This window comes from Embleya sp. NPDC050154 (assembly GCF_044460165.1).
Taxonomy (GTDB): Bacteria; Actinomycetota; Actinomycetes; order Streptomycetales; family Streptomycetaceae; genus Embleya.
The window spans coordinates 1-115,343 of sequence record NZ_JBITJP010000027.1; the positions used below are offsets into that span (position 1 = coordinate 1).

Annotated in this window: 89 protein-coding genes and 1 riboswitch (1 of these 90 running past the window's edge); of the genes, 70 read left to right on the forward strand and 19 right to left on the reverse strand. The window is 72.4% G+C overall.

Annotation, left to right across the window (positions count from 1 at the left end):
* The first annotated feature begins 289 nt into the window (after positions 1–289).
* The gene (locus ACIBSV_RS40020) at positions 290–1,027 is read left to right on the forward strand and encodes an SseB family protein (RefSeq protein ID WP_395872094.1); all 738 of its coding nucleotides are present in this window, start codon (positions 290–292) and stop codon (positions 1,025–1,027) included.
* 593 nt (positions 1,028–1,620) lie between these two features.
* Here ACIBSV_RS40020 and ACIBSV_RS40025 read toward each other — a convergent pair.
* Positions 1,621–2,013, reverse strand: coding sequence for a DUF1844 domain-containing protein (locus ACIBSV_RS40025; protein ID WP_395872096.1), 393 nt, complete (start codon positions 2,011–2,013; stop codon positions 1,621–1,623).
* Between the two features lie 418 nt (positions 2,014–2,431).
* On the opposite strand from ACIBSV_RS40025, the gene infC reads away from it, so the two are divergent.
* From infC to pheT, 7 genes are all read left to right on the forward strand, one after another.
* Complete coding sequence (gene infC / locus ACIBSV_RS40030) at positions 2,432–3,097, forward strand: translation initiation factor IF-3 (protein ID WP_395872098.1); 666 nt, start codon at positions 2,432–2,434, stop codon at positions 3,095–3,097.
* A 96-nt stretch (positions 3,098–3,193) separates the two neighbouring features.
* The gene (gene rpmI, locus ACIBSV_RS40035; protein WP_078978620.1) at positions 3,194–3,388 is read left to right on the forward strand and encodes a 50S ribosomal protein L35; all 195 of its coding nucleotides are present in this window, start codon (positions 3,194–3,196) and stop codon (positions 3,386–3,388) included.
* A gap of 120 nt (positions 3,389–3,508) precedes the next feature.
* Complete coding sequence (rplT, locus tag ACIBSV_RS40040; protein WP_020552013.1) at positions 3,509–3,901, forward strand: 50S ribosomal protein L20; 393 nt, start codon at positions 3,509–3,511, stop codon at positions 3,899–3,901.
* A gap of 73 nt (positions 3,902–3,974) precedes the next feature.
* Complete coding sequence (locus ACIBSV_RS40045) at positions 3,975–4,823, forward strand: TrmH family RNA methyltransferase (RefSeq protein WP_395872100.1); 849 nt, start codon at positions 3,975–3,977, stop codon at positions 4,821–4,823.
* Positions 4,824–4,959: 136 nt separating this feature from the next.
* Entirely contained in the window at positions 4,960–6,009 is a 1,050-nt protein-coding gene (locus ACIBSV_RS40050) for an ATP-binding protein (RefSeq protein ID WP_395872102.1), read from the forward strand.
* Between the two features lie 147 nt (positions 6,010–6,156).
* Positions 6,157–7,278, forward strand: a complete 1,122-nt coding sequence (gene pheS, locus ACIBSV_RS40055) for a phenylalanine--tRNA ligase subunit alpha (protein ID WP_395872104.1) — start codon at positions 6,157–6,159, stop codon at positions 7,276–7,278.
* Positions 7,278–9,785 (forward strand): phenylalanine--tRNA ligase subunit beta, encoded by a 2,508-nt coding sequence (gene pheT, locus ACIBSV_RS40060; protein WP_395872106.1) that lies wholly within the window; start codon positions 7,278–7,280, stop codon positions 9,783–9,785. The genes pheS and pheT overlap by 1 nt, the downstream gene beginning before the upstream one ends.
* A gap of 76 nt (positions 9,786–9,861) precedes the next feature.
* Here the strand turns inward: pheT and ACIBSV_RS40065 are convergent, their stop codons facing one another.
* Positions 9,862–11,763: a hypothetical protein gene (locus ACIBSV_RS40065; RefSeq protein WP_395872108.1), complete on the reverse strand. Its 1,902-nt coding sequence runs from the start codon at positions 11,761–11,763 to the stop codon at positions 9,862–9,864.
* 167 nt (positions 11,764–11,930) lie between these two features.
* Here ACIBSV_RS40065 and ACIBSV_RS40070 point away from each other — a divergent pair, with 167 nt between their 5' ends.
* Positions 11,931–12,605 carry an SDR family oxidoreductase gene (locus tag ACIBSV_RS40070; RefSeq protein WP_395872110.1) on the forward strand — a complete coding sequence of 225 codons (675 nt, stop codon included), beginning with the start codon at positions 11,931–11,933 and terminating at the stop codon, positions 12,603–12,605.
* Positions 12,606–13,062: 457 nt separating this feature from the next.
* Here ACIBSV_RS40070 and ACIBSV_RS40075 read toward each other — a convergent pair whose 3' ends face one another.
* Both ACIBSV_RS40075 and ACIBSV_RS40080 read right to left on the reverse strand, forming a co-directional pair.
* Entirely contained in the window at positions 13,063–14,928 is a 1,866-nt protein-coding gene (locus tag ACIBSV_RS40075; protein ID WP_395872112.1) for a hypothetical protein, read from the reverse strand.
* A 79-nt stretch (positions 14,929–15,007) separates the two neighbouring features.
* On the reverse strand, positions 15,008–16,894 hold the full coding sequence (locus ACIBSV_RS40080; RefSeq protein WP_395872114.1) for a hypothetical protein: 1,887 nt from the start codon (positions 16,892–16,894) through the stop codon (positions 15,008–15,010).
* Positions 16,895–17,150: 256 nt separating this feature from the next.
* Between ACIBSV_RS40080 and argC the strand changes: the two genes are divergently transcribed.
* From argC to ACIBSV_RS40195, 23 genes are all read left to right on the forward strand, one after another.
* Entirely contained in the window at positions 17,151–18,179 is a 1,029-nt protein-coding gene (gene argC / locus ACIBSV_RS40085) for an N-acetyl-gamma-glutamyl-phosphate reductase (protein WP_395872116.1), read from the forward strand.
* Entirely contained in the window at positions 18,176–19,330 is a 1,155-nt protein-coding gene (gene argJ / locus ACIBSV_RS40090; protein WP_395872118.1) for a bifunctional glutamate N-acetyltransferase/amino-acid acetyltransferase ArgJ, read from the forward strand. The genes argC and argJ overlap by 4 nt, the downstream gene beginning before the upstream one ends.
* A 32-nt stretch (positions 19,331–19,362) precedes the next feature.
* On the forward strand, positions 19,363–20,322 hold the full coding sequence (gene argB / locus ACIBSV_RS40095) for an acetylglutamate kinase (protein ID WP_395872120.1): 960 nt from the start codon (positions 19,363–19,365) through the stop codon (positions 20,320–20,322).
* A gap of 5 nt (positions 20,323–20,327) precedes the next feature.
* Positions 20,328–21,527, forward strand: a complete 1,200-nt coding sequence (locus ACIBSV_RS40100) for an acetylornithine transaminase (RefSeq protein WP_395872304.1) — start codon at positions 20,328–20,330, stop codon at positions 21,525–21,527.
* Between the two features lie 45 nt (positions 21,528–21,572).
* The gene (locus ACIBSV_RS40105; protein ID WP_395872122.1) at positions 21,573–22,121 is read left to right on the forward strand and encodes an arginine repressor; all 549 of its coding nucleotides are present in this window, start codon (positions 21,573–21,575) and stop codon (positions 22,119–22,121) included.
* A gap of 140 nt (positions 22,122–22,261) precedes the next feature.
* Positions 22,262–23,461: an argininosuccinate synthase gene (locus ACIBSV_RS40110; RefSeq protein ID WP_395872124.1), complete on the forward strand. Its 1,200-nt coding sequence runs from the start codon at positions 22,262–22,264 to the stop codon at positions 23,459–23,461.
* Complete coding sequence (argH, locus tag ACIBSV_RS40115; RefSeq protein WP_395872126.1) at positions 23,458–24,879, forward strand: argininosuccinate lyase; 1,422 nt, start codon at positions 23,458–23,460, stop codon at positions 24,877–24,879. Before ACIBSV_RS40110 ends, argH begins: the two co-directional genes overlap by 4 nt.
* 240 nt (positions 24,880–25,119) lie before the next feature.
* Complete coding sequence (locus ACIBSV_RS40120; RefSeq protein ID WP_395872128.1) at positions 25,120–26,358, forward strand: alpha/beta hydrolase family protein; 1,239 nt, start codon at positions 25,120–25,122, stop codon at positions 26,356–26,358.
* The gene (locus ACIBSV_RS40125; protein ID WP_395872130.1) at positions 26,355–28,127 is read left to right on the forward strand and encodes a wax ester/triacylglycerol synthase family O-acyltransferase; all 1,773 of its coding nucleotides are present in this window, start codon (positions 26,355–26,357) and stop codon (positions 28,125–28,127) included. The genes ACIBSV_RS40120 and ACIBSV_RS40125 overlap by 4 nt, the downstream gene beginning before the upstream one ends.
* Positions 28,124–28,954, forward strand: a complete 831-nt coding sequence (locus ACIBSV_RS40130) for an SDR family NAD(P)-dependent oxidoreductase (RefSeq protein WP_395872132.1) — start codon at positions 28,124–28,126, stop codon at positions 28,952–28,954. Before ACIBSV_RS40125 ends, ACIBSV_RS40130 begins: the two co-directional genes overlap by 4 nt.
* A 242-nt stretch (positions 28,955–29,196) precedes the next feature.
* On the forward strand, positions 29,197–29,673 hold the full coding sequence (locus ACIBSV_RS40135; protein ID WP_395872134.1) for a GNAT family N-acetyltransferase: 477 nt from the start codon (positions 29,197–29,199) through the stop codon (positions 29,671–29,673).
* Positions 29,674–30,045: 372 nt separating this feature from the next.
* Positions 30,046–31,107 carry a methionine ABC transporter ATP-binding protein gene (locus ACIBSV_RS40140; protein ID WP_395872136.1) on the forward strand — a complete coding sequence of 354 codons (1,062 nt, stop codon included), beginning with the start codon at positions 30,046–30,048 and terminating at the stop codon, positions 31,105–31,107.
* Positions 31,108–31,109: 2 nt separating this feature from the next.
* Entirely contained in the window at positions 31,110–31,766 is a 657-nt protein-coding gene (locus ACIBSV_RS40145; RefSeq protein WP_360306263.1) for a methionine ABC transporter permease, read from the forward strand.
* An 80-nt stretch (positions 31,767–31,846) separates the two neighbouring features.
* A complete protein-coding gene (locus ACIBSV_RS40150) occupies positions 31,847–32,668 on the forward strand; it encodes a MetQ/NlpA family ABC transporter substrate-binding protein (RefSeq protein WP_395872138.1) in 822 nt (273 codons plus the stop codon).
* 405 nt (positions 32,669–33,073) lie between these two features.
* Positions 33,074–35,134: a putative cobaltochelatase gene (locus ACIBSV_RS40155; RefSeq protein WP_395872140.1), complete on the forward strand. Its 2,061-nt coding sequence runs from the start codon at positions 33,074–33,076 to the stop codon at positions 35,132–35,134.
* A gap of 110 nt (positions 35,135–35,244) precedes the next feature.
* Positions 35,245–35,859, forward strand: coding sequence for a cob(I)yrinic acid a,c-diamide adenosyltransferase (gene cobO, locus ACIBSV_RS40160; protein ID WP_395872142.1), 615 nt, complete (start codon positions 35,245–35,247; stop codon positions 35,857–35,859).
* Positions 35,856–37,316 (forward strand): cobyrinate a,c-diamide synthase, encoded by a 1,461-nt coding sequence (locus ACIBSV_RS40165; RefSeq protein ID WP_395872144.1) that lies wholly within the window; start codon positions 35,856–35,858, stop codon positions 37,314–37,316. The genes cobO and ACIBSV_RS40165 overlap by 4 nt, the downstream gene beginning before the upstream one ends.
* A gap of 119 nt (positions 37,317–37,435) precedes the next feature.
* Positions 37,436–38,650 carry a precorrin-6y C5,15-methyltransferase (decarboxylating) subunit CbiE gene (gene cbiE / locus ACIBSV_RS40170; RefSeq protein ID WP_395872146.1) on the forward strand — a complete coding sequence of 405 codons (1,215 nt, stop codon included), beginning with the start codon at positions 37,436–37,438 and terminating at the stop codon, positions 38,648–38,650.
* Positions 38,651–38,886: 236 nt separating this feature from the next.
* Positions 38,887–39,402, forward strand: a complete 516-nt coding sequence (locus ACIBSV_RS40175) for a cobalamin biosynthesis protein (protein WP_395872148.1) — start codon at positions 38,887–38,889, stop codon at positions 39,400–39,402.
* A gap of 186 nt (positions 39,403–39,588) precedes the next feature.
* The gene (cobC, locus tag ACIBSV_RS40180) at positions 39,589–40,692 is read left to right on the forward strand and encodes an Rv2231c family pyridoxal phosphate-dependent protein CobC (RefSeq protein WP_395872150.1); all 1,104 of its coding nucleotides are present in this window, start codon (positions 39,589–39,591) and stop codon (positions 40,690–40,692) included.
* A 2,063-nt stretch (positions 40,693–42,755) separates the two neighbouring features.
* Positions 42,756–46,082: a nicotinate-nucleotide--dimethylbenzimidazole phosphoribosyltransferase gene (gene cobT, locus ACIBSV_RS40185; RefSeq protein WP_395872306.1), complete on the forward strand. Its 3,327-nt coding sequence runs from the start codon at positions 42,756–42,758 to the stop codon at positions 46,080–46,082.
* 152 nt (positions 46,083–46,234) lie between these two features.
* Positions 46,235–47,458: a uroporphyrinogen-III C-methyltransferase gene (gene cobA / locus ACIBSV_RS40190; protein WP_395872152.1), complete on the forward strand. Its 1,224-nt coding sequence runs from the start codon at positions 46,235–46,237 to the stop codon at positions 47,456–47,458.
* Between the two features lie 920 nt (positions 47,459–48,378).
* Entirely contained in the window at positions 48,379–49,182 is an 804-nt protein-coding gene (locus tag ACIBSV_RS40195) for a TrmH family RNA methyltransferase (protein WP_395872154.1), read from the forward strand.
* A 34-nt stretch (positions 49,183–49,216) separates the two neighbouring features.
* On the opposite strand, the gene ACIBSV_RS40200 is transcribed toward ACIBSV_RS40195, so the two are convergent.
* Positions 49,217–50,110, reverse strand: a complete 894-nt coding sequence (locus tag ACIBSV_RS40200; RefSeq protein ID WP_395872156.1) for a hypothetical protein — start codon at positions 50,108–50,110, stop codon at positions 49,217–49,219.
* A 411-nt stretch (positions 50,111–50,521) separates the two neighbouring features.
* On the opposite strand from ACIBSV_RS40200, the gene ACIBSV_RS40205 reads away from it, so the two are divergent.
* The gene (locus tag ACIBSV_RS40205) at positions 50,522–51,640 is read left to right on the forward strand and encodes a DUF2637 domain-containing protein (RefSeq protein WP_395872158.1); all 1,119 of its coding nucleotides are present in this window, start codon (positions 50,522–50,524) and stop codon (positions 51,638–51,640) included.
* A 290-nt stretch (positions 51,641–51,930) separates the two neighbouring features.
* On the opposite strand, the gene ACIBSV_RS40210 is transcribed toward ACIBSV_RS40205, so the two are convergent.
* Positions 51,931–54,003, reverse strand: coding sequence for a protein kinase (locus ACIBSV_RS40210; protein WP_395872160.1), 2,073 nt, complete (start codon positions 54,001–54,003; stop codon positions 51,931–51,933).
* Positions 54,004–54,200: 197 nt separating this feature from the next.
* Between ACIBSV_RS40210 and ACIBSV_RS40215 the strand changes: the two genes are divergently transcribed.
* Together ACIBSV_RS40215 and ACIBSV_RS40220 are read left to right on the forward strand one after the other, a co-directional pair.
* Positions 54,201–54,428: a hypothetical protein gene (locus tag ACIBSV_RS40215; protein ID WP_395872162.1), complete on the forward strand. Its 228-nt coding sequence runs from the start codon at positions 54,201–54,203 to the stop codon at positions 54,426–54,428.
* A gap of 129 nt (positions 54,429–54,557) precedes the next feature.
* Positions 54,558–55,133, forward strand: a complete 576-nt coding sequence (locus tag ACIBSV_RS40220) for a phosphoribosyltransferase family protein (RefSeq protein ID WP_395872164.1) — start codon at positions 54,558–54,560, stop codon at positions 55,131–55,133.
* 45 nt (positions 55,134–55,178) lie between these two features.
* On the opposite strand, the gene ACIBSV_RS40225 is transcribed toward ACIBSV_RS40220, so the two are convergent.
* A complete protein-coding gene (locus tag ACIBSV_RS40225) occupies positions 55,179–55,547 on the reverse strand; it encodes a WhiB family transcriptional regulator (RefSeq protein WP_395872166.1) in 369 nt (122 codons plus the stop codon).
* Between the two features lie 262 nt (positions 55,548–55,809).
* On the opposite strand from ACIBSV_RS40225, the gene ACIBSV_RS40230 reads away from it, so the two are divergent.
* The 7 genes from ACIBSV_RS40230 to ACIBSV_RS40260 all read left to right on the forward strand — a co-directional run bounded on the left by ACIBSV_RS40230 (position 55,810) and on the right by ACIBSV_RS40260 (position 67,649).
* The gene (locus ACIBSV_RS40230; RefSeq protein WP_395872168.1) at positions 55,810–57,702 is read left to right on the forward strand and encodes a penicillin-binding transpeptidase domain-containing protein; all 1,893 of its coding nucleotides are present in this window, start codon (positions 55,810–55,812) and stop codon (positions 57,700–57,702) included.
* A gap of 240 nt (positions 57,703–57,942) precedes the next feature.
* On the forward strand, positions 57,943–58,173 hold the full coding sequence (locus tag ACIBSV_RS40235) for a hypothetical protein (protein ID WP_395872170.1): 231 nt from the start codon (positions 57,943–57,945) through the stop codon (positions 58,171–58,173).
* A gap of 120 nt (positions 58,174–58,293) precedes the next feature.
* On the forward strand, positions 58,294–58,695 hold the full coding sequence (locus ACIBSV_RS40240; RefSeq protein ID WP_395872172.1) for a hypothetical protein: 402 nt from the start codon (positions 58,294–58,296) through the stop codon (positions 58,693–58,695).
* A 281-nt stretch (positions 58,696–58,976) separates the two neighbouring features.
* On the forward strand, positions 58,977–60,389 hold the full coding sequence (locus ACIBSV_RS40245; protein ID WP_395872174.1) for a HEAT repeat domain-containing protein: 1,413 nt from the start codon (positions 58,977–58,979) through the stop codon (positions 60,387–60,389).
* Between the two features lie 91 nt (positions 60,390–60,480).
* A complete protein-coding gene (locus tag ACIBSV_RS40250; RefSeq protein WP_395872176.1) occupies positions 60,481–62,028 on the forward strand; it encodes a hypothetical protein in 1,548 nt (515 codons plus the stop codon).
* Positions 62,025–62,876: a hypothetical protein gene (locus tag ACIBSV_RS40255; protein WP_395872177.1), complete on the forward strand. Its 852-nt coding sequence runs from the start codon at positions 62,025–62,027 to the stop codon at positions 62,874–62,876. The genes ACIBSV_RS40250 and ACIBSV_RS40255 overlap by 4 nt, the downstream gene beginning before the upstream one ends.
* Positions 62,877–63,098: 222 nt before the next feature.
* A complete protein-coding gene (locus tag ACIBSV_RS40260; RefSeq protein WP_395872179.1) occupies positions 63,099–67,649 on the forward strand; it encodes a hypothetical protein in 4,551 nt (1,516 codons plus the stop codon).
* On the opposite strand, the gene ACIBSV_RS40265 is transcribed toward ACIBSV_RS40260, so the two are convergent.
* Positions 67,646–68,227, reverse strand: coding sequence for a nuclear transport factor 2 family protein (locus ACIBSV_RS40265; protein WP_395872181.1), 582 nt, complete (start codon positions 68,225–68,227; stop codon positions 67,646–67,648). The two genes, ACIBSV_RS40260 and ACIBSV_RS40265, sit on opposite strands and share 4 nt — an antisense overlap.
* Before the next feature lie 97 nt (positions 68,228–68,324).
* Here ACIBSV_RS40265 and ACIBSV_RS40270 point away from each other — a divergent pair, with 97 nt between their 5' ends.
* Positions 68,325–69,452: a serpin family protein gene (locus ACIBSV_RS40270; RefSeq protein WP_395872183.1), complete on the forward strand. Its 1,128-nt coding sequence runs from the start codon at positions 68,325–68,327 to the stop codon at positions 69,450–69,452.
* A 156-nt stretch (positions 69,453–69,608) separates the two neighbouring features.
* Here ACIBSV_RS40270 and ACIBSV_RS40275 read toward each other — a convergent pair whose 3' ends face one another.
* Positions 69,609–70,412, reverse strand: coding sequence for a sugar phosphate isomerase/epimerase family protein (locus ACIBSV_RS40275; RefSeq protein ID WP_395872185.1), 804 nt, complete (start codon positions 70,410–70,412; stop codon positions 69,609–69,611).
* Positions 70,413–70,488: 76 nt separating this feature from the next.
* Here ACIBSV_RS40275 and ACIBSV_RS40280 point away from each other — a divergent pair, with 76 nt between their 5' ends.
* Positions 70,489–71,463, forward strand: coding sequence for an LLM class F420-dependent oxidoreductase (locus tag ACIBSV_RS40280; RefSeq protein WP_395872186.1), 975 nt, complete (start codon positions 70,489–70,491; stop codon positions 71,461–71,463).
* Here ACIBSV_RS40280 and ACIBSV_RS40285 read toward each other — a convergent pair whose 3' ends face one another.
* The 4 genes from ACIBSV_RS40285 to ACIBSV_RS40300 all read right to left on the reverse strand — a co-directional run bounded on the left by ACIBSV_RS40285 (position 71,464) and on the right by ACIBSV_RS40300 (position 75,116).
* Complete coding sequence (locus tag ACIBSV_RS40285) at positions 71,464–72,330, reverse strand: amidohydrolase family protein (RefSeq protein ID WP_395872188.1); 867 nt, start codon at positions 72,328–72,330, stop codon at positions 71,464–71,466.
* A gap of 101 nt (positions 72,331–72,431) precedes the next feature.
* Positions 72,432–73,625 (reverse strand): lipid-transfer protein, encoded by a 1,194-nt coding sequence (locus tag ACIBSV_RS40290; protein WP_395872190.1) that lies wholly within the window; start codon positions 73,623–73,625, stop codon positions 72,432–72,434.
* Positions 73,622–74,068 (reverse strand): Zn-ribbon domain-containing OB-fold protein, encoded by a 447-nt coding sequence (locus ACIBSV_RS40295; protein ID WP_391582043.1) that lies wholly within the window; start codon positions 74,066–74,068, stop codon positions 73,622–73,624. The genes ACIBSV_RS40290 and ACIBSV_RS40295 overlap by 4 nt, the downstream gene beginning before the upstream one ends.
* A gap of 136 nt (positions 74,069–74,204) precedes the next feature.
* Complete coding sequence (locus ACIBSV_RS40300) at positions 74,205–75,116, reverse strand: diiron oxygenase (protein ID WP_395872192.1); 912 nt, start codon at positions 75,114–75,116, stop codon at positions 74,205–74,207.
* Positions 75,117–75,282: 166 nt separating this feature from the next.
* Here ACIBSV_RS40300 and ACIBSV_RS40305 point away from each other — a divergent pair, with 166 nt between their 5' ends.
* The 16 genes from ACIBSV_RS40305 to gcvP all read left to right on the forward strand — a co-directional run bounded on the left by ACIBSV_RS40305 (position 75,283) and on the right by gcvP (position 95,482).
* Entirely contained in the window at positions 75,283–77,304 is a 2,022-nt protein-coding gene (locus tag ACIBSV_RS40305) for an acetoacetate--CoA ligase (protein WP_395872194.1), read from the forward strand.
* Positions 77,305–77,974: 670 nt separating this feature from the next.
* The gene (locus ACIBSV_RS40310; RefSeq protein WP_395872196.1) at positions 77,975–79,411 is read left to right on the forward strand and encodes a glycosyltransferase 87 family protein; all 1,437 of its coding nucleotides are present in this window, start codon (positions 77,975–77,977) and stop codon (positions 79,409–79,411) included.
* Between the two features lie 62 nt (positions 79,412–79,473).
* Positions 79,474–80,130: a CDP-alcohol phosphatidyltransferase family protein gene (locus ACIBSV_RS40315; RefSeq protein ID WP_395872198.1), complete on the forward strand. Its 657-nt coding sequence runs from the start codon at positions 79,474–79,476 to the stop codon at positions 80,128–80,130.
* A 113-nt stretch (positions 80,131–80,243) separates the two neighbouring features.
* Positions 80,244–82,739 (forward strand): sugar phosphate nucleotidyltransferase, encoded by a 2,496-nt coding sequence (locus ACIBSV_RS40320; protein WP_395872200.1) that lies wholly within the window; start codon positions 80,244–80,246, stop codon positions 82,737–82,739.
* 201 nt (positions 82,740–82,940) lie between these two features.
* The gene (locus ACIBSV_RS40325) at positions 82,941–83,936 is read left to right on the forward strand and encodes a DUF881 domain-containing protein (protein WP_395872202.1); all 996 of its coding nucleotides are present in this window, start codon (positions 82,941–82,943) and stop codon (positions 83,934–83,936) included.
* On the forward strand, positions 83,933–84,265 hold the full coding sequence (locus ACIBSV_RS40330; RefSeq protein WP_020548716.1) for a small basic family protein: 333 nt from the start codon (positions 83,933–83,935) through the stop codon (positions 84,263–84,265). The genes ACIBSV_RS40325 and ACIBSV_RS40330 overlap by 4 nt, the downstream gene beginning before the upstream one ends.
* A 411-nt stretch (positions 84,266–84,676) precedes the next feature.
* Positions 84,677–85,594 carry a DUF881 domain-containing protein gene (locus ACIBSV_RS40335; protein WP_395872308.1) on the forward strand — a complete coding sequence of 306 codons (918 nt, stop codon included), beginning with the start codon at positions 84,677–84,679 and terminating at the stop codon, positions 85,592–85,594.
* A 73-nt stretch (positions 85,595–85,667) separates the two neighbouring features.
* Entirely contained in the window at positions 85,668–86,054 is a 387-nt protein-coding gene (gene gcvH, locus ACIBSV_RS40340; protein ID WP_026217856.1) for a glycine cleavage system protein GcvH, read from the forward strand.
* Positions 86,055–86,427: 373 nt separating this feature from the next.
* Positions 86,428–86,946, forward strand: a complete 519-nt coding sequence (locus ACIBSV_RS40345; RefSeq protein WP_395872204.1) for an FHA domain-containing protein — start codon at positions 86,428–86,430, stop codon at positions 86,944–86,946.
* Positions 86,947–86,972: 26 nt separating this feature from the next.
* The gene (locus tag ACIBSV_RS40350) at positions 86,973–87,698 is read left to right on the forward strand and encodes a MerR family transcriptional regulator (RefSeq protein ID WP_395872206.1); all 726 of its coding nucleotides are present in this window, start codon (positions 86,973–86,975) and stop codon (positions 87,696–87,698) included.
* Positions 87,699–87,843: 145 nt separating this feature from the next.
* Positions 87,844–88,317: a bifunctional nuclease family protein gene (locus ACIBSV_RS40355; protein ID WP_020548711.1), complete on the forward strand. Its 474-nt coding sequence runs from the start codon at positions 87,844–87,846 to the stop codon at positions 88,315–88,317.
* A 404-nt stretch (positions 88,318–88,721) separates the two neighbouring features.
* A complete protein-coding gene (locus ACIBSV_RS40360; RefSeq protein ID WP_395872208.1) occupies positions 88,722–89,336 on the forward strand; it encodes a MerR family transcriptional regulator in 615 nt (204 codons plus the stop codon).
* 47 nt (positions 89,337–89,383) lie between these two features.
* Positions 89,384–90,070, forward strand: coding sequence for a vancomycin high temperature exclusion protein (locus ACIBSV_RS40365; RefSeq protein WP_395872210.1), 687 nt, complete (start codon positions 89,384–89,386; stop codon positions 90,068–90,070).
* A gap of 40 nt (positions 90,071–90,110) precedes the next feature.
* Positions 90,111–91,469, forward strand: coding sequence for a DNA polymerase IV (locus ACIBSV_RS40370; RefSeq protein ID WP_395872212.1), 1,359 nt, complete (start codon positions 90,111–90,113; stop codon positions 91,467–91,469).
* Between the two features lie 55 nt (positions 91,470–91,524).
* A complete protein-coding gene (locus ACIBSV_RS40375; protein WP_395872214.1) occupies positions 91,525–92,217 on the forward strand; it encodes a DUF4230 domain-containing protein in 693 nt (230 codons plus the stop codon).
* A gap of 48 nt (positions 92,218–92,265) precedes the next feature.
* A riboswitch (glycine riboswitch) is annotated at positions 92,266–92,362 on the forward strand.
* Positions 92,363–92,563: 201 nt separating this feature from the next.
* Positions 92,564–95,482, forward strand: a complete 2,919-nt coding sequence (gene gcvP / locus ACIBSV_RS40380) for an aminomethyl-transferring glycine dehydrogenase (RefSeq protein WP_395872216.1) — start codon at positions 92,564–92,566, stop codon at positions 95,480–95,482.
* 40 nt (positions 95,483–95,522) lie between these two features.
* On the opposite strand, the gene ACIBSV_RS40385 is transcribed toward gcvP, so the two are convergent.
* From ACIBSV_RS40385 to ACIBSV_RS40410, 6 genes are all read right to left on the reverse strand, one after another.
* A complete protein-coding gene (locus ACIBSV_RS40385; RefSeq protein ID WP_395872218.1) occupies positions 95,523–96,113 on the reverse strand; it encodes a TetR/AcrR family transcriptional regulator in 591 nt (196 codons plus the stop codon).
* A 152-nt stretch (positions 96,114–96,265) separates the two neighbouring features.
* On the reverse strand, positions 96,266–96,466 hold the full coding sequence (locus tag ACIBSV_RS40390; protein WP_026217855.1) for a DUF5999 family protein: 201 nt from the start codon (positions 96,464–96,466) through the stop codon (positions 96,266–96,268).
* Positions 96,467–96,622: 156 nt separating this feature from the next.
* Positions 96,623–97,192, reverse strand: a complete 570-nt coding sequence (locus tag ACIBSV_RS40395; RefSeq protein WP_395872220.1) for a hypothetical protein — start codon at positions 97,190–97,192, stop codon at positions 96,623–96,625.
* A 275-nt stretch (positions 97,193–97,467) separates the two neighbouring features.
* Positions 97,468–98,454 carry a hemolysin family protein gene (locus tag ACIBSV_RS40400; protein ID WP_395872222.1) on the reverse strand — a complete coding sequence of 329 codons (987 nt, stop codon included), beginning with the start codon at positions 98,452–98,454 and terminating at the stop codon, positions 97,468–97,470.
* A complete protein-coding gene (locus ACIBSV_RS40405) occupies positions 98,454–99,686 on the reverse strand; it encodes a hemolysin family protein (protein WP_395872224.1) in 1,233 nt (410 codons plus the stop codon). Before ACIBSV_RS40405 ends, ACIBSV_RS40400 begins: the two co-directional genes overlap by 1 nt.
* A 263-nt stretch (positions 99,687–99,949) precedes the next feature.
* A complete protein-coding gene (locus tag ACIBSV_RS40410) occupies positions 99,950–100,768 on the reverse strand; it encodes a polysaccharide deacetylase family protein (protein ID WP_395872226.1) in 819 nt (272 codons plus the stop codon).
* A 321-nt stretch (positions 100,769–101,089) separates the two neighbouring features.
* On the opposite strand from ACIBSV_RS40410, the gene ACIBSV_RS40415 reads away from it, so the two are divergent.
* The 10 genes from ACIBSV_RS40415 to ACIBSV_RS40460 form a co-directional block, all read left to right on the forward strand.
* Positions 101,090–102,568, forward strand: coding sequence for a glutamate--cysteine ligase (locus ACIBSV_RS40415; protein WP_395872228.1), 1,479 nt, complete (start codon positions 101,090–101,092; stop codon positions 102,566–102,568).
* A gap of 28 nt (positions 102,569–102,596) precedes the next feature.
* On the forward strand, positions 102,597–103,394 hold the full coding sequence (locus ACIBSV_RS40420) for a CPBP family intramembrane glutamic endopeptidase (protein WP_395872230.1): 798 nt from the start codon (positions 102,597–102,599) through the stop codon (positions 103,392–103,394).
* A gap of 195 nt (positions 103,395–103,589) precedes the next feature.
* Positions 103,590–104,168 (forward strand): hypothetical protein, encoded by a 579-nt coding sequence (locus ACIBSV_RS40425; protein WP_395872232.1) that lies wholly within the window; start codon positions 103,590–103,592, stop codon positions 104,166–104,168.
* 100 nt (positions 104,169–104,268) lie between these two features.
* Positions 104,269–105,495, forward strand: a complete 1,227-nt coding sequence (locus ACIBSV_RS40430) for a hypothetical protein (RefSeq protein ID WP_395872234.1) — start codon at positions 104,269–104,271, stop codon at positions 105,493–105,495.
* Complete coding sequence (locus tag ACIBSV_RS40435) at positions 105,492–107,513, forward strand: caspase family protein (RefSeq protein ID WP_395872235.1); 2,022 nt, start codon at positions 105,492–105,494, stop codon at positions 107,511–107,513. Before ACIBSV_RS40430 ends, ACIBSV_RS40435 begins: the two co-directional genes overlap by 4 nt.
* A complete protein-coding gene (locus ACIBSV_RS40440) occupies positions 107,506–108,600 on the forward strand; it encodes an AAA family ATPase (RefSeq protein WP_395872237.1) in 1,095 nt (364 codons plus the stop codon). The genes ACIBSV_RS40435 and ACIBSV_RS40440 overlap by 8 nt, the downstream gene beginning before the upstream one ends.
* A 3-nt stretch (positions 108,601–108,603) precedes the next feature.
* A complete protein-coding gene (locus ACIBSV_RS40445) occupies positions 108,604–111,306 on the forward strand; it encodes an SAV_2336 N-terminal domain-related protein (protein WP_395872239.1) in 2,703 nt (900 codons plus the stop codon).
* A 276-nt stretch (positions 111,307–111,582) separates the two neighbouring features.
* A complete protein-coding gene (locus tag ACIBSV_RS40450) occupies positions 111,583–113,520 on the forward strand; it encodes a hypothetical protein (protein WP_395872241.1) in 1,938 nt (645 codons plus the stop codon).
* Positions 113,517–114,518 carry a hypothetical protein gene (locus ACIBSV_RS40455; protein WP_395872243.1) on the forward strand — a complete coding sequence of 334 codons (1,002 nt, stop codon included), beginning with the start codon at positions 113,517–113,519 and terminating at the stop codon, positions 114,516–114,518. The genes ACIBSV_RS40450 and ACIBSV_RS40455 overlap by 4 nt, the downstream gene beginning before the upstream one ends.
* Positions 114,519–114,521: 3 nt before the next feature.
* Positions 114,522–115,343: the beginning of a VWA domain-containing protein gene (locus tag ACIBSV_RS40460; protein WP_395872244.1), read on the forward strand. 1,041 nt of this gene lie beyond the right edge of the window; only the first 822 of its 1,863 coding nucleotides appear in the window; the start codon lies at positions 114,522–114,524; its stop codon lies off the right edge, out of view.

Genomic DNA, 115,343 nt, shown 5'->3' on the forward strand with positions numbered 1-115,343 from the left:
GCCTCGCTCGGGGCTTCGTGTCCCTCCGCTTCGCTCCGGGGCACGAAGCCCACGCTTGCGGCTCCGCCGCTCTCCGCGCTTCGCGCGTCGATCACGGGGGTGGGCTGGGTCGGGGGCGCTGACGCGCCGAGGGTGGGCGTGCGGGTGGGCGTGCGGGGTTGGGGTTCGGGGTTGGGGTTCGGGGTGGGTGTGTGGGGTCGGGGGTGGGGGTGAGGTTTGGGGTGGGGGTGGGGTTCGGGGTGGGGCTGCTTGGGGTGAGGGGTGGTGGGGGCGGGTCTACAGTCGACGGGTGGATTTCAGCGGCAAGAGCATTCCCGATACCGGTTTTCCCGATGACGACGGCAGTGCGGACCCGGCGCTGGCCGAGGCCCTGGCGGCTCGGGAGGTGGACGACGAGGCGGTCTCGCGGGCGCTGTGCCGGGCGCGGCTCCTGGTACCGGTCGTGGCGATCCTGACCGAGGAGGAGGACGTCGCGCCGGGGGAGCTGCGGCGGGAGAAGTCCAGCGACATGGCGGTGCCCACGATTCAGGGGCCGGACGGGCGCCGGGCGCTGCCCGCGTTCACCTCGGTGGCGGCGTTGGCGCGCTGGCGCTCGGACGCCCGGCCGATTCCGGTCGAGGCCGCGCGCGCCGCGCACGCCGCGTACGCGGAGGAGGCGGACACGCTGCTTCTGGATCTGGCCGGGCCGCACCCGTACGAGCTCACCGGGAGTCGGCTGCGGGCGGTGGCGGAAGGGCGCGCGCACGTGGCGCCGCACCGGGATCCGGACATCCTGGGCGCGGTGCGGGCGGCGGTGGCCGAGGAGGTCGCGGTCTCGGCGGTGTACCTGACCGAGGGCGGCGGCCACGAGTTGACGCTGAGCCTGGTCGCGGCCGCGGCGCCGACCGAGGTTACCGAGGCGGCGCGGCGCATCGTGGGGCGGTTGGCCGAGGACGACGTGGTGCGGGCGCGCCTGGATCGCGGCCTGGACCTGGCGATGTTGCCTCCCGGCAGCGCCCTCGACGTGGAACCACTCTTCGCACGATGAACCCGGGTGGGTGCCTCCGGCGGCCGGATTGTCCGGCCGGGTTGCTCCGCGTGGGTGCCGGGCTGGGTCGGTCGCGGCCGGGTGCGGTTGCTGCGCGTCCGTCCGGGGTGGGTCGGCCTGCGGCCTGCTTGTCCTCGAGCGCCGGGCGGGCTGAGGGGGATGGCCCGGTCCGGTTGGAAGGCTTGCTTCCGTGCGGGTCGGGTCGAGTGGGTCGGCCCGGCCGGGCGGGTTGCTTCGTCTCGGTCTGGTGCGGTGGGCCTGCGGCCTGCTTGTCCTCAAGCGCCGGACGAGTTGAGGGGGATGGCTCGGATCCGCTGGAGGGCCTTCCCCGCGTCGGCCGGGTTGGGTTGGTGGCGGCCGGGTGCGGTTGTTGGGCGTCCGTCGGGTGCGGTCGGCCTGCGGCCTGCTCGTGCTCAAAAAACGCCGGAGGGGCTGGATGGTGTGGCCCAGACCGGCTGGATGGGGGCCCGCGCCGGCTGGGTTGGAGGGTTGCCCCCGTGTCGGCCGGGCTGGGTGGGGTGTTCCTGTGCCGGTTGGGGTGGTGGGGTGTCCCCGCGCCGGGTGGGTTGGGCCGGCGCGGGGTGGGGGTCAGGTCAGGGGTGGACTGGGCCGGTGAGTTTTTCGCCGGGGCCCTTGCCTGCCTGGTCCGGGTGGGTGGAGGCCTCGCGGAAGGCGAGTTGCAGGGTCTTGAGGCCGTCGCGCAGCGGGCCCGCGTGGTAGGAGCCGACCTCGGGGGCCGCGGCGGTGACCAGGCCCGCGAGGGCGGTGATCAGCTTGCGCGCCTCGTCCAGGTCCTTGTGCGCCTCGCCATCCTCGGCCAGGCCCAGTTTGACCGCCGCCGCGCTCATCAGGTGCACGGACAAGGTGGTGATGACCTCGACGGCCGGCACGTCCGCGATGTCCCGGGTCATGGTCTCGACCCGGTCGGGGTTGCCGGCGAAGTCGTCGGTGTGGCCGGGTGAAGTAAGTGGGGCGCTCTCGCTCATGTGCCCAGTCTCGGGTATGCCCAGGAATCGGGGAACAACGGGGCCCTTCGCCATGTTCCAGCCAGTGGTAGAGTGATGTATCGACCGACCGGGCATCTGCATGCCCGGCCTGCAAGCGGAGGCTCCGTCTCCCACCCGATCGACCTCACGGACGACGGGTACCGGTCCGGTGCGACGCACTTCGTGTGCGTCCGTTCCACGTTCGCCGCCCTGTGGGCGGCTTCGTCAGCCGGTGGTGGAGCCTCGCATGCAACCGTGCGAGGCTTTTTCGCGTTGCCTGGATGGCTTCACGGAAAACCTGGCTCGGGGGGAAGTTACACCGAGACACATGTGGCCGCTTCGCCCGCGGTCGCTTCAGGTATGAGGAGGCCCCATCAGCGCCGAGCCCCGCATCAACGACCGGATTCGCGTCCCCGAGGTGCGACTCGTTGGTCCTGGCGGCGAGCAGGTCGGAATCGTCCCGCTGGCCAAGGCCATGGAACTTGCCCAGGAGTACGACCTCGACCTCGTCGAGGTCGCGGCCAACGCCCGGCCGCCGGTCTGCAAGCTCATGGACTACGGCAAGTTCAAGTACGAGTCGGCCATGAAGGCCCGTGAAGCGCGCAAGAACCAGGCGCACACGGTCATCAAGGAGATGAAGCTCCGGCCGAAGATCGACCCGCACGACTATGACACCAAGAAGGGTCACGTCGAGCGGTTCCTGAAGCAGGGCGACAAGGTCAAGATCACGATCATGTTCCGTGGTCGCGAGCAGTCCCGGCCCGAGTTGGGCTACCGACTGCTGCAGCGCCTCGCGACGGACGTCCAGGACCTCGGGTTCATCGAGTCGAACCCGAAGCAGGACGGCCGCAACATGATCATGGTTCTCGGCCCGCACAAGAAGAAGACCGAGGCCATGGCCGAGGCCCGTGAGGCCCAGGCGGCCCGCAAGGACGCGCGCCGTGTGGCCGTCGAGTCCGGGGACGATCACCCCGACGAGACGGAAACCGCGGACGCTCCCGAAGCCGCCCCGGCCGAGGCCGCTCCGGTCACCGAGACCCCCGTCGCGAGCGACGCGGAGTCGAAGGCCGACGAGCAGGTCTGACCCGGAACGGGTCGCCCCGCGCCCGATTTGCAAACACACCTGTGCCTGCCCGGTCACCGCCGGGCGGGTGCGGCACGACGAGGAGACTGCGGCGACATGCCGAAGAACAAGACCCACAGCGGTGCCAGCAAGCGCTTCCGTATCACCGGCTCCGGCAAGGTGCTGCGTCAGCGTGCGGGTCGCCGTCACCTTCTCGAACACAAGCCCTCGACCCTGACCCGGCGCCTCGCCGGTGTCGTCGAGGTGGCCCCGGCCGACGCCAAGAAGATCAAGAAGCTGCTCAAGAAGTAGTAGGCAGCAGCAGTCGTCGCACCGGCTGACGAGAACCCACCGGTCGGCGACCGGCGACGGTCCCAGACTTACCCGGGCCGCGGTCGACACACCGCGGTCTGACATCAAGGAGTTCATCAAGTGGCACGCGTCAAGCGGTCAGTCAACGCCCACAAGAAGCGCCGCGTCATCCTCGAGCGGGCGTCCGGCTACCGCGGCCAGCGGTCCCGTCTGTACAGGAAGGCCAAGGAGCAGGTCACCCACTCCATGGTCTACAACTACAACGACCGCAAGAAGCGGAAGGGGGACTTCCGTCAGCTCTGGATCCAGCGCATCAACGCCGCTGCCCGCCTGAACGGGATGACCTACAACCGCTTCGTGCAGGGCCTCAAGGCCGCCGGTGTGGAGATCGACCGCAAGATGCTCGCCGAGCTCGCGGTCAACGACGCCCCGGCGTTCGCCGCCCTCGTCGAGGTAGCGCAGAAGGCCCTCCCGGCCGATGTCAACGCGAAGAAGGAAGACGCCGCGGCCTGATCGTCGACTCACGTCGTCGATGTCGCAGTACTTCTTACGTCGTTACAGGCCGAGAGCAGAGAACGGTAACGCGATGGCGAGCCCCGAGCTGACGTCCACCCGATCACCCCGAGTGGCGGCGGCCCGGCGGCTCGCCAAACGTGCTTTCCGGGCCCGTGAGCGGTTGTTCCTGGCCGAGGGGCCGCAGGCGGTCCGCGAGGCCGTGGCCCTGTCCGGGACGCTGCGCGAGTTGTACATCACCCCCGAGGTGGCCGAGCGCTACCCCGATCTGGTCGCGGGGGCGTCCGCCGCCCGGGTCCCGGTGTTCACCGCCACCGACGAGGTGGTCGCGGCGATCAGTCAGACCGTGACGCCGCAGGGCGTGGTCGCGCTGTGCCGGTTCGTGGACGTACCGCTGGAGAGCGCGATGGCCGCGCGGCCGGACTTGGTCGCGGTCCTCGCCAACGTGCGCGACCCCGGCAACGCCGGCACCGTGCTGCGCGCGGCCGACGCGGCCGGCGCGGAGGCCGTGGTGCTCACCGACGCGTCGGTGGACCCGTACAACCCCAAGGCCGTGCGCGCCTCCGTGGGCAGCCTCTTCCACCTTCCCGTGGTCACCGGTGCCCGGATCGAGGACACCGTGGCCGCGCTGCGTGCCGCCGGGCTGCGGATCCTGGCCGCCGACGGCGCCGGAGAAGCGGACTTGGACGGCGAGTTGGACGCGGGCGGGCTGAGCGGGCCCACCGCGTGGGTCTTCGGCAACGAGGCGTGGGGATTGCCCGAGGAGACCCGGGCGCTGGCCGACGCCGTGGTGCGAGTCCCGATCCACGGGCGGGCCGAGAGTTTGAACCTGGCGACCGCCGCGGCCGTGTGTCTGTACGCGTCCGCCCGCGCGCAACGCGGGCGCGGGGGTTGCCGCTCCGGGGTGCGAAGCGAGCGATGACCCCGACGTACCCGGCTTGACCACCGGTCGTGGGGGAACGAGACCGTTGCGTCCGGCGCATCCGGACGGCACGTCGCGCGTTGGGATAGTGTGTCCGGCCCGGAACTCCCTCGGGCCCGAAACGGGAAGGGGGCCGATGGACGCCGACATGCTGCCCGACGGCCTGGTGATCGCGGACGAGAACGGCATGGTGGTCACGTTCAACACCGCCGCCGCCCGGATCACCGGGACGCGTCCCGAGGACGCGCTCGGCAAACACATCGCGGACGCGCTGCCGCTGGAGGACCTCGAGGGCAGGCGTTGGTGGGTGTGCACCGACCCGTACGGCGGTCTGGGCACCCGGACCCGGCAGCCGGAGCGCAATCTGCTCCTGGCCGGCCGGGAGATCCTGGTCACCGCGTCCTTCGTGCGCGCAGACGGGCCGCACAGCCCGCTGGCCAAGCTCGTGGTGTCGTTGCGCTGCACCGACGCGCGCAGGCGGATCGAGCGCGGCCACTCCGATCTGATCGCCACCGTCGCGCACGAACTGCGCTCGCCGCTGACCTCGGTCAAGGGCTTCACCGCGACCCTGCTGGCCAAGTGGGAGCGGTTCACCGACGAGCAGAAGCGGCTGATGCTGGAGACGGTCGACGCGGACGCGGACCGGGTCACCCGGCTGATCACCGAGCTGCTGGACATCTCCCGGATCGACGCGGGCCGGCTGCAACTCAACCGCCAGGTCGTGGACATGGAAGAGGCGGTGCACCGGCACCTGCGCGCGATGGAGTGCAACGGCCTGCCCGACGAGCGCTTCGTGCTGGTGGTCGACGGGCCGCTGCCGAGCATGTGGCTGGACGCCGACAAGCTCGACCAGATCCTGGGCAACCTGCTGGAAAACGCGGTGCGCCACGGCGCGGGAACCGTCACCATCGAGATGCGCGCGGTCTCCATCGGGTCCGCGCCCGGTGCGCACGGGACGGAGATCACGGTGAGCGACGAGGGCCCGGGTATCCCGGACGAACTCCTCGACCGTGTCTTCACCCGATTCTGGCGCGGAAACCGCCGCGGTGGCACCGGCCTGGGGCTGTACATCGTCAAGGGCCTGGTGCAGGCGCACGCGGGCACCATCGGCGTGGATCGCGCCGAGTGCGGCGGGGCCCGATTTCGATTTACCCTGCCGGCCGCGATGCCGGACGTCCTGATGTAGCAACGCGGGACGCTCCACCACACGTCGTCGCGGTTCGGCCGAGACACGCACGCCGATCAGGCGTCAGTAAACTCGGAGCGCGGACGTCGTAGGACGTCATTGCCGCCTCCACCACCGGCGGATCCCCCACAGGAGCACTGGACACAGATGTCGGCACCGAACAAGTCGTACGACCCGGTCGAGGTCGAGGCGTTGAAACCAGAGGAAGTCGAGCGGGCCCGCGACGCGGCGCTCGCGGCGGTCGCCGCCGCGGGCGACCTCGCCGAGCTGCAGGAGGCGAAGGTCGCGCACACCGGCGACCGCTCGCCGCTCGCGCTCGCCAACCGCGAGATCGGCGCACTCCCCCCGCAGGCCAAGGCCGAGGCGGGCAAGCGTGTCGGCCAGGCGCGGGGTGCGGTGAAGAAGGCCCTGGAGCAGCGTCAGGTCGAGCTGGAGGCCGAGCGCGACGCGCGCGTGCTGGTCGAGGAGGCGGTCGACGTCACGCTGCCGTGGGACCGCGCCCCGCGCGGCGCCCGGCACCCGTTGACCACGCTGTCCGAGCGGATCGAGGACCTCTTCGTCGCGATGGGCTACGAGGTCGCCGAGGGCCCGCAGGTCGAGGCGGAGTGGTACAACTTCGACGCCCTCAACATCCTGCCGGACCACCCCGCGCGGACCATGCAGGACACCTTCTTCGTGCGCGCCGAGGACGGCTCGGCGGACTCCGGCGTGGTGCTGCGCACGCACACCTCGCCCGTGCAGATCCGCACCATGCTGACCCGTACCCCGCCGATCTACGTGATCTGTCCGGGCCGGGTCTACCGCACCGACGAGCTGGACGCCACGCACACCCCGGTGTTCGGGCAGATCGAGGGTCTGGCCGTGGACAGGGGCCTGACCATGGGCGACCTCAAGGGCACCCTCGACCACTTCGTCGAGGCGATGTTCGGCGAGGGCATCGTCACCCGGCTGCGCCCGTCGTACTTCCCGTTCACCGAGCCCTCCGCCGAGCTCGACCTCAAGTGCTTCGTGTGTCGCGGCGCCTCGGTGGGCGACCCCGAGCACCCGTGCCGGACCTGCCGGTCCGAGGGCTGGATCGAGTGGGGCGGCTGCGGCATGGTCAACCCGCGCGTGCTGATCGCGTGCGGCATCGACCCCGAGGTGTACAGCGGGTTCGCGTTCGGCGTGGGCCTGGAGCGCGCGCTGATGTTCCGGCACAACGTCGAGGACATGCGAGACATGGTCGAGGGTGACGTCCGGTTCACCCTTCCGTTCGGGATGGAGATCTGATGCGGGTCCCGCTTTCGTGGCTGCGGGAGTACGTCGACCTCCCCGCCGGCGAGTCCGGGCGCGATGTCGCCGACAAGCTCGTGGCGCTGGGCCTGGAGGTCGAGACGGTCGAGCGGCTCGGCGCGGACCTCAAGGGTCCGCTCGTGGTCGGCCGGGTGCTGGAGATCGAGGAACTGGAGGGCTTCAAGAAGCCGATCCGGTTCTGCAAGGTCGACGTCGGCGACGCCAACGGCACCGGTGAGCCGCAGGAGATCGTCTGCGGCGCGCGCAACTTCGAGGTCGACGACAAGGTCGTGGTGATCCTGCCGGGCGGTGTGCTGCCCGGTCCGTTCGAGATCGCCGAGCGCAAGACCTACGGTCACGTCTCGCGCGGGATGATCTGCTCGGCCCGCGAACTGGGCATGGGCGACGACCACGACGGCATCATCGTGCTGCCGATCGAGGCGCAGGTCGGCGCGGACGCGATCGAACTGCTGGGTCTGGTCGACGAGGTGCTCGACATCGCGGTGACCCCGGACCGGGGCTACTGCCTGTCGATGCGCGGCGTCGCGCGCGAGGCGGCGATCGCCTACGGGCAGCCGCTGCGCGACCCGGCGCTGCTGGATGTGCCGGACGCGAACGGGTACGGCTACCCGGTCGTGGTCGAGGACCCGGCCGGCTGCGACCGGTTCGTCGCGCGCACCGTGGTCGGCATCGACCCCGAGGCGCCGTCCCCGCTGTGGTTGCAGCGGCGGGTGCAGATGAGCGGCATGCGGCCGATCTCGCTGGTCGTGGACGTCACCAACTACGTGATGCTCGAACTGGGTCAGCCGCTGCACGCCTACGACCGGGCCCGGTTGCAGGGCCCGATCGTGGTGCGTCGCGCGCTCGAGGGCGAGACGCTGACCACGCTCGACGACGCCGAGCGCCGGTTGGACCGCGAGGACCTGCTGATCTGTGACAACCGGGGGCCGATCGGTCTCGCGGGTGTGATGGGCGGCGAGAGCACCGAGATCGGCGAGGACACGGCCGACATCGTGATCGAGGCCGCGCACTTCGACCCGGTGGCCATCGCGCGCACCGCGCGTCGGCACAAGCTGGGCTCGGAGGCGTCGCGCCGGTTCGAGCGCGGGGTGGACCCCGAGGCGGCCCGGGCCGCGGCGCAGCGCGCGGTGGACCTGCTGGCCGCGCTGGGCGGCGAGCGGGCCCAGGCCGAGGCGGGCGTGACCGAGGTGGACGCGCCGCGCGAGGTGGTGCGGATCGTGCTCGCGGCGGACCACGCGGCGAAGGTCGCGGGTGTCGCGTACCCGCGCGAGACGGTCGCGCAGCGGTTGCAGGAGGTGGGCTGTTCGGTCGAGGGGATCGACGAGCTGACCGTGGTGCCGCCGACTTGGCGGCCCGACCTGACCGACCCGAACGACCTGGCCGAAGAGGTGATCCGGCTGGAGGGCTACGAGCAGGTGCCCTCCACGCTGCCGCAGGTGCCGGCCGGTCGCGGGTTGACCGTGGATCAGCGGCGCCGGCGTCGGCTCGGTCGCGCGCTCGCGGGCGCGGGCTACACCGAGGTGCTCAACTACCCGTTCCTGGGGCAGAGCGCGTTCGACGACCTCGGGTTGCCCGAGGACGACGCGCGGCGGCGCACCGTGGTGCTGGTCAATCCGATCTCCGAGGAGGAGCCGGCGCTGCGCACGACGCTGCTGCCGGGGCTGCTCGGGACGTTGCGTCGCAACCTCGGGCGCGGCAACGGCGATCCGGCGCTGTTCGAGTCCGGCGTGGTCTTCCGGCCGAACGCCTCGACGCCGGTCGCGCCCGTGCTCGCGGTGGACCGGCGGCCCACGGAGGAGGAACTGGCGCGGCTGGAGGCGGCGTTGCCGCACCAGCCGCAGCGGGTCGCGGTGGTGCTGGCCGGCGAGCGGGAGCGCTCCGGCTGGTGGGGCCCGGGTCGGCCGCAGATCTGGGCGGACGCGGTCGAGGCGGCACGGGTGGTCGCGGACGCCGTCGGGGTTGAGCTGACGGTGCGTCAGGATCAGCACGAGCCGTGGCATCCCGGGCGCTGCGCGGCGCTCGTGGTGACCGCGCCGGACGGGACCGAGCGGGTCGTGGGGCACGCGGGCGAGCTGCATCCGCGGGTGGTCAAGACGCTGCACCTGCCCGAGCGGGTCGGCGCGATGGAGTTGGACCTGGATCTGCTGACCGCCGACCTCGACGGCGAGTACGTGCCGCAGGCCGGGCACATCTCGTCGTACCCGGTGGCCACGCAGGACGTCGCGCTGGTCGTGGACGCCGCGGTGCCCGCCGCCGCGGTCGAGGCCGCGCTGGTCGAGGGCGCGGGGGAACTGCTCGAGTCGGTGCGGCTGTTCGATGTGTACACCGGCGCGCAGATCGCCGAGGGCGGCAAGTCGCTGGCTTACGCGCTGCGGTTCCGGGCGCCGGATCGCACGCTCACGGTCGAGGAGGCCACGGTCGCGCGCGACGCGGCGGTGGCGCTCGCGGCGGAGCGTACCGGGGCGGTGTTGCGCGGGGCGTGACGCCTTCGCGCTCGTCGTCGCTCGGCGTCGCTCGGAAGCGGCCCGCACACCTTCGGGTGTGCGGGCCGCACCCGGGTCAGGGCAGCGGTGCCGGGGCCGGTGTCGGGGCGGTGGGCAGGACGCCCGGAGCCAGCACGTCGACGCCGCAGATCTGCCGGGCGGCCACGATCGGGTCGTTGGGGAAGCGGAAGGCCGTGCGTGCCGGCGCGCCGGTGAGGTTGGCGGCGAAGCGTTGCCAGGACATCGGCGCGCGCACCGAGTCGCGCAGTTCCTTGAGCCGGCCCCGATCGGCGGTGCCGCAGGTGAGCGTGTAGCGCGCGGCGGCGATCCGGATCGGGTCGATGCCCGGGGGCGGGGGTGCGGCCGGGTCGGCGTACTCGGCGAGCACCCACGCCGGGTCGATCCGCTTCTCGTGGCCGGGGCGGCCGCGGGTGGTCAGGTGGATGTGCGCGGCGAGCGGGTAGGCCAGGCCCAGGTCGTCGAGCGCGATCCCGGTGATCGGGGTGGCCGCGCCGTTCATGCCCAGCGAGGGCCACATCGCCACGATCGACGCGTTCAGGTCCGGTCGCAGCGGGACCACGAAGGAGTGCGTCGGGGACCGGTCGACCAGGGTGTGGCGATACCCCGGGCGCGGGCCCCGGATCATGGTCGGGAAGCCGGGGAAGCGGTCGATGAAGACGTCGGCGGTGACCGGGTTGGCGACGCCCAGGACCGAGGTGTAGAAGCCGCGTTCGTCGGCGACGCCGCCGGGGCCGATGCCGGCGTAGGGCACCCGGAAGGCGATCGCGGTCAGCAGTGACCAGACCGCCAGGGCACTCACGGCGGGTACCGCGATTCGGTTCGCGGGGACCATCAGGATCGGCAGGAGCAGCACGAACAGTCCGGGCAGCAACATCCGGCCGTGCATGAAGTCGCCGCCGACACGGACCACGTAGAGCAGCATGGTCAGGCCGGACAGGACCGGTACCGCGTACAGGACGTGTAGTCGGGTGCGGGTGTCCGGGGCGGGCCGGGCGGGGGTCGGCGGGTGTGGGCGGCTCGCGGTGGCCGCTGTTCCGACCGCGACCGCGGCGGCGGCAGCGGCTGTGGCGAACGCGGCCAGGATCAGCGCGGGCAGCCACAGGTGGTAGGGGTCGGCCAGGTCGTGCAGGTAGGCCCAGCCCCGGGACCAGTCGGCGGCGGAGGCCTCCTTGGTGATCGCGGGCAGCGGGAGCAGGACGCCGTAGTAGCCCATCCGGAAGATCTCGTACGCCAGCGGGAGTGCGCCGGCGGTGCCGAGCAGGGCGAGCGCGCGTGCCGGTCGGGGGCGGTGTACGAGGGCGAGGGCGACCAGGAAGCCGAGGCCGGCGATCGCCAGGTCGGGGCGCACCATCGGGCCCAGGCCGGCGAGCAGGGCCAGGGCGTGGGCGGTGTGGGTGCGCGGGTCGCGGGCGAGGTGTACCAGCAGCCACCAGCAGCCGGCCGTCCACAGCGTGGTCAGGCCGGTCTCCAGGCCGGAGGTGGCGAAGTCCCATACCGGCGGCAGTGCGAGCAGGACGAGTGCGCCGCACGGGAGCAGGAACGCGGCGTCGGATCGGGGCAGGTGCAGTCGGCGGCCGGCGTCGGCGGCCAGGAACCAGCCGATCACGCTGCACAGCAGGCCCAGGCGCACGGCCAGCGGGGCGGGATCCTGGCCGGTGAGTTCGGTGCCGGCGACCAGGAGCCACTGCCACAGGGTGCTGGTGGCCGCCTCGGCGCGCTCGCCGGGGTTGAACACGGGGCCGTGGCCGGCCAGGATCTGGCGGACCGTGCGGGTGAAGATCAGGCCGTCGTCGCACAGCCAGCTGCGTTGGCCGCCCCATACGGCGAGGAACGCGGCGGGCAGCAGCACCATCGCCACGTTCCAGCGGGCGGCCAGGCGCCGGGTGCGGTCGGGGGCCGGGGCGGCGGGGTCGGTGGGCGGTGGGCCCTGTCCGGGCAGGGTGGTGGTCAGCGTCATCGTCAGTGGGGCTCCAGTCGGGGCGGGGAGGGGTGGGGTCGCGTGGGGCGGCGCGAGGCGGGTCGGGCCGAGTGAGGGACGGGAGAGGCCGGTGGGGCCGGATGGGGCAGGGGTGGGCCGCGTGTGGTCGTCGGTCCCGGGGCTCGCGCACCTCGTAGGGTGACGGGATGAGTACTTACGTGATTACCGGTGCAGGCAGCGGTATCGGCGCGGAGATCGCCCGCCGGTTGCGCGAGGACGGCCACGACCTGGTCGCGATCGTGCGGTCGCAGGCGCGGGCCGCAGAGGTGGCCGGGCCCGGGGTGCGGACCGTGGTCGCGGACCTGGAGAGCCCCGAGACGATCGCGGACGCGCTGGCGCCGATCGCCGAGGAGACGTTCGCGGGCCTGGTGCACAGCGCGGGCGTCGCGGATCTGGGCACGGTGGCGGAGACGGCCTCGGCCGTGTGGTCGCGCACATTGACCGTCAACGTGGTCGCGGTGGCGGAGGTTACGCGCGTGCTGCTGCCGGCGCTGCGGCGCGGGCACGGCGATGTGGTGCTGCTCAACAGCGGTGCGGGGTTGCGGACCAATCCGGGCTGGGCGGCGTACGCGGCGAGCAAGCACGCGTTGAAGGCGTTGGCCGACGGGCTGCGGGAGGAGGAGCCGCTGCTGCGGGTGACCAGCGTGTATCCGGGGCGGACCGCGACGCCGATGCAGCGTGGGGTGCGGGAGCAGGAGGGTGGGGCGTTCGAGAGCGAGCGGTACAGCGATCCCGGGACTGTCGCGGGGGTTGTCGTGTCGGCGCTGTTGCTGCCGCAGGATTCGCGGATCAACGACGTGACTGTGCGGTCACGGGGGTGAGCCGGCCTTTGGGCGGTGGCCGGCCCGAGGGCGTTTGTGCTTGAGCGTGTCCTCAAGCGCCGGACGGGCTGGGTTTGGTGGGGTTGGGTGGGGCGGTTGCGGTTTGTGGGTGCTTGCGGCGAGCGTCCTCAAGCGCCGGACGGGCTGGGTTTGGTGGGGTTGGGTGGGGCGGTTGCGGTTGGCAGGCGCCTGCGGCGAGCGTCCTCAAGCGCCGGACGGGCTGGGTTGGTGTGCCCGGGGTGGGGCGGTTGCGGTTGGCAGGCGCCTGCGGTGAGTGTCCTCAAGCGCCGGACGGGCTGGGTTGGTGTGCCCGGGGTGGGGCGGTTGCGGTTTGTGGGTGCCTGCGGTGAGTGTCCTCAAGCGCCGGGCGGGCTGAGTTTGGTGGGGTCGGGCCGGGCGGTTGGGATTTTCGGGTGCGGGCGGTGGGGGTGCTCAAGCGCCCGATGGGCTGGGTTGGTCAGCGGTCGGGTTTGTCTTTGGGGAGGACGTCCTTGGCGAGGACGTCTATGCCGCAGATTTCCTTGGCGGCGGTGATCGGGTTGTTGGGGAAGCGGAACGAGGTGCGGTCGAAGGCGCCGGTGAAGTTCTTTTTGAAGCGGCTCCAGGACATCGGTTCGTGGACCGAGTCCTGGAGCTCCTTGAGCTTGCCCCGGTTGGCGTCGCCGCAGGTCAGGGCGTAGCGGGCGGCCTTGACCCGGATCGGGTCGATACCCGGGGGCAGAACGGCGTCGGGTGAGGCGTATTGGGCGAAGACCCAGGCGATGTCGATTTGCTTCTCGTGTCCGGGGCGGCCCCGGGTGGTGAGTTCGACGTGGGCGGCGAGCGGATACGCCAGGCCCAGGATGTCCACCGAGACGCCGTCGAGCGGGGTGTTGGCGCCGTTCATGCCCAGGTTGGCCCACACCGTGGCGACCGGGGCGGGCAGGTTCGGGTTGAGCGCGGTGACGTAGAAGCCGTCGTACCAGGGGTAGACGATCACGTGTGTGTGGTCGGCGCGGGCGGCGTTCGCGGCGGAGGGGAAGCGTGGGTAGTTGGCCACGTAGGAGTACGCGGTGACCGGGTTGGCGACGTTGAGCGCGCCGACGTAGAAGGCGCGTTCGTCGGCGACGCCGCGCGGGCCGATGCCGTCGTAGGGCACCCGGAAGGTGATCGCGCAGATCAGGGCCCAGCCGACGAGCACCGTGGCGGCGGGTACCGCGAGTCGGTTCGCGGGGACCATCAGGATCGGCAGGAGCAGCATGAACAGTCCGGGCAGCAACATCCGGGCGTGCATGAAGTCGCCGCCGACGCGCACCACGTAGAGCAGCATCGCCAGGCCGCACAGGACCGGCACCGCGAAGACGGTGAACCGGTTCCAGGCGGCGCGGTCGATCGTGCGCAGGCGCCCGGGCAGGCCCGCGGGGTCGCTCAGGCGCGGCGCGAGTCGGCCGAGCACGACGGCCGCCAGCACGACGGCCGGGATCCACAGGTGGTACGGGTCGGCCAGGTCGTGGACGTAGTCCCAGCCCCGGGACCAGTCGGCCGCGGAGGCCTCCTTGGTGACGGCGGGCAGCGGCAGTACGACGCCGTAGTAGCCCATCCGGAAGATCTCGTACAGCAGCGGCAGGGTGAACGCGGTGCCGAGCAGGGCCAGGACCCGCAGCACCCGGGGGCGGCGGACGACGGCGAGCGCGATCAGGAAGCCGAGCCCGGCGATGGCCAGGTCGGGGCGCACCATCGGCCCGAGGCCGGCCAGGAAGGCCAGGGCGTAATCGACCCGGGCGCGCGGGTCGTGCGGCAGCCGGACCAGCAGCCACCAGCAGCCGGCCGTCCACAGCGTGGTCAGGCCGGTCTCCAGGCCGGAGGTGGCGAAGTCCCACACCGGCGGCAGCGCGAGCAGCGCGAGCACGCCGAACGGCACCAGCCAGGGGGTGTCGTCGGTGCGGGTGTACAGCCGGCGGGTGGCGTGCAGGGCGAGCGCGTAGCCGGCGGTGGTGCACAGCAGGCCCAGATAGACCGCGAGCCGGCCTACGTCCGTCTGGGTGGTCCACGAGGCCAGGACCAGGATCCACTGCCACAGCGTGCTCGTCGACGCCTCGGCGCGTTCGCCCACGTTGAACACGGGGCCGTGGCCGGCCAGGATCTGGCGGACCGTGCGGGTGAAGATCAGGCCGTCGTCGCTGATCCAGCGGCGGTGCCATCCCATGATCAGCACGATCAGTGCGGGAGCCAGCACCATCGCGGTGTTCCAGCGGGCGACGCCGCGGGGCCGCGGGCCGTCCACGGGCGGATCGGCCGGTCGCCCGGAGCGCGAGCGCCCGGACAGCACACTCACGAGGCTCATGGTTCGTTGACTCCAGTCGGGGCGGGCCGGCCGACCACACCATAACCACTGATGATCGCCTGCCGGGCCGATGGCGGGCTCAGGAGGGCGAGCAGAATTTCTTCTCCGCCAGGATCGGGTTGGCCGGGATCCGCAGGTTGGTCCGGTCGGCGGCGCCGGTCAGGTTCTTCCAGAAGCGCGACGCGGACATCGGTTCGGTGACCGATTCGACCAGTTCCTTGAGGTCGCCACAGCGCAGCGCGGCCCGGGCGGCCCGGATCTCCGCGGCGGGCGCCGCCGTCTCCGGGACCAGCGCGTCGCCCGAGGGGTCGACGTACAGTGCGACGTTCCAGGCGAACGGCAGCAGCTTCTTGTGGCCCGCGGCGACGTGCCGGGTCTCGGTGATGTGCGCGCCGACCGTGTTGGACAGGCCCCACACGTCGACCACGATGCCGCCGAGCGGGGTGATCGAGCCGCCCACGCCGAGCCGGCCGATGACCAGGCCCTTGTCGTAGGGCAGGTCGCGGCGCAGCGGCAGCGGCGGGATCTTCATATAGTTCGGGTCCACGAACAACAAACGTTCGCCACCGGCCTTTTCGTTACGGAAGGCCTCTTCGATGGTCGGCAGCGTGCGGATGTGCGCTGCCTCGGTGGTGGGGTTGTCGGTCCGGGTCCAGGCCGCGTAGGTGTCGCGTTCGTTCCAGACCTGGTTGCCGTCGCCGCTGGGGGCGGGTGTGGTGATCACGCCCGAGCGCAGGGTGGTGCCGCAGACCACGGCCCACACCGCGAGCAGCACGACGACCGGCGTCAGCAGGCGGTCCAGTGGGGCGAGCAGGAGCGGGAGCAGGACGAGCAGCAGCACCGGCAGCCACATCCGGCCGTGCATGAAGTCGCCGCCGACCTTGAGCACGTAGACGGTCTGGCCGAGCGCCGCGACCAGTGGGGTGGCGATCACGATCCAGGTGCGCCGGTCGGCGGGGCGGCGGCGGGTGAGCGCGACCGCGACCGCGACCAGGATCAGGATCATCGGGATCCACAGGTGGTACGGCCGCATGTAGTCGGTCAGGTAGTCCCAACCCCGGCCCCACAGGGATCCCGACGCCTCTTTGGTGAGCGCGGGCATCGGGAAGATCAGGCCGTAGTAGCCCAGGCGGAAGATCTCGTACGCGGCGGGCAGGAAGCCGGCGCAGGCCAGCATCGCCAACGCCTTGGGCCAGCGGGCCCGAACGAGCAGGAACTGGGCGGTGAGCAGGACGATCATGGTCAGGCCCAGGTCCGGGCGGACCAGGGGGCCCAGGCCGAACCAGAGGGAGAGCGCGAGCGTGCGGCGGGTGGTATGGGTGCCGACCGGGCGCAGCCAGGTGCCGATCAGCAGCCACCAGGACAGGCCGATCCAGAACAGGATCAGTCCGGTCTCCATGCCGGCGGTGGCGAAGTCCCACACGGAGGGGATGGCGATGAAGACCAGTACGCCGGCGGGCAGCAGCAGGCGGGTGACGGCCATGCCGCGGAAGAGCCGGCGGGTGCCGTCCAGGGACAGCCACAGTCCGGCGACGGCCAGGATCAGGCCGGTGTAGACGGCGGTGGGCGCGTAGTCGAAGGGGGTGATCCCGCCGAGGAGCGCGAGCAGCCATTGCCACAGCGTGCTGGTGGAGGTCTCGACCCGTTCGCCGGCGCTGTAGACGGGGCCGTTGCCGGCCAGGATCTCGCGGACCGCGCGGGTGAAGATCAGGCCGTCGTCGGTGATCCACCGCTGGTGCCAGCCCATGATCGCGAACACCAGTGTCGGCAGCCCCAGCGCGAGCAGGTCCGGCAGTGGGACGCGGCCGGTCCGACGATCGGCCGAGGTCCGGCCCGTGGGGCCGTCGGGCGTGTCCGCGGTGCCCGATTCGGGCTCCGGCGGCGGTTCACCGGTCGGGGACTGTAGGTCCGTGCCCGCGGCGCGCGAGGCGCCGGCGGGCCCGGAGGTGCCGGGGGGAGGGGTCACGTGGTCTCGTTCGTTTCCTGGGCGGGGGCGCCCGCCGTCTGCTGCGTGTCGCTGCCGTCCCGCCGGCGGTCGACTGCCCGCTGGGGGGCGCGTATCCGAAGTCGGCTGATCCTAACGCACCGGCCCTGCGCCCTATTGGGGTGGAGGGCGGGCGCGGCATGGTTGCCCGGAGCGGGCCCCGGACGGGCGGTCACCCAACGTACTTGCATAGAGATTCATTGATACGTATAGTCATGCTCCTCACAAGGAGGCGGTAATGGGGGCCAAGGCGGCACTGGCCGGAGCGAGCGGATACGCGGGCGGGGAAATCCTGCGCCTGCTGCTCGCACATCCGGAGATCGAGATCGGCACGCTCACGGCGGGGTCCAACGCGGGCCGACGCCTGGGCGAGCTGCAGCCTCACCTGTTGCCGCTGGCCGACCGCGTGCTCGCCGAGACCACCGCAGACAACCTCGCCGGTCACGATGTGGTTTTCCTGGCCCTGCCGCACGGACAGTCCGGCGCGCTGGCCGCGCAACTGGGTGCGGACGTGCTCGTGGTGGACTGCGGCGCGGACTACCGCCTGCGGGAGGCGACGGACTGGGAGCAATTCTACGGATCCTCCCATGCCGGGACATGGCCGTACGGACTGCCCGAGCTGCCGGGCGGCCGGGCGGCGCTGGCGAACACCCGGCGGATCGCGGTGCCCGGCTGCTACCCGACCGTGTCGCTGCTGTGCACGGTGCCCGCGCAGGCCGCCGGGCTGGTCGAACCCGACTGGGTCGTGGTGGCCGCCTCCGGCACCTCGGGCGCGGGCAAGGCGCCCAAGACGCACCTGCTGGGCAGCGAGGTGATGGGCTCCGCGAGCGCGTACGGCGTCGGCGGCGTGCACCGGCACACCCCGGAGATCGTCCAGGGCCTGCGCGCGGTCACCGACGCGGACGTCACGGTGTCCTTCACGCCGACCCTGGTGCCCATGTCGCGCGGCATCCTGGCCACCTGCACCGCCCGGCTGAAGCCCGGGGTGAGCGCCGAGGCGGTGCGCGCCGCGTACGCCGCGGCCTACGCCGACGAGCCCTTCGTACATCTGCTGGCCGAGGGGCAGTGGCCCGCGACCGCGATGGTCTACGGAGCGAACACCGCCGTGTTGCAGGTCGCCGTCGACGAGCGGGCCGGCCGGGTGGTCGTGGTCGGCGCGATCGACAATCTCGCCAAGGGCACCGCCGGCGGCGCCATCCAGAGCACCAACATCGCCCTCGGCCTGGCCGAGGACCTGGGACTGAGCAAGACGGGAGTAGCGCCGTGAGCGTCACCGCAGCAAAGGGCTTCCGGGCCTCGGGCGTGGCCGCGGGCCTCAAGACCACGGGCCTGCCCGACGTGGCACTCGTGGTCAACGACGGCCCCTCGATCGCGGGCGCCGCCGTGTTCACCTCGAACCGGGTCAAGGCCGCACCGGTGGTGTGGTCGGAGCAGGTGGTCAAGGCCGGCCAGGTGCAGGCGGTCGTGCTCAACTCCGGCGGCGCCAACGCGTGCACCGGCGCCGAGGGCTTTCGCAACACGCACGCCACCGCAGAGCGCGTGGCCGAGCTGCTCGGGCTCAACGCGGGCGAGATCGTGGTGGCCTCCACCGGCCTGATCGGCCTGCAACTGCCGATGGACAAGCTGCTGCCGGGCGTGGACAAGGCCGCCGCGGCGCTGAGCGCGACCGGCGGCGAGGACGCGGCGATCGCGATCAAGACCACGGACAGCGTGCACAAGCAGTCCGTGGTCACCGACCCCGCCGGGTGGACGGTCGGCGGGATGGCCAAGGGCGCGGGCATGCTCGCCCCGGGGCTGGCCACGATGCTCGTCGTGCTCACCACCGACGCGGCCGTCGACGCCGAGACGGCGGACGCGGTGCTGCGCGGCGCCACGCACACCACGTTCGACCGGATCGACTCCGACGGCTGCATGTCCACCAACGACACCGTGCTGCTGATGGCCTCCGGCGCCAGCGGGGTCGAGCCCGACCCCGCCGCGTTCGCCGAGGCGGTGCGCACGGTCTGCGGCGACCTGGCCCGACAGCTGATCGGCGACGCCGAGGGCGCGAGCAAGGACATCCGGATCGACGTCACCGGCGCCGCGACCGAGGCCGACGCGCTCGAGGTGGCCCGCTCGATCGCCCGGAACAACCTCTTCAAGTGCGCGGTGCACGGCGAGGACGCCAACTGGGGTCGGGTGTTGGCCGCGATCGGCACCACCGCCGCCACCTTCGACCCCGACCGGCTCGACGTCGCGTTCAACGGGGTGTGGGTGTGCCGGGACGGCTTCGTGGGCGAGGACCGCGAACTGGTCGACATGAGCCCGCGCGAGACGCACATCGTGGCCGACCTGAACGCGGGCGACGCCGCCGTGACCGTATGGACCAACGACCTCACGGCCGACTACGTCCACGAGAACTCGGCCTACTCGTCATGACCGGTACGGACAGCCAGACGAGGGGGAGCGGGATGCGGACGGAATCGGCCGGCAAACAGGGGCGCAACAACGCGGCACTGGCCAAGGCACACACGCTGATCGAGGCGTTGCCGTGGCTGGAGCGCTTCTACGGCAAGACCGTGGTGATCAAGTTCGGCGGCAACGCCATGGTGGACGACGCGCTCAAGCAGGCGTTCGCCCAGGACCTGGTGTTCCTGCGCTTCGCCGGGCTGCGCCCGGTCGTCGTGCACGGCGGCGGCCCGCAGATCAGCGCGCAACTCGACCGGCTCGGCATCGAATCCTCGTTCGCGGGCGGCCTGCGGGTGACCACGCCCGAGGCGATGGACGTGGTGCGGATGGTGCTCGCCGGCCAGGTGCAGCGCGAGATCGTGGGCCTGATCAACGGGCACGGCCCGTTCGCGGTCGGGATGACCGGCGAGGACGCGCACACGATGACCGCCGTCAAGCGGCACGCGATCGTGGACGGCGAGCCGGTCGACATCGGCCTGGTCGGCGACATCGTCGAGGTCGACCCCGGCGCGATCAACGCCCTGCTCCAGGACAACCGGATCCCGGTGATCTCCTCGATCGCGCGCGGCACCGACGGACACGTCTACAACGTCAACGCGGACACCGCGGCCTCGGCGCTCGCGGTGGCGCTGGGCGCGGAGAAGCTGGTCGTGCTCACCGACGTCGAGGGGCTGTACGCAAACTGGCCCACCAGCGACGAGGTGATATCGAGCCTGGACGCCGAGGAGTTGGCGGCTCTGCTGCCGACGCTGTCCACCGGCATGCTGCCCAAGATGGAGGCGTGCCTGCGGGCCGTGCAGGCCGGCGTGCCCGCCGCACACGTCCTGGACGGGCGGGTCGCGCACTCGCTGCTGTTGGAAGTGTTCACCGACGAGGGCATCGGGACCATGGTGGTCCCGGCCCGGGAAAAGCCCGGCGTGCTCGCCGGACAGGGCCAGGACCGGACGGAGGGGGCGGCGTGACCGACATCGAGAGCGGTGCACTGACGCGGCGGTGGAACCAGTCGCTGATGAACAACTACGGCACGCCCGCGGTCGAGCTGGTCGGCGGGTCCGGGGCCCGTGTCGTGGACAGCGCCGGCAACACCTACGTCGACTTCCTCGGCGGCATCGCGGTCAACTCGCTCGGCCACGCGCATCCGGCGATCACCGCCGCGGTCACCGCGCAACTGGGCCGGTTGGGCCACGTGTCCAACCTCTACATCGCCGAGCCGCCGGTCGCGCTCGCCGAGCGGCTGCTGGCCCTGTTCGGCCGCCCCGGCCGGGTCTACTTCGGCAACTCGGGCGCCGAGGCCAACGAGGCGGCGTTCAAGCTGGCCAGGCGCACCGGCCGGCCGCAGATCATCGCGGCCGAGGGCGGCTTCCACGGCCGCACCATGGGCGCGCTCGCACTGACCGGCCAGCCCGCCAAGCGCGAGCCGTTCGCGCCGCTGCCCGGCGGTGTCGACTTCGTGCCCTACGGCGACGTCGAGGCACTGCGGGCCGCGGTCGGCCCGCAGACGGCCGCGGTGATCCTGGAGCCGATCCAGGGCGAGAACGGCGTGGTCATGCCCGGCGAGGGCTACCTGCTCGCGGCCCGGGAGATCACCGCCGCGCACGGCGCGCTGCTGATCCTGGACGAGATCCAGACCGGCATAGCCCGCACCGGCGCGTGGTTCGCGCACCAGCCGTTGGGCATCGAGCCGGACGTGGTCACGCTGGCCAAGGGCCTGGGCGGCGGGCTGCCGATCGGCGCGTGCGTGGCCTTCGGCGAGGCCGCCGAGCTGTTCCGGCCGGGCCAGCACGGCACCACGTTCGGCGGCAACCCGGTGTGCTGCGCCGCGGCGCTCGCGGTCCTGGAGACCATCGAGAACGAGGGCCTGTGCGCGCGCTCGGCGCGGCTGGGCGAGCAGCTTCGGGCGGGCATCGAAAAGATCGCCCATCCGCTGGTCGATCAGGTCAGCGGAGCGGGCCTGTTGATCGGTATCGTGCTCACCGCACCGGTGGCCCCTGCCGTACAAAAGGCGGCGCAGGACGCGGGTTTCCTCGTCAACGCCGCCGTGCCCACCCGGGTCAGGCTCGCCCCGCCGCTCGTCGTCGACGACGCGGACGTGGACGCGCTGCTCGGAGCCCTGCCCGCAATCCTGGATGCCGGCCTCGCCGCCGCACCCGCCGGAGGAACACCGTGACGAACATCCGACGACGACGAGTCGCAGGCTAGGCGAGGTCGTCCCATGAGCAGCGAGCAGAGCAGTGACGCGACCCCGGTCGAGGGTGGGTACGCGGTGCCCAGCACCCGGATCGCCCGTCACCGGCGGATCGTCGACATCCTGACCCGGCACCGGGTCCGGTCGCAGAACCAACTCGCCCGGCTGCTCGCCGAGGACGGCCTCGCGGTCACCCAGGCCACGCTCTCCCGGGACCTGGACGAGCTGGGCGCGGTCAAGATCCGCGACGGCGAGGGATCGCTCATCTACGCCGTACCGGCGGAGGGCGGCGACCGCACCCCCCGGGCGCCGCTCGAGGAGTCCGCGGTCGAGGGACGGCTCTCGCGCCTGGCCGGTGAACTGCTGGTGTCGGCGGAGGCCTCGGGCAACCTCGTGGTGGTGCGCACACCGCCCGGGGCGGCCCAGTTCCTGGCCTCGGCCATGGACCACGCCGAGTCCCGGCTGATCCTGGGCACCATCGCCGGCGACGACACCATCCTCATGGTCTCGCGGGACCCCGAGGGCGGCGCGGCCCTGGCCGCCCACCTCCTGGCACTCGCCGAGAACAAGTCCTAGGCCCGGGCCCGGGGAGGCCCCGGGGCCCGGACCACACACACTTCCGCATCCTGCTGGACAGTTCCGCACCCTGCTAGAGCGCTCGGCTCCGGCAACACCGCACCACATCTGCCGAACCACTCTTTTCAAGGAGAACGCTCGTGACCGAGCGCGTCGTACTCGCCTACTCCGGAGGTCTCGATACCTCCGTGTGTATCCAGTGGATCGCCGAGGAGACCGGCGCCGAGGTCATCGCGGTGGCCGTCGACGTCGGCCAGAACGGCGAGGACCTGGACATCATCCGCAAGCGGGCGCTGGCCTGCGGCGCGGTCGAGGCCGAGGTCGCGGACGCCCGCGACGAGTTCGCCGAGGGCTACTGCCTGCCCGCGATCCAGGCCAACGCCCTCTACATGGACCGCTACCCGCTGGTCTCCTCGCTCTCGCGCCCGGTGATCGTCAAGCACCTGGTCGCCGCCGCGAGGAAGCACGGCGCCACCACGGTCGCGCACGGCTGCACCGGCAAGGGCAACGACCAGGTCCGCTTCGAGGTCGGCATCGCCTCGCTCGCGCCCGAGCTGAAGTGCATCGCCCCGGTCCGCGACTACGCGATGACCCGGGACAAGGCGATCGCGTTCGCCGAGGCGAAGAACCTGCCGATCGCCACCACCAAGAAGTCGCCGTACTCGATCGACCAGAACGTCTTCGGGCGGGCCGTGGAGACCGGCTTCCTGGAGGACATCTGGAACGCGCCGATCGAGGACGTGTACGAGTACACCCAGAACCCGGCCGACCCGCGGGACGCGGACGAGGTCGTGATCACCTTCGAGCGCGGCGTGCCGGTCGCCATCGACGGCCGCGCGGTCACCGTGCTCCAGGCGATCGAGGAGCTGAACCGGCGGGCCGGCACCCAGGGCGTCGGCCGGATCGACATGGTCGAGGACCGGCTCGTGGGCATCAAGAGCCGCGAGGTCTACGAGGCCCCGGGCGCGATCGCGCTGATCACCGCGCACCAGGAGCTGGAGAACGTCACCGTCGAGCGCGAACTGGCCCGCTACAAGCGGACCGTCGAGCAGCGCTGGGCCGAGCTGGTCTACGACGGCCTGTGGTTCTCCCCGCTCAAGCGGGCCTTGGACGGCTTCATCGCCGAGGCCAACCGGCACGTATCCGGCGACATCCGGATGACCCTGCACGGCGGTCGGGCCGTGGTCACCGGTCGGCGCAGCGACCAGTCGCTCTACGACTTCAACCTGGCCACCTACGACACCGGCGACACGTTCGACCAGTCGCAGGCCAAGGGCTTCATCGAGCTGTTCGGTCTGTCCAGCAAGATCGCCGCACGACGGGACAACGATCAGTCGTGACCAACAACAATCCCGATCGGGTGAGCCTGTGGGGCGGCCGCTTCTCCGGCGGCCCCTCCGAGGCCCTCGCCCTGCTCTCCGCCAGCGTGCACTTCGACTGGCGGCTCGCGCCGTACGACATCGCCGGCTCCCGGGCGCACGCCCGGGTGCTGCACGCGGCCGGGCTGCTCACCGACGACGAGCTGATCCGCATGCTGGCCGGCCTGGACACGCTGGCCGAGAACGTCGAGTCCGGTGACCTGGTCGCCACCATCGCGGACGAGGACGTGCACACCGCGCTGGAGCGCGGCCTGCTCGAGATCCTCGGCCCCGACCTGGGCGGCAAGCTGCGCGCGGGCCGCTCGCGCAACGACCAGATCGCGACCCTGGGCCGGATGTACCTGCGTGACCACGCGCGGATCCTGGGTCGGCTGCTGGCCGACCTCCAGGAGGCGCTGGTCGAGCAGGCCGCCGCGCACCCGGACGTGGTCATGCCGGGCCGTACCCACCTCCAGCACGCCCAGCCGGTGCTGCTCGCGCACCATCTGCTCGCGCATGTGCAGGCGTTCGCCCGGGACGCGGACCGGCTGCGCGACTGGGACCGGCGCGCGGACGTGTCGGCGTACGGATCCGGCGCGCTGGCGGGCTCCTCGCTCGGGCTCAGCCCCGAGTCGGTGGCCCGCGACCTCGGGTTCTCCGCGTCGGCGGCGAACTCGATCGACGGCACCGCCTCGCGCGACTTCGCGGCCGAGTTCGCCTTCGTCACCGCGATGCTGGGGGTGAACCTGTCCCGGCTGGCCGAGGAGATCATCATCTGGAACACGAAGGAGTTCTCCTTCGTGACGCTGGACGACGCCTTCTCCACCGGGTCCTCGATCATGCCGCAGAAGAAGAACCCGGACATCGCCGAGCTCGCGCGCGGCAAGTCGGGTCGGTTGATCGGCAACCTGACCGGGTTGATGGCGACCCTGAAGGCGCTGCCGCTGGCCTACAACCGCGACCTCCAGGAGGACAAGGAGCCGGTCTTCGACTCGTGCGACACGCTCGAGGTGCTGCTCCCGGCGTTCACCGGCATGATCGCCACGCTCACCTTCCACCGCGAGCGGCTCGAGGAGTTGGCGCCGGCCGGATTCTCGCTGGCGACCGACATCGCCGAGTGGCTGGTCCGCGAGGGCACGCCGTTCCGGGTCGCGCACGAGGTGGCCGGGGCCTGCGTGAAGTACTGCGAGCCGCGCGGGCTCGAGCTGTGGGACCTGACGGATGATCAACTCGCGGAGATCTCGCCGGAGTTGACCCCGGACGTGCGCGCGGTGCTGACCGTGCAGGGTTCGGTGGCCTCGCGGGACGGCCGCGGCGGTACCGCTCCGGTCCGGGTCGCCGAGCAACTCGCGGACGTTCGGGCGGACTTGGCCGGCCAACGCAAGTGGGCCGGCACGTAACAACACCGCACGCCGCACGGATTCAGCTGAGACGATGGGCCCGCATCCCCCGGGGGGAGGATGCGGGCCTTCGGCGTGTCCGGGCGCCGCGCCGGGTCCGGTTTCGGGTCGGTTGCGCGTGTGTGAGCGGAAGTCGAGGTTCCAGTCCCATATGTGAATTCGCCGTTACCAAAAGCGATTCACCGTGTTCGCTCCGTGCGTCTGGTACTAGGGTCGGCCGTGATCGAGGGGAGGGAACACATGCTCGATCACCTGCGCCGAATACGTTCCGAGGGTGAGAAGTCCGTCTCCATGCTCTCGGATCTGCCGATCGGCGGGCTGCTGCTCAGCGTGCCCAGGTCCGTGGGGTTCGGGCTGCGCTCGTACGTCCGCTCGTTGCGCGCCGAGCGCCGCCGCTATCCCGACATGCCGACCGTCTTTCCCACGCCGGGACTGGTCTCCGCGGCCTTCCTGGACGAGCTGGTGGTCGCGCTGCTGGCGAACGGGCGCCTGTCGCCGGATCCCGGGGACGCCTCGCGCATCCGCGAGGAGATCGCCGACGCCGTGCACAAGTTCCGCGCCGAGACCTATCTGGACGACCCGACCCTGTTCCATCCCGAGCCGCCGGAGCTGGTCGATCCGGTGGTGCGGGGCAGGCTCTACGGCACCATCGGGTACGAACAACTGGCCTTCGACAGCGAGTACGTGCCCTGGGCCGGCGTTCCGGGCGCCACCCGCTGGCAGGCGGCCGGCGCGAATCAGCGGGTGTGGGCGTACGTGCTGCGCCACCCGGGCAAGCCGCGGCCGTGGCTGGTGAACCTGCACGGTTTCGGCATGGGGCGCCCGGGCGACCTGGCCGCGTTCCGCTCCCAGCGGCTGCACCGCGAACTGGGCGTCAACGTGATCCACCCGGTGTTGCCGATGCACGGGCCGCGCAAGAGCGCGCGCGCCCAGGACACGCCGTTCATCTCGTTCGACTACCTCGGCAACGTGCACGGTCTGGGACAGGCCGTGTGGGACGTGCGCCGCTGCCTGGACTGGATCCGCCGGCAGGGGGACACCCCGATCGCGGTGCACGGGCTCTCGCTGGGCGCGTACGTGGCCGCCCTGCTCGCGGGTCTGGAGGACCTGGACTGCGTCATCGTCGGCGTCCCCTCGGTCGACATGGCGTGGGTGATGTCGCACCACGCACCCGAGGACATCAAGCGCGAGGTGCGCGCGGCGGGCCTGCTCGGCGACGAGGCCGAGACGGTGCACCGCGTGGTCTCGCCGCTGGCGGTGACGCCCCGGGTGCCGTTGGACCGCCGCTTCGTCTATGCCGGCCTGGCCGATCGCATGGCCACGCCGCAGCAGGCGTATCGGCTCTGGAAGCACTGGGAGGAACCATCCGTCTGCTGGTACCGCGGCTCGCACATCGGAGCCATGTGGAACCGGGAGGCGCGCCGCTTCATCGAGGATGCCCTGACCTCGTCGGGCATCGGGAGGAGGAACACCTGGTGAAGCTCTCCGGTCTGGATTCGGCTTTCCTGGCCCTGGAGTCGCGGGAGTGGCCGGCGCACGTGGTCTGCCTGACCATCGTCGACGCCTCCGACACCGGGGGTCGCGTCGATCGCGACGCCTTCAAGCGCACGCTGGCCGCACGGCTGCCCCGGTTGCCGCTGCTCGGTCGCAAACTGGTTCAGGGCCCGTGGGGGCTGGCCCGGCCGCACTGGGTCGAGGACCCCGACTTCGAGCTCGAGAACCATCTGCACCGGGCCACCCTCGAGGCCCCGGGCGGTCGGCGCGAACTCACCGCCATGGCCGAGGAGATCTACCGGCACCGGTTGCCCCGGGACCGGCCGCTGTGGGACTGGTGGATCGTCGACGGCCTGGAGAACGGGCGGGTCGCGCACCTGTGGAAGGTGCACCACGCGTGCATCGACGGCCGTTCCGGTGCCGCCATGCAGGAGATCTTCTTCGACGCGGACCCCAACGCCTCGGCCGAGGCCGAGGGCGTCCCGGCGTTCGCGCCGGGCGAGGTGGTCGAACCGCCGCAGGGATGGGAGGCGGTGCGCGAGAGCGCGCTCTCGCTGGCCGGGACGCCGGCCCGGGTGGGCCGGCAACTCGGGCGGCTGGGGCAGGGCGTCGTGCAGGCCGCGCTGACCGGGCGACTGGGACAGGCGCTGCCGCTGAATGTGCCGCGCACCCGCTACAACGATCCGATCGGCAATCGGCGTTCGTACGGCTTCTGCACCGTGTCGCTGTCCGACGTCAAGCTGGTCAAGAACGCGTTCGGGGTCAAGGTCAACGACGTGGTGCTCGCGATCGTGGCCGGCGCGCTGCGCGAACAGCTGGACGGCCTGGGGGAGTTGCCCGAGCGGGAGTTGGTCGCCACGGTGCCCGTGGACGCCACGCGAGGCGGTGAGCGCGCGGGCGGCAACATGATCAGCGGGATGCTCGTGGGATTGGCCACCGACGTAGCCGAGCCCGCCGAGCGGCTGTTGTGCATCCACGAGAACTCCAACGCGGCCAAGGCCGTACAGAGCGCGATGGGCGGCGAGTTGCTCACCGGGCTCGCCGAGGCGCCGCCGCCGGCCGTGCTCGGTCTGCTCGGCGGCCTCTACCGCGACGCGCGACTGGCGTCCGTACTGCCCGCGTTGTGCAACGTCACCGTGTCGAACGTGCCCGGTCCGCGCGTGCCCCTGTACGCCCACGGTCAGAAGGTGGAGGCATTCCATTCGATGGGCATCATCGCCGACGGCTTCGGATTGTTCATCGGTGGCATGAGCTACCACGACCAGATCGACATCGGCGTGCTGGCGGACAAGGAGGCGCTGCCGGATCCGTTCGCGTTGGCCGACAGCATCGTCGAGCAGCTCAACCTGCTGCTGAAGGCCGCCGACGAGGTCGCGCCGGCGCCGGTGGTGCACGATGTGCCCGCCGACCCGGAGCGGGAGCCGCGGCCGGAGTCGGTGTCGGCGGAGGCGGCCGAGGGGATCGAGATGGTGAGCGAGGCGGCCGAGGCGGGCTCGACGCCCCCGGCTCGCGCGATGCCCGTGCCGGGCGAAGTCGGGTCGGGAAAAGGGGAATCCGTGCCGGAGGTCGCGGCCGCGATCAAGGTGCCCGGGCCCAGGCGCGGCCAGCCGGCCCGCAAGTCCGGTGCGGGCGCGGGCAAGAGCGGCGGCAAGGGCGCGAGCATGAGCGCGGCGGCCAAGCCCGCCGGCAAGACCGCGGCGCGCCGCGAACCGGCGAAGTCGCGTACCGCCGGCGTCGAGGCGGGTCGCGCGTGAGCAGAACGGCACTGGTCACCGGCGCCAACTCGGGATTGGGACTGGCCACGGTGCTGGCGCTGGCCGAGGCGGGCGTACGCACGGTCGGCACGGTGCGTTCCGCGGCGAAGGCGCAGGCGGTCGCCGAGGCGGCGGCCGAGGCCGGGGTCGAGGTGCGCACCGTGCTCCTGGACATCACCGACGCGGCCGCCGGCAAGGACGTGATCGAGGACGTGCGCCCGGACATCCTGGTCAACAACGCGGGTGGCACCTCGTTCGCGCCGGTGCTCGACGTGTCGGAAGAGGACGCCCGGCACCAGATGGAGACCGCGCTGTTCGGCCCGATGCGGTTGGCCCGCATGGCCATCCCGCACATGCGCGAGCGCGGCTGGGGCCGGGTGGTGCAGGTCTCCTCGCTCGCCGGGCAGATCAGCTATCCGCTGCTGGGCTGGTACCAGGCCGGGAAACACGCGATGGAGGCGGTCTCCGACGCGCTGCGGGTGGAGGTGGCCGGCGTCGGGGTCGACGTCGTGGTGGTCTCGCCCGGCGGCTTCCGCAGCGGCGTCACCGACACGATGGCCGAGGCCGTCGAGCGGCACCGGGGCGGCCCGTTCGCGACCGCCTTCCGGCGCATGGACCTGGGCTTCTCGATCATGAAGCCGCTGTGGAGCGAGCCGGGGACGGTGGCCGCCACGATCGTCGAGGCCGCCACCACCACATCGCCCAGGTCGCGGTACGTGGTGGGCGCCGACGCGCACCTGACCCTGCTCGTGCACCGGGTCACCGAGCCGTTCTCGACGGTGCGGGCGATCAAGGAGGGAGTCGTGCGCCGGGTCACCGGCCTGTAGCGGGGCCGATCCCCGATCGCCCGAACGGGCGGACTTTCCCGAAGCGGTTGCCTGAACGGCGGATTGCGCGTAGGTGAGGGCCGGGTAGAAGTCCGGGAAAAGCCGTGTGGAACAGTGACGAATGCAGGGTCCAGGCGAGTGTTCGAGAAGGGGACAACCCTCCCCCTTCGCGGAGGCACTGTGACATGACGCTGCGGCACACACATCCGCACGGTGATCAGGGCGATCAGGGGAGCAATCCGATGGGGCAGAACGTAGGCATCGGCACGGCGGACGTATCCGACGCCGAGCAGATCCTCAAGCTTCAGTACCTCTGTTACCAGGGCGAAGCAGCCCTGTACAACGACTACGGCATCGAGCCGCTGACGCAGAGCCTGGAGAGTCTGCGCGCCGAGTTCGAGACGCACACCGTCCTGGTGGCGCGACTGGGCGATGAGGTCGTCGGTTCGGTGCGCGGCACCATCGAGGACGGCGTGGCCCGGATCGGCAAGCTGGTCGTGCACCCCCGGTTGCAGCGGCACATGCTCGGTACCCGGCTGCTGCGCGCGATCGAGGAGAAACTGGCCGACGCGGCCGAGTACGAGCTGTTCACCGGCCACCGCAGCGAGAACAACCTGCGGCTGTACGAGCGGCTGGGGTACGTCTCCGGCCGGGTCGAGAAGATCAGCCCCCGGCTGAGCCTGGTCTACCTGCGCAAGACGGCCGTCCTCGCGGCCTGAGCAAACCCTCGCGACACCCGGAAGCCCCGGTGACCATGGAATCCATGGCCACCGGGGCTTCGTCGGCTTCGGTCGCAGGTGCCCCGGTGGGATGACATTTCCATTGCGGGGTGTGTGTCTGCTTTAATCGGATCATGTTCACGACGGCTCACACATCCGGCACCGCGGCTACCGCCACGGGTTGTCGTCGCATGTGCCGTTCGTGTCAGATCTGTCGAATGTGTGGCTGTTGAGGATTTGAGGGCCTGATCCCTCTCCCGGGCCGAGCGCTCCGCGCCCCCGGTGTCGTCCCCGCCACGCCCCCTGTGTGACGAAATCGCGCGGCCCTTCGCCGGGCCCGATTCGGCACGCGCATCCACTTGAGGACTTACGGTGATCCGTACCACTGCCCTGAGCAAGGTCTATCGCAGCCGAGAACGGCAGGTGACCGCGCTCGACAACGTCGACCTGCACGTGCGTGAAGGCGAGATCTTCGGCGTGCTCGGTCGCAGCGGCGCCGGCAAGAGCACCCTGATCCGCTGCCTGAACCTGCTGGAGCGCCCCACGTCGGGCACCGTCGAGGTGGGCGGGCGTGACCTGACCGCGTTGTCCGCGAGCGCGCTGCGCGCCGAGCGGCGCGGGATCGGGATGATCTTCCAGCACTTCAACCTGCTCTCCAGCCGCACCGTCGCCGGAAACGTCGCGGTCCCGCTGGAGATCGCCGGCATCCCGCGCCGGGACCGGGCCCGGCGGGTGGCCGAACTGCTGGACCTGGTCGGCCTGTCCGAGCACGCCAAGGCGTACCCCGCGCAACTGTCCGGTGGGCAGAAGCAGCGGGTGGGCATCGCCCGCGCGCTCGCCGCCGATCCGCGGGTACTGCTGTCCGACGAGGCCACCTCGGCGCTCGACCCGGAGACCACCCGCTCGATCCTGGCGCTGCTGCGCGACCTGCGCGACCGGCTCGGCCTGACCATCCTGCTGATCACGCACGAGATGGACGTGGTCAAGAACATCTGCGACTCGGCGGCCCTGATGGAGGGCGGCCGGATCATCGAGTCCGGGACGGTGGGCGAACTGCTCGGCCGGTCCGACTCGCGGCTGGCCCGGGAGATGTTCCCGCTGGGCACGCCGGGGGTGCTCGAGGGCCGCACCGTGGTGGACATCACCTTCCGCGGCGAGGAGACGGCGCAGCCGTTCATCTCCACCCTCGCGCGCACCTACAACGTGGACGTCAACGTGCTGGGCGCGGCCGTGGAGAGCGTCGGCGGACGGCAGATCGGCCGGATGCGGATCTCGCTGGACGGCACGTTCGAGCACAACGTGGTGCCCATCGGCTACCTGCGCGAGCAGGGCCTGCAGGTCGACGTGGTCGACGAGGGCCCGAGCACCCCCACCGAGTCGGACGCCGACGTCGCCGCCGCGGACGGCGTGGCGCTCGCGGGCAAGGAGATCTGAAGATGACCTGGTCCGAGATGCGGCCACTGCTGGAGACCGCGACCCAGGAGACGCTGTACATGGTCGGCGTCGCGACGTTGATCACCGTGCTGATCGGGTTGCCGATCGGGCTCCTGCTCGTGCTCACCGACCGGGGCGGCCCGCTCGCGTTCGCGCCGGCGAACAAGCTGCTCGGGCTGGTGGTCAACGTGGGCCGCTCGGTCCCGTTCCTGATCCTGCTGGTCGCGCTGATCCCGTTCACCCGATGGGTGACCGGGACCACGATCGGCACCGACGCCGCGATCGTGCCGCTGACCGTGGGCGCCATCCCGTTCTTCGCGCGCCTGGTGGAGACCGCGGTGCGCGAAGTGGACCGGGGGCTGATCGAGGCCGCGCAGTCGATGGGCGCGAGCACGATCACCATCGTGCGCAAGGTGCTCGTGCGCGAGGCGGTGCCCTCGATCATCTCCGCGATCACCGTGACCATCGTCGCGATCGTCGGCTACTCCGCGATGGCGGGCGTGGTCGGCGGCGGCGGACTCGGCGACCTGGCCATCCGCTACGGCTACCAGCGGTTCGAGACGAACCTGATGCTCGTGACCATCGCGGTGCTCGTCGTGCTGGTGCAACTCGTGCAATTCCTCGGCGATCTGCTCTCCCGCAGGCTCGCCCACCGATAAGGCGTCCGTCCCCGGACCTGTTCCAGGACGCGAGGCGACCCACGCCCGCGTACTCCGTACCACCAGGAAAGGCACTCTTCGTGCGTATCAACAAGTTCGTCGCGCTCACCGCCGTCGCCGCCCTCGGACTCGGTCTCGCCGCCTGCGGCAGTGACGACAAGAAGGGCTCGTCCGCGTCCGACCCGCTCAAGGTCGCCGCCTCCTCCGTCCCGCACGCGCAGATCCTGAAGTACATCAAGGACAACCTCGCCGGGAAGGAGGGCCTGAAGCTGGACGTCAAGGAGTTCGCCGACTACACCCAGCAGAACCCGGCCCTGGACGAGGGCAACGTCGACGCCAACTTCTTCCAGCACAAGCCCTACCTGGAGGAGTTCAACAAGGAGAAGAAGACCAGCCTGGTCCCGGTCGTGCCGGTGCACCTGGAACCGCTGGCGCTCTACTCCAAGAAGGTCAAGTCGCTCGCAGAGCTCAAGGAGGGCGCGACCGTCGCGTTCCCGAACGACGCCACCAACGGCGGTCGCGCGCTCAAGCTGCTCGCCGACAACGGCGTGATCAAGCTCAAGGACGGCGCGGGCACCACGGCGACCGAGAAGGACGTCGTGGACAACCCGAAGAAGCTCAAGTTCAAGGCGATCGAGGCGGCCCAGCTGCCCCGCGCGCTGGACGACGTGGACGGCGCGGTGATCAACGGCAACTACGCGCTGGACGCCAAGCTGACGCCGGGCAAGGACGGCATCGCGGTGGAGAAGGCGGAGAACAACCCGTACGCGAACGTCCTGGTGGTCAAGAAGGGCAAGGAGAACGACCCGCGCGTGCAGAAGCTGGCCAAGCTGCTGAACTCGCCCGAGGTGAAGAAGTACATCACCGACGAGTACAAGGGCAACGTGCTCCCCGCGTTCTGATCCGCGCACCGCGCGAACACCACGGCCCCCGTCGCAAGGCGGGGGCCGTGGCGCGTCCGAGGGCGTATGAGAGGCTGTCGACGACAGCAGGGAAGGAATCCGGCGTATCGCGCGGAGCACCTTCGGGCCCGGTGTCGAGGTGTGTTCGCGTTCTCCACGAGGGTTCGGGCACTCCTCGACACCGGAACATCCGATGGAGGCGGCGCGGTGCGGCAACCCGGAGCGGTCCCGCCACTGTGAACGCGCGCCGTCCGGCGGGCGTGAGCCAGAGACTTGCCGCTGTCCGGGGCCCGGGTCACGGGTCCCGCCACCGACCAGGGCGTGGACACCCGAGGGAGGCCGACGGCGCATGCCTGCGTGCTTTGTGACAACCTGCGGCATATCGAGCGGTTCGGGGCGGCGCGGATGAGCGCCGCCTACCCCTTCTCCGCGATCGTCGGCCTGGCCGACCTGCGGCTGGCGCTCGTCCTCAACGCGGTCTCGCCCGCCGTCGGCGGAGTGCTCGTACGCGGCGAGAAGGGCACCGCCAAGTCGACCATGGTCCGCGCGCTCGCCGGTCAGTTGCCCGAGGTCGCGGTGGTGCCCGGGTGTCGCTTCTCGTGTGATCCGGCCTCCCCGGACGGGCAGTGCCCGGACGGTCCGCACGACCCGGCGATCGCCGGGACCGCACGCGCCGCGCGGCTGGTCGAACTGCCGGTCGGCGCCAGCGAGGACCGGCTGGCCGGCTCGTTGGACATCGAACGTGCCCTGACCGAGGGCGTCAAGGCGTACGAGCCCGGCCTGCTGGCCGCCGCGCACCGGGGCGTGCTCTACGTCGACGAGGTCAACCTGCTGCACGACCACCTGGTGGACCTGCTCCTGGACGCGGCCGCGATGGGCACCTCGCACGTCGAGCGCGAAGGGGTGTCCGTGCGGCACGCCGCGCGGTTCCTGCTCGTGGGCACGATGAACCCGGAAGAGGGCGAGCTGCGCCCGCAGTTGCTGGACCGCTTCGGGCTCACCGTCGAGGTCGCCGCCAGCCGGGAACCGCGCGAGCGGGCCGAGGTGGTGCGCCGGCGGTTGGCGTACGAGGCCGACCCCGACGCGTTCGCGGCCCGCTGGGCGCATGAGGACGCCGACCTTGCCGAGCGCATCCTGCGCGCCCGGACGCTGCTGGCCGACGTGCTGCTGCCGGACGCCGAGTTGGAGCGGATAGCGCGCGTGTGCGCGTCGTTCGAGGTGGACGGGATGCGCGCGGACCTGGTCACGGCGCGCACCTCGATCGCGCTGGCCGCGTGGCACGGCCGCACCGAGGTCACCGCCGAGGACGTGCGGCAGGCCGCGCTGCTCGCGCTGCCGCACCGACGGCGGCGCAACCCGTTCGACGCGCCGGGGCTGGACGAGGAGCACCTCGACGAGGCGCTGCGCGACCCGGAACCCGAACCGGAGCCCGAACCCGAACCCGAGCCGGAGGGGGACGGGCCGGACGGCGGTGGGTCGCCGCCGCCGGACGCGGACGGCTCGGACGGGTCGGACGGGCCGGACGGGTCGGGGAACGCGGCCCGGGCGCCCGAGCGGACCGAGGCGGCGCCCACCTCGGCGCCCGGTACCGAGGACGCGCCCGTCGAGGGGGCGCCCACCGCCTCGGGCGGCGGGCGGGAACAGGCCGCCGTGGCGGCGGCCGAGCCGTACCGCACCCGGCTGTTCGCGGTGCCCGGTGTGGGGCAGGGCGCGGCCGGGCGGCGCTCGCGCGCACGGACCGCGAGCGGGCGCACCACCGGCTCGCAGGTCGCGGCCGGCCGGGTGGCCCGGCTGCACGTCGCGGCCACGGTGCGCGCGGCGGCGCTGCACCAGAAGGCGCGTGGGCGTACCGGCGCGGGGCTGCTGTTGCGGCGCGCGGATCTGCGCGAGGCGGTCCGCGAGGGCCGCGAGGGCAACCTGGTGCTGTTCGTGGTCGACGCGTCCGGGTCGATGGCGGCGCGCAAGCGCATGCGTGCGGTCAAGGGCGCGGTGTTGTCCCTGCTCCTGGACGCCTACCAGCGACGGGACAAGGTCGGCCTGGTCACCTTCCGGGGCGCGGACGCCTCGCTGGTGCTGCCGCCGACCTCCTCGGTCGAGATCGGCGCGGCCCGACTGGCCGCGCTGCCGACCGGCGGACGCACCCCGGTGGGCGCCGGACTGCTGCGCGCGCACGAGACGTTGCGGGTGGAGCGGCTGCGCGATCCGCTGCGCCGGCCGCTGGTGGTCGTGGTCACCGACGGTCGGGCGACGGGCGGCCGGGACGCGCTGGGCGAGAGCCGGCGCGCGGCGCGGTTGTTGGCGGCGACGGGGGCCGCCTCGTTGGTGGTGGACTGCGAGAGCGGTCCGGTGCGGCTGGGACTGGCGGCGCGGCTGGCCGGCGACCTGGGCGGGCCGGTGGTGACACTGGACGAACTGGCGGCCGACGGCCTGGCGGGGCTGGTCCGGGACGTGCGTTCGGTGGCTTGATCCGGTCGGTGACCGGGCCCGCGCCGGCCGGTCGGGGTTCGCCCCCGGCGGGCGGCCGGGCGACTGTAGGAGACCTGCCTCGACGTTTTTATGGACACAGGGAGATCACCATGCCGCAAGGCGTTCCCACGCATGTTCCCGCCGACGGGCTGACCACGCGTCAGCGTCGGAACCGGGCGTTGGTCGTCGTGCACACCGGGCCCGGCAAGGGCAAGTCCACCGCCGCGTTCGGACTGGCCCTGCGCGGCTGGAACCAGGGCTGGCCGATCGGGGTGTTCCAGTTCGTGAAGTCGGCGAAGTGGAAGGTCGGCGAGGAGACCGTGCTGCGCACCCTCGGGCGGGTGCACACCGAGACCGGCGAGGGTGGCCCGGTCACCTGGCACAAGATGGGCGAGGGCTGGTCCTGGATCCAGCGCGAGGGCACCCAGGAGGACCACGCCGAGGCGGCCCGGCAGGGCTGGGAGCAGATCAAGCGCGACCTGGCCGCCGAGACCTATCGGGTGTACGTGCTCGACGAGTTCACCTACCCGATGAAGTGGGGCTGGGTGGACGTGGACGAGGTGGTCGCGGTGCTGCGCGACCGGCCCGGCAGCCAGCACGTGGTGATCACCGGCCGCGACGCCGACCCGCGGCTGATCGAGGCGGCCGACCTGGTCACCGAGATGACCAAGATCAAGCACCCGATGGACGCGGGACAAAAGGGCCAGCGAGGCATCGAGTGGTGAGTGGTCCGGCGCTGCCGCGCGTGGTGATCGCCGCACCCGCCTCCGGGCACGGCAAGACCACCGTCGCCACCGGGCTGATCGCGGCGTTCACCCGGCGCGGCGACACGGTCTCACCGCACAAGGTGGGGCCGGACTACATCGACCCCGGCTATCACGCGCTCGCGGCCGGCCGGCCCGGGCGCAACCTCGACCCGTTCCTGGTCGGCGAGGAACGGATCGCGCCACTGTTCGCGCACGGCGCGCGCGGCGCCGATCTGGCGGTCGTCGAGGGCGTGATGGGCATGTTCGACGGCGCGGCCGGACGCGGCGGGTACGCCTCCACCGCGCACGTCGCGCGCCTGCTCGCGGCACCGGTGATCCTGGTCGTGGACGCGCGGGCGCAGAGCCGCTCGGTGGCCGCGCTCGTGCGCGGGTTCGACGCGTTCGACCCGGACGTGGGCGTGGCCGGGGTGATCCTGAACCGGGTCGGCTCGGATCGGCACGAGAGCATGCTGCGCGAGGCGCTGGACGAGATCGGTATGCCGGTCCTGGGCGTGCTGCGCCGACACGACGCGATCGCCAAGCCCGCCCGGCATCTGGGCCTGGTCCCGGTCGCCGAGCGGCACACGGACGCCGTGCGCACGGTGGACGCGCTCGGCGAACTGATCGCGCGCAGCGTGGACCTGGCCGAGGTGCGGCGGATCGCGGCGAGCGCGGGAACGCTGCCCGACGCGCCGTGGGACCCGGTGCGCGAGGTGGGCGGCGCGATCTCCGGGCGACCCACGGTCGCCGTCGCGGGCGGCTCGGCGTTCACCTTCGCGTACGCCGAGACCGCCGAACTGCTCGACGCGGCCGGGGCGGACGTGGTCACCGTCGACCCGCTGCGGGACGAGCGGTTGCCGACGGGCACGGCGGGACTGGTGGTGGGCGGCGGCTTTCCCGAGGTGTACGCGGCGGAGCTGGCCGCCAACACGACGCTGCGCGCGGACGTGGTGGCGCTGGCCGCGCGCGGCGGTCCGATCGCGGCCGAGTGCGCGGGGCTGCTGTACCTGGCCCGGACCCTGGACGGTGCGCCGATGTGCGGCGTGCTGGACGCGGACGCGCGGATGACCGAACGGCTGACCCTGGGCTATCGGGAGGCGACGGCCACGCACGACTCGGTGCTCGCCGAGACCGGTCGAGTGGTCCGGGGACACGAGTTCCACCGCACGACGCTCACCCCTCGGGCCGGGCGCCGAGCGGCGTGGAGCCTGGGCGACTCCGGTTTGGAGGGGCACATCGCCGGGTCGGTGCACGCGTCGTACCTGCACGCGCACTGGGCCGGCGCGCCCGATCTGGCCCGGCGGTTCGCGCACTCGTGCGCGCTCGCGGTCGAACCGGCGGGCGCGGGGGCGGTGGATGCGCGAGAGCGGGTCCCGGGGGGTGCGGGTGGGTCGCCGGTCACCGACCGGAGGGAAGGGACCACGCCCGGGCGGTGATCGGCGCAACCCGCGACGGCGGGACCGACGTCGTGTCGGGTGTACGGGCACCCCGTCGGGGATGTCACCGCATGACCACGCGCGGGACCCCCGGGGTTCGGCACGGCGAGGGGATGGCCATGGCTGATCGGGTGACCGTGATCGGGTACGACGGGGGACCGCTGTCGGCACCGGCGGTGGAGGCGATTCGGACGGCGACCCTGGTGGCCGGTCCGGAACGGCTGTTGGCCGCCGTCACGGTGCCCGAGGGCGCGGAGCGGGTGGTGCTGGGCAACGTGCACGTGGCCGCGCAGCGGATCGGCGCGCATCGCGGCATCGCGGTCGTGCTGGCCGTCGGCGACCCGGGGTTCTTCGGCATCGTGCGGCTGCTGCGCCGGCCCGAGTACGGCCTGGAGTTGGAGATCGTGCCCGCCGTCTCCTCGGTCGCGCGGGCCTTCGCCCGGGCCGCGATGCCCTGGGACGACGCGCGGGTGGTCAGCGCCCTGGGCCGGGACGTGCGGCGCGCGGCGAACGTGTGCCGGGCGTTCGGGAAGGTCGCGGTGCTCACCGGTCCCGGCGCGGGTCCGGCCGAACTCGCCGCGCTGCTTCCGGATGTGCCGCGCACGTTCGTGGTGTGCGAGCGCCTGGGCACCGAGCGGGAGGAGATCTCGATGGTCTCCGCCGAGCACGCGATGGAGCACGAGTGGTCCGACGTGGACGTGGTGATCGTGATCGGGCCGGCTCCGCGCGCGGGTGCGGCGGCGGGCTGGCTGGCCGGTGAACGCCCGGGCTTTCCCGGCCCGGCGCGCGGGTGGGCGGTGGCGGAGGACGCGTACGCGCATCGGACCGGCGCGATCACCCGTGCCGAGGTGCGTGCGTTGGCGGTGGCCCGAATCGGCCCCAGGCTCGGCGATCTGGTGTGGGACATCGGGGCGGGCAGTGGTTCGGTGGCCGTCGAGTGCGCGCGGCACGGCGCGGCGGTGGTCGCGGTAGAGCAGGAGGCGTTCGGGTGCGATCTGATCGCCGAGAACGCGAACCGATTCGGGGTCGAGATACAGGTGGTGCACGGTAAGGCGCCCGAGGCGTTGTCTCGATTGCCGCTGCCGGACGTGGTGTTCGTGGGCGGCGGCGGACCCTCGACGGTGGCCGCGTGCGCGGCGCGGCGGCCGGAGCGGATCGTCGCGGCGATGTCCGAGGTGGATCGGGTGGCGGAGGCGCGCGCGGTACTGGAGCGGGCGGGCTACACGGTGGAGGGATGCCTGCTGCAGGCCTCGCGGTTGTCGCCGGTGAACGGTGGCGCGCAGCGGCTGGAACCGGCACATCCGGTGTTCGTGGTGTGGGGGGATCGTTCTTGACGAGGGATGGGGTGTGGGGCGGGCGGGCGACCGTTTCGCGGGCGGGTGTCGCGGCGGTGGGTGCTTCGGCGGAGATCGGTGCGGCGGTGGGTACTCCGATGGAAGGTGCTTGGGCGGAGGGGGCTTCTGCGAAGGGTTCTTCGGTGCGAGGTGCTTCGGCCGTGGGTGTTCCCGCGGAAGACGCTTTGGCGGAGGGCGCTTCGGTGGCGCATGCTTCGGTGGGTCGGGTTTCGGCCATGGAGGGTGGCGCGGGGTCGGGCGGGTGGGATCTGGTGGTCGGGGTCGGGGCGGCGCGCGGGGTGGGCGCGGAGGAGGTGAGCGCGAGCGTGTGCGCCGTGCTCGCGCGGGCCGGTCTGGAGCGTTCGGCGGTGCTGGCGCTGGTGACCGTGGCGGCCCGGGCGAACGAGCCGGGGCTGGTCGCCGGGGCGGAACTGCTGGGGCTGCCGCTGTTCGCCCGCGCTGCGCGGGAACTGGCCGAGGTTCCGGTGCCGCATCCGAGCGAGCGGGTCCGGGCGGCGGTCGGGACACCGGGCGTGGCCGAGGCCGCCGCGTGTCTGGGGCCGGTATCGGGTGCGCCGGTGGGTGAGTTGCTGGTGGCCAAGACGCGCGGTGTGGGGGAGCGGCCGCGCTGTACGGTGGCGGTCGCCCGGCACGGTCGCGCGGTGGACGCGGTGGCCGAGGGGCGTGCCGACGCGGGTTCGGGACCGGCGGGTGGGTCGGTCGACACGCGGGTGGGGCAACAAACGTCATGATCGATGCGGAAATGGTCGGACTCAGCAGCGGGGCGGTCGAGTTCGCCCGGCGAAACGGTCGGGAAGTGCCGGCTCACGGTCAACGCCGGGACCCCGGCCGTCGGACCGGGCACCATCACCACCATCATGGACACGAACGACACGGGCGGGGCAGGGGCACCGGGCAGGGGTACGGGAACCACGGACATGGGCAATGACGCGATGACGGAACTCGACGGTCCCACTCCCGACGAACGGGACGGCACACCGGGCGCGCGCGTCGAACCGGACGTGGATCTGCGCCATCACGGCGACGCCGAGATCGGACCGGGCCTGGTCGACCTCGCGGTCAACGTGCGCCTCGCGGCCCCGCCGCCGTGGCTGGTGCACCGGCTCACCGCGAGCCTGTCCGACCTGGCCGCCTATCCCGACACCGGTCGGGCCCGGGCCGCGATCGCCGCGCGGCACCGGCGGCCGAGCGCCGAGGTGTTGCCCACGGCGGGCGCCGCCGAGGCGTTCGTACTGCTCGCCCGGGCGCTGACCCCGCGTCACGCGGTGGTCGTGCACCCGCAGTTCACCGAGCCCGAGGCCGCGCTGCGGGCCGCCGGACACACCGTGCACCGGGTGCTGCTCGACGCGGAGAGCGGCTTCGTGCTGGACCCGGCCCGGATCCCCGACGAGGCCGATCTGGTGGTTCTGGGCAACCCCACCAACCCCACTTCGGTGCTGCACCCGGCGGCGACCATCGCCGCGCTGGCACGTCCCGGCCGGATCCTGGTGGTCGACGAGGCGTTCGCCGACACCATTCCCGGCGAACTCGAAAGTGTGGCGCACCGACGCGACCTGCCCGGGCTCGTGGTTGTGCGAAGTCTCACGAAAACCTGGGCGTTGGCCGGACTTCGGATCGGTTACGTCCTGGCTTCCCCGGATCTGGTGCGCATCCTCACGGACGCTCAGCCGTTGTGGTCGGTGTCGACACCGGCGTTGATCGCCGCCGAGGCGTGCTGCACGCCGGAGGCGCTCGCGCAGGCGGAGGCGTTGGCCGTTACGCTCGCGGCTGACCGTTCGTACCTCGTGGAGAGGCTGCGCACGCTTTCGGGGATGCGGCTACCGGTCGTTCCCCGGTCCTCGTTCGTGCTCGCGCGGATCGAGGGGGGCCCAGAGATCCGCGAGCAGCTGAGGGAGCGAGGCTACGCGGTTCGGCGGGCCGACACCTTTCCGGGCCTGGGTCCGGACTGGCTTCGGATCGCGGTGCGGGATCGTGCCACGACGCTGGCCTTCGCGGCTGCCCTGGAAGGAGTAGTTAGATGAGCGAAGCCGACGAGCGCCGACCTGCCGGGGAGGGCGTAGGCCCTGGCCCCGCCAGGCACGCCGCCGGCACCGGCCCGGTGGGGGAACCGGCCGGTCCGTATCCGTACGACGATCTGGACGACGAGGACTCGCTGTTGATGCCGGGGCCGCAGGCCGGCTGGGCCGATCCGAACGCCGCAGTCACGGGCGCGCCGGGGATGTCCCTGGCCGACCGGATGGCCGCGGCCGGCGACGACGCCTCGGGACAGGTTCCGGTGCCTCCGGTCGAGCAGGCGTACGACGCCGTGCCCGGCCCGCAGTCCGGCATGTTCGCCGCGATGATCATCGACGAGCCGGAATTGCCGGTGACCCAGGTCGCGCCGATGACGGCCGGTCAGATCCCGTATCCGCCCGGTCCCATGACACCGCATCAGGAAGTCCCGCAGCCGGTCCAGGGATTCGGCCCGGGGGAGTACGGCGCGCCGCAGGGCGTGGCCGAGCCCTACCCGGCGCCGGCCCAGGGTGGTCCGGTGCAGGGCGGTCCCGTGCAGGGCGGTCCCGTGCAGGGAGCGCCGATCCAGGGCGTGCCCGCGCAGGGCGGCCCGGTGCAGGGCGGCCCGGTGCAGGGCGGGCCGGTCCAGGGTGCGGCCGTACCGGAGGTGCAGGTACCCGGTGTGCCCGCCCCGCTGCCTGCGCAGGCGCCGCCCGTCGTACCGCCGCCCGCCGCACCGCAGTTCGTTGCGCCGCAGTTCGTGCCGCCGGCCGCCGCGCAGGCGGTCGCCGGGTACGGCTCGGACGTACCGCCGGCGCCGGATCGCGCGCCGGTCGAGGCCGGGGCCGAAGCGACCCCGAATGTGACGCCGGGTGCGACGCCGAGCCCGGTGCCGAACCCGGCCGGTGGTCCGGTGCCCGGTGCGTTCGCCGAGCAGCCCGGGACCGGTGGTGGGCGGTTGCGGCAGCGCGTGCGTGCGGCGCAGAGCGCGGACCAGCCGCAGCCGGTCCAGCAGGCGCCGCTCCAACAGGTCCAGCAGACGCAGGAATCTCGGCAGGTCCAGGAGCCGGTGGCACCGCAGCAGCCGGCGCAGCCGGTCGGCGGCAATCCGGCGGACACCCCGCCGTTCCCGGTAGCCGCCGCCGTGCCGCAGCGCACCACGCTGCCGCCGCGACGCCAGCGTCGGGTGGGGCGCGGCCCGGTGCCGCAGCAGACCGGCCCGCACAGTGGCGCGCATCCCGTGGGCGACGCGGTGAACACCGGCATCCCCGCACAGGCGACGCCGGCGCAGGCGCTGCCGGTGGTACCGCCGCAGGCCACCGCGCCGCAGCCGCCCGCGCCGGCGCCCGTCGAACCGCCGCCGGTCGCGCCGGTCGCCGAGCGGCCCGCGCCGCCGGCCGCGCCCGCGCAGGGGGTGACCGCGCCTGCCATACCGCAACCGTTGCCGGGTGTGCCGCCGCAGCCCGCGCATCCCAGGTTCGTCCAGGCCGCGCCGGACGCGGTCGTCACCGCGTTGTCCGGACAGACCGCTCCGCAGCCCGCCGCGCCCACGCCCGCCGCGCCCACGCCTGTCGCCGGGCCGATCGGCGGCGCGGAGGCGGCCGGTTCGGTGCCGCCGGGTGTGGCGGACGCGCCACCGCAGGCGGTCGAGCCCGCGAGTGCGCCGGAGTCCGCACCGCAGGTCCCGTCGGCGCCGGAGCAGGCCGTGGCCGTGGCCGGGCCGTCCGTTGTTGCCGCACAGCAGGAGAACGCCGCGCAGGATAACGCCGAACCGCCGGTGGCGGCCGAGCCGGTGCCGCCGGTCGCGCCCGTCACGCCCGTCGTGCCGGAAGGCAGCGGGGGTCGGCGACGCAAGCCCGAGACCGGGTCGGCCTCGGCCGAGTCCGGTGAGCACGGGGCGACTCCCGTTGTCGAAGGGCCGATCGGTCCGGTCCCACCGCCAGAGCCGGTCATCGCGCAGGTCGCGGAGGAGACCGCGGCGGCATCGCCGACGGCCGAGCCGGTCGAACCCGTCGCCGAGCCGGTCGAGTCGCCGGCGGCGAACGAGGGTTCGTCGGCGACCGAGGCGCCGGCGGAGGCCGCTCCGGTCGCGATGGCCGTGCCGGCGACGCCGGTTGCGGTGGAGGCGCCGTCCGAGGGTTCGGTCGCGGCGCCGACCGAGCCGACCACCCCGGTCGAGACCGGCACGGCGGGCGTACAGCCGGCCGGGTCGCAGGTCGAGGCCGGTGGCGTCGACGTGGTCGCGCCGGAGGCCGGCGCGTCCGAGGCGCCCGGCCCGAGCCCGGCGGCGACGGTGGTCGGGGAGCCGGATGTCGAGTCGGCACCGGCCGAGCCGGTCGCGGCCACGGCCACCGGGGAAGCGTCGGCACCGGTCGCGCAGGCCGATTCGGTCACGCCGACGGCGCCGACCGAGCCGACCGGACCGTCCGTACAGCCGGCGCCGACCGCACCGGCGGTGTCGACCGGGCCGACCGCGCCCGTCGAGCCGGCCACGTCGGTGGCACAGGCCGTGCCGGTCGCGCCGACCGCGCCGACTGTCGCTGCCTGGACCGAGCAGGCCGCGTCCGTCGAACCCACCGGGGCCGAGGCGGCTTCGGCCGAGTCGTCCGCGCAGGATCGGGGCGCCGAGCAGTCGGGCGAGGCACCGCCCGTCGCCGAGGCTGTTCCGGTCGCCGCGCCGGCGGAGCAACCGGCGGCCGGTGGCGCCGTCGAAGCGGTCGCCGAGGCCGCGCCGGTCGCGGTCGCCACGGGCGAGGCATCCGCCGAGGCGACTCCGGTCGCTCCCGCGGACGACGCGTCGGCCGACTCGACCCCGGCCGCACTTTCGAACGAGGCGCCGGTCGTCGGCGAGCCGGCCGGGCCCACACCCGCCGGACCGACCACGCCGTCCAGCGCGGCGGAGCAGGTCGCGGAGGAGATCCCCGCTCCGCAGGCCGCCGGCGAGCAGCAGGCGCCCGCGACGGCCCCCGAGCCCGTCGCGGGAACGACGCCGACCGAGGCCGCGCCGGCCGCCGGTCCGCTCACGGCCGGGCCGGCCGGATCGGCCGTCGCCGACCCGGCAGTTCCACGTACGTCCGACGAAGGCACCGCCATGCAAGGCCCCGAGCCGACGCCCACCGCCGAGCCGGATCGGCAGCCGCAGCCCGCGGCCGTTGCCGGAACCGGCGAGATCCCCAGGATTCCGCCGCCCCCGGCCGATCCGGTCGGCGCCCTGCCGATCGCACCGGCTCAGGGCGGAGCGGCTCAGGCCGGCCCGGCAGCGGGCGAACCGGTACAGGGCGGACCGGCTCAGGGCGGCCCGGCCGAGGAGGTCGCGGCGGAGGCAGCGGTTCCGACCGGGTCCACGTCGACCGAGCCCGCCGGCGAGGCGCCTGCGGGTGACGCGCCGGCGACCGGCGACGATGCCGCGGCGACCGACGGTGACGCGGCGCGCGAGCCCGCCTCGGCGACCGCAGTCACCGTGCTGCTGCCCGCCGCCGAACGGCCGGTCGTAGCCGAACCGGCAGCGGCGGCGGACGGTTCCGCGCCGGCACCGGCCGAGGAGCCGACGCCGGAGGCGGTCGCGGCCGAGTCGGCGACGCCCGACGCGAGCGCGCCGGTCCAGGAGCCGGCCGAGGGGTCGGCCGAGCCCGAGGCCGCCGCCACGTCGGAACAGGAGCCGGAGCCGGAGGTCGAGCGTGGCCCGGCCGCGCCCGGCTACGACGACGCGGCGCGCGAGGCGGTGCATCGGGTGATGCGCGAGCGCCGGGACGTCCGGGCCGGTTTCCGACCGGATCCGGTGCCGGACGACGTGCTGGTGCGGGTACTGGAGGCCGCGCACGCGGCGCCCAGCGTCGGCTACTCGCAGCCTTGGGACTTCGTGGTGATCCGCTCCGAGGAGACCCGGGTCACCGTTCAGGAACTGGCCCAGCGGCAGCGCGAGGCGTACGCGACCTCACTGCCCAAGGCCAGGGCCAAGCAGTTCCTGGAGATCAAAGTCGAGGCCATCCTGGAGACCCCGGTCAACATCGTGGTCACCGTGGACTCCACACGCGGCGGTCGGCACACGCTCGGTCGGCACACCCAGCCGCAGATGGGCCCGTACTCCAGCGCGCTCGCGGTGGAAAACCTGTGGCTGGCCGCGCGGGCCGAGGGCCTGGGCGTGGGCTGGGTGAGCTTCTTCGACGAGCGCGAGCTCGCCACGGCGCTCGGGCTGCCGGACCACATCGACGTGGTCGCCTACCTGTGCGTCGGCTACGTGGACGCCTTCCCGGACGAGCCGGAGTTGGCCACGTCGGGCTGGGCCAAGGCCCGGCCGCTGTCCTGGGTGGTGCACGAGGAGACGTACGGTCGGCGCGGCCTGCCCGGCGAGGAACCGGTCAGCCTGCTCGACGAGACGCTCCACTCGGTCCGACCGCTCGACGCCAAGGCGCTGGGCGCGGCCTGGGAGCACCAGCGCGTGATGACCAAGCCGCCGGGCTCGCTGGGCATCCTGGAGACGATCGGCGCGCAGTTGTCCGGCCTGGCCCGGACCTTCCCGCCGCCGATCCCCGAGCCCGCCGCCGTCGCGGTATTCGCCGCCGACCACGGCGTGCACGCGCAGGGCGTGTCGCCGTGGCCGCAGGAGGTCACCGCGCAGATGGTGGGCAACTTCCTCGCAGGCGGCGCGGTGGTCAACGCGTTCGCCAAGCAGATCGGCGTCGAGGTGTGCGTCGTGGACGTCGGCGTCGCGACCGAGCTGCCGCAGGCGTCCGGACTGCTCCCGCGCCGGATCCGGCCGGGCACCGGCGACATGACCCAGGGCCTCGCGATGACCCGCGAGGAGGCCGTCGCGGCGATCGAGGTCGGCATCGAGACCGCGCGCGACCTGGTCACCGCCGGTAACCGGGGCCTGCTCACCGGCGACATGGGCATCGCCAACACGACCGCGTCCGCCGCGCTGATCTCGGTGTTCACGGGCATGGACGTGGCCGAGGTGACCGGACGGGGCACCGGGATCGACGATGCGACGCACCGGCGCAAGATCGAAGTGGTCAAGGCGGCCCTCGCGCGGCACGAACCCGACCCGGGTGACCCGATCGGAGTATTGGCCGCGGTCGGCGGTCTCGAGCACGCGGCGATCGCCGGCTACATCATCGGCGCGGCGGCGCTGCGCGTCCCGGTGGTGCTCGACGGCGTGATCGCCGGCGCGGCGGCGCTGGTCGCGCAGGCGATCGCGCCGGAGGCGATCCAGGCCTGTGTCGCGGGCCACCGTTCGGCCGAGCCCGGCCACGCGGCGGCCCTGGCGAAGTTGTCGCTGCGTCCGCTCGTCGAGCTGGAGATGCGGCTCGGCGAGGGCACCGGCGCGGTACTCGCGCTGCCCCTGGTGCAGAGCGCGGTCCGCGTACTGCACGATGTGGCCACGTTCGACTCGGCGGGAGTCAGCGGCAAAACCGACTGATTTCGACCCCCGCCCGCAGCAGCCGAAGGGCACCTCGGCCACGATGGAGTGGCAGAGGTGCCCTTTCCGCGCGGGAAAACGCCGAGAACCCGAGACCCAAGACCCGAGAACCCGTACCCAGAGCACCCAGCCCCACCCGAAAAGTGAGAACGATGTCCCGACTTCCTGGTCCTCCCGCCTATCTCGCCGGCCTGCGCCTGGAAGGGCGCCGGGTCGTCGTGGTCGGCGCCGGTACGGTCGCCCAGCGCCGCCTGCCCGCACTGCTCGACGCCGGCGCGGACGTACTCGTGGTCGCCCCCGAGGCGACGCCGGCCGTCGAGGGCATGGCGACCGGCGGCGAGCTGCGGTGGGCGCGGCGCGCCTACGCGCCCGGTGACCTGGACGGCGCGTGGTACGCGCTGGCCGCGACCGACCTGGCCGAGGTCAATGAGGCGGTGGCCGCCGACGCCGAGGCGCTGCGGGTGTTCTGCGTGCGCTGCGACGACGCGTCGCACGCCAGCGCGTGGACACCGGCGAGCGGCCGGCACGACGGACTCACCGTGGCGGTGCTCGCGGGCGGCGACCCCCGGCGCGCGGCGGGCGTGCGGGATCGCATCGTCGAGGGCCTGCACGACGGCTCGCTGGCCGCACGGGGGGAGCGCCCGGTCGGTGTGCTTCCGGGCGTGGCCCTGGTCGGTGGCGGCCCCGGCGATCCGGACCTGATCACCGTGCGTGGTCGGCGACTGCTCGCCGAGGCCGACGTGGTGATCGCCGACCGGCTGGGCCCACGCGCGCTGCTGGGCGAGTTGCCGCCGCACGTCGAGGTGATCGACGCGGCGAAGATCCCGTACGGGCGGGCAATGGCCCAGGAGGCGATCAACGACGCGATGATCGAGCACGCCAAGGCGGGGCGGTTCGTGGTCCGGCTCAAGGGCGGCGACAACTACGTCTTCGGCCGGGGCTTCGAGGAGGCGCTCGCGTGCGCCGAGGCGGGGGTGCCGTGCCAGGTGGTGCCGGGCATCACCAGCGCGATCTCGGTGCCGGCGATAGCCGGCATCCCGGTCACGCACCGGGGCGTCGCGCACGAGTTCGCCGTGGTCTCGGGGCACGTCGCGCCGGAGGACCCGCGCTCGCTGGTGGACTGGACGGCGCTCGCGCGGCTGCGCGGGACGCTCGTACTGCTGATGGCGGTGGAGCGGCTCGGGCCGATCACCGCGACGCTGGTGGCGCACGGGCGGGCGGCGGACACGCCGGTGGCGGTGATCCAGGAGGGCACGATGGCCACCCAGAGGGTGTTGCGCACGACGCTGGCTTCGGCTGCGGCCGACGTGGTGGCGGAGGGCATTCGGCCTCCGGCCATCGTGGTGGTCGGTGACGTGGTCGCGATCACGGGCTGAACGGTTGCCTGGCGGCTACGGAGGTGAGGGGGCCTGTGGTCCGTTGGTCCTCAAACGCCGGACGGGCTGGATTGGGGCCTTCAAGGTGCGGTGGTTGCGGGTCGCGGGTGCCTGCGGTGGGTGTCCTCAAACGCCGGACGGGCTGGATTGGGGCCTTCAAGGTGCGGTGGTTGCGGGTCGCGGGTGCCTGCGGTGGGTGTCCTCAAACGCCGGACGGGCTGGATTGGGGCCCTCAAGGTGCGCGGTGGTTGCGGTTGGCGGGCGCCTGCGGTGAGCGTTCTCAGGCGCCGGACGGGCTGAGTGGGTGCGGGGGACGGGCTGGGGGAGGTGGGCCTGTGACTCGTTTGTCCTCAAACGCCGGACGGGCTGGTCTGCGGCCCTCAAGGTGCGGTGGTTGCGGTTGGCGGGCGCCTGCGGTGGGTGTCCTCAGGCGCCGGACGGGCTGAGCGGGTGCGGGGGACGGGCTGGGGGAGGTGGGCCTGTGGCTCGTTTGTCCTCAAACGCCGGACGGGCTGGATTGGGGCCTTCAAGGTGCGGTGGTTGCGGTTGGCGGGCGCCTGTGGCGAGCGTCCTCAGGCGCTGGACGGGCTGAGTTTGGTGGGGTCGGGCGGGTGGTTGCGGGTCGGGGGTGCCTGCGGTGGGTGTCCTCTAACGCCGGGTGGGCTGGATTGGTGCGCTCGGGGTGCGGTGGCTGCGGCTGCCGGCAGGCAGCTGCGGTGGGCGTCCTCAGGCGCCGGACGGGCTGAGCGGGTGCGGGGGACGGGCTGAGGGAGGGGCCTGTCGGACGGGTTGTCGGTGGCCGGATGGGCGAGGTCGGTGCCGGCGAGGCGGGTTGGTTGCCGGACGGTGCGTTGCGTGCCGGGCCATGGGGCGGTGGGTGGGCTGTCGGGGGGTGTCGGGTGGGCTGGGAGACTGAGGGGGTGTCCGTGATTTTGCTTGACGACTGTGCCGACCCGCGGCTTGTGGATTACACCGATCTGACCGATGTGGAGCTGCGCCGTCGTCGTGAACCGGCCGAGGGGCTGTTCATGGCGGAGGGCGAGAAGGTGATTCGTCGGGCGCTCGCGGCGGGTTACCCGATGCGGTCGATGCTGCTGTCGGAGCGTTGGATCGAGACGATGGCGGATGTGATCGAGGCCGCCGATGTGCCGGTGTATGTGGGCAGTCCGGATGTGGTCGAGCAGGTGACGGGCTATCAGGTACATCGCGGCGCGCTCGCCTCGATGGGCCGCAAGCCGTTGCCGGCGGCGGCCGATGTGGTGGCCGGGGCGCGGCGGGTCGCGGTTCTGGAGGGCGTCAACGACCACACCAACGTGGGCGCGATCTTCCGGGGCGCGGCGGCGCTGGGCATGGACGCCGTGTTGTTGTCGCCGGACTGCGCGGACCCGCTGTACCGGCGTTCGGTGAAGGTCTCGATGGGGGCGGTGTTCTCGGTGCCCTACGCCCGACTCGAGCCGTGGCCCGGGGGGCTGGACGTGTTGCGCGGGGCCGGTCTGACGCTGCTCGCGCTGACTCCCGCCGAGGGGTCGGTCGCGCTCAACGCACTGCCCGCGGCGGATCTGGACCGGTGCGCGCTGATGCTCGGTGCCGAGGGGCCCGGGCTGACCGCCAAGGCGCTGGCCGCGTCCGATCGGCTGGTGCGGATCCCGATGTCGCACGGGGTCGACTCGCTCAACGTGGGCGCCGCGGCGGCGGTCGCCTTCTACGCGGTGACGTTCGGCTGAGCCGGCCGACCCGGCCGGACCCGGGTGAGCCGGTTCACTCGTCGGTGGGGTCGGCCTCCCGGCGTTCGCCCGGGGTCGGGCCCGAGCGCTGGATCTCGTTGATCGAGCGGGTCTGGTAGAGCGCCGGCCGGTGGACCACACGGCGCCCGCGCATCCGCTCCTTGCGGATCTCGGTGCCCCGGACCCAGATGTGTCGGCGGACCAGGTCGCCCTCGTGGTAGCCCGGGCCGGCGTGCCGGTCCGGCGGCACCGGCAGCGACCCGATCTCGCGGCGCGCGGTGCGGGCCGCGCTGACCCGGCGCCGGAAGTCGTGGAAGATCTGGAACTCGTAGTGGTGCAGGTACTCGTAGGCCATCGGCGCCTTCGCGGACACCTCGAGGCTTGCGATCAGCACGGCCTCGCGCAGCAGCGCGTCGGTGTTCCCGGGCAGGACCAACAGTCCGTCACGCACCGTATGATGCCGTTTGCGCTTGAGTCGGCGCTCCCGCTCCCAATCCCAGGGCGGCTCCGGATGCTCCTGCTGCCACGCCTCCCGGTCGGCGAGTGCCGCGGTCAGGCCGTGGGTTTGCCAGCGCACGGTGCCGTGCGGGGTGGCCGGCGCGGGCAACAGTCTGCGCAGGTCGCGTGCGGCCCGGCCACCGAAGGGTGTGCGCTCGGTCGCGAACAGCACGATGGGCAACGACGGTTCGGCCTCGAACGGGGTCGGGGTCAGGAACCGTCGATCGATCACCACGAGAGTGTTCTCGTGCCGCCCGTAGGCCAGGCCCCACAGCAGCCGGGCGAACAGCCGGGCCCCGGCCTGGTCGGACAGCACGTGCCAGGAGTCGTGGAAGTGGTTGACGGCGAATCGGGCCGTGGTGGACGGTCGCAACGTGATCAGCGTGTACGGTCGTCCGTCCAGGTAGGCGGCGGTCCGATGCAGTTTCATCCGATCGTTCGCGTCCGTTTTTGCACCCGAACGCCCGTCATTGTGTGTTTGGTTGGTAGTGATCTGCTTTCTCTTTCTTATGTCTATTGAGATGTTTCTTCCGATCGTTCGGAATTGGGCGCAAGGCCCTTCCCTAATTTCTCCCAGGACATGCCGATCGTGTCATGCCAATTTCGATCGAATGTGATCTTGGACTAGCGTGTGCGCGGAAGTGCAGTACGGTCGAGCGTCGCCCTAATTGGCGCAGTGGCCTGTTGGGGTCGCACGGGCGGCCGAAAAAGTGGTTGTGCAGGGGAATGTCCTGTCACCCACACGCGGGATATTCGGTGGATTCGACCCGCACCAGGCGAAATTCCGCCAGTATGGGGCGCCGCGCAATCGGATCAGGAACGGGAAGCGAGGCAAAGCTCGTTGGAGATCATGGGTGTACCCCTGGCCTGGGCCCTCGTCGGCTTGGCGGAACTGGTCGCCCTTATGGCGCTTGTGGCGTATCTGGTCGTCCGACGCCGCAAGGCCGACGCGACGGATACCGGGGAAGGATCCGACAACTGGGAGCGTGAGCAGGACCGTCGGCGGCGCAAGGAGCTGATGTACGGGGTCGCCTCGTACACCCTGCTGTTCGTCTGCGCCGGTGTCGCGGCCGCGCTGTCGTTCCACGGCCTGGTCGGCTTCGGCCGGGAGAACCTCGGGTTGGCCAACGGCTGGGAGTACCTGGTGCCGTTCGGGCTCGACGGGGCGGCGATGTTCTGCTCCGTGCTCGCGGTGCGCGAGGCCAGCCACGGCGACGCGGCGCTCGGTTCGCGGATACTCGTCTGGACGTTCGCGGGTGCCTCGGCCTGGTTCAACTGGGTGCACGCGCCGCGTGGCGACATGCACGCCGGTGCCCCGCAGTTCTTCGCCGGCATGTCGCTCTCCGCGGCCGTCCTGTTCGACCGTGCGCTCAAGCAGACCCGTCGGGCCGCGTTGCGCGAACAGGGCCTGGTCCCGCGTCCGTTGCCGCAGATCCGGATCGTGCGGTGGCTGCGTGCCCCGCACGAGACGTTCAACGCGTGGTCGCTCATGCTGCTCGAAGGCGTGCGCACCCTCGACGAGGCCGTCGAGGAGGTCCGCGAGGACAAGCGTGCCAAGCAGGACGATCGCGAGCGTCGTCGGATCGACGGCAAGCGCGAGCGCGCGCAGCTCAAGGCGCTCAGTCGCGGCGAGGGTGGCGGCCACTTCGGCCGTCGCGGTGCCGCGCGTCAGGAAATGGCTGCTCTGCCGGGAGGTGGCGGCTCCGAAGCACTCTCGGAGCCTGCTATAGCCGGAAACGACGTTTCCGGCCACGGCGGCTCAGCCGACTCGAACAACCCTTCCGGCCGTCCGGCTCTTGCCCCCTCCGCGCGCGCGAGCGAGCTCCCGGCGGCGACTGCCGGCACCGGTGGCGAGCGCCGCGACGTCATCGACCTCACTGCCGAGGACGACACGATGACGCTGCCCCGGCTCGACTCGCTGGAGCGCAAACTGAAGGACCTGGAGCGCCAGTTCGGCTGAGGCCGGGCAGCACGATCCGTTCACCCGACGAGATGTGATCCGATCCACGACGAGGGGCACCCGGCTTCGGCCGGGTGCCCCTCGTCGTGTCGTGTCGGTCGGTGGTGGGTGTCCGGTGGTCGTCGTCCGGGCTCGGGCGAATCGGCACGGCCGTCTCGCGCCTGCTTGTCTCGCGCCCCGCGCCGGTCGGCTCGCGCCCCGCGCCGGTTCGGTCCGGTTCGGCGATCAGGATGCCGGGCGGCACGGGGACGGACGGGGGACGGGGCTCGCCCATTCGGTCGGGCGGCCCCTCATGCCCCGGCGGGGACCAATACGCCGTCGGGGCCGACGACGTAGCGGGTGGTCACGTCCGGGACGTCCACATAGGAGCGGATGCGCACGATCGCGTCGTCGGTGACCGTCCATCGGGTGGCCACCGCCTGCGGATCGGCGGCCGCCGCCAGCGCCGCCACCGCGACCGGCGTCCCATTGGCGAACCGGAAGAGCTCGACCAGGTGGGTTGCCGCGCCGCCGGTGCCGGGGGAGCGGGTGAGCACCACGATCACCGCCGGTGCGCCGTCCAGGCTTGCCGGGACCACGTCGGCGAGGGTGATCCGGTCGCTGCCGACCACCGCCGTGCCGTCGGCGAGGGTGACGCCGGCGCCGCCCGCGGACGGGTCCGAGTAGGTGCGGTCGGACCAGTCGGCGATCGGGATGGTGCCGTGCGCCGGGCCGATCCGGAACGGTCCTGGCGCCGGCGGGGCTTGCGCGGGCTCGGCGGCGGTCGTGGTCTTCACGCCGTCGTCGCCGCCGTCGCCGTCGTTCTGGAACGCCGCGATGGCGAACGCGGCGATGGCGGTCACCACGATGAATACGATCAACTGCTGGATCAGCAACCGCCGTCGGTCCTCCGGCCGGCGCCGACGCGGAGTGCCGGTGCCGGCACGCGAACGCGGCCCGTGGTCGACCCGGCCGGCACGCTTGGCGTCGGCGCGGTCGGCGCGCTCGGCGCGGTCGGTACGCTCCTGGCGGTCCGGCACCGCGCCGCGCGCCGGGTCACCACGCTCGGTCCGTTCGCCGCGGGTGACGTCGTGCCGACCGGGATCGCCCCGCCCCGCCTCGTGCCGAACCGGGTCCGTCCGCCCGCCGTCGGTCGAACGCCCGTCCTGCCCACGACCCTCGTGTGCACGTCCTTCGTGCCCGCGCCCTTCGTGGCCCCGCGCGTCGGGTCGCCCGCCATCGGGTCGGGTCGAATCGTGCCGGCCCGACTCCGGTCGGGTCGCCGAACGGCCCTCGACCGGCATCCGCCCGGAATCCGCCCGAGCCGAGTCGGCCCGGCCCGCCGCGGACCGGTCGGCACGTGTGTCCTCGTCCCGGCGCGCGCTCTCCCGACGGGCCGCCTCGCGCCTGGCCCGATCCCGATCCCGATCCCGCTCGCGCGGCGCGGCCGGGGCCGTCGGGCCGCCGTCGGTCCGCGCCGCACCGCCCGGACCCTTGGTCGCGACCGAGGCCGCCGCGGTCGACGCCGTCGCCTCCAGGCCGCGGGCCGGCGTACCGCGTTCGGCCTCGCGCTGACGGGCGATCGCGGCCAGCCGCTCGCGGACCTGCTCGGCGGAGGGCCGCATCCGCGGATCCTTGGACAGGCAGGCCGAGATCAACGGCACCACCTGCTCCGGCACGCCCTCCAGGTCCGGTTCCTCGTGGACGACCCGGTACAGCAGTGCGTCCACCGGTCCCGACCCGAACGGCGGGGCGCCGCGGCCCGCGTAGGCGAGCGTGACGCCGAGCGCGAATATGTCGGTGGCCGGGGTCACGGTCTGTCCGCGCACCTGCTCCGGGGCCAGAAATCCCGGTGAGCCGACCGCCGTTCCGGTCACCGTCAGGGTGCCGGCGCCGTCCGCGTAGGCGATTCCGAAGTCGATGATCTGCGGGCCGTCCGGCGACAACAGGATGTTGGACGGCTTCACGTCGCGGTGTACGACGCCGACCGCGTGCACGGAGACCAGGCCGTCGGCCACCGCCGATCCGACCCGGGCCAGGTCCAGGCAGCCCAGCGGGCCGCGCTCGCCGACTCGGCGCTGGAGCGAGGGCCCGGGGACGTACACGGTGGCCAGCCAGGGGCGGTCGGCGCCCGCGTCGGCGTCCACCAGCGCGGCCGTCCGGTTGCCGCGCACCATCGCCGCGGCGGCCACCTCACGCGCGAAGCGGGAGCGGAACTCCGGGTTTCCGGCCAACTCCTGGCGGATCAGCTTGAGCGCGACCCGGGTGCCGTGCCGGTCCACGCCGAGATAGACCACACCCATGCCGCCGGCCCCGAGACGACGCAGCAGCCGATAGGACCCGACGATGCGCGGATCCTGCCGTCGCAGCCGCACCATCGTCATGTGTGACCGATCCCCTCGCGTGGTGCCGTCGTCCGGGTGTCGTGTGCCCGAATCCCCTGTGCGACACACGTTAGAGGAACCCCGGCGCCCGGCGCGGTAAGGCGCCCCGGAGTCGGGCCGGGACCACCCCCCTCGGGGAGACGGTCGATGTCGGACCTGTGGGAGAAGATGGAGGTAATCGGTCGAAGGGGGCACGTATGAAGGGCGATCGGGTCGAGATAGTGGTCGACGCGGGCGACAGCACCAAGACCTACGAGATGACCGCGACGCGTGCGGGGCGCCGGGTGGACGTCGCGGTCCGCCGGGGAGTCGTCGAGGTGAGCGAACTGACCCGCACCGGCACGGTGGTGCGGACCGCGCGATTCATGGCCAGTCGGGTGCTCGCGTTGGTCGAACAACCGCTGGACCGCCCCGGCGCGGACTGACCGCGCCCCCGGGCGGCCGCCGTGCCGCGGGCCGCCCGGGCGGGTTCGCGGATTCGATCGTTCCCGCACCGGTAGCCTGTCCGGTCGAAGATCCACGACCGGTGCCGGAACGGAACGGGGTGCGCCGAGGTGACGAGCCGTCAGGGCAGCGTGGGACCCATCGCGCGCCGACTCGCGGACGCGTTCACCTGGCGCGAGACCCCCTGGGGCACGTTCGCCGACGCCTCCGGCTGGTGGCACGATCCCGAGGTGCTGGCGATGCTGGGCCCCGGGCTGGGCGCGCTGCACGCGGAGGCGCGGCCGACGCTGATCGTCGGCATCGAGACGCGCGGCCTGGTCCTGGGTCCGATCACGGCCCTGCACCTGGGCGTCGGCTTCGTCGAGATCCGCAAGGATCGGCGGATCGTCGGCGACGGCCGACGACCCGGCGACGATCCCATGCTGCGTGCCGCCACCCCGCCCGAATACCAGGACGGTGGCCTCACATTGGTGGTCCCGAGTCGGCTGTTCCGACCGGGCGATCGGGTGCTCCTGGTCGACGAGTGGCTCGAGACCGGCGCGCAGGCCAGCGCCGTGCGGCGGATGGTCACCGAGGCCGGCGCCGAGTGGGTCGGCGCGGCGGTCGTGGTGGACGCGTGCGCGCCGCACGTGCGGGATCGACTCGACGTGCGCGGGCTGCTCACCGAGGACGACCTGCCGGCCTGACCCCGGATCCGGCCGCGCGCCCGACGACGCCCGACGCGGGCCCGATCAGGCCGCCGTCGTGGTTTTCTCCCGCTCGTGCTCGTGCTCGTGCGTGTGTTCCTGCTCCTGCTCGCGCAGCAGTGCGGCGCGTTCGGTCTCACCGAGACCCGCCCACACACCTCGGCGCTCCGGGACCGACATCGCGTGCTCGTGGCAGCGCCGCCGCACGGGGCAGGACAGGCAGACCTTCTTGGCGACCCGCTCGCGCGCCCGGCGCTCGCCGGGCCGCTCCTGGTCGTCACCGAAGAAGAGGCCGGCGTCCAGGCCCCTGCAAGCCGCGTCCTCCTGCCACCCGTAACGCGGTGGTGTCGGTATGGCGATCCGTGTGGTCCCCATCGCCCCGTTCTCCTCCTGCTCGACGGTGCCAACGGTCAACTCGGGCCCCCTTCCCGGCGGACCCTCATGCTCCTACCGACGCATCGGATGGGGGACCGGTTTCCTTCGGTCGCGAATTCGGCTCCCGTTCGGCAAGGGTTGAGGGCGATCCCTCACGTCCCCCGTTCGGAGCACCTCAACAACCAGGTCACAAGTCGGTCGTACAGCTGCCCGATGGCCGAAGTCGTTCGGCGGTCCGGGTAGCGTGACCGAAGACCTCCGGCGGGCCGCCGGGGGTTCATGGACGTTCGGGAGGAATCTGGTGGGCAGCAAGAAGCGGCGGTTCCCGTCGACCGTGCCCTTGGCGTTGTCCGTCGTCGTGGTGGCCGCGTTGACCTCGTGCAGTGGCGGCGGTGACGAGAAGAAGGACACGTCCGAGACCACGGCCAGGAACTTCCTGAGCGCGTGGCAGGCCGGCGATCTGGTGAAGGCGGCGTCCTTCACGGACAACCCCACCACGGCGCAGCAGGGGCTGGACACCACCGGCAAGCAGTTGGGCATCGTCAAGGCCGAGTACAAGCCCGGTACGTACACCAAGGGCAAGGACAACGCGCCCGCAACGCTCACCTACAACGCGACGCTGACCCTCAAGGGCGTGGCCGACCCGGTCAAGATCGACTCGACGGTCCCCGTGGTTACCGCGAGCGGCAAGACCACCGTGCACTGGACGCAGACCATCGTGCACCCCCAACTCGCCGACACCGGGAAGATCAAGCGCGACCGGACGCTGCCCAAGCGCGGCGAGATCCTGGACCGCTCGGGCAAGGCGCTGGCCACCTCGACGCCGGTGGTGGCGTTGTCCCTGTGGCCGGCCAAGATCACCAACCCGGACTCGCTGTACGCCGCGCTCGCCGACCCGATGTTCGACCTGGACATTCCCAAGCTCAAGTCCCGGGTCGCGGCCGCGGATCCGAACCAGTCGCTCCCGCTGGTGACCCTGCGCAAGGAGAAATGGGACGGCGGCGGCCAGGTCAAGCTGGCCGGTCAGGCCGGGATCCAGGTCAAGGAGGGCACGCAGCAGACCAGCGACGTGGCCAAGCAGATCGTCGGCACGGTGGGCTCGGGCGACAACGCGGACCTGCTCAAGAACGCGGACCCGAGCGCGTCCTCGGCGGACTCGGTGGGCGCGTCCGGGCTCCAGTACCGCTACGAGAAGAAGCTGGCCGGCACCGCGGCCCTGAAGATCACCATCGTGGATGCCGCGGGCGCCGAGAAGGCGAGCCTGGTCGACGTCAAGGGCAAGCCGTCCGAACCGCTGAAGACCACCCTGGACCCGAACACCCAGAAGCGGGCCGAGGAGGCGCTCAAGGCGGTCACCGGCGGCAACAACGCCTCGATCGTGGTGATCGACGCCAAGACCGGCGGGATCATGGGTGCCGCGAACACCCCTGCGAACGGCGACAACCGCGCGTTCACCGGTCGGTACCCACCGGGCTCGACCTTCAAGACGGTCTCCTCCGGAGCGCTGTTGCGGGCGGGCCTGAAGCCGACCGACAAGGTGCCGTGTGAGAACACGCTCGTGGTCAACGGCCAGACCTTCAAGAACTACGACGGTCTCCAGCCGATGCCGAACGCGCTCTTCCAGGAGGACTTCGCGCAGTCCTGCAACACGGCCTTCATCGGCAACCGGTCCAAGATCGACAACGACACGCTGAACAAGCTGGCCGGCGAGCAGTTCGGGATAGGCGCCAAGTGGGACGTCGGCACGGCGACCTTCGACGGTTCGGTGCCCGCGGCCAACAGCGAGAACGACAAGGCCGCGTCGATGATCGGCCAGGGTCGGGTGCTGGCCAGCCCGCTGGTGATGGCCTCGGTCGCCGCGACGATCGCCTCCGGCAAGTTCAACCAGCCCGTGCTCGCGCCGGACGACGTGCCCGGACGGGTGCCCTCGCACGACCTGGACCCGGCCATCGCCGGTCAGCTCAAGGCGCTCATGCAGGGCGTGGTGGCCAACGGCTCGGGCAAGATGCTCCAGGGCATCCCGGGCACGGTGGGCGCCAAGACCGGTACCGCCGAGTTCGACGAGAAGGGCGAGACCCTCACGCACGGCTGGATGATCGCGTTCAAGGACGACGTCGCGATCGCGGTCCTGGTCGAGAAGGGCAAGTCCGGCGGCTCGGCGGCGGGACCGGTGGTGAAGGCCTTCTTCGGCTGACCCACCGGGGGAATCGGATACGGCGACGGGCCGTTGGCGATTCCCTCACACGAAGGAACCGCTCGACTCGAGGCCCCGGCGCGCGACGCGTGCCGGGGCCTTTCGACGCGTCGGGGTGCGCCTCGTGCGCTCCTTGTGCCACCGGAGACACCTGGACACCGTCCGAACGCGGTGCGAGCGTGAGTGGTGACCGGCAATGACAACGGCGATCGTTTTCGCTCTCCGAAGGGAGTCGACGTCATGTCGAACAATGTCACCCTGGTGGCCCGGGTTCCGGTGCTGCCGTCCGCCGACGCCGATCGTCCGATCGAACTGCGATTCGGCCCGCACACCGACGAACAGGGCCGCCCCACCGACGAGTGGACGGTCGAACGACTGACCCCGGACCAGGCCGCCAACCTGGTCGAGGACCTGGCCGCGGTGCTCGGCCTGAGCGTGGTCGGCCCGGCCGAACTCCGGGTGGTGTCCTGACCGACCGCACCACCCCACCGTCCCACTCGCGTGGCGCGCGCATGCGCCGTACGGGTGGGACGCGTGCGTGCGGGCGCGCTTTCCGGCCGGCGCGCCGCCGCCGCGCCGCACAATGGCCGCGTGAGCAGCAAGACCGCAGTCGTACCGAATCCGACCGCCGCCGGCGAGTCGCCCCCTCCTCTCGCGGAGCCCGGTCTTCGGGAGCCGCCGCCGGGCCCGATCGGCGAGCGACGCAAGGAGGCGGATCTGCACGCCGCGGGTCCGCGCGTGCGCATGGTCCTTCCGGACGGGCAGCACCTCGAGGTCACCCTGGTGAGCTGGCATCAGTACCGGGACGGCACCTGGCGCGCCCGCGTGCGCTGGCCCGTCTGGGGGGCGTACGGCTTCGCGGCCGACGTGCGGACCCGGGCCTGGGCGATGGAGTCGTTCGTCCCGGCGAGCGTGCTCGGCCCGCTCGACGGCGAGGACTACGGGACCGTCCGGCGCGACCGGCCGCGCGTCCAGGTGCCCAAACAGCACTGAGGCGCGCCGGCCGGGCCCGGCCACGGAGGGGTCGACCCGGGTCGGCCGGCCGGGGTGGGGCGGATCGCCCTGTGGGTGTCGCCCCCGCACGGCTGCCCGCGGATCGCCCCGCGCGGCGCGTACGCCCATCACACCCGCGGGTCGCACACACGAACGAGGTCGGTACAGTTCGTAGCTTCGGGTGACGAAACAGCGACGAGGTTTCCCCGAAACAACGGGCAACGGGTACATGTGTCCTAAATCCTGTTGCTCCAGGGTTGCCGGCCACCGATGCTTGCGGCATGTTCGATCCGGTCATCACCTCGCATGACGCCCTCCTTGGCCTGCTTCGCAGCGGCCACGGTCAGGGCGCCCGGCGGGCCCTCGTCGCCGACCGCGTCGCTGTGCTCGACGCGCTCGACGGCTGTGTGGTCCGCGATCCCCGCACCGTTCCGGCCACCGAGTCGCGGTCGCTGTACTACGCGCGCCTGTACGCGGACCTCGACGCCGGCCTCGACGGCCTTGCCCGACACCTGCTGTGTGACGACGACTGGACCGACGAGGACGCGGACCGTACCGCGCTCCCGCTCGCCGTCCTCGGCACCCTCGCCCGGCTGGGCCGCGCCGACGCGATCACGCTGCTGCGGGACTACGTCCAGGAGGGCCGCGACTGGCCCGAGGCGCTGGACCGGCTCGCCGCGATCGGCCACGACGCGGCCCTGACCGGTCTGCTGGAGGTGGTCCTGGACCGCGGCGAGGACGACGAGCTCTACGACTGCGTCAAGCGCTCCACCGGGATGCGCCCGTGGCGGGTCTGGGCCGCCGAGGACGAGCGCGTGCGCACGGTCGTCGAGCAGGTCGACCTGGACTGGTGGAACTGGGAGTTGACCCGCTCGGTCAAGACCCCCGCCGGTCCGACCGCGCCCGCGCAGACCGTCGACCAGGTGCTCTCCGAGGCCGCCGACGGCCCCCGACAATCACTCGCGTGCGGACGACGGCTCGGCGCCGTGGCCGGCCCCGAGCACCGGGGCGCGATCCTGGCCGCCGCCTGGGCCGGCCCCGACGGCGCCCGGGCCGCCGCGCTGAGATACCTGGGCGAACAGGGCGACGGCGCGCTCCTGGACCTGGCCGAGGGCGCGCTGGCGCCGGAGGCGCCGACCGGCGTGCGGCTCGCCGCCGCACACGCCATCGGCGGGCTGCGCAGCCCGGCCGCGGTCGAGCGGGCCCGCACCTGGGCCGGCCGCGAGGACCTGCTCGGCGAGGTCGCGATACGGATACTGGCCGGCGCCGGGGAACCCGTCGACGGACCGATCCTGTTGGCCGCGCTGCGCACCCGGGTGGCCGAGCCGATGCGCGTCGGCGCCCCGATCACCGACCAGGCCGACCACTTCCGACTGTGCGACCTGGTCTCCGGGATAGGGCGCCTGGCCCTGGTCGACGCGCTCGACCTGGTCCGGGGCGTCTACCGGGAGGCCGCCTCCGCCGGACTGCGCGCGTGCGCGGTGCGCACCCTGGCCCGGATAGAGCCCTCGTTCGCCGCCGGGACCGCCGTCGAAGCCCTGTGGGACTGCCAGGCCGACACCCGACTGATCGCCGCGCGCCACGTGGACGCGCGCCGCCCCGAGGCCGTGACGCGCCTGCGCCGACTCGCGGGCGACCCGGCCGAGCACGACGAGGTGCGCACCGCCGCGCTGGCCAGGCTGAGCGAGATGTAGCCGCTCGCCCGCCGACCCGCGCCCCCGTTCGGCCCCCGGGGCCCCAGGGCGTGTCCGAAGCTGTCGGCCGAACGTCCTAGGCTCTACTCCCATGACCGTTTCCGCCCGAGCCGTCCTGCCCGGGGAGCTGCCGCCGACCCTCGGTACGGCGCTGCCCCCGGGCGCGGCACACCCGCGCTCCGGGGTGACCGAGGAGGGGCTCGCCCGCCGCCTCAAGGCCCTCGCCTGCACCGCGCCCCTGCACGACCTGGAGGCGCGCAAGGCCAACCTGGCGGGCGAGTACACCGTCTACGCGATGGCCGAACTCGGCCTCACCGCGATCGACCTGGTCACGGTCACGATGGACTTCGACACCGGCGCCGACCACGACGAGATCGTCGCCCGGCTGCGCCCCCGGGTAGCCGCGCAGGCGCCCGGACGCGATCCCGCCGAGTACGAACGTGTCGCCCGCTGGGTGCTGGAGAACCTGATCAACGTCGGCAGTGTCGACCGGGGCTTTCGCGCGGTCTACGGGATGTGGACCCGCGAGGGTGAGTACATCCGACGCGACTACGACTTCAAACTGCTCGAAGAGGTTCCCGGCCCGGACGGGCACATCTTCCTGCGCGCCACCGACGAGGCGATCAACGTGCTCGTCGGCGCGCTGGACACGGACGTCACCAGCGCGCAGATCGCCGCCGACGTCAAGCTCGAACACCTGATCCGGCGCGGCCGACTGGCCGAGGCGCGGTTCGCCGCCGAACAGGCCCGCTACCGCACCGTGCAGTACGCCGAATCGCTGCGCCGCGCGCTGGACGCGACCCGGCGCAACGTGCGCGCGGTGGACTGGTTGCGGGCCGTGCCGGACCTCATCGACGAGGCGTTCGAGCACGTCGCCGACCGCTACCGGCACGAGAACGCGATCCTGATCAACATCCGGCGGGCCCGGGACGAGGCCGAGGAGAGCGAGCGCAAGCGCGGCGCGGCCGAACTGGTCGACATCGTGCAGGACTGCATCCGCCGGCACACCCAGTTGCAGACCCGGCTGATGGAGGCCGGGCCGCTGTTCCGCGCCGAGCAGGATCGGCAGGCGTTCGCCGCGCCGAGCACCCGCACCGGGCTCGACCTGTACGGGCAACTGCTGCGCCCGCTCCTGGAGTTGCCGGTCGGTGACGCGCGCCGGGTGACCGACCGGTTCTTCGCGGCGGGCACGGGTCTGCGCACCCCGGTCGCGGTGCGCCTGCACGATCTGACCGAGATGCTGCTCACCCCGCCCGCCCCGCGCGACCACCTCGGCGCCGAACTGCCCGAGCCGGACGTGTCGCTCACCCCCGACGACAGCCGCTACAGCGAGAGCCAGCACGACGCGGCGGCGCTGCTCCTGGACATCCCGCCGGAGACCCCGCGCCGGCTCTCCGGGCTGCTCGCCGAGGCCCGCGAGGCGGATCCCGACCTCGGCTACCTGGTCGCGCTGCTGGCCTTCCACGCGGCCTCGCCGCCGGTGGGCACCGCGCTGCGGCAGGGTGACCGCACCCTCCTGGTGGCCGTCGACGACGGCACCGAACTCGACGACCCCGAGGTCGGCGGCGCCGACCTGATCATCGGCACGGCGGTTCTGACCGGCGCGCGACCCGAGCCGGAAGGCCCCACCCCCGCATGAACCACGACACGGCCGGCGAGGCCGCGCCGATCACCTCGGCCGACGTCGGCGACGCCGCACGCCTGGTCGCCTACGGCCTCCAGCCCAAGCTGCTGCCCGCGCGCGACGCCGAGTACGCCGACCTGATCCGCAGACACCGCGAGGACCCGCGCTTCGCGGCGCTGGCCGCAGCGGTAGCGGCGGGTTTGGGCCTGGTGGTTCTGGAGGTGTCACCGCGCGCCGGGATGGCGGTGACCGCCGGCGAGGACTCGGTGTTCGCGGTCCGGATGGGCGACTACGCGCGCCGGGCCGGCACCGAGTCGACCGACCGGTTCCTGCACGGCCTCGCCCACCTCGCGGTCGCCGCGATGGCCTTCCCACGTCCCGAGGACCTCGCCGACGACGCCTACGTGGGCCGGCTCAGCGTGCACGGCGTGGACGCGTTCGTCCGCCAGGCCTGCCTGCGCCTGGAGGAACGCGCCGAGCAGCGCGGCGAGATCAGTGACCCCGAGGTGGACGGCCCCGGCCTGGAGGTCGCCTGGCGGGTCTACGCCCGGCGCAGCGCCACCGGCGCGACCAAGGACGCCCGCCGGCTGGCCGCGTCCACCATCGGCATCGTGGCCAAGGCGGTTGCGTTCCTGGTCGACTCGGGCTTCCTGCACCGGGTCTCCGACGACGCGGGCGGCACCTACCGCACGACCGCGCGTTATCAGCTGCAGGTGCGCGACACGGCCGGTTCGGCGGCGATGTCCGAACTGCTCGAGCTGGGCGTGGTGGCGGTGACCGACGGCAGCCCCAGCCTGCTGGCCGCCGCGACCGACGGCGGCGAGTTGGCGCCCGGCGCCGGGTTGCCCTTTCACGGGGTCTGACGGGTACGGGGGCCGGCGGGTGTGGGGATTCGCCCCGTCGCGGAGTCCGAGTCGTCCCGGAGCCGGCTCGTCCCGGACTCGGCCGGTCCGGGTCCGGCCCCGAGTGGGCGGCGGGTGCCGGGTGTTCCCGGGCGCTTCGCCCGCCGAGTGTTCTTCGCTGTGTTGTTCGACCGCTGTGTGATCGTCTTGTCCCGCGCTTCGACCAGAGAGATTTGACCGCCGATGTACGAGCTGTCCCGGGTCCGCCTGTTCTCCATCGGGCCCGCCGGTGCGCGTTACGCCGACACCGTGCTGGACCTGCGCGGAGTCGGCGCGCCCGTGCCCGACCCGGCGCCCAGGCAGGCGCAGTTGTTCGAGGGCGAGCCGGTCGGGCCGCCACGCCGGCCGGCGCCGGCGGGCGTGTTGTTCCTGGAGAACGGCGGCGGCAAGTCGGTCCTGCTCAAGCTGATCTTCTCGGTGATGTTGCCCGGACACCGCAACACGCTGGGTGGCGCCAGCTCGGGTGTGCTGCGCAAGTTCCTGCTCGCCGACGACTGCGGGCACGTCGCGCTGGAGTGGCAGCACGTGCTCACCGGCGAGACGGTCGTGGTCGGCAAGGTCAGCGAGTGGCGCGGGCGTCAGGTCTCCTCCGACCCGCGCAAGTTCGCCGAGAGCTGGTACTCCTTCCGGCCCGGTCCCGGGCTCACCCTGGAGGGGCTGCCGGTGCAGGTCGGCGGGCGGCGGCGGACCATGCGCGGCTTCCGGGACGCGATGACCGAACTGCACAAGGTCTACCCGGACGTGGACGTGGTGTGGGAGGAGATCCACGACCGCTGGATCGAGCACCTGAACGCGCTCGGCCTGGACCCCGAACTGTTCCGCTACCAGCGTGAGATGAACGCGGACGAGGGCGAGGCGGCGGGCCTGTTCGCGGTCAAGAACGACGCGGACTTCGTCGACCTGCTGCTGCGCGCGGTGTCCGATCCGGCGGACACCGACGGGCTGGCCGACCTGGTCGACGGGTTCGCGGTCAAGCTCGCCCAGCGGGCCGAGTTGACCGCCGAGCGGGACTTCGTCGAGGGCGCGGTGGAACTGCTCGACGCGGTGAGCGAGGCGGCCGGCCGACGCACCAGGGTGCGGGCGGCGCATCGCGGCGCCGAGGACGCCGCGCGCGGGCTCGGCCGCGAACTGGGTGCCCGGGCCGAGCGCGAGCGTGAGCGGGCCGCCGAACTGGCCCACCGGGTGGCCGAATCCGCTGCCGCGGTGGACGCCGCCGAGCGGGCTCGGGCACACGCCGCCCTGGTCACCGCCGAGATCACCCACCGGCACGCGGGCATGCGGTTGACCGCCGCGGAGAAGGACGCCGCGCGGCTCAAGCGCGAACTGGCCGACGCACGCGGGCTGCACTCGGCCTGGCTGGCCACCGAGGCGGTGCTGCGGCACCGGGCGGCGGTGGACCGCTCCGAGCGGGTGGACGTGGCGATCCGGGCGGCCGAGCGGGACGCCGCGCCCGCGCTGGCCGCCCGGCAGGAGGCGGCCGGCGCGCTGGTGCGCGCGCTGCACGCGGCCGCCGCCGGGGCCGAGGGCCGGGCGGACACCGAGGAACGCCGGGCCGCCGAACTCCAGGACCGGGGCGAGCGGGCCCAGCGGGCGGCCACCACCGCGGCGACCGAGGCGCAGCGCACCCGCAGCGAGGCGGCGCACCTGCGCGGCCGACTCGCCGAGGTGGGCGCCGAACTCGATCTGGCGGTGCAGGCGGGCTGGATCGACGACGACGGCGATCCGGCCGAGTCCGCCGCGCGCGCCTCGGACGAGGAGAAGGCCGCGTCTGCCGCGTGGGCGGAGGCCCGGGTCAGTGCCGAACAACTCGCGGCGGGTGTGCGCGAGGCCGAGTCGGCGCGCGGCCGGGCCGAGTTGGCCGCGGCGCGGGCCGCGGACCGCCTCGGTGTGGCCGAGGCCGACCTGACCGCCGTGCACGCGGGCGCGGCGGCGTTGGCGGCCGATCCGCGGGTGGCCGAACTGCTCGGCCCGGACGCCGAGGTCGCGGTCGGCGAGCAGGCCGCGCAGTCCTTCGATCGGGCCGCCGACGTGTTGCGCGAACTGCTCGCGGAGGCGGTGTCCGACGGCGAGCGCACGCTGTTCCAGTTGCGCACCGGCGCCGCCGACGACTCGCGGATCCTGGGCGCGCTCGGCGACGGCGGTCTGCTGCCCGCCGGGCCGGATGTGCTGGCCGCGGTCGAACTCCTGGGCGAGCACGGCATTCCGGCGCTGCCGGGCTGGCGCTACCTGGCCCAGTCGGTACCCGCCGAGCGGCACTCCGCGGTGCTCGCGGCCCGCCCCGAGCTGGTCGACGGCGTGATCGTGACCATGCACAACGCGATGGACCGGGCCCGGGACGTGCTCGCCGAGGCCGCGCTGTTGCCGCGCTCGGCGGTCGCGGTGGGTACCCCCGAGGCGCTGCTGGAGCCCGGCGTGGACCGCCCGGACACCTTCCTGGTGCCGCCGAACCCGGCGATGCACGACGAACGGGCCGCGGACACCGAGCGGGACGCGCTGCGCCGTCGGGCCGGCGAGCGGCAGGAGGCGATCCGGGTCCGGGCCGCGCGGCTGGAGGGGGACCGCGCGTTGGCCGGGCGGCTGGCGACCTGGCGGGCCGCGTGTCCGGCGGGCCGGCCGGCCGCGCTGTTCGAAGCGGTGAGCGAGGCGCGGCACGAACTGGCCGCCGCGCAGGCGGCCGGGGAGGCCGCGGAGATCGCCGCGGTGAGCGCCGAGCAGGCCCGCGTACAGGCGGTGGACCGGCGGGACCGGCGGATGGACGCCGCGCAGACCGCGCGCCGCCGGGCGGACGCCTTGGCGGGGCTGGCCTTCCGGCTGCGCGAGCGGGCCGGATGGGCGCGCCGGATCCGCGAGTTGGAGCAGGAGACCGCCGAACACGAGGCGGGCGTCGAGGCGGACCGTACGCTGGCCCGGACCGCCGACGAGGACCGCAGGCAGGCGCAGCGCTCGGCCGACGATGCCCGGCGGACCGCTCGCGCGCTGCGCGAGGAGCGCGCCGAGATCACCGGCGCGCTGGAGGAGCAGGTCGCCGACGCGCCGGCCGACGAGGCCGCCGCGCGCGCGTCGCTGCCCGCGCTGCGTGAGGCGTACCGCACCGCCCGCGCGCTGTACGAGAAGGTCGGTGTGGGCGCCGATCTGCGTGCCGAGCAGGCCCGGGCGGAGAGCGAGGAGTCCGCCGCGCAGAGCACGCTGGACCGGCTGAGCGCGAAGGTGCGCCGGCAGGCGGCCGAACTGCTCGACGGATTCGACGGCTCCGACGGCCCGTCCCGATTGGCCGCGGCCGGCCGCGCGGAGGACCACGTACGCACCCTGGAGGGCCGGGCCGACGCGGCCAGCGAGCTGCTCGGCCGGTTGCGCGGCGAGGTCGAGCGGCATGCTCCGGCCGAGGGCCGCGAGCATCACCTGGACCTGCCCGAGGAGCAGCGTCCCCGGGACGGCGCGCACGCGCTCGAACTGCTGCGCGCCGCCGGCGCCGAGCACGCCGGGCGTACCGAGGCGCTGACCTCGGCGCGCGAGACGCACGGCCGGTTGGCCCGTGAGCACACCGACGCGGACCACGCGGCGGGTGCCTTCGGCGAGGTGGCGGCCTCGCTCACGGACACGCTGCCGACGATGGCGGTGGATCCCGAGCAGCCGCCCGCGACGCCGTTCGCGAGCCCGGTCGCGGACGCCCGGGACGCGGCGACCACGTGCCGGCGGGCGCTGCGCGCGGCCGCGGCCGAGTTGTCCGCGGCCGAGAGTCAGGTCCGCGATCGCATCGAGACGCTGGTGCGGCACGCCGGCGCGACCCGGTTCGAGCAGGTCCGGATGCCCGCCCGGCAGCAGATCCGGGAGCTGCCGCCGGCCGCGCTGGCCGAGCACGCGCCCGCGTGGTCGGCCGCCTTCGCGCCGCGCCTGCGGGTGCTCACCGACGAACTGCGCCAGATCGAGCGCAACCGGGACAGCATCGTGGACCGGATGCGCGGCATGGTCGAGGCCGCGCTGACCACGCTGCGCGCGGCCCAGCGGTTGTCCCGGTTGCCGGAGGAACTCGGCGAGTGGTCCGGCCAGGAGTTCCTGCGGATCAGGTTCGACGAGCCGGACGCGGCGGGCCTGGTGGAGGCGCTGGGCGAGGTGGTCGACGAGGCCACGCGCACGATCAAGCGCGGTCACGACGGCACGGTCGGCGGCGTGCGCCGGGACGGGATGACGCTGCTGCTGCGCGGGGTGCACGCGGCGCTGCGTCCGCGCGGGGTACAGGTGGAGATCCTCAAGCCGGACTCGGTGCTGCGTGCCGAGCGGGTGCCGGTGGGCCAGATGGGTGACGTGTTCTCCGGTGGGCAGCTGCTCACCGCGGCCATCGCGCTGTACTGCACGATGGCCGCCCTGCGCAGCAACGATCGTGGTCGGGCCCGGCACCGGCACGCGGGCACGTTGTTCCTGGACAACCCGATCGGGCGGGCCAACGCGTCGTATCTGCTCGAGCTGCAACGCGCGGTCGCGGACGCGCTGGGTGTGCAACTGGTCTACACGACCGGGTTGTTCGACACCACGGCGTTGGCCGAGTTCCCGTTGGTGGTGCGCTTGCGCAACGACGCGGACCTGCGCGCGGGGCTCAAGTACATCTCGGTCGAGGAGCATCTGCGGCCCGGGTTGCCGGTGCCGCAGGAGCCGGACGCGCCGCAGATCGTCGGCGAGATCCACGCGACGCGGGTGTTCCGCCGGCCGGTCGAGGTCGCGGCGGAGTCGACCGACTAGGACTTGCCCGGATCCGTCCGGCCACGGTCGTTCGGACCGGTTTCGGGCGGGGCGATGGGGAAGGGCGCGTACACCGCGTCGGTGCGGTCCCGTCGGCCCGTCCGGATGCCCTCGGGCACCGGCCACTGTCCCGCCGCGTCGTCGACCCGGACCCACTCGGTGGTGGCCACGCGGCGGGCGATGCGCCACACGCCGTCGCGCCGGGCGAAGTCGTCGATGTAGCGGAATCCGGTGATCAGGTTGCCCCTGGGCGCGGGGTCGGCGCTGCGGTGGAAGGCGGTTCCGTACGTCTCCGAACGGGCGAGATCGGGCGTGTCGTCGCGGAATTCCACCAGGTGGTTGCCGGTGAGATGCATGGTCGAGGTGTATCGGGGGAGCAGGCGACCGATCCACGCGAGGTATTCGTCCACCGTCCCGGCGAAGCTGCCGTGCTCGTCGGTGGCGTCGGGGTGGTAACACGCGCGGACGGCGTCGAGGTCCATGCGATCGATCCCCCGGCAGTACCGCATGACCACGTCGTGGATGGCCTGACGGTCGATCAGTCTGCGTAGCTCCAGGTCCCCGCCGAAGTCGTTCATGACCCACGACACTACGGTCGGGAGGGTTGGATTTCCTCGACCGGGGGAGACCGAAACAACTTCCGGGCAGCGGCGACGCGACGACAAGGGTGATCAGATGGAACCGGCTCTGCGTGAACACGCGGGCACCGTACGGGAACTGGCTTCGCGCTGGCTCGACTCGATGCTGAGCGATCCCGATGTGCGGTCGGCCGGCGGCGACGTGGTGTGCTCGCCGACCGGTCTGTGGCTCGCGCTCGCGGCGGTGGCCACCGGCGCGGAGGGCGACACCGCCGAGGAACTCGCCGATCTCGTGGGCCTCGCGTGGCGCGAGGCGGCCCCCGTGGTCACCGCCGTCGCGCGCGATCTGGCCGGCACCGAGGCGCTCGCGGTGGCGACCGGGGTGTGGAGCGCGTCACCGCTGCGCGAGGGGTTCCGCGCCGCGCTGCCGGACATCGGGTTCGGGGCGTTGGCGGCGCAGGCCGACCTGGACGCGTGGGTCGCGCGCGCCACCGACGGGCTGATCGAGCGGATACCGGTCGAACTCGACGCGCGGACCCGGGTGGTGCTGATCAGCGCGCTCGCGCTGCGGGCCCGCTGGCGTGAGGAGTTCGACGCGGCCAGGACCCACGACGGATACTTCCACGCCGCCGACGGGACGCACACCCAGGTGCCGACGATGCGGCGCGAGGTGCCGGCCGCGGATGTGTGGGCGATCTCCGGTCGGGACGGCGAGGTCACCGTCGTGGAGTTGGCGTGCGCGGGCGAGCGGCCCGCCCTGGTGCGGTTCGCGCTCGGCCCGGAGCACGCGCCGCCGGCGTCGGTGATCACCGCGGCGTGGGCGCCGCGCGATACCGGGAAGGCGTACGAGGGCGAGGACGTGGAGGTGCGGCTGCCGCGCTTCGAACTGCGGACCCGGCTGGATGTGGTGCCGCATCTGATCGACCTGGGCCTGGAGGCCGCGTTGACCGACGTCGCGGACTTCGGCGGGATGACCGACGAGCCGGTGTGTGTCGATCGGGTGGTCCAGGAGTCGTTGTTGCGGATCGCCGAGGAGGGTGTCGAGGCGACATCGGTGACCACGGTCAAGCTGGACTGGATGAGCCACGAGCCGGAGCCGGTCCGGCGGCGGGTGGTCTTCGACCGGCCGTTCGCGTGCGTGGTGATGGACGCCTCCGGCTATGTGCCACTGTTCGCCGCCTTCCAGGCCACCGCGCCGCGAGACGCGCCCGATCAGGGGCTGTGAGGCTCCGGCTGCGGTGACGGGCCTGGGCGGGATCCGCACGGGTCGCGCGGCGCCGCCGGGTCGGGGGCGGCGCGCCGGTGTCGTGGTCGGCCGCGCACGGGCCGGCGACCGTGGCCGCGTCGCGCGCCCCCGACGATCAACCGGCCCGAGCGTCCCTCAGGCCCAGGTCCGCTCCACCGCCGCCCACGCCGCGCGCGCGTACTCCACCGCGCCGAGCGCGGCCAGTTCCGGATTGATCACCTCGACACTGACCGGCCCGTCGTATCCCTTGGCCGCCAACGCGTCCCGGAACGCGCCCAGTTCGAACACCCCGTCGCCCGGCAGCACCCGCCGCGACATGCACTCCGTATACAGATCCGCGCCCGCCGGCAGCAGTTCCGGGTGGTCGTCGATCTGGACGTAGGCGATCTCGGCGACCGGGAGTTCGGCGAGCGTGGTCCAGGTGTCCGGGCCTTGGAAGAAGTGCCACGCGTCGACCAGGACGCCGGAGTTCGCGGTCCCCGCGTGCGCCACCAGGGTGCGCGCGTCGGCGATCGTGGCGATCGGGGTGAACGGCAGGAACTCGACCGCCGCACGCGCCCCGGCCTGCGCGATGATCTCGGCGCAGCGGGCGAACAGGTCCGCGCAGCGTGCGTCGGGCGGCAGCATGACCATCCCGAGCGCGAAGTCGGCGCCGAACGCCGCACACGCCTCGGCCACCTGCCGAGCGCCCTCCAGTGCGGCGGCCTCGTCCGCGTCCACCACGAAGCCCAGCATCTCCGGACAGCGCAGCCCGGCCGCGGCCACCTCGGCCGCGAGCTCGGCGAGCGGCCGGCCGTAGCCGAGCACGGAGAACACGTCGAGCCCGATCGCGGTGAATCCGGCGTCGCGCACCGCGGCCGACAACTCGGGCAGGGGCGGCGCTTCCCGGGCGCCCGCGAACGGGGAGAACGCGAACGTGTTGAGGCACAGGGTCGACATGGTGCCTGACGCTACATCAGGTATCCGGCCGGTTGTGGTAGTCCTGAGGAACCATCAGGACCGCGGAGGAGCACGCATGAGCCAGTCCCGATATGGCATCACCGTTCCGCTGAACGCGCCGCTCGCCGACCACCCGCGCCTGATCCGCGAGCTGTGCGCGGCCGGCTACACGGACGTCTGGTCGGCCGAGGTGGACGGCCTGGACGGCTTCACCCCGCTCACCGTGGCCGCCCTGGCCGATCCGGACGTGCGCCTGGGCACCGCGATCGTCTCGCCCTACACGCGCGGCCCGGCGACGCTGGCGATGACCGCGGCGGCGCTGGCCGAGGTGGCCCCGGGGCGTTTTCGGTTGGGCATCGGCGCGGGGTCCGCGCCGATCGTCGAGGCGTGGAACGGCGCGAGCTTCGACCGGCCGTACCAGCGGGTGCGGGACACCGTGCGGTTCCTGCGCGCGGCGTTCGCGGGGGAGAAGGTGACCGAGGAATACGAGACCTTCGCGGTGCGCGGCTTCCGGCTGTCCCGAGCGCCGCAGAGCCCGCCGCCGATCCTGGTCGCGGCGCTGCGCCCGGGCATGTTGCGGCTGGCCGGACGGGAGGCGGACGGCGCGATCCTGAACTGGCTCTCCGCCGAGGACGTCAAGCGGGTGGTGCCGTACGTGCACGAGGGCGGGCCGGACAAGGAGATCGTGGCGCGCATCTTCGTGATCCCGATCGAGGACCGGGACACGGCGCGGGCGATCGGCCGGCGGATGATCACCTCCTACCTCACCGTGCCGGTCTACGCCGAGTTCCATCGCTGGCTGGGCCGCGCCGAGGAACTGGCGCCGATGTGGGCGGCGTGGGCCGAGGGGGATCGCAAGCGGGCCCTGGAGCTGGTCCCGGACGCGGTCCTGGACGACCTGATCGTGCACGGCGGCCCGGCCGAGTGCCGGGCGAAGATCGCCCGCTACGTCGACGCGGGCGTGACCGTCCCGGTCCTGGCGGTGGTCGACCCGCGCCCGGACGCCGACCCGATCGAGGCCGCGCTCGCGCTCGCGCCGGCCGCCGACTGATCACAGACCCAGGACCCGAAGCGCGTTGGTGCGCAGGAACTTCGGCCACACCTCGTCCTTGAGGCCCACCCCGGGCAGCTCGGCGAAGATTCGGTCCAACGTCAGGCCGTACGGGAAGTAGCCCGCGTACATGATCTTGTCGGACCCGCGCGTGTTCGCGTAGTCGACGATCGCGCGCGGATAGTGCTTGGGTGCGAAGGCCGACGAGGACCAGTGCAGTCCGGGCCACTTGAGCATCAGCTTGACCGCCAGGTCGCACCACGGCTCGCCGCCGTGCCGCATCACCACGGTGAGCTCGGGGAAGTCGTAGCAGACCCGGTCGAAGCGCATCACCTCCTGCGCGGCGGCCGGCACCCGGGGGCCGGGGATGCCCGCGTTCACGAACACCGGCAGACCGAGTTCGACGCAGGTCGCGTAGAGCGGGTAGGCCAGCCGGTCGTCGATCGGCACCGGGGGTGTGCAGCCGCACGGGAAGAAGGTCGCGGCCAGTACGCCCACTTCCTCGCGCGCCCGGCGCAGACCGCGCACGCCCGCCATCACGTCGGTGGGATCGACCTGGAAGCTGCCGAGCAGCCGGTCCGGGTGCCGGCGCACCGCCGCCGACGTGTCCTCGTCCTCGAACGAGACCGGGATCAGCGCCTTCTCCACGCCGAACCGGTCCATCTCGCGCAGCAGGTCCTCGGCCGAGGAGTCGGTGCGCTCCATCTCCGGCAGGTCCTTGAACATGTATCCGGCCGGATGGGTCATCCCGGTCCGGCTGTCCTGATCCCGCAATGTGCCCGCCATCGCGGTCGCCCACCAGCGCCGATCACGGTTCGGCAGCCCCATCAGCAGGTCGACCACGCCGACGCCGTCCGGAAATCCCATACAACCCTCCGTTGAGACGGAAACGATCCCGGAGTCGACGGGTCGGCATGTGCCGAGGACCGCGCCGACCCCGAGACCGTTTCGGTGCATCCGAGCCGGTGCTACCGGGTGACGATGATCGACGAGCCGTGTCCGAACAGGCCCTGGTTGGCGGTGATGCCCACCGTTGCGCCGGGCACCTGGCGCTCGCCCGCGTCGCCGCGCAGTTGCCAGGTGAGCTCGCAGACCTGGGCGATCGCCTGCGCCGGCACCGCCTCGCCGAACGAGCCCAGGCCGCCGGAGGCGTTCACCGGGATCCGGCCGGTGATCTCGGTCGCGCCGTCGCGCAGCAGCTTCTCCGCCTCGCCGCGCGCGCAGATGCCCAGGTCCTCGATCCAGTCCAGCTCCAGCGCGGTGGACAGGTCGTAGACCTCGGCGAGACTCAGGTCCTCCGGGCCGATGCCCGCCTCCTGGTAGGCGGCCTGTGCCAGCGACGCGCGGAAGGACAACTCGTTCGGGGCCACCGCCACCGAGGAGTCGGTGGCGATGTCGGGCAGCTCGATCAGCGCACTCGGGAAGGTCGGGGTGACCGTGGAGACCGCCGCGATCCGCACCGGGGAGGTGGTGTGTCGCGCGGCGAACTCCTTGCTGCACAACACGACCGCCGCCGCGCCGTCGGAGGTGGCGCAGATGTCCATCAGGCGCAGCGGGTCGCACACGATCGGCGAGGCCGCGACGTCCTCCATGGTGAACGCCTTGCGGTAGCGCGCGTTCGGGTTGGCCAGACCGTTGCGCGCGTTCTTGACCTTGACCCGGGCGAAATCATCGACGGAGGCGCCGTACAGGTCGATCCGGCGCCGAGCGTACATTCCGAAGTAGGCCGGGTTGGTCGCGCCGAGCACGTGGAAGCGCACCCAGTCCGGGTCGTCCGGGCGGTCGCCGCCCACCGGCGCGAAGAAGCCCTTGGGGGCCGCGTCCGCGCCGACCACGAGCGCGACGTCGCACAGACCCGCGAGGATCTGCGCACGGGCGCTCGCGATCGCGTGCGAGCCGGACGCGCAGGCCGCGTACGAGCTGGAGATCCGCGCACCGGTCCAGCCCAGCGCCTGGGCGAAGGTGGCGCCCGCGACGAAGCCCGGATAGCCGTTGCGGATGGTGTCCGCGCCGGCCACGAACTGGATGTCCTGCCAGGCCAGGCCCGCGTCCCTCAGCGCGTCCTGGGCGGCCTTGACGCCGTACTCGACGAAGTTGCGGCCCCATTTGCCCCATGGGTGCATGCCCGCGCCCAGGACGACGATCTCGCGGTCGGTGCTCATGCCTTGACCTCCACGGGTCGCACGTTCCACGTGGTGTAGACGTGCTCGTCGTTCTCGTACAGCACGCCGGGCACGATCTCGACCTCGACCCCGACCTTCAGGTCGTCCACGCCGACGCCGGGCGCGCCCTGGCCGAGCACGATCAGGCCCTCGGCCTCCAGGCGCACCGCGATGATGGTGAACGGCTGCCACTCGGTGTCCGGGTCGGACACGAACGGGGCCGGCGGGCGGTAGCCGGCGTTCGTGTAGGACCACACCGTGCCGCGCCGGGACAGCGGTACCTCGGCGAACTCGGTGCCGGCGCACGCCGGGTTGCTGCAGAACGTCTCCTGGCGCGGGAAGAACACGGTCCCACAGGCGGTACACCGGGTGCCGAGGAGGGAGAAGTCCTCCCCGGACGTGGTGAACCAACCGGGGACCACAGGCTTGTGGTCCTTCGTCACGGGGCCCTCCAACTCGTCTGGCCGTGTCGTGCGATGTGTGTACGGACCACAGTCTGACGGATCGTCAGTTCCGGGCGCCAACCCGACCGGGGTATTTACGGTCACAGCCGCCCACGCCCGCCCGCCCGGCCCGACGCTATATCTGACGCCCCATCAGGCCCGAGGCCCGCCACAGCCGTCGCCCCGGTCCGCCGAGCAGGCCGTGCTCGTCGTAGAACGCGATCAGCCGCCGCGACCAGTGGCCCAGGGTGTCCAGGCGATGCGGATTGGCGCGCGCCGCCTTGTACGCCTCGGCCGGATCCAGTCCCACCGCCGCGTAGACACCCGGATGGACCAGGCGGGTGGCGATGATGTGCGCGGCCCGGGCCAGCGCGAGGCGGGTGATCGCCCGCTCGGCGCGGGACATGTGCGGCGCGCCCCGGGTCACCTCGTCGCGCGCGTAGCGCACGTGCCGGGCCTCCTCGATCACGTGGATGCGCGCGGTCTGCCGGGTGATCGGCTGGAGCGACTCGTCGGCCATCATCTCGCGCTGCATCGTGTCCAGGACCTCCTCGGCGATCAGCGCCATCGCGAAGGCCTGCACGCCCGAGCCGAGCGTCTTCATCGCCCGCGCCGCCATGTGCGCGTACGGGCCGGGTCCGTACTCGGGGCACTCCAGTTTGTCGATCAACCTGCCGAACATGGTCGAGTGCCTGCATTCCTCGGCGATCTCCATGAACGCGTACTGCACGTGCCGCGAGGTCAGCGGGCGGTCGTAGACGTGCCGGATGAGCAATTGCATCAGCACGACCTCGAACCAGATGCCGACACTGGCCATCGAGGCGACCTCGTGCCGGGACAGGTCGATCCGCTGCCGTTCGCTCATGCGTTCCCAGGTCGGCGTGCCGTACAGGCTGACCCGGTGCGCGGGCAGGAAGTACGCGCCGTCGAGCAGCGGCGCGTCCCAGTCGACGTCGGTGATCGGGTCGAACGCGTGCGAATGCGACGCGGCGAGCAGCCGCTCCGCGACGCGCTCGCGGTCGGTGACGGTGCCGTGCGTGGTGGGCATGCGAGGCCTCCTCTGCCGGACTTGTTTCCCGTCGGTAACATCCCGCGTTCGGCGCGGCGCGTCCAGAGTGGGCACGAAGATCCTTTACGACCCGCCCGGGGGATGCGCGCCGAGGCGCGAGATGGCAGGGTCGGGGGGCACACCGCGCGGAGGGGGCAGTAAAGATATGACGGAATCGAGCGAGCGGGCCGAGTTGCTGTGGCAGCCGTCGGCCGAGCGGGTCGCCACCGCGGCGGTCACCCGCTATCGCGAATGGCTCGGCGCCGAACGCGGCGTCCGCGCCGAGGACTACGCGCAACTGTGGGCCTGGTCGACCACCGAGCCCGAGGCCTTCTGGGCCTCGCTGTGCGACTGGTTCGAGCTGGACCTGGGTGATCGGGACGTGGTGCTGGCCGACCGGACCATGCCCGGCGCCCGCTGGTTCCCCGACGCGCGCCTCAACTACGCGCAGCAGGTGCTGCGACACGCCGAGGACGGCGACCCGGAGCGCGCCGCGATCGTCTACCTGGACGAGGAACTGACCCCGCGCGAGATCTCCTGGGTGGAGCTGCGCCGCCAGGTCGCCTCCTGCGCCGCCACCCTGCGCGAGCTGGGCGTACGGCCCGGGGACCGGGTCGCGGCCTACGTGCCGAACACCCCGCACGCGGTGATCGGGCTGCTCGCGTGCGCCGCCATCGGCGCGGTCTGGTCGGCCTGCGCGCCCGACTTCGGCGCGCGCAGCGTGCTGGACCGGTTCCAGCAGATCGAGCCGGTCGTGCTGATCGCGGTGGACGGCTACCGCTACGGCGGCAAGGAGATCCGCCGCGCCGACGTGGTCGCCGATCTGCGCGCGGGCCTGCCGACGGTACGACACGTGTTGCATGTGTCGCTCCTCGACGAACCGACGCCCGCCGACGTGCTGCCGTGGGCCGAGGCGATCGGGCGCGAGGTCTCGGGCGCCGACCTCGACTTCGAGTCGGTCGGCTTCGACCACCCGCTGTGGATCCTGTACTCGTCCGGCACCACCGGCCTGCCCAAGGCGATCGTCCAGGGCCACGGCGGCATCGTGCTCGAACACCTCAAGCAGGCCGCGTTCCAGCTCGACCTGGGCCCGACCGACCGGTTCTTCTGGTACACCTCCACCGGCTGGATGATGTGGAACATGCTGGTCGGCGGCCTGCTCGCGGGCAGCACGATCGTGCTCTACGACGGCAGCCCCGGCTACCCCGGCGCCGACGCGCAGTGGACCGTGGTCGAGCGGGCGAAGGTGACCTGGTTCGGCACCTCCGCCGCGTACGTGATGGCCTGCCGCAAGAACGAGCTGACCCCGCGCGTCAGCCACGACCTGAGCCGGGTCCGGGCGGTCGGCACCACCGGATCGCCGCTGCCGCCGGACGGCTTCCGCTGGATCTACGACGCGGTGGGCGCGGACATGTGGCTGGCCTCGGTCAGCGGCGGCACCGACGTGTGCAGCGCCTTCGTCGGCGGCAGCCCGGACCTGCCGGTGTACCTCGGCGAGATCCAGTGCCGCGCGCTGGGCTGCGCGGTCGAGGCGTGGGACGAGGACGGCCGGCCGGTGGTGGACGAGGTCGGCGAACTGGTGATCACCCGGCCGATGCCCTCGATGCCGGTGTACTTCTGGAACGACCCCGACGACCGGCGCTACCGGGCCAGCTACTTCGACACCTACCCCGGCGTGTGGCGGCACGGCGACTGGATCACGCTCACCGAGCGCGGCACCATCGTGGTGCACGGCCGCTCCGACTCGACGCTGAACCGTCAGGGTGTGCGGATGGGCTCCAGCGACATCTACGAGGCGGTCGAACGCCTGCCCGAGGTGCGCGAGTCGCTCGTGGTGGGGCTGGAACTGCCCGACGGCGGCTATTGGATGCCGCTGTTCGTGGTCACCGCGCCCGGACACACCCTCGACGACGCGCTCAAGGCGCGGATCCGCACGGTGATCCGCGAGGAGGTCTCGCCGCGCCACGTGCCGGACGAGATCATCGCGGCGCCGGGCGTGCCGCACACGCTCACCGGCAAGCGGATCGAGATCCCGGTGAAGAAGCTGCTCCAGGGCCGCCGACTGGAGGACGCGGTCAACCCCGGCTCGGTGGACGACCTCGACGTGCTCCGCTTCTACGCCGAGGTGGGCCGGTCGCGGGCCCGTGCGCAGGAGGACCGGCAGGAGACGAAGCAGGGGGAGAAGTAGGGGACAAGCAGGGATAGGCGGGCATCGCCGGACCGATCGGGGCGATGCCCGCAATTCCGCGAAGCGACCAGGAATGTAACGCATACGGAGTAGTGCGGAGCAAGCGGCCGTTTGCGGCGGTGCGATCAGGTGCATGCCCGAGGCGTCACATCGCACCCAGCGCTTCCTCGGACGTCTCCCGACAGCGGCAGCGGTCCTGGTCGTGACATCGGTGGCCGGCCACCTCGCGCTCGCGCCGGTCGCGCCGACCGCCGCGGTGCCGGGCCGTCGGGTCGAGCTCCCGGTACCGGTGCCCACCGGGCCGATCCGGCAGGTCCCCTACCGCGAGGGCCGCGAACTCCGGTTCGCCGGGTGGGATCTCCTGCTCGCCGACGCGTACACTCTCGCCGGGCTCGCCGCGCTGATCACGATCGCGGTCGGCCTCGCGGCGTCTCGAGGAAGGTGGGCGAGCGGGTCGGCGGAAGCCGTTACGCTCGGTCCGCCCGAACCGGTGGGCCGACCGTCCCCGGGGAGTTCCACCCCCACGCCGGCCGGGGCCCGGGCCCCGGCCCGGAGCGCGTCCGGGAACGTCCGCCGGTTCCCGGCACCGGACGCCGGGCCGGACCGAACCGGCCGTGTGGATATCCTGACCCGGCGCCACCCGGCCAGGCGCCCATTGAACCGTGCAGTTGTGGAGTCCCCGACCGACATGTCCTTCCCCCAGGTGCTCGTGACCTCCTGCCGCGAGCTCTTGACGCTCGCGCCCCGCGTCCCGTTCGGGCACGAGCGCGGCCGGGAACCGCGTCGACCGCGCCGCGCCGCCCTCGTCGGCGGCGCCCTGCTGGTGCTCTCGCTCGGCCTGTGGGTGTTGTGGACCTACCTCGGCCGCCGCGACATGTGGCACATGCTCGACCTGAGCGTCTACCACGACGCCGCGCACCGCTTCCGCGACGGCGACGAGATCTACACCCGAAACTACGGCAATTGGACCGACAAACTGCCGTTCATCTACCCGCCGATCTCGGGCCTGGTGTTCTACGGTCTGCTGCCGCTGGGCTTCGCCGGCCTCAAGTGGTTCATGGCGGTGGTGAGCCTGCTCTCGCTGTTCGCCGTGGTCTGGTCCGCGTGGGGCATGCTCGGCTACCGCCGCGGTCTGGGTCGGCTCGGCGTCAGCGCGGCCACCTTCGCCGTGGTGTTGTGGCTGGAGCCGGTCCAATGGACGCTCGTGTGGGGGCAGATCAACCTGCTCCTGTTGGCGCTGATCGTGCTCGACCTCGGGCTGCCGGACAGCCGCAGATACAAGGGCGTCGGCGTCGGCATCGCGGCCGGCCTCAAGCTCACCCCCGGCATCTTCATCGTCTACCTGCTGATCACCCGCAGGTTCCGGGCCGCCGCGGTGGCCGGCGGCGCGTTCGTGGGCACCGTCCTGGTGGGTCTGGTCTCCGCGCCGTCCGGGTCCGTCTACTACTGGTCGCACATCGTGTCGATCAGCGGCAAGGTCAACGACAAGCTCAGCGTGGGCACGCTCAACAACCAATCCGTGCAGGGCATGTTCACCCGGCTGCTCGGCGACGGTGGGGTGGCCTCGGGGCTGTGGTTCCTGTGCTGCGCGCTGGTCGGCGCGCTCGGCCTGGTGGCCGCCGCGCGGGCCTCGCTGCGCGGGCACGAACTGGTCGGCGTGGTGATCACCGGCGGCCTGTCGCTGTTCGTGTCGCCGATCTCGTGGTCGCACCACTGGGTCTGGGTGGTGCCCGCGTTCGTCCTGCTCGCGCACGCCGCGCTGACCCGGGCCCGACCGCTGTGGTGGTGGCTGACCGGCACGTTCTTCGCGTTCTTCGCCGCGTGGCCGCTGCGGCTGAACGTGCGCGGCGACTGGGACGACACGCAGACCCTCCAGCCGTGGGGCCTGATCTGGCTCGCCCCCCGGGACGGGAACCGGGAACGGCACTGGACGCCGATCGAGTTCGTGCTCGGCAACGGATACCTCTTCGCGGGCATCGCGCTGACCCTGCTCCTGGTGTGGCGCATCCTGCGCGACCGCACCCCGCTGCCCACGGTCGCGGAGCCGGTCGCCGAGCCCGCCACCCCCGACCCGGACCCGGTGAGCAGCGGATCAGCGCGTCACTAGGCTGGACTCCGAACGAGTCGGACCCGGAACGAGAAGGCCCACCGGCAGAAAGCAGAGGTCCCGTGGAGGCCCACGTGGACGCGGCGCCGCCGCATCCCCGAGACGGCGGCGTGGACGCTCCCAGCGACCGGGTCCTGACCATCCCCAACGCGCTCAGCTTCGCCCGGCTGCTCGGCGTACCGGTCTTCCTGTGGCTCATCCTGGCGCCCGAGTTCGGCGGTCCCAAACACGACCTCTGGGCGCTCGCACTGCTCATGCTCAGCGGGATCAGCGACTACCTGGACGGCAAACTCGCCCGCAGGTGGAATCAGGTCAGCAAGGTCGGCGCGATCCTGGACCCGGCCGCGGACCGACTCTACGTGCTGGCCACCCTGGTCGGCCTGACCTGGCGCGAGATCCTGCCGATCTGGCTGACCGCGATCATCCTGGGCCGCGAGTTGTTCATGGGCGTGGTACTGCTGATCCTGCGCAGGCACCGCTACGGCGCGCTCTCGGTCAGCTTCGTGGGCAAGGCCGCGACCTTCAACCTCATGTACGCCTTCCCGCTGCTGCTGCTCAGCGACGGCACCGGACGTGTCGCAACTCTCGCCGCGATCTTCGGATGGGCGTTCGCCTGGTGGGGTACCGCTCTGTACTGGTGGGCAGGAGTCCTCTACGCAGCCCAGGCCAAACGCCTCGTGGCCGCGGACAAGGCGGGTCGCTCGGCGACCGCCGGGTAAGCGCAGGGATCGCCCGACACCGCGGCGATCACCACGTACTGAAGGCACGCCACCCGGCCCCGGCAATTCAGCCGTGGGCGCGGGTGGTGTGACGCGATAGGAGGACGAGACCGATGAAGGCCGTCGTCATGGCCGGAGGCGAGGGCACCCGCCTGCGCCCGATGACCTCCAGCATGCCCAAGCCGCTTCTGCCGGTGGTGAACCGGCCGATCATGGAGCACGTGCTGCGGCTCCTGAAGCGGCACGGACTCTCCGAGACCGTAGTCACCGTCCAGTTCCTCGCGTCGCTGGTTCGCAACTACTTCGGCGACGGCGAAGAGCTCGGGATGAGCCTCACCTACGCGAACGAGGAGACCCCGCTCGGTACCGCCGGCAGCGTCAAGAACGCCGAGGAGGCGCTCAAGGACGACACATTCCTGGTCATCTCCGGCGACGCGCTCACCGACTTCGACCTCACGGCGCTCGTCGAGTACCACCGCGCCAAGGGCGCGATGGTCACCGTGTGCCTGACCCGAGTGCCCGACCCGCTCGAGTTCGGCATCACGATCATCGACGACGAGGGCCGGGTGGACCGGTTCCTGGAGAAGCCGACCTGGGGTCAGGTCTTCTCGGACACCGTGAACACCGGGATCTACGTGATGGAGCCCGAGGTCTTCGACTACGTCGCCGCCGGCGTGTCCGTGGACTGGTCCGGCGACGTGTTCCCCAAGCTGCTCAAGGAGGGCAAGCCGATCTACGGCTATGTCGCCGAGGGCTACTGGGAGGACGTGGGCACGCACGAGAGCTACCTCAAGGCCCAGGCCGACGTGCTCACCGGCAAGGTCGACGTGGACATCGACGGCTTCGAGCTCTCGCCGGGCGTCTGGGTCGCCGAGGGCGCCGAGGTGGACCGCGAGGCGATCCTCAAGGGTCCGCTGTACATCGGCGACTACGCCAAGGTCGAGGGCGGCGTGGAGATCCGCGAGCACACCGTGCTCGGCTCCAACGTGGTGGTCAAGCGCGGTGCGTTCCTGCACAAGGCGGTCGTGCACGACAACGTGTACATCGGCCCGCAGACCAACCTGCGCGGCTGCGTGATCGGCAAGAACACCGACGTCATGCGCGCGGCCCGGATCGAAGAGGGCGCGGTGATCGGCGACGAGTGCCTGATCGAGGAGGAGTCCCTGGTCGCGGGGGACGTGCGGATCTACCCGTTCAAGACGATCGAGGCCGGCGCGGTCGTCAACACGTCGGTGATCTGGGAGTCGCGCGGCCAGAAGTACCTGTTCGGCCCGCGCGGGGTCTCCGGCATCCTCAACGTCGAGATCACCCCCGAGCTGGCCGTGCGGTTGGCCGGCGCGTACGCCACCACGCTCAAGAAGGGGGCCACCGTCACCACCGCGCGTGATCACTCGCGTGGTGCCCGCGCCCTCAAGCGAGCGGTCATCTCCGCGCTCCAGACGTCCGCGATCAACGTGCGCGACCTGGAGAACGTGCCGATGCCGGTGGCCCGCCAGGAGACCGCGCGCGGCTCGGCGGGCGGGATCATGATCCGCACCACGCCCGGGGTGCCGGACTCGGTGGACATCATGTTCTTCGACGAGCGCGGCGCGGACCTGTCGCAGGCCGCGCAGCGCAAGCTCGACCGGGTCTTCTCGCGTCAGGAGTACCGCCGCGCGTTCCCCGGCGAGATCGGCGAACTGACTTTCCCCGCACGGCCGTTCGACAGCTACTCGGGTTCCCTGTTGAAGGCGCTGGACATCACCGGCGTGCCCGAGTCCGGGCTCAAGGTGGTGGTGGACGCCGCACACGGCAACGCCGCCCTGCTGCTGCCCAGCATCCTGGGCCGGCTGGGCATCGACGCGCTCACCGTGAACTCCGGTCTGGACGACGCCCGCCCCACCGAGACCGCGGACGAGCGGCACGAGGGGTTGGTGCGGCTGGGCGAGATCGTGGCCTCCTCCAAGGCCGCGTTCGGCGTACGGTTCGACCCGGTCGGCGAGCGCATGTCGCTGGTGGACGAGCGCGGTCGGCTCATCGACGACCATCGCGCGCTGCTGGTGCTGCTGGACTGCGTCGCGGCCGAGCGCGGCGGCGGCAAGATCGCGCTGCCGGTGACCACGACCCGGATCGCCGAGCAGGTCGCGGCCTACCACGGGGTCCAGGTGCAGTGGACCACCACGTCGCCGGACGACCTGGCCCGCGTGGCCATGTCCGACGACACGATCTTCGGCGGCGACGGACGCGGCGGCTTCGTGGTCCCCGAGTTCAGCACCGTCTTCGACGGTACGGCCGCGTTCGTCCGGCTGATCGGGCTGGTCGCGCGCACCCAGTTGACGCTGAGCCAGATCGACGCGCGGATCCCGCGCGCGCACGTGCGCCGGCGGGACGTGCCCACGCCGTGGGCGGCCAAGGGCATGGTGATGCGTCGGGTCGTGGAGGCGGCGGGCGACCGCGAGATCGACACCACCGACGGCGTGCGCGTGGTGGAGGCCGACGGGCGCTGGGCGCTGGTGCTGCCGGACCCGGCCGAGGCGGTCACCCACGTGTGGGCCGAGGGCCCGGACGATACCGCCGCGGACGAACTCCTGGACGAGTGGAGCCGGGTCGTGGAGCACGCGGGCGACTGACGGCCCTTCCCGGCCGCCGACTCCGGCGGCGCGGGCAGCCGTCTTGTAGGGTCTTCCCCGGCCGTGGATCGCCTGTCGCGATCCACGGCCGGACCCGGTATCGGACCCTGCATCGAGCACTCCGTCGGGCATGGAACGATGGGGCGCATGTCATCGCGGGAGACACCAGGCACGAGCCGGTACAGGCGGCCGGATGCCTCGATGTCCCTGCTCGTGGACATGATGACGAACAGCCTGGACGCGGGCTACGCGGAGGCCACCGCCCGCCGCGCGGTGCGCGGCGACACCGGGATGAACAAGGGTCCGCTGGCCCGGGTGCTGGCCGTGGTCGGGGTCGCGCTGATCGCGATGATCCTGATGGTGGCCGCGATGAAGGTGCACGCGGCCGCCCCACAGGCCGAGCGCGAGCGGCATCAACTGGTGGATCGCATCCACACCGACGAGGCCGAGGTGGACGCGCTCACCGCCACCGTCGAGCGATTGCGCGCCGAGGTGGACGCGATCCAGGAGGTCTCGCTGCCCAAGGGCGCCAAGGATCGGGTCGAACTGCTCGCGCTGCTCACCGGATCCGACCCGGTCGAGGGGCCGGGCCTGAAGGTGATCGCGGACGACGCCAAGGGCTCGGACAACACCGACGGCTCGACCGACCCGCGCCAGGCCGAGGCGGCGGCGAACGGCCGGATCCTGGACCGCGACCTCCAGCGGCTGGTCAACGGCCTGTGGAAGGCCGGCGCCGAGGCCATCTCGATCAACAACCAGCGGCTGACCGCGCTGTCCGCGATCCGCGCCGCCGGTGCCTCGATCCTGGTCGACAACCGGCCGCTCGCGCCGCCGTATACGATCCTGGCGATCGGTGACGCCAAGCCGATGCAGGTCGAGTTCATGGTCGGCGCGGACGGGCGATATCTGCGCCAGCTTCAGGAGAACTACGGGATCCGGGTCAACCTGAGCGCACAGAAGAAGCTCAAGCTGCCCGCCGCGCTGGGCACCTCGTTGCGCTACGCGGACGTACCCGGCGGCCCGCCGCCCGCGAGTACACCGCCGAGTACACCCGCGAGCCCGCCGGCGAAGCAGACCCCGGGCACACCGCCCGCGACGGCCGCGGGCCGGAGCACGGCCCCGCCGAGCGGTTCGGCCCCGCCGACCGGCTCGTCGACACCGCCGCAGAAGCAGACCGAACGAAAGGGTAAACAGTGATCGCGGTCCTCGGCCTGGTCCTCGGGGTCGTGGTCGGGTATCTCGCCCGACCCGTGATCCCGCACGAGCTGGAGCCGTACCTGCCCATCGCGGTGGTGGCCGCGCTGGACGCGGTCTTCGGCGGTCTGCGCGCACTGCTCGACGGCATCTTCGACGACAAGGTCTTCGTGGTCTCGTTCCTGTCGAACGTGGTCGTCGCCGCGCTGATCGTCTTCCTCGGCGACAAGCTGGGTGTCGGAGCGCAGTTGTCCACCGGCGTGGTGGTCGTGCTCGGCATCCGGATCTTCTCCAACGCGGCGGCCATCCGCCGGCACGTCTTCCGGGCCTGACGGGGAGTCACACACATGGCCGACGAAACGGACGAGACGCGCGGGCGGCACGCCCGCCACGACGAGGATCCCCGCGACCTGGGCATCCCACGCACGGCCGCGGAGCCCGCGCCCGAGGCCGTTCCCGGACCCGAGCCGGAACCCGAGGTCGAGCCGGAGGCGCCGGCCGCCCGCAAGCCCACGGTCGAGACCCGGCGCCCGGTCGACCTCTATCACGAGGGCCGGCACATCCGGGAGCGGATCCGCGAGCAGGCCGCCGAGGTGACCTCGGAGATCCCGCCGATCACCGCGCCGATCCGCGAATCGGCCCGGGAGACGCGGGAAACACCCCAGGTGCCCCAAACGCATCGGGCGGCGCAGGCGCCGCAGACGCCCCGGGCGTCCGCGGAGCCCCGGGCCGCGCGGGCGTCCGTGCCGCCCCTGGTGCCCGCGGCGCCCCCGCCCGAACAGGCCCGGGAGCGCGAGGTGTCCGGGCCGCGCGACCCCCTCGCGCAACCGCACGCGGGGGCGCACGCGGTGGCGCGCGACACGCCCGGGCCGGAAACGGATTCGAACGCGGTTTCCGAGCCGCACCCGCACGAGCGGGTCGACGATCAGCCGGGCCGTCGCAGGCTGCTCGAGGCGTTCTGGCCGCCGCGCGTGAGCCGGGCCCAACTCGTGGGCGCGGTACTGCTGTTCGCGCTCGGCGCGGGGCTGGCCATCCAGGTTCGCTCGAATACCGCGTCCGATCCGCTGCGTGGTGCGCGACAGGAGGACCTGGTCCGCGTGCTGGACGAACTCGGCGAGCGCACCCGGCGGTTGGAGGACGAGAAGCATCGTCTGGAGAACAGCCGCACGCAGCTCCAGAACAGCAACGACCGGGTCCAGGAGGCGCGTGAGCAGAACGCGGCCAAGGCGGACGCCCTGGGCGTCCTCGCGGGCACCGTCAAGGCCAGCGGGCCCGGCATCACCCTGACCATCACCGATCCGCAGCGCACGGTCAGCGGTGACGTGCTGCTGGACACGCTCCAGGAACTGCGCGCGGCGGGCGCCGAGGTGATCCAGATCAACGACGTGCGCGTGGTGGCCGGCACCTGGTTCAACGGCACGCCGCCCGGCGACATCGTGATCGACGGCACCAAAGTGCTGCCGCCGTACGTGTTCAAGGTGATCGGCAATCCGCAGGATCTCCAGCCCGCGTTGAACATCCCCGGGGGTGTCGTCAAGACCCTGGAGAAGAAGCAGGCGGGGGCCATTGTCACCCCCTCGCAGGAGGTGCTGATCGACGCCTTGCGGCCTGCGAACAAGCCTGGTTACGCTCGCTCGGCACCGGGCGCCGGTAACGGGTGAGCACACCTGACAGAATCAGTCCGCCGGTCGCCGTCGGTGCACACTCATCAGGCAAGAAGGGCAGGCTGTCCGCATGTATCCCGCAGATCTCGCGTACACGACGGAGCACGAATGGGTGCGCGTCATGGAAGAGATCTCCGGGACGGTGCGGATCGGCATCACCGAATTCGCGCAGGACGCGCTCGGTGACATCGTCTACGTCACGCTGCCGCCGGTCGGCACCCGCGTCGTGGCCGGACAGCCCTGCGGCGAACTGGAATCGACCAAGAGTGTCAGCGACCTCTTCGCGCCGCTCGACGGCGTCGTGACCACCGTCAACGACGTGCTCGACGGTGCACCGGAGTTGGTCAACTCCGATCCCTACGGCGACGGTTGGATGTTCGAGGTACGCCTCGACGATCCCGCCGCACCGGCCGCGCTCTTGGACGCGGCCGCCTATCAGAACAGCCTTGGCTCCTGACGGCCCGGCGAAGCGGTAGGCAGTCCATCACCACGACCCACTCCTCCTGCCCCACGGGCGGGCCAGGTTCTCTCGGGGAGGTTCGCCCGTGAAGTTGTTCGCGAAATTGTTCGGTCGTTCCCGTCGCTCCGGCGACGCGCCGGCTGCCGATGCGGGGAGGTCCGGCAACCCGCCGGCCGCCCCGCCGACGATGCCCCCGGGCACCCCGTACGGGGCGTCCGCCGGCTCACCCCCCGCACCCGCTCCGCACCTGGGCGAGTCCGACGCGACCGCCGGGCATGTCGCTGTTGACCAGGAACACACGGCGCGCATAAGTTTCGGGCAACTCTCGACCGAAGGTCGAGGTGCGACCGGCACGGGTCAGGAGGCCGACGTGGTGGTGTGCGGCGCCTGCGGGCATCACAATCCGCCCGGCGGCCGGTTCTGCTCCAACTGCGGCGCTCGGCTGGGCGCGGGCGCCGAGCGCGCGTCCGAGCAGACCTCGACCATCTCGATCAGCGGCATCGAGGCGCTGGACGCGGAACCCGCTCCCCGCGAGATCCTCACCCCCGAGGCGCAGGCCGCGGTGGACGCGCTGCCGCCGGGAACCGCGCTGCTCGTGGTGCGCCGGGGCCCCAACTCCGGCAGTCGCTTCCTGCTCGACTCGGACCGCACCACGGCCGGTCGGCATCCGCAGAGCGACATCTTCCTCGACGACGTCACGGTCTCGCGCAAGCACGCCGAGTTCCGCCGCACCCCCGGCGGCTTCGCGGTTGCCGACGTGGGCAGCCTGAACGGCACCTACGTGGGCCGCGAGCGGATCGACGAGGTTCCGTTGGCGCCGGGCGACGAGGTACAGATCGGCAAGTACCGACTGGTCTTCTTCCCCAGCCGCCAAGGGCAGATCGGGTGAGTCCGGCGGCGGCCGGATCGGTCTCCTTGAGCATCGGCGGGGTGTTGACCCTGCTGCGTCCCGAGTTCCCGGACATCAGCATCTCCAAGATCCGGTTCCTCGAGGCGGAAGGGCTCATCGAGCCGCAGCGGAGCCCGTCGGGCTATCGCAAGTTCGGCCCCGCCGACATCGAACGACTGCGCTACGTGCTGCGGGTGCAGCGCGACCGTTACCTGCCGCTCCGGGTGATCAAGGATCAACTGGACGCGATGGATCGCGGGCTCGAACCGGCCGGCCCGACCCCGGCCGAATCCGCACGAGCGCAGGACGCCGAAGGCGATCCGGACTCGGCCGGTCGGGAGGGCACCACGGTGCTGCTCGACCGGCCGGGCCTGATCGCCGCGGCCGGCATCCAGGACACGGACCTGGCCCGGCTGGAGGAATTCGGCCTGATCCAGCCGCGCCGTCCACGACCCGGCGCCGGCGGCGACGGCGAGCAGGCGGTGGTCTACGACGGCGACGCGCTGGTGGTGGCCCGGCTGGTGGCCGCGCTGGGCCGCTATGGCGTGGAGCCGCGCCACCTGCGGCAGACCAAGGCCGCCGCGGACCGTGAGGCCGCCCTGGTGGAACAGATCGTCGCGCCGCTCCTGCACCGCCGGGGCGCCCGCGCGAAGGCGGGCGCCGAGGAGACCGTACGCGACCTGCTCGCGCTCACCTCGCGCCTGCACACCGTCCTGGTCACCACCGCGCTCGCGCCCCGCCTGGGCCGCTGACCCACGCCGCCCGCGACGGGCGCCGATCGGGCCGCGAGGCGGACCGTGACGTGAACACCGGATCACGAAGAAAAAACGACGAATCCCCGACCTATTCGGCCCCCGGGGATCGGTGACCGACAGCCGAGCGCGCTAGTGTGGCGATGTGAACGAGCTAGAGGTTGTGGGCGTCCGGGTGGAGATGCCCTCTAACCAGCCGATCGTGCTCCTACGGGAGACGGGGGGCGATCGTTATCTCCCCATCTGGATCGGCCCGGTAGAGGCGACGGCCATCGCGTTCGCCCAACAGGGCGTGGTACCCGCGCGTCCTCTGACGCACGATCTCTTCCGGGACGTGCTGGAGGCGTTGGGGCAGGAATTGACCCAGATCCGGATCACCGACCTGCGCGAGGGCGTGTTCTACGCCGAGCTGGTCTTCTCCGGCGGCGTGGAGGTCAGCGCGCGCCCGTCGGACGCGATCGCGCTCGCGCTGCGAACCGGGACGTCGATCGTCGGCAGCGACGCGGTCCTGGACGAGGCGGGCATCGTGATCCCCAACGAGCAGGAGGACGAGATCGAGAAGTTCAGGGAGTTCCTGAACGACATCTCGCCCGAGGACTTCGGCACCACGAGCCAATAGTCGGCCCGCCGCGGCCGGGTGCACGTCCGGAACCGCCGACCGTCCCGCCCGCCGCTCCCGGCGAGGCGGTAGCGGGCGGCGGTTTTTTCGCGTCCGGGACCGGTCGGCTCCGCCCCGGGTGCGCCGGCGCGCCGTCGATCACGCCCGATCCGGCTCGATCCGCTTCGATCAGAGGCAAAGCGGCCAGACCTACCCCTGGGCAACCGGTTCAAACCACTCGTGCGAGCAGCGTCACTCGGCGTGCCGAACGGCCCGGTCGTTGACGCGCTGTTGGTGACTGCCTACCGTCGAAATCGACAGTTCCGGGATGACCCCTGCGCGTTGCACCTCGCCGCCTGCGGCCCGGGACTGAAAGAGACTCTCCGCGCCGTACTCGGGCGTGGGGAGACGAAAGGGAGGTCGGCGTGAGCAGCACCGGCGACATCACGGCGGCGGAACGCGCCCGCACGGCACGTCCTCTGCCGGCGACCGACCCCGGTGCGGGCCCCCGGCGGCAGGACGTCACGCCGCCCGGCACCCCGTCGGAGGACGTCGGTTACCGGGGCCCGACGGCGTGCGCGGCGGCCGGCATCACCTATCGCCAACTCGACTACTGGGCCCGCACCGGCCTGGTCGAGCCCACGGTCCGCCCGGCCCACGGCTCGGGCACGCAGCGGTTGTACGGCTTCCGCGACATCCTGGTGCTGAAGATCGTCAAGCGGCTCCTGGACACCGGTGTCTCGCTGCAGAACATCCGGATCGCGGTGGCCCACCTGCGCGGACGCGGGATCGGCGACCTGGCCGGGATGACCCTGATGAGCGACGGTGCCAGCGTGTACGAGTGCACGTCGTACGACGAGGTGATCGACCTGGTCCAGGGTGGTCAGGGGGTCTTCGGGATCGCCGTGGGGGCGGTGTGGCGCGAGGTGGAGGGCTCGCTCGCGCAGCTCCAGGGCGAGCACACCGGCACGGGAGAACCGATCACGCAGGTTCATCCGGGTGACGAACTGGCACGCAGACGCAGGGACAAAGCGGTCTGAGCCGCCCGGGGGAGGGTGGGAACCGGTTCGCCGGGCAGGACGTCCCCATGGACGTGATCCTTCGTCGGCCGACCCTGCCGCGCTCGCGGCGGGCCCAACGGCGCGGCTATCAGGCCGCCGTCCTGCTCGCCGTCGCCGGGCTGACCCCGATCACGGGGCTGCATCTGTACGCCGGGAACCGGGTCCGCACGGTGGCCGACGTGCCGCACGAGGACGTCACGATGGTGCTCGGCGCGGGCGTGCACGGGGACCGGCCGTCCGATCTGCTGGCCCGCCGGCTCGACGTCGCGCTCGCGTTGTACCGGGCCGGCAAGACCCGGGTGATCCTGGTCAGCGGTGACGGCGGGGACAACCGCTACGACGAGACCAGGGTGATGCGGCGCTACCTCGCGGACCGGGGAATCCCGCAGCACCGGATCGTGACCGACGAATCGGGATTCTCCACCTGGGAGTCCTGCATCCGCGCCAAACGCGTCTACGGGATCGACCGGGTCATCGTGGTCACCCAGAGCTTCCATCTGCGCCGTGCGCTCGGCCTGTGCCGGGCCGCCGGGATATCCGCGTACGGCGTCCCGGACGAGTCCTTCGCGTGGGGCCACATCGGGCCCACCGTGTACGGAACCGGTCGCGAGACGCTCGCCGCGATCAAGGCGGCCGGGCAGATCGTGCTGAAGCCGGATCCGCGGGTGATAGGCCCCGAAAGCGACGAGATCCGACGCGCCCTGAGCGGTTGAACGCGCGTTCTGTCGGACCCGTGCGTCATCATTGCCCGGTGTGAGACATGCCCCCGGCATCCTCCACCTCGACATGGACGCGTTCTACGCGTCGGTGGAGCAGGCCGCGAAGCCCAGCCTGGCCGGCAAGGCGGTCATCGTCGGCGGCATCGGCGCGCGCGGCGTGGTGGCCACCGCCTCCTACGAGGCCCGGGTGTTCGGCGTGCGCTCGGCGATGTCGATCGGCGAGGCCCGCCGGCGCTGCCCCAACGCCGCCTTCCTCAGCCCGCGCTTCGCGCTGTATCGCCAGGTCAGCGACACCGTGATGGAACTGCTGCACCGGCTGTCGCCGCTGGTGGAGCCGCTCAGCCTGGACGAGGCGTTCGTCGACCTGGAGGCGGGCCCGCACGGCGGCACGCTGGACACCGAGCGGGTCACCGAGATCGCGGTACGCCTGCGCGCGGACATACACGCGGCCACCGGGCTCACCTGCTCGGTCGGCGCGGCCACCTCCAAGCTTCTGGCCAAGATCGCCTCCGAGGCGGACAAGCCCGACGGGTTGTGCGTGGTCGTGCCCGGAACCGAGCGGGCGATGCTCGACCCGCTGCCGGTGCGCGCGCTGCCCGGGGTCGGCCCGGCCACCGGCGACGTGCTGCGCCGGGCCGGCCTGGACACCGTGGCCGACCTGGCCGCGGTCGACGAGAGCGAACTGGTCCGGCTGCTCGGCCAGGCGCACGGACACGGCCTGCACGTTCTGGCCGCCGGGCTGGACGCGCGCCCGGTGGTCGCCGACCGGGACGCGAAATCGGTGTCCGTGGAGGACACCTTCCCCACCGACCTGGTCGACCGCGAGCGCATCACCCGGGAGCTGGACCGGCTCTCGATCCGGTGCGTGGAGCGGCTGCGCGCCGCCGGGCGCTCCGGGCGCACGATCGTGCTCAAGCTGCGCCGCTACGACTTCAGCACGCTGACCCGCTCGGAGACGCTGCGCGGGCCCACCGACGACCCGGGGGTGGTGCGCGAGACGATCCGCCGGTTGGCCGCGCAGGTGGACGTCACGGGCGGCGTGCGGCTGCTGGGGGTGGGTGTCGGCGGGCTGGCCGACTTCGCCCAGCAGGACCTGTTCGGCGCGGCCGAGCCGGAGCCCGCCGAGCCGGACGAGCAGGACGAGGAAGGCGCGGAGGGAGACCGGGAGGTGCCGGTACCGGCCGCCCCGAAGCGGGTCTCCTGGTCGCCCGGTCAGGACGTGGTGCACGAGGAGTTCGGGCCCGGCTGGGTGCAGGGCAGCGGCGTCGGGCGGGTCACCGTGCGGTTCGAGGTGCCGGGTGGAAAACCGGGCCGGGTGCGCACGTTCGCGATCACCGATCCCGCGCTGCAACCGGGGGAACCGATTCCGCTGCCCGCCGCCGACGGGGGATAGCCGGGGCGATCCGGGGCAGGCGCCGGGCAGACGACTCCTCGGGGGTGTCCTCACAATGACTGATGTCAAAGAGCGGCCGGCGCGAGGGCAGGGTGCCTTCCGATCGGTTCGCCGCAGGCTCGGCCTGCCGGCCTTCCTGGTCACACTCCTGGTCGGCTTCATCGTGCTGGCCCTGGTGCTGGTCGGCTTGGTCAACCTGCTGCCCGGCAAGTTCAATCCGTTCGGCGAGACCACCAAGGACCACAGCGGACCGGTGATGCTCAAGGCCGTGCAGGATCTCAGCCGCTACGAGGCGGTCAGCGGCACCTTCCAGGTCGTGGTCGACCTGGAGAAGGACGCGAAGTTCCTGCCGGACGCGGTCCGAGGCCAACGCACGCTGTTCGTCGGCGTCGGCCAGGTGGGTGGTTTCGTGGAGTTCGGCGGGATCGGCCAGGACGCGATCCAGACCTCTCCGGACAACAAGAGCGTGACCATCAAACTCCCGCACGCGCGGCTCGCGCCCGCCGCGCTCGACCAGAAGAACAGCCACGTGATCGCCCAGGACAAGGGCCTGTTCGACCGCTTCGGCGACTTCTTCTCCAGTAATCCCGGCGACCAGCAGCAGCTCTACGTGCTGGCCACCAAGAAGATCGACGACGCGGCGAAGACCGCCGGACTGGTGGAGCGCGCGGAACGGAACACCACCGGTATGCTCCAGGGCATGATGCGCTCCCTGGGCTACACCACGACCACTGTGACGTACGCCTAGTGCGAAGCCCCTGGTGGGTGTCACGCTGATACCGTTGAAGCCGCCCATTACGTTCGCGCGGGAGAGTCCTCGTGTCGTGCACACGAGGCGCCGAAGGAGCAACTCCTCCCCGGAATCTCTCAGGCACCCGTACCGCGTGGTCGTGGGCACTCTGGAAAGCAGGATCCGCGGATGGCTCGCCGAGCCGGGTCGGATCCTCGCCGACGGTGCAAACCGCGCCCGCGGGAACCGGTCCGACCGGTCCTCCCGGGCGCGGTGAAGCTCTCAGGTACAGATGACAGAGGGGGAGGCCGGTGGACGCGCGACCCGCGTGTCCGTCCAGGAGCGATCCAGGAGGCCTTTCGCGATGACCCCGCGCACCCCTGCCCCGCGTGCTCACGCCGTACTCCCCTCCGGCCCCGGCTCGTTGACCGGCTTGGAGGCCGCGTCGCCGTTCACCGGCCGGCACATCGGTCCGGACACCGACGAGCAGGCGAAGATGCTCGCCGCGATCGGCTACGGATCCCTGGACGAGCTGACCGACGCGGCGGTGCCCGCCGCGATCCGCGCGCTGGAGGGCTTCGAGCTGCCCGCCGCGCGCAGCGAGGCCGAGGTGCTCGCCGAGCTGCGCGAGCTGGCCTCCCGCAACAGCGTGCTGACCTCGATGATCGGGCTCGGCTACCACGGCACCTTCACTCCGCCGGTGATCACCCGCAACGTGCTGGAGAACCCGGCCTGGTACACCGCCTACACGCCCTACCAGCCGGAGATCTCGCAGGGCCGGCTGGAGGCGCTGCTCAACTTCCAGACCGTGGTCACCGACCTGACCGGCCTGGACGTGGCGGGTGCCTCGCTGCTGGACGAGGCCACCGCCGCCGCCGAGGCGATGACCCTGGCCCGCCGGGCCGGGCGGGCCAAGAGCGACGTGTTCGTGGTGGACGCGGCCACGCTGCCGCAGACGATCGCGGTGGTGCGTACCCGCGCCGAAGCGCTGGGCATCGAGGTCGTGGTCGCCGACACCGCGCGGGGGCTGCCCGAGGGCGGCTGCTTCGGCGTGCTGCTGCAGTACCCCGGTGCCGACGGCCGGGTCCGCGACCTGACCCCGGTGATCGAGGCCGCGCACGCGCAGGGCGCGCTGGTGGCGGTCGCCGCCGACCTGCTCGCGCTCACCGTGCTGCGCGCGCCCGGCGCGATGGGCGCCGACATCGCGGTGGGCACCAGCCAGCGGTTCGGCGTGCCGATGGCCTTCGGCGGCCCGCACGCGGGCTACCTGGCGGTCCGCGAGAAGCTCACCCGCAGCATGCCGGGCCGGTTGGTCGGGGTGTCCGTGGACGCCGACGGCGCGCCCGCCTACCGACTCGCGCTGCAGACCCGCGAGCAGCACATCCGCCGGGAGAAGGCGACCAGCAACATCTGCACCGCGCAGGTCCTGCTGGCCGTGATGGCGGGCATGTACGCGGTCTACCACGGGCCGGACGGGCTCACCTCGATCGCGCGCCGCACGCACCGGTATGCGGCCGTGCTCGCGGCCGGACTGCGCGCGGGCGGCGTCGAGGTCGTACACGGCGACTTCTTCGACACGATCACCGCGCGGGTGCCGGGCCGGGCGGCGGACGTGCTCGCCGCGGCCCGCGCCGCCGGGATCAACCTGCGCCCGGTGGACGCCGACCACGTCGCGATCACCTGCGACGAGACCACGCTGCGGGCGCATGTCGAGGGGGTCTGGGGCGCGTTCGGGGTCACCGGTGACGTGGCCGCGCTGGACGCGGACACCGCCGACGCGCTGCCGACGGCGCTGCTGCGCGACACCGAGTTCCTGACCCACCCGGTCTTTCACACGCACCGCTCCGAGACCGACATGCTGCGCTACCTCAAGCGGCTCGCGGACAAGGACTACGCGCTGGACCGGGGGATGATCCCGCTCGGCTCGTGCACGATGAAGCTCAACGCCACGGTCGAGATGGAGCCGATCACCTGGCCCGAGTTCGCGAACCTGCACCCGTTCGCGCCGGTCGACCAGGTCGCGGGCTACCTGGAGCTGATCGACGGGCTCGCCGACTCGCTGGCCCGGATCACCGGCTACGCCAAGGTCTCGCTCCAGCCCAACGCCGGTTCGCAGGGCGAACTCGCGGGCCTGCTCGCGGTCCGCGCCTACCACCACGCCAACGGTGACACCGCCCGCGACGTGTGTCTGATCCCCTCCTCCGCGCACGGCACCAACGCGGCCAGCGCGGTGATGGCGGGCATGCGCGTCGTGGTGGTCAAGACCGGCGAGAACGGCGACGTGGACCTGGCCGACCTGCACGACAAGATCGAGCGGCACCGGGACACGCTCGCCGTGCTGATGGTGACCTACCCGTCCACGCACGGCGTGTTCGAGGAGGGCATCGAGCAGGTGTGCGCGGCGGTGCACGAGGCCGGCGGCCAGGTGTACGTGGACGGCGCGAACCTGAACGCGCTGGTCGGGCTGGCCCAGCCGGGCGGCGCGATCGGCGCGGACGTGTCGCACCTGAACCTGCACAAGACCTTCTGCATCCCGCACGGCGGCGGCGGTCCGGGCGTGGGGCCGGTCGCGGTGCGCGCGCACCTGGCGCCGTACCTGCCCAACCACCCGCTCCAGCCCACCGCGGGCCCGGAGACCGGCGTGGGGCCGATCTCCGCCGCCCCGTGGGGCTCGGCGGCGATCCTGCCGATCCCGTGGACCTACCTGCGCCTGATGGGCCCGGAGGGCCTCAAGGAGGCCACCCAGGTCGCGGTGCTGGGCGCCAACTACATCGCCAAGCGGCTCGCACCGCACTTCCCGGTGCTCTACACCGGCCCGAACGGCCTGGTCGCGCACGAGTGCATCATCGACGTGCGGGGGATCACCAAGGCCACCGGCGTCAGCGTCGACGACGTGGCGAAGCGGCTGATCGACTACGGCTTCCACGCGCCGACGATGTCCTTCCCGGTGCCCGGCACGCTGATGATCGAGCCGACCGAGAGCGAGAACCTGCGGGAGATCGACCGGTTCTGCGACGCGATGATCGCGATCAAGGGCGAGATCGACCGGGTCGCGTCCGGTGCGCTGCCCGCCGACGACAACCCGCTCGGCAACGCGCCGCACACCGCCGCGCTGCTCGCGGGCGAGTGGACGCACGCCTACACCCGCGAGGAGGCGGTCTTCCCGGCCGGTGTGGTGCCGGCCGAGAAGTACTGGCCGCCGGTGCGCCGGATCGACGGCGCCCAGGGCGACCGCAACCTGGTCTGCTCGTGCCCGCCGATCGAGGCATACGGCAACAACTGACCTCGGCCGCGCGGCCCGTTCCCGATCGAACGCGCTTCGATCAGGGGCGGGCCGCGCCGTGCGTCAGCAGGTGGGCAACCGACGCGGCGAAACCGGGCTTGGCGGCCAGGTCGCTGCCCAGCACGCCGAACATCAGCGCGCCGCTGAGCGACTCGAAGAGCAGATCGGCGTCCACGTCCGGGCGGGCCTGGCCGCGCGCGATCGCGTCCGCCACGAAGGCCCGGAAGATCGCCCGGACCGGGTCCATCCTGGCCACGAGCAGTTCCTTGAGCTCGGGCTGGTCGCGGTACTCGGCGAGCAGCCCCGGCACCGCGCCCGCCGTCTCCGGGCGGCGGAAGGACTCCAGCGCGGCCTCGGCGAAGCGCAGCACACCGGTCGCGAAGTCCTCGTGCGGCAGCGGCCGGAAGCTCATTTCCCGGGCCGGATAGACCGCCTCGTGCACCAGGTGCGCCTTCGACGGCCAGCGGCGGTACACGGTCGGCCGGGTGACCCCGGCCCGGCGCGCGACCGCGTCGATGCTGACCCGGTTGTACCCCTGCTCGGCGATCAGCTCGCGGGTCGCGGACAGGATCAGTTCGTCGGTACGCGGATCACGCGGGCGACCGGGCCGAGGGGTGCCGCCAGTGCCCATGGGGATGGAACTCCGAGTCGTCGCGCCAACATCGTTTCGCTGCGTGCTGCCGCTCGGACTGTACCGGGACGGCGGCCCGACCGACCCCGGGCAGGCGAGAGCCGGAGGTCGCTCCGAGGTGACCTCCGGCTCGTCAGGGCCGTGCGAACGGATCAGGCCGCCGAAACCAACCCCACAGGGGGTCGGTGCGGGGCGATGGTGCGTCCGTCCGGCAGCAGTTCGCCCGTGTCCTCGAACAGGACGACGCCGTTGCAGAGCAGGCTCCATCCCTGTTCGAAATGGGCGGCCACAACGGCGGCGGCTTCACGATCGGGACTGTCCGCCGGCGGGCAATGCGGTCGGTGCTGGCACATCCTCGTACCTTCTCGGTGTCTCTGCGCGGAGCGCGTCGGGCAGCCTTGCCCGGCAGCTCACAGTCTCCGCCTCGAAAGCGCCTCGCGCAGGACTTCTCGCCGTTCTCACCCGACTGCGTCCAAGATGTGACCACACGTGTGAACTCCGGGGTGTGATCAGCTGTCCGGAGCCCCCACGGCGGCCGGCCGGCGGGTGCGCGCGGCCAACACCTCGGCCAGTTCGGCCGCGGTGTATCCGCGCAGCGCCTGCACGCCGCACGGCGCCGGCGCGAGCGGGATGAGCAGGTCGACCCCGCCCGCCTCGTCCGCCAACCACAGCGCCACCATGTACATCCCCGGCACGTTCAGCAGCCGTGCCTCGTCCCGGCGGAGCAGGGTCTGCGGGAGCGCGCGGGCCGCCGCGGCGGCCGGTGCGGTGGCGACCGTGAACGGGCCCTCGACGAATCGGCCCACGCCGTGGCCGGACGGACCGGGGCGGACCTCGATGCCGCCGACGACCACGTCGCCGGACCACATGAGCCAGCGCCAGCCCACGGGGCGGGCGCTGCGCACGCCACGGTCGGCGACCAGGTCGAGCAGGTCGATCTCGAAGACGCGGTGCGGGAATCCGGCCGTGAGCGCGGCGTGATCGGCGCGGCAGTCGGCGGGAAGCGAAGCGCGGGATTCGAGCACGGCTCGGGCCGCTCGTCGGGCCGACTCGGGAGCCTCGGGCACACGCAGGACCATGAGACCGCCTCATTTCGATGCAGAGTCCAAAAACCCGGATAATCCGGGGAGGGGAAAGCGGCGCTGTGCTGTGGGGAACCGGGTATCCGACCGGGGGACGACCCGGCGGCGTACAGAGGGACCCGGCAGGGCCGGTCAGCGCATTGTACCGAAACGGCTCCGAAAAGTAACGGTGTAATGCGAACTGACACCCGTTTGAAGACCTTTTGGACAGTCTCGATCAGCGGAGCGGTCTTCGATCAAGGGGGCGGTATCGAGCCGGGGAACGGTCTCGGTCAGGGGAACAGCGAGGACATCACGTCGTCGAGGGTGACCAGCCCGAGTGGGACCGCGTCCGGTTCGCCGACCAGTGCCAGGTGGGTGCGCGAGCCGCGCATCCGAGCCAACAGGGCGGTCAGCGCGGTGTCCGGGCCGACGGTCACGAGCGGGTAGACCGGTACCGAACCGTCCGGTTCGGGCGTCAGCACGTCGAGCACGTGCACGTAGCCCACCGGCCGGTCGGCCGCGTCCAGGACCGGGAAGCGGGACAGGCCGGTGCGTACCGCGACCTCCTCCAGGGCCGCCGCCGGCACCGGTCGGGGCAGGGCCACCACGTCGGTCCACGGCCGCATGACCGACGCGGCGGCACTGGAGTGCAGGGCCAGCGCGCCGGCGAGCCGATCGTGCTCGCCCACGTCCAGCAGGTCGTGCTCGCGCGACTCGGCGAGCAGCGCCGGGAGTTCCTCGACGGTGTACACGCTGCGCACCTCGTCGACCGGCCGCACCCGGAAGGCGCGCAGGAACAGGTTGGCGACGTGGTTGAGCAGCCACAGGATCGGCGCGGTCAGCCGGGCGAACAGCAGCAGCGGCGGGGTCAGCCACAACGCGCACTCCTCCGGGCCGGCCAGCGCGATGTTCTTGGGCACCATCTCGCCGAGCACCATGTGGCAGAACACCACCACCGCCAGGGCGAGCACGAACGCGATCGGGTGCACCGCGCCCTCGGGCAGCCCGATCGCCTCGATCGGGACGGCGACCGCGTGTGCGAGCGCGGGTTCGGCGACCGCGCCCAGGCCCAGCGAGGCGACGGTGATGCCCAACTGGGCGGCGGCGAGCATGGTGGACAGCCGGCTCATCGCGGTGAGCACCATCGCGGCCCGGCGCGAGCCGGCCTCCGCCTGCGGGGCGATCCGGGTACGCCGGGCCGAGATCACCGAGAACTCCGCGCCGACGAAGAAGGCGTTGGCCGCGAGCAGGACCAGCGAGAGCAGCAGGTCGCCCATCAGGAGTCGGCCTCCATCCGCAGCTCGACCTCGTCGATGCGGTGCCGGTCCATGGCGGTCACGGTGAGCCGCCGGCCGTCCACGTCCACGTGGTCGCCGATCCTGGGCAGTCGCCCCAGACGGGCCAGTACCAGTCCGGCCAGCGTGCTGTAGTCGCCGTCCGGCAGCCGCCAGCCGCTGGCCTCCTCGACCTCGTCCGCGCGCAGCAGGCCGGACAGTCGCAACACGCGGGAACTGGGCACCCGTTGCGGCGGTGCGTCCGGCTCGTCCGCCGGGTCGTGCTCGTCGGCGAGGTCGCCGACCAGTTCCTCGGCGAGGTCCTCGGCGGTGAGTACGCCGGCCGTGCCGCCGTACTCGTCGACCACGATCGCCAACTGGGTCCGGCCCTCGCGCAGTCGTTCGACCGCGCGTTTGAGGTCCAGCGAGGTCGGGATCAGCACCGGTGCGCGGGCGATCCGGGTGAGCGGGGTGTGCGCGCGGTCGGCGGCCGGTACGCGCAGCGCGTCGCGGAGCACCGCCACGCCGACGATCTCGTCCAGGTCCTGGCCGCGGACCGGGATGCGACTGTGGCCGCACTCGCGCGCGGTGTCCATCAGTTCGCTCACCGACGCGGTCGAGGGCAGGGTGACCAGCTCGGTGCGCGGGGTCATCGCCTCGGCGGCCTGCTTCTCGGCGAAGCGCAGCGCCCGGTGCAGCACCCGGGCGGTGCCGGCCGGCAGCACTCCGGCGCGGGCGGAATGCCGGACCAGTTGGGCCAGTTCGTCGGGCGAACGGGCCGAGCCCAATTCCTCCTGCGGCTCGATGCCGAGCTTGCGAACGAAGTAGTTGGCGGAACCGTTGAGGAAGACGATCAGCGGGCGGCACAGCCGGGAGAAGCCGACCTGGAACGGGCCGGCGACGCGTGCGACGCCCAGCGGGCGGGCGATGGCGGCGTTCTTGGGCACGAGTTCGCCGAGCACCATCTGCAGGCCGGAGGCCAGCACCAGGGCGGTGAACCTGGGCAGCCGGAACGCCGCCTCGGCGAGGTAGCCGGCGATCAGCGAGGTCACGGTGATGCCCAACTGGGCGCCGGACAATTGGAAGGACAACGTGCGTACCGCGTGCAGCACCCGGCGTGCGCCTCGGTCGCCGGCCTCGGCCCGGGCCGCCACGTCGCCGCGCTCGACGGTGACCAGGGAGAACTCGGCGGCGACGAACATGCCGTTGCCGGCGATCAGCAGCACGAGCAGCACGATGGCCAGGGTGGCGTCGATCGGGCGGCCTCCCCCGGGGGCGGTTGGTGCGGGCCTGGCACACATGCCCGGTGGGCGCGGGGGCTATTCACTCGGGTGTGGCGTGTGGGGGTTGCGCCGTCGGGCGGTGTCCTCGAATGCCGGACGGGCTGGAGTCGGCCGGGACGGGCCGGGATGGCCCGCGCGGGTCGGGATGGCCCGAACAGGCCGGGGCGGCCGGGCGGGCTGTCGGGTCGGCCCGTACGGGGCGAAGTGGGCCGGGGTCAGGGGGTGACGAAGGTGTAGCCGGCGGACTTCAGTTCGGGGATGAGGCGGTCGAGCATGGCGATGGTCTGGGTGCGTTCGCCGCCGCCGTCGTGGCAGAGGATCACTCCGTGCGGGCCGAGTTGGCTGTGCACGGTCTGGAGCATCTTGTCCACGCCCGGCTTCTGCCAGTCGTTGGTGTCCACGGTCCAGTGCAGCGAGCCCATGCCCAGCGACGCCGCGGTCTGGCGTACCTCGTCGGACCAGTTGCCGCCCGGCGCGCGGTACCAGCGCACGGGGGTGCCCGGGGACGCCTTGTGGATCCACTCCAGCGCCTCCTGCATCTGGGCGTGGATCTGCTCCGGCGTCTTCTTCTTCAGGTTGATGTCGTGCGTCATGGTGTGATTGCACAACGTGTGGCCGGCGGCGACCACCTTGCGGACCAGGTCCGGGTGATCCTTGGCCTGCTGGCCCACCATGCAGAAGGTGGCCTTGACCTCGTAGCGGGCGAGCAGCGAAAGGGCCTTGTCGGTCCACTCCGGCCACGGTCCGTCGTCCAGGGTCAGCGCGACCACCTTGCCCTCGCCCTTGACCCTGGACACCAGCGTGGGATCCACCGGGAGCGGCGGCGCGGCCGGCGGGGTGGCCGGCTGCTGCGCGTTGGGGTTTCCCGGCGGCGGCAGCGGGGCCTGTATCTCCTTGGGCGCGTCGGCGGCCCGGGGCGAGGCGGCGGCCTGCGACCATCGGCCGGCATTGCCGACATTCCAGATCAGCGCCCCGCAGACGAGTATCGAGATCACCGTGATCACGGCCTGGAAACGCAGTCCGTGTATGGGCATCGCCCGAACCGACCCTCGCACGACAACCCCCATAGATCTCGCCACGCCCGCCACGGCAAGAGGACACCCTAGGTGATCTCCGAGAAGCCTTGAAGATCGACCGCCGGATGCTTCCTCGATGTGATCAGTGACGTGGTTCCCAGCCCCTTGGTTCCCCTCTGTGATTCGTCACGGTCGATCGGTAATGTTCCCAATGTCGGCCCGATGCATCGGTTTGGGAGAACGTCGGCGGGAACGATCAGGTCGTCCCGATCCGACAGGTACCGGATTGCGACCACTCGACCGGCTCCGCGGGAGCCGGGTTCATGGGGGAGGGCATTCATGGGCGAAAAGGTGGAGGTCACCGAGTTCAGCCGATCCGATCGGCAGCGCTACCGGCACAAATTGCGTCGCTGTCTGGAAACGCTGCAGCGCATGCTGGACGAGGAGCGGTTCGAGAGCGCCCGCAAGCTCATGGGCGTCGAGATCGAGCTCAACCTGGCCGACGCGGCCGGTCGACCACGGATGAGCAATGCCGAAGTCCTGCGACGGATCGCCAGCCCCGATTTCCAGACCGAGCTGGGCCTGTTCAACATCGAGGTCAACATTCCGCCGCACCGGCTGACCGGGCCGGTGTTCTCGGAATTGGTCGAGGAACTGCGGACGAGCCTGGACTACGCGGACCGCAAGGCCGCCGAACTGGAGGCGCGGATCGTGATGATCGGCATTCTGCCGACCCTGACCGACGCGCACATGGCGTTCGAGACGATATCCGACAATGCCCGCTATACCCTTCTCAACGACCAGATCCTCAACGCCAGGGGCGAGGACATACGGTTGCATATCGAGGGGGTCGAGCGGCTGGACACGACCTCGACCACGATAGTCTCCGAGGCCGCGTGTACGTCCGTGCAGTTCCACCTCCAGGTCACTCCGAGGAATTTCGGCCCGCTGTGGAACGCGGCACAGTCGATCACCGGGGTGCAATGCGGGATCGGGGCCAATTCACCGTTCCTGTTCGGGCGGGAGTTGTGGCGCGAGACCCGGCCGATCCTGTTCGAGCAGGCGTGCGACACCCGCCCCGAGGAGCTGATCGCGCAGGGTGTGCGACCGCTGACCTGGTTCGGCGAGCGGTGGATCGACTCGGTGGTCGACCTGTTCGAGGAGAACCTCAAGTACTTCCCGTCGCTGCTGCCGATCTGCGACGACGAGGACCCGATCGAGGCATTGGACCGGGGCGACATCCCGCACCTGCGCGAACTCAAGCTGCACAACGGCACCATCTACCGGTGGAATCGGCCGGTGTACGACGTGGCCCGGGGCAAGCCGCACCTGCGGGTGGAGAACCGAGTGCTGCCGGCCGGGCCGACCGTGGTGGACATCATGGCGAACGCGGCCTTCTACTACGGCGTGGTGCGATCGCTGGTGGACGACGAGCACCCGGTGTGGGAGCGGATGCCGTTCGAGGTGGCCACCGAGAACTTCCACGCCGGCGCCCGGTACGGCATCGACGCGCGGCTGAACTGGCCGGGCCACGGCACCGTTCCGGTCACCGAACTGGTACTGGAGGACCTGCTGCCGCGGGCCTACGAGGGCCTGGACCGGTGGGGGATCGATCCGCGCGAGCGGGACGAGTACCTGGGCATCATCGAGCAGCGCTGCCTGCTGCGCGCCAACGGGGCGACCTGGCAGAGCGCGCAGTACCACCACTATCGGGACACCAAGGGCATGGACCGGTTGGAGGCGCTGCGCGCGATGACGCTGCGCTACGCCGAGCACATGCGTGGCGGGGACGCGGTGCACACCTGGCCCGTGGGCTGACGGCGACCTTATCCGCACTCGATACCGTGTGCGGGTGATCACCGAGCCCGAGCCCGTCCGGACACCCACCGAGCCCCGGCGCCACGTGCTGCGCTCCGAAGTGGTGCTGGTGCTGGCCCTGTCCCTGGGCGCCTCCGGGGTCTCCTCGCTGATCTCCTTCCTCGGGTCGCTGACCGCGCCGGGCGGCCTGGGGCACAAGGCGGCGGTGCTGAACGGCTCGCGGGCGGCGGATCGGCCCTGGCTGGATCTGGCCTGGCAATTGTTCGGGATCGCCACCGCGCTGGTGCCGGTGTTCCTGGTGGCGCACCTGCTGATGCGCGAGGGCGGTTCGCTGCGTGTGCTCGGGGTCGACCGGGCCCGGCCGTGGTGGGACCTGGGCCGGGGGGTGGCGGTCGCGGCGGCGATCGGCGGGTCCGGCCTGGCGCTGTATCTGGGCGCGCACGCCGCGGGCGCGAATCTGACCGTGGTGCCCACCACGCTGCCGGACGTGTGGTGGCGCATCCCGGTCCTGGTGTTGTCCGCGATCCAGAACGCGGCCCTGGAGGAGGTGATCGTCCTCGGCTATCTGCTGTACCGGCTCGACCAGTTGCGGGTGCCGTGGGTCAAGGCGGTGGCGATCAGCTCGGTGGTGCGCGGCTCGTATCACCTCTACCAGGGCATCGGCGGCTTCTTCGGCAACGTCGTGATGGGCGTGGTGTTCTGCCTGCTGTACAAGCGCTGGGGGCGGGTGATGCCGCTGTTGGTGGCGCACGCGCTGATCGACATCGTCGCGTTCGTGGGCTACGTACTGCTCGCGGGCAAGGTGGATTGGGTCCCGACGCCGTAGCCGTCGATCGGGACGTCCCCGGCCCGGCGCCGTGCGTGGGCGCGGCGAACATCGGGCACGGTGGTCGATTTGTGGACTCGTTGGTACGTCTCGAGTACCTCGTTGGTGTCTGATGGTCATTGTGGGCAGACCACTTCCGAGTGGGTTCGCCACGCACAGGCGCATATCGGGCGACACGGGGACGCAGGGGGTCGTATGGACAACCGGAGGCGGGTGGAGTTCTTCTCCACGCCGACGCCCATCGGCGGGCCGCCGCGTGGGCGGTTCGGATTGAACGCGCTGAGTCGGCATCCGGTGCGGATCCTGATGGTGGTCGGCGGGCTGATCCTGTTGGTGATCGTCTTCTTCGTGGCGCTGCTCACGGTGGACGGCGGCGGCTCGGACGACAAGAAGCCCAAGACGGCGGGCACCGCTTCGGGCAAGAGTTCGTCGGCCTCGCCGAGTCCGGCCAAGTCCGGCACCGGAAAGCCGACTTCCGGTCAGACCCCGAACGCCGGGCCCAAGCCCGGGTCGATCGCGGCCACCGTGCACACCGGCGGCCGGCTGGTGATGTACAAGGGCACGTCGTACCAGTCGGACAAGGTCGTGCAGATCAAGACCGGCACCGAGGTGCGGGCGAACTGCCACGCGGAGGGCTCGGTCGCCTACTACGCGGGCTCCTCCAGTCGTACGTGGGCGCAGATCGACGTCGAGGGCAAGACCGGGTTCGTCCCCGCGATATTCCTGGAGACCGGCGGCGACGTGAGCAGGCAGATCCCCGCGTGCACGAGCTGACCGATCGACCCGGGCGGCCCCGGAAATGACCCCATCGGGTCGGTTGGATCACTAGCGTACGGCGGGCAAGGGCGGATCGACTTCGTATCCGGGGGAGCCCATGACCACGATCCTGTTCGTGCACGGAACCGGTGTGCGCGAGATCGCCGACTCGTCGACGGTACGCGAGGTCACCGCGAACGTCGCCGAGCGACTGCCGGGTGTGCGGGTGGAAGCCGTGGACTGGGGGGCCGCGTTCGGGGTCGAGGTGTCGCCGACACTACGCGCGCTGATCGGCATCGCCGATCCGGGCGAACGCGCCGAGGCCGCCGAGGTCGACCCGGAGGAGGCCGAACTGCGGTTGTGGGCGGTGCTCGAACAGCACCCCCGGCATGAATTGCGCGAGGTGGCCGCGGGCCGGGAGGGCGTGGGCGCCGGCCGGCGGAGCGAGGCGGCGGAGGACCTGGACTGGGCGGTGCGGCACGACGTGGTGGGCATCGACGTCGCGGCCGTGCTGCCGAAGGCGCCGACCGACTGGGCGCCGGTGTTCGCCGAGGCGGCACGCGCCGTCGCCGACTCGGCCGAGTTCGCGGGCGCGGTCGACACATTGGCCGCGAGCGCCGACTACGACGTGATCGGGCGGGCCGTGGTGGCGTCCTTCGCACACGCGCTCGCCGCCCGTCCCGCCGGTGCGACGCCGTGGGCACAGGAATGGCGCGACGCCCTGGTGGCGGCCGTTCGGGACGCGTGCGGCGGCGCCGCGGCCGGTGGCGGGCGGCTCACCGGAGTGCTCAAGGGCAGCCTGATGTACGCGAGTTGGCCGTTGCAGAACGCGCTGCGCGGCGGCACGCTCGGCGGCAGCGTGCCGCAGATCGGCGACATCCTGTACTACCAGGCGCACGGCGCGATCCTGCGCGCCTACCTGGCCGAGCGGATCTCCCGGATCCCGGGGCCGGTGCTGCTGCTGGCCCATTCCCTGGGCGGCATCGCCTGCTACGAGACGTTGGCCGAGGCCCGCTCGCAGAGCGAGCCGGATCGGCCGCGCCACGCGCTGCCGCAGGTGCGCGCGTTGATCACGGTCGGCTCCCAGGTCGGCTATCTCGCCGCGGTCGGCGCGCTCGCCACGCATCCCGCACACGGGGTGCGGCCCACGCACCTGTCCATCCCGTGGAGCAACGTGTGGAACGCCCGCGACTGGCTGTCCTTCCGCGCCGAACCGGTCTTCCCGGGCGCCGTGCGCGACGTCGAGGTCCGGGTGCGTCGGCCCTTCCCGCAGGCGCACGGCGTCTACTGGACCTGCGGCGCGCTGTACGACGAGATCGCGCGCGTGGTGGAGGCCACTCGGTGACGGCGCATGCCCTGTTGGTCTGCGTCGAGCACTACCCCGAACACGAGGGAAGCCCGGAGCATCTGCCGGGCGCGCTGGCGCAGACCCTGGAACTGGTGGAGTGGTTGTCCCGGTGCTGCGGGGCACGGCGCGGCGACATCACCGTGCTCGCGTCGGTGAGCGCGACCTCGCGGGCGACCGCCGACCGGTTGCGCGGGTCGGTGAGCGAGCGCTCGATCCTGCTCGGACCGGGCGCCGAGCCCGGAGAGTTGCGGCCCGAGCAGATCGAGTCGGCGATCGCGGCGGCCGCGGACGCCTGGCGGGACGGGGACCGCTTCCTGCTGTATTGGTCCGGTCACGGCTACCTGACCGAGCGCGGACGGCGACTGGAACTGCCCGCGTGGCACCCGGTGGACGGCCCGCCCCGGCAGCGGGTGATCTCGGTCGAGGACATGCTGACCCACTTCGGCTCGATCCCGCGTCGCGTCGACCAGTTCGTCGTCTTCGAGACCTGCGCGAACCGGCGCCACGACCCCCGGGGCATCGTGCTGAACCTGACCGCGGAGGGAACGATCGCCAAGTCGGCCAAGGCCCGGGTGTCCGCGGCCTTCGCCGCGGACGACGGTCAGTTCGCGCGCCGCCCGGGCGATCGGGCGGTCTTCACCCGGGCCCTGCTCGAACACCTGGCGGTCTGGGGGTCGAACGCGCTGACCGAGCACGGCTTCAAGGAGGTGTTCGACGCGATCGACGCCGAACTGGCCCGTGCCGCCCCGGGAGGCCGGCCGCTGTGGCAGTCGCCGCGCTACCGCGGCCCCGGCGAGACCCGGTGGCGGACCGGCGAACGCGATCCGGAGGACCCGTTCGGCATCGACGGACGCCGACTGATCGCGTTGTTGGCCGATCTGGAGATCGCCCCCGGCGAGCAGGCCGTGCTGCGGACCTACCTGTGCGAGCAGCACGTCCCCGAGTGGGTGGTCGCCGGCGACGACCTCGTCGCCTGGGGACGGGCACTGATGTCCCTGCCGGCCGCCCCCGGTCGGCATCCCGTCCGGCACCTGCTGGAGTGGCTGCACGCGTGTTGCCGACAGGTGCAGGTCGCGGAGTGGGCCGACCGGCTGCGCGAGGCCGGGCACATCGCGGACTTCGAACCGTCCCGGGTTCGGGTGCGCCAGCCGTTGACCCTGGTGTTGTTCGTCCGCGAGGACGACCATTCGCCCGAGGACCGCGCGCTGGTCCGCTACGACACCGAACCGCAGTTCTACGTCGGCTCCGAGCGGTTCGCGCCGCCCCCGGAACCGATCCCGGGAGCGAGCCTCCCGGCCGATCGCCTCGGCGGTTCCCTGGCCGCGTTCTATCTGGCCGTGCGGGCGCACTGGACGTCCCTGGACCGGGCCGGGATCCAGGTGGTGGTACCGACCGAACTGCTCAACGAACCCTTCGAGTCGACCGTGGTCGGCTCGGCCGAGGACCACATCGTGCTCGGCGAGCACCACGAGGTGGTGCTCCGGCCGCTCGTGCGACACGGCATCGCCAGACCGATGCACTACGACACCTGGGCCGGCTCGGCACACCTGCGGACCAACCCGGCGCTGTGGCACCTGGACCGGCATCGGTGCGGCCGGGGCGGTGGCGCATGCGACAAGGAGGTGGTCGGCTTCCTCCAGGACTACGGCTGGCGGCACCGGCCGGGGGAACCCGGCACGGTCGAGCGGGCCGTCGGCCGCGGCGACTGGGCGATGGTGTGGACGGACCGGACCACGTGCACCGACGCGTGCGCCGCAGTGAACGGCTCGAACGGCTCGAACCAGGCGTGTTCGGGCTCTCTCGTGGGTGAGGACCTGTATCGCATGCTCGATCGCGAGGATCGAAAGCTGGCTCAACTGCCTTCCACGGTGGCGCGGTTGCGGGGCACCCTGGGTCGCAAGGCCGCGTCCTCCGAGCGGGTCGTGCTGCTCTTCGACGATCCGGGCTGGTGCCCGTGGCAGGGGGCCGGATTGCTGAGAAGCACTCCGAGGGCACAAGGGACGCACCGTGGTTGAGTCGAGGGCGACACCGAGCCGGGATCGGCCCGACGGACACGTCGACGTTCCCTCGCCGTGGTGGATCTATCACGGCGACACCACGGTCGGGTCGGGCGAGGGCCGCGGTCCGGTCGCCGTTCCGCCGCCACCACCGTGGCGCAGCTTCGGCACCGACGAGGTCGACGCGGCGACCTTCGCCAAGCTTCCCCACGATCGATCCGACGAGCCCTACGCGGGCGAGTTCTACGGTGACAAGCGGGTGTACGACCTCGTCAACGCCGCGATCTACCTGCGCCGCCCGCTCCTGGTCACCGGCAAGCCGGGCACCGGCAAGACCACGCTGGCCACGAGCATCGCGGCCCGACTGCGGCTGGGACCGGTGCTGCGTTGGGGGATCACCAGCCGGTCCACGCTGCGCGAGGGGCTCTACGAGTACGAGGTGCTGGGCCGGCTGCACGACATGAACCTGCGGCTGAAGGGCGCCCAGGGGATCAGCCAACACGACATCGACGACATCGGCGCCTACATCAGGCTGGGCCCGCTGGGCGACGCGCTGCTGCGCCGACCGCATCCGCGGGTGCTGCTGATCGACGAGATCGACAAGAGCGACGTCGACCTGCCCAACGACCTGCTGCACGTGTTCGAGACCGGCACCTTCGAGATCCCCGAACTGCGCCGGGCCCGCGTGGAGTCGGCACAGGTGACCCCGTACGACGGCGATTTCGGGGATCGGGTCGAGGTTCGGGACGGCACCGTGCGCTGTGCGGCGTTCCCGATCGTCATCCTCACCAGCAACGGCGAACGGGCCTTCCCGCCGGCCTTCCGGCGACGCTGCGTGCCGCTGGAGCTGGGACCGCCGAGCAAGGAAGTGCTCAAGCGGATCGTGCGAAGCCGGCTCGCGGAGTACGTGGAACTCGACGAACCGTTGCTGGACGCGTACCTGGCCGCGGCGGAGCGGGTGGACGGGCCGCTGTTGTCGCCCGACCAGCTGCTGAACGCGCTCCAGTTGCGGGCCCGGATCCGGCAGTTGCCGGGTGGCGCGGATCGGCCGCCCGAGAACGACGTGCTGGCCGAGATCCTCTTCCACGACCTCAACGGCGGGTGAGCGATGGCGGAAGCGGACCCCATCGGGGTCACCGTCGACGCGGTCCTGGACTGGGCCTGGCTGAACGCGGCGATCACCGCGGCGGGCGACCGACGCACGCAGGCCCTGACCCCGACCGCCTCGGTCGAGGCGGGAGCGCACCCCGGCCCGGGGCACGCGGACGTATCGCAGCCGCCGTCGGGGCGAAGACGGGAAGAGGCACGGGACGAGTCGGGGCTGTGCGACTGGGGCGGACCGGACCCGGGGACCGCGCAGGCGTACACGGTGGTGCCCGAAGAGGTGGAGTCGGTCGAGCAGACCGGGTCCGGCGGCGCACGGACGACCGGCCTGCCGGTGCCCGCGTGGCTCGGCAGACCCCCGCCGCCGGCCGCGTCCGTGTTGCCCGATCGCCTGGAACTGGCCCGACTGCTGCGCCGGTTGCGGCACTTCGGCCCGGCGCCGGACTCGGTCGTGCTGGACGAGGACGCCACGGCGAAGCACGCGGCGTTCACCGACCTGATCGTGCCGGTCCTGAACCCGGCCCGAGAGCGCTGGTTCGAACTCGCGCTCGTCGTGGACGGTTCGGCCTCGATCGGCCCGTGGCGCCGATTGCTGGCCGAGTTCACCCGGCTGGTCGGCGGGCACGGAACCTTTCGTTCGGTGCGCACCTGGACGCTGGACACCGAGTCGGCGGGCGCCGCCGTGTTGCGCACCCCGTTCGGCACGGTGAGCCCGAACGCCGCGCCCGTGGGTCCCGCCGGCCGGCGGATCGTGATGGTGATCAGCGATGGCGTCGGCCCGGCCTGGTCGGACCCGCGTACCTCGGCGATGCTGGCGTCCTGGGCCGGGCAATGCCCGGTGGTCTTCCTGAACCTGCTGCCCAGGCGGTGGTGGGACCGCTCGCGAATCCCGGTCACGCCGGTGGTCTTCCGCGGTCACGGCGTGGGCCCGGGACGTCGGTCGAGCTTTCGACTCCGGCACACCACGCGCTGGCTGCGTCCGTCCGAACGGATCGCCATCCCGGTGATCGGCCTGCATCCCGACGGCCTGCGACCGGGCGACGCGGCGGACGCGGCGGCCGGTCGCTGGAGCGAGTTCTCCCGCTGGACCCGGATGATCACCGACGACCGCGGGCGCGAGTTCGCCAATCCGGCGTGGGTGCTCGATCCCCGGCCGTCGGTCCGAGGCGCCGAGCCGGTCGTCGTGCCCGCCGAGGACGAACGCACCCCCCGGGCACGGCTCGCCGAGTTCCGCGCCGGCGCCTCCCCGGCCGCCGTCGAACTGCTCGGCAAACTCGCCGCCGCGCCGATCAGCCTGGCCACCATGCGGGTCGTGCAGTCCACGGTGCTCGAGGCGGAGGATCCCGCGTTCGCGGCCGAGGTGTTCCTCAGTGGCCTGTTGGTCGAGTCGGCCGAGCGCGACGAGCACGAGCGCGGCGAGCACGCCGAGTACGACCTGGACGAGAGCGTGCGGGAGACGCTGCTGACCGCGATGAGTCGGCGCTCCGCCCTGGAGGTGTACTTCCGGGTCGCGGAGTTCGTGCATGATCGGCTCGGGCACGCGGAGTTCGACTTCCAGGACCTGCTCACCGCGCGCGAGCCCGCCACCGTCGGGCTGATCGGGCCGCGCAGCCGGTCGCTGGCGCGAGTCGGCGCGACGCTGCTGTATCGACTCGGCCCCGACTACCAGCACCGCGCGAGCCGGTTGGAGGCCCGGGCCGGCGGCCCGCTGTTGCGCCGACGCGACCTCGTGCACCGGTGGACCCTGCGGATGGGCGACTGGATCCGCGCCCGGCCGATCGTGCTGGACGACCTGATCCTGGTGCAGGACACGGCGGGCAACCTGGTCGGGCTGGATCCGCTGACCGGCCTGGCCCGATGGCCCACCGTGGCGGGCGGCTCCACGCGGTGCGCGCCGGTGCTCACCCCCGGGACGGTGTGGACGGGCACCGAGTCCGGCATGGTGTGTCGATACGACCTGGCCCGCGGACAGGCGATGTCGCCGCCGGTCGAGGTCGGGATCGGGGCCGTGGTCGCGCTGGCGCCGATCGGCGCGCGGGACGTACTCGCGACAACCCTGGACGGCGGTGTCGCGCTGGTCGGCGGCGCGGACGGGCGGGTGCGGGCGCGGCCCGCGGACGGCCCGGGCGCGCCGGTCGGCGTCTGCGCCCGGGAGGGGTGGGGCGCGGTGCTCGACCGCACCGGGCGAGCGCGCGCGTGGCACCTCGATCGGGACCCGGAAACGCCCTCCTGGGAGGTCGAGTTGTCCGGTGCCGCGCACGGCGCGCCGATGGCGGACGACGCGCTGGTGTACGTGCCCCTCGCCACCCGGGGCATCACCGCGCTGCGCTGGGACACCGGGGATATCGCATGGTCGACCGAGCTGGCCGGCGGGGTGGTGACCGCGCCCGAGCCGGCGGCCGGACGGGTGCTGGCCGCGACGTCGGACGGGTTCGTGTACGCGCTCGACGGCGCGAGTGGGGAGGTGGTCTGGCGCAGTGTGGACGTGCCCCAGCCGGAGTTGCGGGTGACGGCGGTCGGCGCGCTCGTGCATGTCGCGGGTGCCGGTGGCGGCATTCGCACCTACGACGCGGACACCGGCCGGCGGCTGGCCGAAATTCGTTCCGATTCGGGCGTGTTCGTGGCCGGCGGCTCGTACGGGCAACTGGTCCTCGCGGGCCTCGACGGCACGGTGACCGTGCTGGAAGGGCCGCTGGTGGTCGACTGACCGCCGGTGGGATCACCCGCGAGTGAGGGTCCGATCACAACCCGACGGAAACACCTCGACTCGGCCACGCGCGGGACTACGATCGGCCACTGCGGGTAAGTCCTCGTCACTGCGAGCAGGCCTGCCCGGCGGGAGCCACCGTCGCCCACGAGCGCGTGCCACCGGCCGGCGACTCCCGGGTCGGGCCTGCCGAATGGGACGAACGGGGGGATTCGTGCCAGGAGTTCAGCCACGGACGAGCAACTCGGGGCGGGCGGTCCGACGGGCCCGGGTGCGGTGAACGAGCAGGGCGGAGCGCGCGAGGTGGTGTGCCCCGTGTGCTGGGGCGTGATGCCCCACGCCGGGCCGTGCGCGCGTTGTGACTGGCCGCCGCCGGCGCCGGGACCCACCGCGTATCAGGACGCGGCGCGGGCGTTCGACCACGCGGCCGCGATCCGGGTGGCGCACGCGCGCGGGTACGACGGCGTTCCCGACGACCTCGCCAAGCTGGTCCGGCACGGCCCGGTGCGCTCCGATACCGCGTTCCCGGCCGCCGAACCGCTCGCGCCGTCCGGACGGGCAGCGGCGCTGACCCTGCTCACCGCGCTGACCGCCGGCGAGCTGGATCTGCTGTTGTTCCTGGAGATCGGCACACGCCACCTGTCCACCCAGTGGGTGACGATCGACGAATACGGCTTCGTCCGGGTACCGGCACGGAACTGGGCCCGGCTGGAATGGCGCGGCGCGGTGCCGTGGCTGCCCGAGGACGCCGCCGCCCGCGACCTGACCCTGGCCGGCGGAGTGGGCCGCAGCCCCGCGGTGGGCACCGCGCAGAGGCCCGAGCCGCTGGGTCCGCGAGCGCGGCGCGAACTGCGCGAGACCTGGGCCGGTTCGCTGGCCGAGTTGCGCGCGTCGGCCACCGGTCGCGCACGGCAGGCATGGGCGTTCGTACTGGTCGAGCGCCGACCGGACTGGACCTGGTGCGCGCTCGCGGCGGAGCTCGTGCACGAGATCCTGCCGCCGGCCGCGGTGCTGCGGGGTGGTCCGTTCGCCGCCGAGGAGGTCGAACTGCCCCGACTGGTGGAGCGGTTGGCCCTGGACGTGCCGGTCCGGCACGCCATGCACCTGGTCGGTGTGGATCCCGGCCCGGGGGTGCCGGGCCGAGAACGTCGGGAGGTGCTGCTCGAACGCGGCGCGATCCCCGGCGCGGCGGGCGCGCCGCTGGCCGAGGTCACCCTGGGGCTGCGCGGTGGCGCTGTGGACGGGCACGAGGTGGCGGTGGTCGTCGCGGACTCGGCGAATCCGCGGCAGTGGTCCGAACTGGAACGCGTCAAGGTGGTCGCCCCGCCGGGCGAGGTCCGGTTCACCGTGGGCATGCCCACCTCCGGGCGATTGCGGTTCACTCCCGTCTCCGGCGCCGCCTGGACGGTGGCCGAGGGGCCCGCCGAGATCCGCCCGGTGGCCCCGGTGTCGCGTGGCCCGGCGCCACCGCGGCCGCACTGGCATCGCGAGCGCACGCTCTGCGACCTGCTGGTCGCGGTCGAACTCGGCGGCGAGCCGAGTTCGACCCGGGCCCGACTCGACCTGGTCCGCGCGCTGCTGACGGCGGCGGGCCGCGCGGGAGACGACATGCCGTGGGGACGCGCGTGTGTCATCGGCTACGACGACCACCCGCAACCCTGGCGCTCCGGGCACGATCCGCTCCGGTGGGTCGACTTCACCGACCCGGACGCGGCTCGGGCCGCGATCGCACACTGGACCGGCTCGGCGATCGTGGACCCCCACGCCGCGCCCCTGGAGCACGTGTTCACGCTCCTGCGGGGGAACGCGCTGGACTGGTCGCCGCACCGGCCCACCCTCGTGGTGACCGTCGGTCGACGCGGCCCGCACCCCTACATCGCGGGCGCCGACCCCGCCCGCTCGAACAATCGGCACCGCTGGGACGAGGACCTGACGGCGATTCAGGCAGCCCGGCCGGTACGGCACGTGCTGGTGACCGACGACGCCGGGCACGCGCGCTCGCCGGCGTCCCCGGCCGCCGCGCGCACCCTGAAGGCGTGGCGCCTGCTGGGCGCGAGCGGATGCTTCACGCTGGGCGGCTGCGCCCCCGCGGACCTGCTGCGGTTCGGCCACGACGCGGCCACCGACGCGGGCGGCCCGCCGCTGCTGCTCGACCTGATCGCCCGGCCCGGCGGCATCGGGACCGAGGTCGGTACGAAGGAGGAGCGCCGATGACCGAACCGATCGTGCGCGCGGCCGATCCGTTGTGCGAGGACGCGGAGCGCGGTCCCGCCGACGGCGTCGTGCGGGAGAAGCGGATCGCGCTGTGGGGTGCGCGGCGCTCGGGCCGCAGCACGTTCCTCGCGATGGTCGAGGACGCCGCCGCGGAGACCCGCCGCCGCGTCGAGGAGGGCGCCGACGCGGGACACCACGTCCCCGGCTGGAACGTCTTCGGCGCGGACGGGGCCACCCTGGCCTTCGTGGAGAAGTCCCGGGCCGCGCTTCGGGCCGGCACGCTCCTGCCCGAGTCGATCACCTCCAGTGATCCGGGCGTCTCCAGCCACCCGGAACGTTGTCGATTCCTGTTCCGTCGCCGCCCGCGCACCCCGCTGCTGCGCCGGTTCGCCGACCGCACCCGATTCGTGGCCACCGTGCACGACCTGCCGAATCTGGCCGAGACCCGAGCCCACGCGGTGCAGCCCACACTGAACGAGTGCACGGGCCTGATCCTCCTGTTCGACCCGATCGGCGAGGCCGGCCACGGTCTGGCCGACCTGAAGCAGCTGCTCCGCGAGGCCTCCGCCGTGCAGCAGCCGCGGATGCGGTCCGTGGATCTGCTGCCCCTCGAACTCGCCGTATGCGTCACGAAGATCGACGACATGCGGTTGTTCAGGGCGGCCAGATGGGGAGCGTGGACGGAACTCGACCGCCACGGTCGGATCCGGATTCGCGACCCCAAGGCGTTCTTCCACTGGCTGTGCGACCCGGCGGGGCCGTTCGGCGCGTCGGCCGCGAACAAGCTGCCGCCGCTGCTGGACCGGCACTTCGACCGCATCCGCTACTACGCGACCAGCTCCGTGGGCTTCTTCAGCCCCGACGGCGTACCGATCGACCCGGAGAGCTGCCGCAACGTCACCTCGGACCGCACGCGCCTGGAAGGCCGGCCACGACCGCAGGGGATCGTCGAGCCGATCCTGGGGATGCGAGCCACGCGCATGGCCAAGGAGGGATGACCGATGTCCCGACCCCGACGGAGCCCCGACCACCGGGCGACCCGGCTCGTACCGCCCGGCGGGTTCGGTGCGTCGACGGCATTTCTCCCGCTCCTCCTGCTGGTCCTCCTGATCTGCGCGCCCACCGCGACCGGCGCCCGGCGAGCCGACGATCCCCGGCCCGCCGACCCGGAGGCGGCCACCTCGCGACTGCTCGACGAGTTGGCCGTGGACGCCCAGCCGGCCGACTTCTACATCGTCCTCGACGTGTCGACCTCGATGCTCGACGACGGCAACTACGACGCGGCGAAGGCCGCGCTGAAGGACTTCCTGCCGGCGGTTCCCGCCGGCGACCGGATCTCGCTGATCAGGTTCGGCGCGAGGACCACGACCCACCTGCCGTTGACCAAGGCGCCGCAGGGCGACCGGGCGATCGCGGCCTTCCTGGACTCGCTGCCCACACCGAACGACACCGAGAGCGACTTCGGCGCCGCGATGGTGTCGGTGTCCGAGATCATCGCCAGGGACGACCGGGCCGCGTTCGGGTACCGGCCGCCCACCGTGATCGTGGTGCTCACCGACGCCGAGTTGTACGCGCCGGACAATCCGGAGTTCGCGAACGCCAAGGCACCCGGCTGGGCGACGCTGAAGCAGGAGTACGCGAAGGCGGTCGAGCGGCGCGGCCCGATCGACGCCTACGCGCTGCCGCTCGGCGACAACGCGCGCGGTGTCAACCTGATCGCCGAGGTGCTGCCGCAGGCACAGACCCTCAGCGGTACCGTCAGCCAACAGGCCGCGCGGCTGCGCGCCCTGGAACACGAGGCACGCAAGCGCAAGGGCGCCGAG

Coding starts and splice junctions, on each gene's coding strand:
- ACIBSV_RS40025 (WP_395872096.1), bottom strand. CDS start 2,013: ATGAGCGAGAGCGCCCCACTTACTTCACCCGGCCACACCGACGACTTC.
- rpmI (WP_078978620.1), top strand. CDS start 3,194: ATGCCGAAGAACAAGACCCACAGCGGTGCCAGCAAGCGCTTCCGTATC.
- ACIBSV_RS40045 (WP_395872100.1), top strand. CDS start 3,975: ATGGCGAGCCCCGAGCTGACGTCCACCCGATCACCCCGAGTGGCGGCG.
- ACIBSV_RS40050 (WP_395872102.1), top strand. CDS start 4,960: ATGGACGCCGACATGCTGCCCGACGGCCTGGTGATCGCGGACGAGAAC.
- pheS (WP_395872104.1), top strand. CDS start 6,157: ATGTCGGCACCGAACAAGTCGTACGACCCGGTCGAGGTCGAGGCGTTG.
- pheT (WP_395872106.1), top strand. CDS start 7,278: ATGCGGGTCCCGCTTTCGTGGCTGCGGGAGTACGTCGACCTCCCCGCC.
- ACIBSV_RS40065 (WP_395872108.1), bottom strand. CDS start 11,763: ATGACGCTGACCACCACCCTGCCCGGACAGGGCCCACCGCCCACCGAC.
- ACIBSV_RS40070 (WP_395872110.1), top strand. CDS start 11,931: ATGAGTACTTACGTGATTACCGGTGCAGGCAGCGGTATCGGCGCGGAG.
- ACIBSV_RS40075 (WP_395872112.1), bottom strand. CDS start 14,928: ATGAGCCTCGTGAGTGTGCTGTCCGGGCGCTCGCGCTCCGGGCGACCG.
- argC (WP_395872116.1), top strand. CDS start 17,151: ATGGGGGCCAAGGCGGCACTGGCCGGAGCGAGCGGATACGCGGGCGGG.
- argB (WP_395872120.1), top strand. CDS start 19,363: ATGCGGACGGAATCGGCCGGCAAACAGGGGCGCAACAACGCGGCACTG.
- ACIBSV_RS40105 (WP_395872122.1), top strand. CDS start 21,573: ATGAGCAGCGAGCAGAGCAGTGACGCGACCCCGGTCGAGGGTGGGTAC.
- ACIBSV_RS40120 (WP_395872128.1), top strand. CDS start 25,120: ATGCTCGATCACCTGCGCCGAATACGTTCCGAGGGTGAGAAGTCCGTC.
- ACIBSV_RS40135 (WP_395872134.1), top strand. CDS start 29,197: ATGGGGCAGAACGTAGGCATCGGCACGGCGGACGTATCCGACGCCGAG.
- ACIBSV_RS40145 (WP_360306263.1), top strand. CDS start 31,110: ATGACCTGGTCCGAGATGCGGCCACTGCTGGAGACCGCGACCCAGGAG.
- ACIBSV_RS40155 (WP_395872140.1), top strand. CDS start 33,074: ATGAGCGCCGCCTACCCCTTCTCCGCGATCGTCGGCCTGGCCGACCTG.
- cobO (WP_395872142.1), top strand. CDS start 35,245: ATGCCGCAAGGCGTTCCCACGCATGTTCCCGCCGACGGGCTGACCACG.
- cbiE (WP_395872146.1), top strand. CDS start 37,436: ATGGCTGATCGGGTGACCGTGATCGGGTACGACGGGGGACCGCTGTCG.
- ACIBSV_RS40175 (WP_395872148.1), top strand. CDS start 38,887: ATGGAGGGTGGCGCGGGGTCGGGCGGGTGGGATCTGGTGGTCGGGGTC.
- cobC (WP_395872150.1), top strand. CDS start 39,589: ATGGGCAATGACGCGATGACGGAACTCGACGGTCCCACTCCCGACGAA.
- cobT (WP_395872306.1), top strand. CDS start 42,756: ATGGCCGTGCCGGCGACGCCGGTTGCGGTGGAGGCGCCGTCCGAGGGT.
- cobA (WP_395872152.1), top strand. CDS start 46,235: ATGTCCCGACTTCCTGGTCCTCCCGCCTATCTCGCCGGCCTGCGCCTG.
- ACIBSV_RS40200 (WP_395872156.1), bottom strand. CDS start 50,110: ATGAAACTGCATCGGACCGCCGCCTACCTGGACGGACGACCGTACACG.
- ACIBSV_RS40210 (WP_395872160.1), bottom strand. CDS start 54,003: ATGACGATGGTGCGGCTGCGACGGCAGGATCCGCGCATCGTCGGGTCC.
- ACIBSV_RS40215 (WP_395872162.1), top strand. CDS start 54,201: ATGAAGGGCGATCGGGTCGAGATAGTGGTCGACGCGGGCGACAGCACC.
- ACIBSV_RS40235 (WP_395872170.1), top strand. CDS start 57,943: ATGTCGAACAATGTCACCCTGGTGGCCCGGGTTCCGGTGCTGCCGTCC.
- ACIBSV_RS40245 (WP_395872174.1), top strand. CDS start 58,977: ATGTTCGATCCGGTCATCACCTCGCATGACGCCCTCCTTGGCCTGCTT.
- ACIBSV_RS40250 (WP_395872176.1), top strand. CDS start 60,481: ATGACCGTTTCCGCCCGAGCCGTCCTGCCCGGGGAGCTGCCGCCGACC.
- ACIBSV_RS40255 (WP_395872177.1), top strand. CDS start 62,025: ATGAACCACGACACGGCCGGCGAGGCCGCGCCGATCACCTCGGCCGAC.
- ACIBSV_RS40260 (WP_395872179.1), top strand. CDS start 63,099: ATGTACGAGCTGTCCCGGGTCCGCCTGTTCTCCATCGGGCCCGCCGGT.
- ACIBSV_RS40265 (WP_395872181.1), bottom strand. CDS start 68,227: ATGAACGACTTCGGCGGGGACCTGGAGCTACGCAGACTGATCGACCGT.
- ACIBSV_RS40270 (WP_395872183.1), top strand. CDS start 68,325: ATGGAACCGGCTCTGCGTGAACACGCGGGCACCGTACGGGAACTGGCT.
- ACIBSV_RS40275 (WP_395872185.1), bottom strand. CDS start 70,412: ATGTCGACCCTGTGCCTCAACACGTTCGCGTTCTCCCCGTTCGCGGGC.
- ACIBSV_RS40280 (WP_395872186.1), top strand. CDS start 70,489: ATGAGCCAGTCCCGATATGGCATCACCGTTCCGCTGAACGCGCCGCTC.
- ACIBSV_RS40285 (WP_395872188.1), bottom strand. CDS start 72,330: ATGGGATTTCCGGACGGCGTCGGCGTGGTCGACCTGCTGATGGGGCTG.
- ACIBSV_RS40290 (WP_395872190.1), bottom strand. CDS start 73,625: ATGAGCACCGACCGCGAGATCGTCGTCCTGGGCGCGGGCATGCACCCA.
- ACIBSV_RS40300 (WP_395872192.1), bottom strand. CDS start 75,116: ATGCCCACCACGCACGGCACCGTCACCGACCGCGAGCGCGTCGCGGAG.
- ACIBSV_RS40305 (WP_395872194.1), top strand. CDS start 75,283: ATGACGGAATCGAGCGAGCGGGCCGAGTTGCTGTGGCAGCCGTCGGCC.
- ACIBSV_RS40320 (WP_395872200.1), top strand. CDS start 80,244: ATGAAGGCCGTCGTCATGGCCGGAGGCGAGGGCACCCGCCTGCGCCCG.
- ACIBSV_RS40325 (WP_395872202.1), top strand. CDS start 82,941: ATGTCCCTGCTCGTGGACATGATGACGAACAGCCTGGACGCGGGCTAC.
- gcvH (WP_026217856.1), top strand. CDS start 85,668: ATGTATCCCGCAGATCTCGCGTACACGACGGAGCACGAATGGGTGCGC.
- ACIBSV_RS40365 (WP_395872210.1), top strand. CDS start 89,384: ATGGACGTGATCCTTCGTCGGCCGACCCTGCCGCGCTCGCGGCGGGCC.
- ACIBSV_RS40375 (WP_395872214.1), top strand. CDS start 91,525: ATGACTGATGTCAAAGAGCGGCCGGCGCGAGGGCAGGGTGCCTTCCGA.
- gcvP (WP_395872216.1), top strand. CDS start 92,564: ATGACCCCGCGCACCCCTGCCCCGCGTGCTCACGCCGTACTCCCCTCC.
- ACIBSV_RS40385 (WP_395872218.1), bottom strand. CDS start 96,113: ATGGGCACTGGCGGCACCCCTCGGCCCGGTCGCCCGCGTGATCCGCGT.
- ACIBSV_RS40390 (WP_026217855.1), bottom strand. CDS start 96,466: ATGTGCCAGCACCGACCGCATTGCCCGCCGGCGGACAGTCCCGATCGT.
- ACIBSV_RS40395 (WP_395872220.1), bottom strand. CDS start 97,192: ATGGTCCTGCGTGTGCCCGAGGCTCCCGAGTCGGCCCGACGAGCGGCC.
- ACIBSV_RS40400 (WP_395872222.1), bottom strand. CDS start 98,454: ATGGGCGACCTGCTGCTCTCGCTGGTCCTGCTCGCGGCCAACGCCTTC.
- ACIBSV_RS40410 (WP_395872226.1), bottom strand. CDS start 100,768: ATGCCCATACACGGACTGCGTTTCCAGGCCGTGATCACGGTGATCTCG.
- ACIBSV_RS40415 (WP_395872228.1), top strand. CDS start 101,090: ATGGGCGAAAAGGTGGAGGTCACCGAGTTCAGCCGATCCGATCGGCAG.
- ACIBSV_RS40425 (WP_395872232.1), top strand. CDS start 103,590: ATGGACAACCGGAGGCGGGTGGAGTTCTTCTCCACGCCGACGCCCATC.
- ACIBSV_RS40430 (WP_395872234.1), top strand. CDS start 104,269: ATGACCACGATCCTGTTCGTGCACGGAACCGGTGTGCGCGAGATCGCC.
- ACIBSV_RS40445 (WP_395872239.1), top strand. CDS start 108,604: ATGGCGGAAGCGGACCCCATCGGGGTCACCGTCGACGCGGTCCTGGAC.
- ACIBSV_RS40455 (WP_395872243.1), top strand. CDS start 113,517: ATGACCGAACCGATCGTGCGCGCGGCCGATCCGTTGTGCGAGGACGCG.